This is a genomic window from Mumia xiangluensis (genome assembly GCF_010994095.1).
GTDB classification, from domain to species: Bacteria; Actinomycetota; Actinomycetes; order Propionibacteriales; family Nocardioidaceae; genus Mumia; species Mumia xiangluensis.
Genome location: NZ_WJYO01000001.1, coordinates 679846 through 793438 on the forward strand (window position 1 = coordinate 679846; position 113593 = coordinate 793438).

General features: G+C 70.9%; 109 protein-coding genes, 2 tRNA genes and 1 pseudogene (2 of these 112 running past the window's edge). 63 read left to right on the forward strand and 49 right to left on the reverse strand.

What is annotated here, in order from left to right:
• Positions 1-2473, forward strand: partial view of a M14 family zinc carboxypeptidase gene (locus GH747_RS03095; protein ID WP_149768078.1) — the 3' portion only. Its footprint begins 182 nt before the window's first position; 2473 of the gene's 2655 nt are visible here — the last part of the coding sequence; its start codon lies off the left edge, out of view; it ends in the stop codon at positions 2471-2473.
• A gap of 285 nt (positions 2474-2758) precedes the next feature.
• Here the strand turns inward: GH747_RS03095 and GH747_RS03100 are convergent, their stop codons facing one another.
• Together GH747_RS03100 and GH747_RS03105 are read right to left on the reverse strand one after the other, a co-directional pair.
• Positions 2759-3283, reverse strand: coding sequence for a gamma carbonic anhydrase family protein (locus GH747_RS03100; protein WP_149768079.1), 525 nt, complete (start codon positions 3281-3283; stop codon positions 2759-2761).
• A 31-nt stretch (positions 3284-3314) separates the two neighbouring features.
• Positions 3315-3866 (reverse strand): SACE_7040 family transcriptional regulator, encoded by a 552-nt coding sequence (locus tag GH747_RS03105; RefSeq protein ID WP_149768080.1) that lies wholly within the window; start codon positions 3864-3866, stop codon positions 3315-3317.
• Positions 3867-4208: 342 nt separating this feature from the next.
• Here GH747_RS03105 and GH747_RS03110 point away from each other — a divergent pair, with 342 nt between their 5' ends.
• Positions 4209-5177, forward strand: coding sequence for a helix-turn-helix transcriptional regulator (locus GH747_RS03110; RefSeq protein WP_149768081.1), 969 nt, complete (start codon positions 4209-4211; stop codon positions 5175-5177).
• A 25-nt stretch (positions 5178-5202) separates the two neighbouring features.
• On the opposite strand, the gene GH747_RS03115 is transcribed toward GH747_RS03110, so the two are convergent.
• Positions 5203-5943: an SDR family NAD(P)-dependent oxidoreductase gene (locus GH747_RS03115; protein WP_205602733.1), complete on the reverse strand. Its 741-nt coding sequence runs from the start codon at positions 5941-5943 to the stop codon at positions 5203-5205.
• 145 nt (positions 5944-6088) lie between these two features.
• Here GH747_RS03115 and GH747_RS03120 point away from each other — a divergent pair, with 145 nt between their 5' ends.
• The 7 genes from GH747_RS03120 to GH747_RS22155 all read left to right on the forward strand — a co-directional run bounded on the left by GH747_RS03120 (position 6089) and on the right by GH747_RS22155 (position 14377).
• On the forward strand, positions 6089-7411 hold the full coding sequence (locus tag GH747_RS03120; RefSeq protein WP_163695268.1) for an alpha/beta fold hydrolase: 1323 nt from the start codon (positions 6089-6091) through the stop codon (positions 7409-7411).
• A 186-nt stretch (positions 7412-7597) separates the two neighbouring features.
• Positions 7598-8575, forward strand: coding sequence for a zinc-binding dehydrogenase (locus tag GH747_RS03125; RefSeq protein ID WP_149768084.1), 978 nt, complete (start codon positions 7598-7600; stop codon positions 8573-8575).
• Positions 8576-8873: 298 nt separating this feature from the next.
• Entirely contained in the window at positions 8874-10448 is a 1575-nt protein-coding gene (locus tag GH747_RS03130; RefSeq protein WP_149768085.1) for a carboxyl transferase domain-containing protein, read from the forward strand.
• A 5-nt stretch (positions 10449-10453) separates the two neighbouring features.
• Positions 10454-12373, forward strand: coding sequence for an acetyl/propionyl/methylcrotonyl-CoA carboxylase subunit alpha (locus GH747_RS03135; protein ID WP_149768086.1), 1920 nt, complete (start codon positions 10454-10456; stop codon positions 12371-12373).
• Entirely contained in the window at positions 12370-13299 is a 930-nt protein-coding gene (locus GH747_RS03140) for a hydroxymethylglutaryl-CoA lyase (protein ID WP_149768087.1), read from the forward strand. The genes GH747_RS03135 and GH747_RS03140 overlap by 4 nt, the downstream gene beginning before the upstream one ends.
• A 106-nt stretch (positions 13300-13405) precedes the next feature.
• On the forward strand, positions 13406-13762 hold the full coding sequence (locus tag GH747_RS21960) for a type IV toxin-antitoxin system AbiEi family antitoxin domain-containing protein (protein WP_205602734.1): 357 nt from the start codon (positions 13406-13408) through the stop codon (positions 13760-13762).
• Between the two features lie 12 nt (positions 13763-13774).
• Positions 13775-14377: a hypothetical protein gene (locus GH747_RS22155; RefSeq protein WP_228552750.1), complete on the forward strand. Its 603-nt coding sequence runs from the start codon at positions 13775-13777 to the stop codon at positions 14375-14377.
• A 50-nt stretch (positions 14378-14427) separates the two neighbouring features.
• On the opposite strand, the pseudogene GH747_RS22480 reads toward GH747_RS22155, so the two are convergent.
• Positions 14428-14589, reverse strand: a pseudogene (locus tag GH747_RS22480) (alkyl sulfatase C-terminal domain-containing protein); the annotation flags it as partial.
• Positions 14590-14719: 130 nt separating this feature from the next.
• On the opposite strand from GH747_RS22480, the gene GH747_RS03155 reads away from it, so the two are divergent.
• The gene (locus tag GH747_RS03155; RefSeq protein ID WP_163695272.1) at positions 14720-15412 is read left to right on the forward strand and encodes a tetratricopeptide repeat protein; all 693 of its coding nucleotides are present in this window, start codon (positions 14720-14722) and stop codon (positions 15410-15412) included.
• A 69-nt stretch (positions 15413-15481) separates the two neighbouring features.
• Positions 15482-16147, forward strand: coding sequence for a hypothetical protein (locus GH747_RS03160; protein ID WP_149768089.1), 666 nt, complete (start codon positions 15482-15484; stop codon positions 16145-16147).
• 73 nt (positions 16148-16220) lie between these two features.
• Here GH747_RS03160 and GH747_RS03165 read toward each other — a convergent pair whose 3' ends face one another.
• Positions 16221-16772 (reverse strand): hypothetical protein, encoded by a 552-nt coding sequence (locus GH747_RS03165; RefSeq protein ID WP_149768090.1) that lies wholly within the window; start codon positions 16770-16772, stop codon positions 16221-16223.
• 138 nt (positions 16773-16910) lie between these two features.
• On the opposite strand from GH747_RS03165, the gene GH747_RS03170 reads away from it, so the two are divergent.
• Both GH747_RS03170 and katG read left to right on the forward strand, forming a co-directional pair.
• Positions 16911-17342 (forward strand): Fur family transcriptional regulator, encoded by a 432-nt coding sequence (locus GH747_RS03170; protein WP_194842878.1) that lies wholly within the window; start codon positions 16911-16913, stop codon positions 17340-17342.
• A gap of 36 nt (positions 17343-17378) precedes the next feature.
• Positions 17379-19631 (forward strand): catalase/peroxidase HPI, encoded by a 2253-nt coding sequence (katG, locus tag GH747_RS03175; protein ID WP_149768091.1) that lies wholly within the window; start codon positions 17379-17381, stop codon positions 19629-19631.
• 108 nt (positions 19632-19739) lie between these two features.
• Here katG and GH747_RS03180 read toward each other — a convergent pair whose 3' ends face one another.
• From GH747_RS03180 to GH747_RS03205, 6 genes are all read right to left on the reverse strand, one after another.
• Positions 19740-20432 (reverse strand): EcsC family protein, encoded by a 693-nt coding sequence (locus tag GH747_RS03180; RefSeq protein WP_149768092.1) that lies wholly within the window; start codon positions 20430-20432, stop codon positions 19740-19742.
• A 72-nt stretch (positions 20433-20504) separates the two neighbouring features.
• Positions 20505-21395, reverse strand: coding sequence for an ABC transporter ATP-binding protein (locus tag GH747_RS03185; protein ID WP_149768093.1), 891 nt, complete (start codon positions 21393-21395; stop codon positions 20505-20507).
• On the reverse strand, positions 21392-22474 hold the full coding sequence (locus GH747_RS03190) for a FecCD family ABC transporter permease (RefSeq protein ID WP_228552751.1): 1083 nt from the start codon (positions 22472-22474) through the stop codon (positions 21392-21394). Before GH747_RS03190 ends, GH747_RS03185 begins: the two co-directional genes overlap by 4 nt.
• Positions 22471-23523: a FecCD family ABC transporter permease gene (locus GH747_RS03195; RefSeq protein WP_149768094.1), complete on the reverse strand. Its 1053-nt coding sequence runs from the start codon at positions 23521-23523 to the stop codon at positions 22471-22473. Before GH747_RS03195 ends, GH747_RS03190 begins: the two co-directional genes overlap by 4 nt.
• Before the next feature lie 4 nt (positions 23524-23527).
• Entirely contained in the window at positions 23528-24421 is an 894-nt protein-coding gene (locus tag GH747_RS03200) for a siderophore-interacting protein (protein WP_205602735.1), read from the reverse strand.
• Positions 24418-25392, reverse strand: a complete 975-nt coding sequence (locus GH747_RS03205; protein WP_149768095.1) for an ABC transporter substrate-binding protein — start codon at positions 25390-25392, stop codon at positions 24418-24420. The genes GH747_RS03200 and GH747_RS03205 overlap by 4 nt, the downstream gene beginning before the upstream one ends.
• Before the next feature lie 97 nt (positions 25393-25489).
• Here GH747_RS03205 and aat point away from each other — a divergent pair, with 97 nt between their 5' ends.
• The 3 genes from aat to GH747_RS03220 all read left to right on the forward strand — a co-directional run bounded on the left by aat (position 25490) and on the right by GH747_RS03220 (position 27606).
• Complete coding sequence (gene aat, locus GH747_RS03210) at positions 25490-26164, forward strand: leucyl/phenylalanyl-tRNA--protein transferase (protein ID WP_228552752.1); 675 nt, start codon at positions 25490-25492, stop codon at positions 26162-26164.
• Positions 26165-26300: 136 nt separating this feature from the next.
• Positions 26301-26573: an HU family DNA-binding protein gene (locus GH747_RS03215; protein WP_149768096.1), complete on the forward strand. Its 273-nt coding sequence runs from the start codon at positions 26301-26303 to the stop codon at positions 26571-26573.
• Positions 26574-26730: 157 nt separating this feature from the next.
• A complete protein-coding gene (locus tag GH747_RS03220; RefSeq protein WP_149768097.1) occupies positions 26731-27606 on the forward strand; it encodes an Fpg/Nei family DNA glycosylase in 876 nt (291 codons plus the stop codon).
• 190 nt (positions 27607-27796) lie between these two features.
• On the opposite strand, the gene GH747_RS03225 is transcribed toward GH747_RS03220, so the two are convergent.
• A complete protein-coding gene (locus GH747_RS03225; RefSeq protein ID WP_149768098.1) occupies positions 27797-28111 on the reverse strand; it encodes a rhodanese-like domain-containing protein in 315 nt (104 codons plus the stop codon).
• 100 nt (positions 28112-28211) lie between these two features.
• Here GH747_RS03225 and GH747_RS22370 point away from each other — a divergent pair, with 100 nt between their 5' ends.
• The 15 genes from GH747_RS22370 to GH747_RS03300 all read left to right on the forward strand — a co-directional run bounded on the left by GH747_RS22370 (position 28212) and on the right by GH747_RS03300 (position 40614).
• Positions 28212-29189 carry a hypothetical protein gene (locus tag GH747_RS22370; protein WP_205602736.1) on the forward strand — a complete coding sequence of 326 codons (978 nt, stop codon included), beginning with the start codon at positions 28212-28214 and terminating at the stop codon, positions 29187-29189.
• Positions 29190-29235: 46 nt separating this feature from the next.
• Entirely contained in the window at positions 29236-30096 is an 861-nt protein-coding gene (locus GH747_RS03235) for a DUF5926 family protein (protein WP_149768099.1), read from the forward strand.
• Positions 30097-30452: 356 nt separating this feature from the next.
• A complete protein-coding gene (locus tag GH747_RS03240) occupies positions 30453-31598 on the forward strand; it encodes a 3-deoxy-7-phosphoheptulonate synthase (RefSeq protein WP_149768100.1) in 1146 nt (381 codons plus the stop codon).
• Positions 31599-31656: 58 nt separating this feature from the next.
• Entirely contained in the window at positions 31657-32832 is a 1176-nt protein-coding gene (locus GH747_RS03245; RefSeq protein WP_149768101.1) for an acyl-CoA dehydrogenase family protein, read from the forward strand.
• A gap of 9 nt (positions 32833-32841) precedes the next feature.
• On the forward strand, positions 32842-33960 hold the full coding sequence (locus tag GH747_RS03250; protein ID WP_149768102.1) for an acyl-CoA dehydrogenase family protein: 1119 nt from the start codon (positions 32842-32844) through the stop codon (positions 33958-33960).
• A gap of 116 nt (positions 33961-34076) precedes the next feature.
• Complete coding sequence (locus GH747_RS03255; RefSeq protein WP_149768103.1) at positions 34077-34559, forward strand: hypothetical protein; 483 nt, start codon at positions 34077-34079, stop codon at positions 34557-34559.
• A gap of 40 nt (positions 34560-34599) precedes the next feature.
• Positions 34600-35286, forward strand: a complete 687-nt coding sequence (locus tag GH747_RS03260; RefSeq protein WP_149768104.1) for an alpha/beta fold hydrolase — start codon at positions 34600-34602, stop codon at positions 35284-35286.
• Between the two features lie 118 nt (positions 35287-35404).
• Positions 35405-35839: a YciI family protein gene (locus tag GH747_RS03265; protein WP_149768105.1), complete on the forward strand. Its 435-nt coding sequence runs from the start codon at positions 35405-35407 to the stop codon at positions 35837-35839.
• Positions 35840-35867: 28 nt separating this feature from the next.
• The gene (locus GH747_RS03270) at positions 35868-37145 is read left to right on the forward strand and encodes an RNA polymerase sigma factor (protein ID WP_149768106.1); all 1278 of its coding nucleotides are present in this window, start codon (positions 35868-35870) and stop codon (positions 37143-37145) included.
• Between the two features lie 20 nt (positions 37146-37165).
• Entirely contained in the window at positions 37166-37636 is a 471-nt protein-coding gene (locus GH747_RS03275; protein ID WP_205602737.1) for a GNAT family N-acetyltransferase, read from the forward strand.
• 3 nt (positions 37637-37639) lie between these two features.
• Positions 37640-38152 (forward strand): universal stress protein, encoded by a 513-nt coding sequence (locus GH747_RS03280; RefSeq protein ID WP_149768108.1) that lies wholly within the window; start codon positions 37640-37642, stop codon positions 38150-38152.
• A gap of 2 nt (positions 38153-38154) precedes the next feature.
• Positions 38155-38448 (forward strand): DUF503 domain-containing protein, encoded by a 294-nt coding sequence (locus GH747_RS03285; RefSeq protein ID WP_149768109.1) that lies wholly within the window; start codon positions 38155-38157, stop codon positions 38446-38448.
• A 22-nt stretch (positions 38449-38470) separates the two neighbouring features.
• A complete protein-coding gene (locus GH747_RS03290; protein ID WP_149768110.1) occupies positions 38471-38908 on the forward strand; it encodes a nuclear transport factor 2 family protein in 438 nt (145 codons plus the stop codon).
• Positions 38909-38960: 52 nt separating this feature from the next.
• Complete coding sequence (locus GH747_RS03295; protein WP_149768111.1) at positions 38961-39428, forward strand: VOC family protein; 468 nt, start codon at positions 38961-38963, stop codon at positions 39426-39428.
• 43 nt (positions 39429-39471) lie between these two features.
• Entirely contained in the window at positions 39472-40614 is a 1143-nt protein-coding gene (locus GH747_RS03300) for an epoxide hydrolase family protein (protein ID WP_149768112.1), read from the forward strand.
• A 19-nt stretch (positions 40615-40633) separates the two neighbouring features.
• Here the strand turns inward: GH747_RS03300 and GH747_RS03305 are convergent, their stop codons facing one another.
• Genes GH747_RS03305 through GH747_RS03315 form a run of 3 tightly spaced genes read right to left on the reverse strand, consistent with a single transcriptional unit; the run spans position 40634 to position 42629 of the window.
• Positions 40634-40945 (reverse strand): WhiB family transcriptional regulator, encoded by a 312-nt coding sequence (locus GH747_RS03305; protein WP_149768113.1) that lies wholly within the window; start codon positions 40943-40945, stop codon positions 40634-40636.
• The gene (locus tag GH747_RS03310) at positions 40945-41844 is read right to left on the reverse strand and encodes a transketolase family protein (protein ID WP_228552753.1); all 900 of its coding nucleotides are present in this window, start codon (positions 41842-41844) and stop codon (positions 40945-40947) included. The genes GH747_RS03305 and GH747_RS03310 overlap by 1 nt, the downstream gene beginning before the upstream one ends.
• Positions 41841-42629, reverse strand: a complete 789-nt coding sequence (locus GH747_RS03315; protein WP_149768114.1) for a thiamine pyrophosphate-dependent enzyme — start codon at positions 42627-42629, stop codon at positions 41841-41843. Before GH747_RS03315 ends, GH747_RS03310 begins: the two co-directional genes overlap by 4 nt.
• Positions 42630-42700: 71 nt before the next feature.
• Between GH747_RS03315 and soxR the strand changes: the two genes are divergently transcribed.
• On the forward strand, positions 42701-43165 hold the full coding sequence (soxR, locus tag GH747_RS03320) for a redox-sensitive transcriptional activator SoxR (RefSeq protein ID WP_149768115.1): 465 nt from the start codon (positions 42701-42703) through the stop codon (positions 43163-43165).
• A gap of 16 nt (positions 43166-43181) precedes the next feature.
• Here soxR and GH747_RS03325 read toward each other — a convergent pair whose 3' ends face one another.
• Entirely contained in the window at positions 43182-44366 is a 1185-nt protein-coding gene (locus tag GH747_RS03325; protein WP_149768116.1) for a 4-hydroxybenzoate 3-monooxygenase, read from the reverse strand.
• Positions 44367-44441: 75 nt separating this feature from the next.
• A complete protein-coding gene (locus GH747_RS03330; protein WP_149768117.1) occupies positions 44442-45185 on the reverse strand; it encodes an IclR family transcriptional regulator in 744 nt (247 codons plus the stop codon).
• A gap of 89 nt (positions 45186-45274) precedes the next feature.
• Between GH747_RS03330 and pcaH the strand changes: the two genes are divergently transcribed.
• From pcaH to GH747_RS03365, 7 genes are all read left to right on the forward strand, one after another.
• A complete protein-coding gene (gene pcaH / locus GH747_RS03335) occupies positions 45275-46045 on the forward strand; it encodes a protocatechuate 3,4-dioxygenase subunit beta (RefSeq protein WP_149768118.1) in 771 nt (256 codons plus the stop codon).
• Positions 46042-46596, forward strand: coding sequence for a protocatechuate 3,4-dioxygenase subunit alpha (gene pcaG / locus GH747_RS03340; RefSeq protein WP_149768119.1), 555 nt, complete (start codon positions 46042-46044; stop codon positions 46594-46596). The genes pcaH and pcaG overlap by 4 nt, the downstream gene beginning before the upstream one ends.
• A gap of 5 nt (positions 46597-46601) precedes the next feature.
• Positions 46602-47864: a lyase family protein gene (locus tag GH747_RS03345; protein WP_149768120.1), complete on the forward strand. Its 1263-nt coding sequence runs from the start codon at positions 46602-46604 to the stop codon at positions 47862-47864.
• The gene (pcaDC, locus tag GH747_RS03350; RefSeq protein ID WP_149768121.1) at positions 47861-49093 is read left to right on the forward strand and encodes a bifunctional 3-oxoadipate enol-lactonase/4-carboxymuconolactone decarboxylase PcaDC; all 1233 of its coding nucleotides are present in this window, start codon (positions 47861-47863) and stop codon (positions 49091-49093) included. Before GH747_RS03345 ends, pcaDC begins: the two co-directional genes overlap by 4 nt.
• A gap of 76 nt (positions 49094-49169) precedes the next feature.
• Entirely contained in the window at positions 49170-50369 is a 1200-nt protein-coding gene (locus GH747_RS03355; RefSeq protein ID WP_149768122.1) for a thiolase family protein, read from the forward strand.
• The gene (locus GH747_RS03360; protein WP_149768123.1) at positions 50369-51061 is read left to right on the forward strand and encodes a 3-oxoacid CoA-transferase subunit A; all 693 of its coding nucleotides are present in this window, start codon (positions 50369-50371) and stop codon (positions 51059-51061) included. Before GH747_RS03355 ends, GH747_RS03360 begins: the two co-directional genes overlap by 1 nt.
• A complete protein-coding gene (locus GH747_RS03365) occupies positions 51058-51744 on the forward strand; it encodes a 3-oxoacid CoA-transferase subunit B (RefSeq protein WP_149768124.1) in 687 nt (228 codons plus the stop codon). The genes GH747_RS03360 and GH747_RS03365 overlap by 4 nt, the downstream gene beginning before the upstream one ends.
• Positions 51745-51879: 135 nt before the next feature.
• Here the strand turns inward: GH747_RS03365 and GH747_RS03370 are convergent, their stop codons facing one another.
• The 6 genes from GH747_RS03370 to GH747_RS03395 all read right to left on the reverse strand — a co-directional run bounded on the left by GH747_RS03370 (position 51880) and on the right by GH747_RS03395 (position 58450).
• Positions 51880-53571: a thiamine pyrophosphate-dependent enzyme gene (locus GH747_RS03370; RefSeq protein WP_149768125.1), complete on the reverse strand. Its 1692-nt coding sequence runs from the start codon at positions 53569-53571 to the stop codon at positions 51880-51882.
• Positions 53568-54410: an ABC transporter ATP-binding protein gene (locus GH747_RS03375; RefSeq protein WP_149768126.1), complete on the reverse strand. Its 843-nt coding sequence runs from the start codon at positions 54408-54410 to the stop codon at positions 53568-53570. The genes GH747_RS03370 and GH747_RS03375 overlap by 4 nt, the downstream gene beginning before the upstream one ends.
• On the reverse strand, positions 54400-55173 hold the full coding sequence (locus GH747_RS03380; RefSeq protein WP_149768127.1) for an ABC transporter permease: 774 nt from the start codon (positions 55171-55173) through the stop codon (positions 54400-54402). The genes GH747_RS03375 and GH747_RS03380 overlap by 11 nt, the downstream gene beginning before the upstream one ends.
• The gene (locus tag GH747_RS03385; RefSeq protein WP_205602738.1) at positions 55170-55913 is read right to left on the reverse strand and encodes an ABC transporter permease; all 744 of its coding nucleotides are present in this window, start codon (positions 55911-55913) and stop codon (positions 55170-55172) included. Before GH747_RS03385 ends, GH747_RS03380 begins: the two co-directional genes overlap by 4 nt.
• A 95-nt stretch (positions 55914-56008) precedes the next feature.
• A complete protein-coding gene (locus tag GH747_RS03390; protein WP_149768129.1) occupies positions 56009-56962 on the reverse strand; it encodes an ABC transporter substrate-binding protein in 954 nt (317 codons plus the stop codon).
• A 27-nt stretch (positions 56963-56989) separates the two neighbouring features.
• The gene (locus GH747_RS03395; RefSeq protein WP_149768130.1) at positions 56990-58450 is read right to left on the reverse strand and encodes a benzaldehyde dehydrogenase; all 1461 of its coding nucleotides are present in this window, start codon (positions 58448-58450) and stop codon (positions 56990-56992) included.
• Positions 58451-58608: 158 nt separating this feature from the next.
• On the opposite strand from GH747_RS03395, the gene GH747_RS03400 reads away from it, so the two are divergent.
• Genes GH747_RS03400 through GH747_RS03420 form a run of 5 tightly spaced genes read left to right on the forward strand, consistent with a single transcriptional unit; the run spans position 58609 to position 66158 of the window.
• Positions 58609-59394 (forward strand): IclR family transcriptional regulator domain-containing protein, encoded by a 786-nt coding sequence (locus GH747_RS03400; RefSeq protein WP_228552754.1) that lies wholly within the window; start codon positions 58609-58611, stop codon positions 59392-59394.
• A 3-nt stretch (positions 59395-59397) separates the two neighbouring features.
• On the forward strand, positions 59398-61875 hold the full coding sequence (locus GH747_RS03405) for an FtsX-like permease family protein (RefSeq protein WP_149768131.1): 2478 nt from the start codon (positions 59398-59400) through the stop codon (positions 61873-61875).
• The gene (locus tag GH747_RS03410; protein ID WP_149768132.1) at positions 61872-64550 is read left to right on the forward strand and encodes an FtsX-like permease family protein; all 2679 of its coding nucleotides are present in this window, start codon (positions 61872-61874) and stop codon (positions 64548-64550) included. Before GH747_RS03405 ends, GH747_RS03410 begins: the two co-directional genes overlap by 4 nt.
• On the forward strand, positions 64543-65457 hold the full coding sequence (locus tag GH747_RS03415) for an ABC transporter ATP-binding protein (RefSeq protein WP_205602739.1): 915 nt from the start codon (positions 64543-64545) through the stop codon (positions 65455-65457). The genes GH747_RS03410 and GH747_RS03415 overlap by 8 nt, the downstream gene beginning before the upstream one ends.
• Positions 65454-66158 carry an ABC transporter ATP-binding protein gene (locus tag GH747_RS03420; protein ID WP_149768134.1) on the forward strand — a complete coding sequence of 235 codons (705 nt, stop codon included), beginning with the start codon at positions 65454-65456 and terminating at the stop codon, positions 66156-66158. The genes GH747_RS03415 and GH747_RS03420 overlap by 4 nt, the downstream gene beginning before the upstream one ends.
• A gap of 50 nt (positions 66159-66208) precedes the next feature.
• On the opposite strand, the gene GH747_RS03425 is transcribed toward GH747_RS03420, so the two are convergent.
• The 5 genes from GH747_RS03425 to GH747_RS03445 all read right to left on the reverse strand — a co-directional run bounded on the left by GH747_RS03425 (position 66209) and on the right by GH747_RS03445 (position 69076).
• Positions 66209-66298 (reverse strand) — tRNA-Ser (locus GH747_RS03425).
• Positions 66299-66509: 211 nt separating this feature from the next.
• Positions 66510-66977, reverse strand: a complete 468-nt coding sequence (locus GH747_RS03430) for a hypothetical protein (RefSeq protein ID WP_149768135.1) — start codon at positions 66975-66977, stop codon at positions 66510-66512.
• Between the two features lie 16 nt (positions 66978-66993).
• A tRNA-Ser gene (locus tag GH747_RS03435) sits at positions 66994-67082 on the reverse strand.
• A gap of 99 nt (positions 67083-67181) precedes the next feature.
• Complete coding sequence (locus GH747_RS03440; RefSeq protein WP_149768136.1) at positions 67182-68252, reverse strand: hypothetical protein; 1071 nt, start codon at positions 68250-68252, stop codon at positions 67182-67184.
• Positions 68249-69076: a carbon-nitrogen hydrolase family protein gene (locus GH747_RS03445; RefSeq protein ID WP_149768137.1), complete on the reverse strand. Its 828-nt coding sequence runs from the start codon at positions 69074-69076 to the stop codon at positions 68249-68251. Before GH747_RS03445 ends, GH747_RS03440 begins: the two co-directional genes overlap by 4 nt.
• A gap of 46 nt (positions 69077-69122) precedes the next feature.
• Between GH747_RS03445 and mobA the strand changes: the two genes are divergently transcribed.
• The 6 genes from mobA (at position 69123) to GH747_RS03470 (ending at position 73384) form a co-directional block, all read left to right on the forward strand.
• The gene (gene mobA, locus GH747_RS03450; protein WP_205602740.1) at positions 69123-69719 is read left to right on the forward strand and encodes a molybdenum cofactor guanylyltransferase; all 597 of its coding nucleotides are present in this window, start codon (positions 69123-69125) and stop codon (positions 69717-69719) included.
• Positions 69716-69952, forward strand: coding sequence for a DUF6457 domain-containing protein (locus GH747_RS21970; protein WP_205602741.1), 237 nt, complete (start codon positions 69716-69718; stop codon positions 69950-69952). Before mobA ends, GH747_RS21970 begins: the two co-directional genes overlap by 4 nt.
• Positions 69953-70006: 54 nt before the next feature.
• On the forward strand, positions 70007-70984 hold the full coding sequence (locus tag GH747_RS03455) for an NAD(P)H-quinone oxidoreductase (protein ID WP_149768138.1): 978 nt from the start codon (positions 70007-70009) through the stop codon (positions 70982-70984).
• The gene (locus tag GH747_RS03460; protein ID WP_149768139.1) at positions 70981-71847 is read left to right on the forward strand and encodes an aldose epimerase family protein; all 867 of its coding nucleotides are present in this window, start codon (positions 70981-70983) and stop codon (positions 71845-71847) included. Before GH747_RS03455 ends, GH747_RS03460 begins: the two co-directional genes overlap by 4 nt.
• 173 nt (positions 71848-72020) lie before the next feature.
• Positions 72021-72578, forward strand: a complete 558-nt coding sequence (locus GH747_RS03465; protein ID WP_149768140.1) for a bacterial proteasome activator family protein — start codon at positions 72021-72023, stop codon at positions 72576-72578.
• 197 nt (positions 72579-72775) lie between these two features.
• Positions 72776-73384 (forward strand): transcription factor WhiB, encoded by a 609-nt coding sequence (locus GH747_RS03470; protein WP_149768141.1) that lies wholly within the window; start codon positions 72776-72778, stop codon positions 73382-73384.
• A 47-nt stretch (positions 73385-73431) separates the two neighbouring features.
• Here GH747_RS03470 and GH747_RS03475 read toward each other — a convergent pair whose 3' ends face one another.
• Together GH747_RS03475 and serS are read right to left on the reverse strand one after the other, a co-directional pair.
• The gene (locus tag GH747_RS03475; protein ID WP_228552755.1) at positions 73432-74250 is read right to left on the reverse strand and encodes an HAD family hydrolase; all 819 of its coding nucleotides are present in this window, start codon (positions 74248-74250) and stop codon (positions 73432-73434) included.
• Positions 74247-75521 carry a serine--tRNA ligase gene (serS, locus tag GH747_RS03480; RefSeq protein WP_149768143.1) on the reverse strand — a complete coding sequence of 425 codons (1275 nt, stop codon included), beginning with the start codon at positions 75519-75521 and terminating at the stop codon, positions 74247-74249. Before serS ends, GH747_RS03475 begins: the two co-directional genes overlap by 4 nt.
• 43 nt (positions 75522-75564) lie before the next feature.
• Here serS and GH747_RS03485 point away from each other — a divergent pair, with 43 nt between their 5' ends.
• On the forward strand, positions 75565-77166 hold the full coding sequence (locus tag GH747_RS03485; RefSeq protein ID WP_149768144.1) for a bifunctional phosphatase PAP2/diacylglycerol kinase family protein: 1602 nt from the start codon (positions 75565-75567) through the stop codon (positions 77164-77166).
• Positions 77167-77289: 123 nt separating this feature from the next.
• Positions 77290-78246 (forward strand): DUF6801 domain-containing protein, encoded by a 957-nt coding sequence (locus GH747_RS03490; protein WP_149768145.1) that lies wholly within the window; start codon positions 77290-77292, stop codon positions 78244-78246.
• Positions 78247-78701: 455 nt separating this feature from the next.
• On the opposite strand, the gene GH747_RS03495 is transcribed toward GH747_RS03490, so the two are convergent.
• Together GH747_RS03495 and GH747_RS03500 are read right to left on the reverse strand one after the other, a co-directional pair.
• Complete coding sequence (locus tag GH747_RS03495) at positions 78702-81197, reverse strand: glycoside hydrolase family 65 protein (protein WP_149768146.1); 2496 nt, start codon at positions 81195-81197, stop codon at positions 78702-78704.
• Complete coding sequence (locus tag GH747_RS03500; RefSeq protein ID WP_149768147.1) at positions 81194-81985, reverse strand: HAD family hydrolase; 792 nt, start codon at positions 81983-81985, stop codon at positions 81194-81196. Before GH747_RS03500 ends, GH747_RS03495 begins: the two co-directional genes overlap by 4 nt.
• A 264-nt stretch (positions 81986-82249) precedes the next feature.
• Here GH747_RS03500 and GH747_RS03505 point away from each other — a divergent pair, with 264 nt between their 5' ends.
• Positions 82250-84784: a DUF6801 domain-containing protein gene (locus GH747_RS03505; RefSeq protein ID WP_149768148.1), complete on the forward strand. Its 2535-nt coding sequence runs from the start codon at positions 82250-82252 to the stop codon at positions 84782-84784.
• Positions 84785-84956: 172 nt separating this feature from the next.
• Here GH747_RS03505 and GH747_RS03510 read toward each other — a convergent pair whose 3' ends face one another.
• The 7 genes from GH747_RS03510 to GH747_RS03540 all read right to left on the reverse strand — a co-directional run bounded on the left by GH747_RS03510 (position 84957) and on the right by GH747_RS03540 (position 94444).
• Positions 84957-85925, reverse strand: a complete 969-nt coding sequence (locus tag GH747_RS03510) for an endonuclease domain-containing protein (RefSeq protein ID WP_149768149.1) — start codon at positions 85923-85925, stop codon at positions 84957-84959.
• Between the two features lie 150 nt (positions 85926-86075).
• Complete coding sequence (locus GH747_RS03515) at positions 86076-87278, reverse strand: acyl-CoA dehydrogenase family protein (RefSeq protein ID WP_149768150.1); 1203 nt, start codon at positions 87276-87278, stop codon at positions 86076-86078.
• Complete coding sequence (locus GH747_RS03520) at positions 87275-88507, reverse strand: CaiB/BaiF CoA transferase family protein (protein ID WP_149768151.1); 1233 nt, start codon at positions 88505-88507, stop codon at positions 87275-87277. Before GH747_RS03520 ends, GH747_RS03515 begins: the two co-directional genes overlap by 4 nt.
• A complete protein-coding gene (locus GH747_RS03525; protein WP_149768152.1) occupies positions 88504-90000 on the reverse strand; it encodes an aldehyde dehydrogenase family protein in 1497 nt (498 codons plus the stop codon). The genes GH747_RS03520 and GH747_RS03525 overlap by 4 nt, the downstream gene beginning before the upstream one ends.
• Positions 90001-90147: 147 nt before the next feature.
• Positions 90148-91479 carry a 4-aminobutyrate--2-oxoglutarate transaminase gene (gabT, locus tag GH747_RS03530; RefSeq protein ID WP_456085348.1) on the reverse strand — a complete coding sequence of 444 codons (1332 nt, stop codon included), beginning with the start codon at positions 91477-91479 and terminating at the stop codon, positions 90148-90150.
• A gap of 5 nt (positions 91480-91484) precedes the next feature.
• On the reverse strand, positions 91485-92930 hold the full coding sequence (locus tag GH747_RS03535) for a gamma-aminobutyraldehyde dehydrogenase (RefSeq protein ID WP_149768153.1): 1446 nt from the start codon (positions 92928-92930) through the stop codon (positions 91485-91487).
• The gene (locus tag GH747_RS03540; protein ID WP_228552756.1) at positions 92927-94444 is read right to left on the reverse strand and encodes an APC family permease; all 1518 of its coding nucleotides are present in this window, start codon (positions 94442-94444) and stop codon (positions 92927-92929) included. Before GH747_RS03540 ends, GH747_RS03535 begins: the two co-directional genes overlap by 4 nt.
• Positions 94445-94574: 130 nt before the next feature.
• Between GH747_RS03540 and GH747_RS03545 the strand changes: the two genes are divergently transcribed.
• Positions 94575-96299 (forward strand): PucR family transcriptional regulator, encoded by a 1725-nt coding sequence (locus GH747_RS03545; protein ID WP_163695274.1) that lies wholly within the window; start codon positions 94575-94577, stop codon positions 96297-96299.
• A 321-nt stretch (positions 96300-96620) separates the two neighbouring features.
• Entirely contained in the window at positions 96621-97340 is a 720-nt protein-coding gene (locus GH747_RS03550; RefSeq protein ID WP_149768155.1) for a hypothetical protein, read from the forward strand.
• Positions 97341-97344: 4 nt separating this feature from the next.
• Here GH747_RS03550 and GH747_RS03555 read toward each other — a convergent pair whose 3' ends face one another.
• The 4 genes from GH747_RS03555 to GH747_RS03570 form a co-directional block, all read right to left on the reverse strand.
• Positions 97345-97785, reverse strand: a complete 441-nt coding sequence (locus GH747_RS03555; protein WP_205602742.1) for an SRPBCC domain-containing protein — start codon at positions 97783-97785, stop codon at positions 97345-97347.
• 83 nt (positions 97786-97868) lie between these two features.
• Entirely contained in the window at positions 97869-98234 is a 366-nt protein-coding gene (locus tag GH747_RS03560) for a VOC family protein (RefSeq protein WP_149768157.1), read from the reverse strand.
• Positions 98235-98240: 6 nt separating this feature from the next.
• Positions 98241-98573: a TfoX/Sxy family protein gene (locus tag GH747_RS03565; RefSeq protein WP_149768158.1), complete on the reverse strand. Its 333-nt coding sequence runs from the start codon at positions 98571-98573 to the stop codon at positions 98241-98243.
• A 145-nt stretch (positions 98574-98718) separates the two neighbouring features.
• Positions 98719-99282, reverse strand: coding sequence for a dihydrofolate reductase family protein (locus GH747_RS03570; RefSeq protein WP_149768159.1), 564 nt, complete (start codon positions 99280-99282; stop codon positions 98719-98721).
• Positions 99283-99414: 132 nt separating this feature from the next.
• Between GH747_RS03570 and GH747_RS03575 the strand changes: the two genes are divergently transcribed.
• Positions 99415-99891: an SRPBCC family protein gene (locus GH747_RS03575; RefSeq protein WP_149768160.1), complete on the forward strand. Its 477-nt coding sequence runs from the start codon at positions 99415-99417 to the stop codon at positions 99889-99891.
• A 4-nt stretch (positions 99892-99895) separates the two neighbouring features.
• Here the strand turns inward: GH747_RS03575 and GH747_RS03580 are convergent, their stop codons facing one another.
• Both GH747_RS03580 and GH747_RS03585 read right to left on the reverse strand, forming a co-directional pair.
• Entirely contained in the window at positions 99896-100462 is a 567-nt protein-coding gene (locus GH747_RS03580) for a DUF6036 family nucleotidyltransferase (RefSeq protein ID WP_149768161.1), read from the reverse strand.
• Positions 100462-100989: a helix-turn-helix domain-containing protein gene (locus GH747_RS03585; RefSeq protein ID WP_228552757.1), complete on the reverse strand. Its 528-nt coding sequence runs from the start codon at positions 100987-100989 to the stop codon at positions 100462-100464. The genes GH747_RS03580 and GH747_RS03585 overlap by 1 nt, the downstream gene beginning before the upstream one ends.
• A 92-nt stretch (positions 100990-101081) precedes the next feature.
• Between GH747_RS03585 and GH747_RS03590 the strand changes: the two genes are divergently transcribed.
• Genes GH747_RS03590 through GH747_RS03600 form a run of 3 tightly spaced genes read left to right on the forward strand, consistent with a single transcriptional unit; the run spans position 101082 to position 105084 of the window.
• On the forward strand, positions 101082-101924 hold the full coding sequence (locus GH747_RS03590; RefSeq protein ID WP_228552758.1) for an ABC transporter ATP-binding protein: 843 nt from the start codon (positions 101082-101084) through the stop codon (positions 101922-101924).
• Between the two features lie 23 nt (positions 101925-101947).
• Positions 101948-102940, forward strand: coding sequence for an ABC transporter substrate-binding protein (locus GH747_RS03595; RefSeq protein WP_149768163.1), 993 nt, complete (start codon positions 101948-101950; stop codon positions 102938-102940).
• Between the two features lie 41 nt (positions 102941-102981).
• Positions 102982-105084 carry an iron ABC transporter permease gene (locus tag GH747_RS03600; RefSeq protein WP_149768164.1) on the forward strand — a complete coding sequence of 701 codons (2103 nt, stop codon included), beginning with the start codon at positions 102982-102984 and terminating at the stop codon, positions 105082-105084.
• 140 nt (positions 105085-105224) lie between these two features.
• On the opposite strand, the gene GH747_RS03605 is transcribed toward GH747_RS03600, so the two are convergent.
• Positions 105225-106055, reverse strand: a complete 831-nt coding sequence (locus GH747_RS03605) for an SDR family oxidoreductase (RefSeq protein WP_149768165.1) — start codon at positions 106053-106055, stop codon at positions 105225-105227.
• A gap of 78 nt (positions 106056-106133) precedes the next feature.
• On the opposite strand from GH747_RS03605, the gene GH747_RS22375 reads away from it, so the two are divergent.
• The 4 genes from GH747_RS22375 (at position 106134) to GH747_RS03625 (ending at position 109967) form a co-directional block, all read left to right on the forward strand.
• Positions 106134-108683: a LuxR C-terminal-related transcriptional regulator gene (locus tag GH747_RS22375; RefSeq protein ID WP_149768166.1), complete on the forward strand. Its 2550-nt coding sequence runs from the start codon at positions 106134-106136 to the stop codon at positions 108681-108683.
• A 65-nt stretch (positions 108684-108748) separates the two neighbouring features.
• Positions 108749-109195: a cupin domain-containing protein gene (locus GH747_RS03615; RefSeq protein WP_149768167.1), complete on the forward strand. Its 447-nt coding sequence runs from the start codon at positions 108749-108751 to the stop codon at positions 109193-109195.
• Between the two features lie 233 nt (positions 109196-109428).
• A complete protein-coding gene (locus GH747_RS03620) occupies positions 109429-109665 on the forward strand; it encodes a ribbon-helix-helix domain-containing protein (protein ID WP_149768168.1) in 237 nt (78 codons plus the stop codon).
• Positions 109665-109967 (forward strand): type II toxin-antitoxin system PemK/MazF family toxin, encoded by a 303-nt coding sequence (locus GH747_RS03625; RefSeq protein ID WP_149768169.1) that lies wholly within the window; start codon positions 109665-109667, stop codon positions 109965-109967. The genes GH747_RS03620 and GH747_RS03625 overlap by 1 nt, the downstream gene beginning before the upstream one ends.
• A 306-nt stretch (positions 109968-110273) precedes the next feature.
• Here GH747_RS03625 and GH747_RS03630 read toward each other — a convergent pair whose 3' ends face one another.
• The 3 genes from GH747_RS03630 to GH747_RS03645 form a co-directional block, all read right to left on the reverse strand.
• Entirely contained in the window at positions 110274-111905 is a 1632-nt protein-coding gene (locus GH747_RS03630; protein WP_149768170.1) for an AAA family ATPase, read from the reverse strand.
• Positions 111862-112857, reverse strand: a complete 996-nt coding sequence (locus tag GH747_RS03635) for an ATP-binding protein (RefSeq protein WP_149768171.1) — start codon at positions 112855-112857, stop codon at positions 111862-111864. Before GH747_RS03635 ends, GH747_RS03630 begins: the two co-directional genes overlap by 44 nt.
• 580 nt (positions 112858-113437) lie before the next feature.
• Positions 113438-113593: the end of a DUF3800 domain-containing protein gene (locus tag GH747_RS03645; protein ID WP_163695276.1), read on the reverse strand. It continues 999 nt past the right edge of the window; 156 of the gene's 1155 nt are visible here — the last part of the coding sequence; its start codon lies beyond the right edge, outside the window; it ends in the stop codon at positions 113438-113440.

Sequence of the window (113593 nt, forward strand, 5' to 3'; positions counted from 1 at the left end):
GCTCGCCGCGTACCCCGACGTCCTCGACTACATGAAGTCCATCGCCAAGAGCTCCGACCGCGTCGACTACGAGACGGTCGGCGAGACGACGATGGGCAACGAGTACGCCACCGTCTTCATCAGTGCTCCGAAGAACCTGGAGCGCCTCGACGAGATCGTGGAGATGAACCAGAAGCTCTCCGACCCCCGCAGCACCTCCGAGGCGGAGGCGAAGGCGCTCGCGCGCGAGAGCGTCCCGATCTACCACCTCGAGGCCACGATCCACTCGACCGAGGTCGGCAACGGCCAGGCGATCAACGACATCGTGCACCGGCTCGCCACGGAGGACTCGTCCTTCACCGAAGAGGTGCTCAACAACTCGGTGATCATGCTCGTCCCGTCCCAGAACCCCGACGGCCAGCACCTCGTGGTCGACCACTTCAACCGGACCGCGGGCACGAACCTCGCGCGGACGTACCCGGACCTGTATCACAAGTACACAGGCCACGACGACAACCGCGACTGGACGATGTTCACCCAGATCGAGGCGCAGTACAGGCTCGAGCTGGAGAAGAAGTACCGCCCCGTGATGACGCACATCCTGCACCAGCAGGGCAACGGCGGCGAGCGCCTCTTCGTCCCGCCGTACGGGGGCGTCACCAGCGCCAACGTGCCGCCGAACATGAACGCGTCGAGCTCGGCCATCGGCCAGCACGCGATGCGTCAGCTCGCGGCCGAGGGCAAGTCCGGTGTGGGCACGCAGGACTACCACATCTTCTGGACCCTCGAGCAGCCCGTCGGGTTCTTCCCGTTCACCGGCACCGGCGCGTTCCTCACCGAGCTCGCCTCCGCGGTCGACCTGGCGTACCCGCAGAAGTCGACCAACGGCCAGCCGCTCGGCCCGCAGGTGCCCACGCAGGCGCTGATCGAGCCGTACGAGAAGGACACCTGGACTCTCAAGGACATCGTCGAGTACGCGAACACCGCCACGTACGCGGGCATGGAGTACGTCGCGCAGAACGGCGAGAAGCTGCTGTACGACAACCTGTTCTCGGTGCCGCAGGAGTACATGGAGGACGGCGTGAAGTCGGGCGTGGAGGCGTACGTCGTCGACGCCGACCAGCGTGACCCGTACGCGACGTACGAGATGCTGGAGCGTCTGGAGTGGACGCAGGTCGAGATCGATCGTGCGACCGCGCCGTTCACCGCAGGCGGCAAGCAGTACGCCGCAGGGTCGTACGTCATCAAGACCAAGCAGCCGCGCGGCAACTGGGTCGACCAGGTGCTCGGCAAGGACACGTACCCGACCGACGACCTCCCGTACGCGGAGGCGACCACGAGCCTGCCGATCCAGATGGGCGTCGCGGTCGACGAGGTCAAGGGGGCGTTCGACGCGCAGCTCGAGCGAGTCGAGTCCGTCGAGGTCCCGGCGGTGACCATGCCGGCAGCACCCGGTGCCGCGGGGGCCTACCTCGTACGGCCCGAGTCGTACGGCACGATCCAGGTCGTCGCGGCCCTGCAGAAGTCCAACATCACCACGTTCCGAGCGGGCAAGGAGTTCGCCGACGGCGGCACGACGTACCCGGCGGGCACGTACGTCGTTCCCGCGACGCCGCAGGCTCGCTCGGTCCTCGCGACCGCGACGAAGAAGGTCGGCGTCCCGGTTGCGGCGACGGCGGCGGCACCGAAGGTCGAGGGCATCCAGCTCAAGCCGCGCACGCGGGTCGGTCTGCTGCGCGGGGCGAACAACATGCCCGGCGGGTGGGACATGTGGCTGATGGACCAGTACGGCATCAACTACGAGGTCGTCGGTGCGCAGGACTTCCAGAGCGGCAAGCTGATCGACGTCTACGACACGATCGTGCTGCCGCAGGGCATCTCGAAGTCGCGGATCGTCGACGGGCTCGACCCGGAGCGGTACGACGAGGAGTTCGCGTGGGCGTACGGCGTCGGCGAGAAGGGCTGGAAGAAGCTGCGCCAGTTCGTCAAGCAGGGCGGCACGCTGCTCGCGATCGGCAGCTCGGTCGCGACCGCCAAGGAGCTGATGGACCTGCCGATCGAGCCGGCGCTGCCGACCGACCGGGACGTGTTCGCCACCGGCGGCAGCCTGCTCAACCACGAGTTCGACAGCTCCGACATGGTTGCGTGGGGCATGCCGGACGAGTGGCCGGTGTGGCTCTACAACACCCAGGCGTGGACGCCGACCGGCAACAAGGCCGACGTCGTCTCGACCTACCCGGAGTCGGACGTCCTCGCCAGCGGCTACCTCAAGGGTGAGGACCACATCAAGGGCAAGGCGAACGTCGTGTCGTTCGACATCGGCAAGGGCAAGGTCGTCACGTACGGGTCGGAGATCACGTTCCGTACGCTGCCGCGCTCCTCGTTCAACCTGCTCTACAACGCGGTGTACGGCGGACCTGCGGCGGAGGTGAACAAGACGCAGCTGCGGAACCTGAAGCCGGCCTTCGCGGCCAACGGCACGCTCCTCCAGTAGCGGCACACCTCGCTGGTTGAGCGAGCACTCTCCGCTGGTTGAGCGAGCACCCTCCGCTGGTTGAGCGAGCACTCTCCGCTGGTTGAGCGAGCACCCTCCGCTGGTTGAGCGAGCACCCTCCGCTGGTTGAGCGAGCACCCTCCGCTGGTTGAGCGAGCGAAGCGAGTCGAAACCACACAGCCGCCGCGGTTTCGACTCGCAAGCTCGCTCAACCAGCGGCTGGGGGCTCACTCGGCGTCGCGGAGCAGCTTGCCCGGCAAGCTCGCTCAACCAGCGGCTGGGGGCTCACTCGGCGTCGCGGTGCAGCTCGGTGAGTGCGAGGTAGTTGCGTGCGTTCACCGTGAGTCGCTCGCGTTCCTCGTCGGTGAGGGCGCGGCGCACCTTGCCCGGCACCCCCGCGACGAGCGAGCCCGGCGGGATGTCGGCGTTCTCGAGGACGACGGTGCCCGCGGCGACCATCGAGCCGGCGCCGATCTTCGCGCCGTTGAGCACGACCGCGCCCATGCCGATCAGCGAGTCGTCCTCGACGGTGCATCCGTGCAGCACGGCGCGGTGTCCGACCGAGACTCCGCTGCCGAGCGTGACCGGCTTGTCGGTGTCGACGTGGAACACGCAGCCGTCCTGGACGTTGCTGCGCTCGCCGATCGTGATCGGTGCGTTGTCGGCGCGGAGGACGGCGCCGTACCAGACGCTCGCCTGCGGCCCGAGGGTCACGGCGCCGGTGAGGACGGCCGTCGGAGCGACGTACGAGGTGGGATCGAGATCGGGGCTGGTCCCGGCGATGGTCCGGAGCAGAGGTGCGTCGGTCATGGCCCCGATCGTGCCACGACCAGCAGCGCCTTCAGCCGAGGAGGGCTCTCCGCGCCATCTGGGTGAGCAGCTCCGCCATCGCGTCCTCGGAGATCCGGGCGCTGTGCGGGGTGGAGTTGAGGAGCCCGAACGTCGCCTGTACGGCGGCGCGTGCGGTCCGCTGGTCGAGGTCGGGCCGCAGGCTGCGCAGGGCCCCGACCCACGTGTCGACGTAGCCGAGCTGGAGCTCACGGACCTGTTCGCGGCTCGACTCGTCGAGGTTCGTCCACTCGCGCTCCTGCACGACGATCAGCGCAGGGTTCGTGAGCGCGAAGTCGATGTGGAACGCGACCAGCGCGTCGAGCGCCTCCTTGGCGTCGGTGGCCTGGTCGACACGCGTGCGGCCGCCGGTGCGCAGGGTGTGGCTGATCCCGACCAGCATCTCGGACAGGATCGCATCCTTGCCGGGGAAGTGGCGGTAGAGCGCAGGACCCGACACCCCGCACGCGGCGCCGATGTCGTGGACTGAGACACCGTGGAACCCCCGCTCGGCGAAGAGCGCTGCAGCGGTGGAGAGGATCTGCTCCTGACGGATGGTGGCCACGCGGCAATGCTAGGTCGCCGCCGACGGTGAGGGTCGGCGGCGCTCTCGATACACAGAAAAAGAGCGGCCGGCGGAGAACCGCCGGCCGCTGGGTCCGTGAGCGGTCTCGGGTCCGCTCACGAACGCTTCTCCTCCGCGTCACGGGGGCCGCGCGGAGGAGGTTCGGGGTGTTACAGAGAGAAATCTGCCATGAATTCACCCCTGTGGGAATGGCAGAATGCAGCCATGTCACTAATACGCCATGCATGCGCCGTTTGGCTCGCGATTCCAGCAATTCCAGGACAGGGGCGGTGGTGCGCGTGGGACGATCCGCATCGAGACAGAGGGCGAGGAAGGTGAGACGTGCTCGAGGTGCTGGGCTTCTCCCGCGATGAGTTCGATCTGTATCGCGCGCTCGTCGAGGTCGCGAGCGCCACGGCAGAGCAGCTGGCCGTCACGGTGGGCATGGATGCGGAAGAGGTCGCTGCGTTCCTGGTGTCGCTCGAGAAGCGTGGTCTCGTCAGCCGCCACGAGAACGAGAACCCCACCCACTTCACCGCGTCCCCGCCGACGGTCGCGATCGGCTCCCTCATCGTCGAGCGGCAGCGCTGGCTCCGGCGGGCCGAGATCGAGCTGGAGCGGCTCAACGACCTCTACCGCAAGGCGGCCGACGACCGTACGGCCTCCGACCTCGTCGACCTGGTGCCCGGACGAGCGGCGGGGATGCAGCGGATCAACCAGCTCCTCCGCGGCGCCCGACGCGAGGCCCGCCTCACGATCCGTACGACCAAGCTGACGTCGGAGGGCTACGACTTCGTGGAGGAGCGCCGAGCGCTGGACCGCGGCGTCACGTTCCGCCTCCTCTCCGAGCGCGGCGTGCTCGACCGCCCGAACTCCTTCGGCGAGTTCCGCGACGGGCAGGGTCTGGAGGTCCGCCTCGCCGCGTCGCTCCCGTCGCGCCTGCTCGTCGTCGACTCGGAGATCGCGATGGTGCCGGTGATGGCGGCGCCGGACGACCTCAGCGGGGGTGCGCTGATCGTGCACCGCAGCGGGCTCCTCGACAGCCTCATCGCGCTGTTCGAGGGACTCTGGGCCGCGGGTGCCCCGCTGCTCGAGAGTGCAGCGCCCGCGGGTGGCACGAGCGAGCTCGACGAGACGGACGCGCGCATCCTCCGCCTGCTCAACGCCGGCCTGACCGACCACAAGGTCGCCAACCAGCTCGGCCTGTCGGCGCGCACGGTGCAGCGCCGGATGAGCAACCTGATGGAGAAGGCCGAGGTCGAGACCCGGCTCCAGCTGGGCGTCGCCGCCAAGCGTCGAGGCTGGCTCTAGGCGACGGGTCTCGACACCCGCCGGCTCACAGCCCGCCGGCGATCCGCAGCGTCGACCCCGTGACGTACGACGCCTCGTCCGACAGCATCCACGCGACCGCGGGCGCGATGTCGTCCGGGAGCCCGGCACGCCCCATCGGGATGCGCTCCGCCACCCGTGCTGCGCGCGCGGGATCGCCGGCGTCGGCGTGGATGCGGGTCTCGATCGTCCCTGGCGCGATGCCGACGACCCGGATCCCTCGTCCGGCAACCTCCTTCGCGAGCCCGAGGGTGAGCGCGTCGACGCCTGCCTTCGCCGCGGCGTAGTGGACGTAGTCGCCCGGTGACCCGGTCGTCGCCGCACCCGACGAGATGTTGACGACCGTGCCTGCGACGCCCGCCTGATCGAAGGCGATCACCGCACGCCGGGCGCACAGCAGCGCGGCCGTCAGGTTGAGGTCGACGACACGGCGGATCGTCTCGGTCGGCGTCGACGCGAGCGGACCGAGGTGGAGCGTGGCGCCGGCGTTGTTGACCAGGCCGGTCAGGGTGCCCAGCTCTGCGGCCGCGGCGAACAACGCCTCGACGCCGTCGTCGGTGGTCACGTCGGAACGCACGACCGTGACGTCGGTCGTGGACGTGAGCTCGTCGCGCAGCGCGTACGCCGCGTCGTCGTCGCGGGCGTACCCGAGGACGAGGGTGTGGCCCGCCTGTGCGAGCCGGCGGGCGATCGCGGCGCCGATCCCCCGGGTGCCGCCGGTGACGACGGTCAGGTGCGAGCTGCTCACGGGTCGGACTCTAGCCAACGTGCACGATCACGGATCGACCCCGAAAGGCGGTGACACGTGAGACGCGGTCTCACGCCCGGTCCGTTGACCGCGCCTGAGCGGGCGCTTAGTGTCGTGGATCACATTCCGGCCTCAGGGAGAACCCGTGAAGCGTGCGCTCGGTTCGATCGTCGTCCTCCTGCTCCTCCTCGCCGCCCTCGCACCACCGGCATCGGCCGGATTCGGGGGTGGGTCCCGCGGCCACGACCGTGACGTCCGCCCCATCGTGTTCGTGCACGGGTCCGCCGGGTCGGCCAGCCAGTTCCAGACGCCGGCGCTGCGTTTCGCAAGCAACGGGTACGCGGTCGAGGACATCGAGGCGGTCGAGTACGACACCCAGTTCCAGACCAACACGCTCGCCCAGGTCCACGAGCGGATCGACGCCGCTGTCGCGGCGCTGCTGCGCCGTACGGGTTCGGACCGGGTCGACCTCGTGGGCCACTCGCTCGGCACCTACGTCTCGCAGCAGTACCTCAACAGCTCGCCCCAGCGGGCTGCTCGCGTCGCGCACTACGTGAACATCGACGGCGTGACGGCAGCGGCACCGCCCGGCGGCGTCGACACGTTGGCGCTCTGGGCCGAGCCGTGGCGATACCCCGGTGTGACCCGGGAGATCTCCGGCGCCACGAACGTCGACCTCGGCGAGCAGGGGCACACCGAGGCGGTCACCTCGGAGAAGAGCTTCCGCGAGATGTTCCGGTTCTTCACCGGCCGCGCCCCGGCGACCACCGACGTCCGTCCCGAGCGCGGTCGCCGGCTCGTCTCCGGGCGCGTCCACTTCTTCGTCAGCAACCTGCCCGTGGTCGACGGGACGTTGAAGGTCTATCGCGTCAACCGGCTGAACGGCGCACGCGTCGGCCGGCCCGTGGCGACGTTCGCGGTGACGGACGGCGCGTTCGGACCGTTCCGAGCAGCGCCGTACGCCCGGTACGAGCTCGAGCTCACCCGCGGCGAGATCACCCACCACTTCTACACGGAACCGTTCACGCGCTCCGACCGGTTCGTGCGGCTCCTCACGGATCAGCCGGGCGGCATCGTCCGCAGCAACATGACGGCGTCGCCGCGGCACACCAACCTGACGATCAGCCGCAACAAGGAGTGGTGGAGCGATCAGGGTGACCGCAGCGACACCCTCAGCGTCGACGGCGACGAGATCCTCACCGGGATCGCACCCCGGACCAAGCGAGCGATCGGCATCGCGGTCGGCGACCAGCTCGCGGACGGGCGCAGCCTCCTCGGCCAGCCCATCGCCGCGTTCGCGTCGGTCCCGTTCATCACGGGGGTCGACCAGTACCTGCCGGCGCCGCGCCGGCTCAGCGGCATCCGGCTGCGGTCGGTGCCGCGCGACTCGACGCGCGCCCACACGCTCGTGGTGCCGGCGTGGCCGTCGTCGGACCACTGGGTCTCCGTGCAGTTCGACGCGCACTGAGAAGGGGTTTGACTTCAAGTCGACTTGAGCATCGACACTGGGTTCACGCTGGTCGAGGCGCGAAGCCTGGCCTCCGCTGGTCGAGGCGCGATGCCCCGGCCTCCGCTGGTCGAGGCGCGATGCCCCGGCCTCCGCTGGTCGAGGCGCGAAGCGATCGAGACCACGACCCGACGAACCGAGGTAGCGATGCGAGCAGTGCAGGTGCAGCAGTACGGGGCGCCCGACGTGATGGTGACCGTCGACCTTCCGGACCCGGTGCCCGATGTCGGCGAGCTCATCGTCGACGTCGCGGTCGCCGACGTCATCTTCCTGGACACGCTGCTGCGCGGAGGGGGCGGAGCGGAGTGGGGACTGGCGCTCCCGTACGTCGGTGGCGGCGCGGTCGCCGGCACGGTGAGCGCCGTCGGTGCTGGCGTCGACCCCTCGCGGATCGGCGCGCGGGTCGTGGGCCGCTCAGGGACCCAGGGGGCGTACGCCGAGCGTGTTGCGGTCAAGGACGAGCTGAGCGTCGACCTCCCGGACGACGTCGGTGTCGAGGACGCAGCGGCTCTGTCGCGAGACGGGGTGACGGCGCTGCGGCTGCTCGACGTGACGCGCGTCGGGGTGGGCGACCGCGTGCTCGTCAACGCGGCGACGGGTGGGTGCGGGGCGCTCGTGGTCCAGGCGGCGCTCGCTCGAGGAGCCGCCGTGGTCGGGGCCGCTCGGGGAGAGCGCAAGCTCGCGCTGGTCCGCGAGCTCGGCGCGGAGGCGGTCGACTACACGCTGCCTGGTTGGACGGAGAAGGTCGTCGCAGCCTTCGGTGACGAGCAGCCGACGGTGGTGCTCGACGGTGCCGGTGGGACGCCAGGACAGGAGGCGTTCACGGTGCTCGCCGACGGAGGGCGGCTGGTCGGTTACGGGGCGGCGGGCGGGTTCTGGGTGCCGGACCCGGACGACGTCCGTCGCCGACGCCTGCAGGTCGACGGGATCTCAGGTGTCCAGCTGTCGAACGGCGACATCCGAGCACTGACGGTTGCGGCCCTGGAGATGCTGCGCGCGGGGGCGTGGGCTCCGGTGATCCGGCAGCGCTACCCGCTCGAGGCGGCGGTGGACGCGCACCGCGGGCTCGAGGAGCGGACCGCGATCGGCAAGACGCTGCTGGTGGTGGACAGCGGCGTTCGCTAGCGGAGGATCGAGTCCCCGGCAGCCCGCTGGTCGAGGACGGAGCGCTAGCGGAGGATCGAGACCGGGTCTCGATCGCTTCGCGCCTCGACCAGCGGGGTGTGGGGATGCGGGTCTCGATCGCTTCGCGCCTCGACCAGCGGGGTGTGGGGATGCGGGTCTCGATCGCTTCGCGCCTCGACCAGCGGGGTGTGGGGATGCGGGTCTCGATCGCTTCGCGCCTCGACCGGGGTGCTCGACCAGCGGGGGGCGGGATCGGCGCGGTTGGTGCCGTTGGTTAACAACCGTTAACATCGACCCCATGCACCCCACCGGCATGCGCGAGCTCGTCGCCGAGCTGCGCGAACGCCTCTCCGTCGTGCGCACCGGCGGCCCGGAGCGGGCACGCGCGAAGCACGAGAAGCGCGGCAAGCTCTTCGTCCGCGACCGCGTCGACCGTCTGCTCGATCCCGGCTCGCCGTTCCTCGAGATCGCGCCGCTGGCCGCGTACGGGATGTACGGCGCCGATGGTGACCCGTACGCCGTCCCGAGCGCCGGAGCGGTCGCCGGCATCGGCCGGGTGTCGGGGCGCGAGTGTGTGATCGTCGCGAACGACGCGACCGTGAAGGGCGGCACGTACTACCCCATCACCGTCAAGAAGCACCTCCGCGCGCAGACGATCGCGGCCGAGAACAACCTCCCGTGCCTCTACCTCGTCGACTCCGGCGGCGCGTTCCTCCCGATGCAGGACGACGTGTTCCCCGACCGCGAGCACTTCGGGCGCATCTTCTTCAACCAGGCGCAGATGTCGGCGCGAGGCATCCCGCAGATCGCCGCGGTGATGGGCTCCTGCACGGCCGGCGGCGCGTACGTCCCGGCGATGAGCGACGAGACCGTCATCGTGCGCGACCAGGGCACGATCTTCCTCGGCGGACCGCCGCTGGTGAAGGCCGCGACGGGTGAGGTCGTCACCGCCGAGGAGCTCGGTGGCGGCGAGGTGCATGCGCGGAGGTCCGGGGTCGTGGACCACCTCGCCGACGACGACGCGCACGCGCTCGCAATCCTGCGCAGCATCGTCGCGACCTTCGAGCGCAGGACGCCGTCGAGCCTCGAGCGCAGCGCCGTCGTCGAGCCCCTTGAGTCGCCGGACAGCCTGTACGACGTGGTCCCCGTCGACCCGCGCACCCCGTACGACGTGCGTGACGTGATCCGGCGCGTGGTCGACGGCTCGACGTTCCACGAGTTCAAGCCGCTGTACGGCGAGACGCTGGTGTGCGCGTTCGCCCGCATCTGGGGATACCCGGTCGCGATCGTCGCCAACAACGGCATCCTGTTCTCGGAGTCGTCCCTCAAGGGCGCTCACTTCATCGAGCTCGCGAACCAGCGTGGGGTGCCGTTGGTGTTCCTCCAGAACATCTCCGGCTTCATGGTCGGCCGCGAGTACGAGAACGGCGGCATCGCGAAGGACGGCGCCAAGCTCGTCACCGCGGTCGCGTCGTCGGTCGTACCGCGGTTCACGGTCGTCATCGGCGGCTCGTACGGCGCCGGCAACTACGGCATGTCCGGCCGGGCGTACGACCCGCGGTTCCTGTGGATGTGGCCGAACGCCAAGATCTCGGTGATGGGCGGCGAGCAGGCGGCGTCGGTGCTCGCGACGGTGCGCCGCGACGGCATCGAGGCGCGGGGCGAGGAGTGGAGTGCCGACGACGAGGAGGCGTTCAAGGCGCCGATCCGGGCGCAGTACGAGGAGCAGGGCTCCGCCTACTACTCCACCGCGCGGCTGTGGGACGACGGCATCATCGATCCTGCCGACACCCGGCGCGTGCTCGGCATGGCGCTGCAGGCGTCGTCGAACGCCGCCATCCCCGAACCCCACTACGGCGTCTTCCGGATGTGAGTGCGATGACGAACCCTTCCGCTGGTCGAGCGAGCGCAGCGAGTCGAGACTCCCGCTTCACCTCCGTCCTCGTCGCCAACCGCGGCGAGATCGCCGTACGCATCGTGCGAGCCGTGCAGGCGGCGGGCCTACGGGCGATCGCGGTGCACTCCGACCTCGACGCCAGTGCGCCGCACGTCCGGCTCGCGGACCACTCCGAGCGCGTCGAGTCGTACCTGTCCGTGGACGCGATCCTCGATGCCGCTCGCCGCAGCGGTGCGCAGGCGGTGCACCCCGGATACGGGTTCCTGTCCGAGCGGGCCGACGCGGCGCGTGCCGTGGTCGACGCCGGGCTCGTCTGGATCGGCCCGAGCGCCGACGTCATCGACCTGATGGGCCGCAAGGACCGCGCCCGCGAGGTGGCCGAGCGTGCTGGCGTGCCGGTGACGCGCCGCTACGACGTGCCGACCGGCGGTTACGGCGACGTCGCGTACCCCGTCCTCGTCAAGGCCGCCGCCGGTGGCGGTGGCAAGGGCATGCGCGTGGTGCGTGACCCCGCTGACCTCGACGCCGCGGTCGCTGCCGCACGTCGTGAGGCTGCGTCCGCGTTCGGCGACGACACGCTTCTCGTCGAGGAGTACGTCGAGCGTGGCCGTCACGTCGAGGTGCAGGTGATCGGCGACGAGCACGGCACGGTGCTGCACCTGTTCGAGCGGGACTGCTCCGCGCAGCGCCGGCACCAGAAGGTCCTCGAGGAGGCTCCGGCGCCGACGATCTCCGACGCGACGCGCGCCGGCCTGACCGAGGCGGCGGTCGCGCTGTGCCGCGAGGTGGGCTACGTCAATGCTGGGACGGTCGAGTTCCTCGTCCACGGGCCCGACGACACGGAGATCGCGTTCCTCGAGATGAACACGCGCCTGCAGGTCGAGCACCCCGTCACCGAGGCGATCACCGGGCTCGACCTCGTCGCGCTCCAGCTGCGGGTCGCGCAGGGGCTCCCGCTCGGCATCGCGCAGGACGACATCGGCGCCTCGGGGCACGCGATCGAGGCCCGCGTCTACGCCGAGGACCCGTACGCGGGCTTCCTCCCCCAGGCCGGCCGCGCGACCACCGTCGTGTGGCCCGAGCACGTGCGGGTCGACGCCGCACTCGAGTCCGGAGCGGAGATCACCACCGCGTACGACCCGATGCTCGGCAAGCTGATCGCGCACGGCCCGGACCGCGAGGCTGCGCGTGCTGCCCTGGTCGACGCCCTCGACCGTACGGCGGTCCTCGGGGTCACGACGAACGCAGGATTCCTGCGGCGCCTCGTCGCCTCCGACGCGTTCCGAGACGCGACGATCCACACCGCGTGGCTGGATTCGGCCGCGGCCGAGGAGCTCACCACCCGCCCCGCCGTCCCTGCACCGGCCGCGCGGTCGGCCGCTCGGGCGTGGGCGAGGACGAACGTCTCCCCCGCCGACGACCCGTTCGGCGCCGCGGACGGGTGGCGCTCAGGAGCTGCACCGGCATCGGTGCTCGTGTCCCTGGTCGACACCGATGACGCGTCGGTCGAGCTGGCGCTCGGACCCGGGTCGTACGAGGTGCCGGGACCTGAGGACGGGCCGTCCGTGGTCGCGCACGGCGGGGTCGCCGTCGCGTACGAGGGCCAGTCCTGGACGTTCCGCCATCCCGACCCGGCGCGCGACCGCGCGAACGAGGGCGTGGGCGACGCCGATGTCGTGTCGCCGATGCCCGGCACCGTGCTCTCCGTCGCCGTGGCCGAGGGTGAGACCGTGGACGAAGGGCAGGTCCTCGGCGTCGTGGAGGCGATGAAGATGGAGATCGCGCTGAAGGCGCCGTACGCCGGCACCGTCGCACGGGTCGGCGTCGTCGCCGGCGAGCAGGTCGCGCTCGGTGCGCTCCTGTTCCGCGTGGAGGATCTCGGTGCGGAGGTCGACTCGTGAGCCTCCCCGCCGTGCACCGCGATCCGACGCTGCCGGAGCGGGTGACGATCTACGAGGTCGGCGCGCGTGACGGCCTCCAGAACGAGTCGGCGCTCGTCCCTCTCGAGACCAAGCTGGAGTTCGTGCAACGGCTCACCGCGGCCGGCCTGCCGATCGTGGAGGCGACGAGCTTCGTGCACCCGAAGTGGGTCCCGCAGCTCGCCGATGCCGCCGACCTCGTGTCACGTCTCGACCTGCGGGGCGCGACGCCGTACCCGGTGCTCGTCCCCAACGAGCGCGGGCTCGACCGTGCGCTGGAGGCCGGCGTGACCCACGTGGCCGTGTTCGCCAGCGCGACCGAGACGTTCGCGGCGAAGAACCTCAACAGCACGTACGAGACGCAGTTCGCGATGTTCGAGCCCGTCGTGCGGCGCGCGGTCGACGCGGGCGTGCAGGTCCGGGCGTACCTCTCGATGTGCTTCGGCGACCCGTGGGAGGGCGAGGTCGCGGTCGATCGCGTCGTCACCGCCGGCAAGCGGCTGCTCGAGATGGGCGCGTACGAGCTGTCGCTCGGCGACACGATCGGCGTCGGCACCGCGCACCACGTCGAGGTGCTGCTCGACGCGTACGCGGAGGCGGGCGTCGGCACGGACCGGCTCGCGATGCACTTCCACGACACGTACGGGCAGGCGCTCGCCAACGCGTACGCGGCCCTGCGTCGTGGTGTCACGACGTTCGACGCGAGTGCCGGCGGTCTCGGCGGCTGTCCGTACGCGAAGTCGGCGACCGGCAATCTCGCCACCGAGGACCTGGTGTGGATGCTCGACGGGCTGGGCGTCGCGCACGGAGTGGACCTGCCCGCGCTCGCAGAGACGAGCGTGTGGATGGCGCAGCAGCTCGGGCGGCCCTCGCCGTCCGCGGTCGTGCGGGCGTTGACGACGGGCTGACGGCTGATCGCCGTGGATCGGTGCTCGTATCCGGCACCGATCAACGGCCGTCGCGCGCTGTGGACGACGCGACGCTCGAAGGTCCCGCATGCAGCACCCTGGGCCGATGCGCCAGGTGGAGGAGATGCGGCGGATCCTGACCGAGCAGTCCGGCGTGGTCGCACGTCGACAGCTGCTGGGCGCCGGATTCCGCCCGCACGAGGTTCGGCGACTCTTGAAGCGACGCGAGCTGACCCGGCTCTTCCCCGGTGTCTACGTGGACCACACGGGCGCACCGACGTGGCTGCAGCGCGCCTGGGCGGCGGTGTTGTATGCGTGGCCGGCGGTGCTGTGCGGTAAGTCGGCGCTGCGTGCGGCGGAACGGGAGCGCCTCGACTCCACCGCCGATGCCGTCGTCGAGGTTGCGGTCGATCGTCGGCGGAACGTGGCCGAGCAGGCGGGTATTCGCGTGTCGTACCGCTAGGAGCTCGACGCGATGTCGCTGTGGAACACGGCGCCGCCGCGGCTGCGCTATGAGCAAGCCGTGCTGGACGTGGCGATCGCCAGTGCGGATGCCGTCGACACGGTCGCGACGCTCGCTCGAGCCTGCGCGTCTCGGCGGACCACCGCAGATCGCCTTCTCGCGGCGATGAGCGACCGGAGACGGGTCGCACGACGTCACTGGCTCTGCGCGGTCCTCGCCGACATCGCCGCCGGCACTCACTCCGTGCTGGAGCACGCATACCTGGGCCGTGTCGAACGCCCGCACGGGCTCCCGACACCACGTCGGCAGCTGAGGTCGGTCGGGAGCAGCGGGACGGAATACCGCGATGTCGACCTTGGGCTGCTCGTCATCGAGCTCGATGGTCGCCTCTACCACGAGACGGCGAGACAACGAGACGTCGATCTGGACCGGGACCTCGACGTCCTCGGCGAAGGACGTCCGACGGCCCGTCTCGGATGGGGGCAGGTCTACCGCAGGCCTTGTCGTACGGCAGTGAAGCTCGCCCGGATCCTCCAGCTGCTGGGATGGGAGGGAAAGCCGACCAGGTGCCCGTCTCCCGACTGTGCCGTCGCGACGACGGTCCGCGCAGCATGACGGCCGCCGATCGGTGTTCGTATCCGGCACCGATCGACGGCCATCACGCGAGTCGGAAGCACGCCCCGGTCGCCGTCAAAGGTGACGCCGTCGCTCGCCTGCGTGAACAGCAGCCGCAGCAGCAACGGCTTGGTGAGGGTCACTGTCAGGTCGGGGTCGGCGTCACGCGCTCCTCGCTCGGCGTGGATCAACGCGCCGTTCGACAGCGCGGTGCGATAGGTCGAGGTCGGCGATCTTGCCCCGCACGACGTCGTCGAAGTCGGTCGTGTCCCGGAAGGAAGGCAGCGTCATGGCGCCACCGAACCACAGGCCGGCATGGTCGGCTTCCCGTACGCTGTACGGATGTCCGTTCGTGCCATCCCGCTGCTGCCCTGCTCCTCGATCGAGGACATCACCGACTTCTACGAGACGCTCGGCTTCGCCACGACGTACCGCCAGACGCGGCCGAACCCGTACGTCGTCGTGGCGCGGGACGGGCTCGAGCTGCACTACTTCGGGATGGACGGGTTCGACCCTGCCGACTCGTACGGCACCTGCGTGGTGCTGGTCGACGACACCGAGCCGTGGTTCGAGGCGATCGCCGCAGGTCTGCGTGAGCGTTTCGGCAAGCTTCCGCTGACCGGCATCCCACGGATCACCCGCCCACGCCGACGCAAGAACGTCGGTGACCTGTCCGGGTTCAGCATGATCGATCCCGGCGGCAACTGGGTCCGCTTCATGCGGGACGCGCAGCCCGCGCCGGTCGATCCCGCAGCGGAGAGTGCGCTCGCCACGGCGTACGCGAACGCCGTCGTGCTCGCCGACTCGCACGGCGACCCGGCCCAGGCTGCGAAGATCCTGGCCGGCGCCGTCCGACGCGACGCCGGTGCGAGCCCGGTCGAGGACCAGGTCCAGGCGCTGGCCTACCTCGCCGAGGTCCAGCTCCGCGCGGGCGATGCCGATGCTGCGCGCACGACCCTGGACGCGCTCGACGGCCACACTCTCGCCCCCGAGATCGAGGAGGCGGTCGCCGACCTGCGCCGTACGCTCGGCTGACGGTTTCGTCGCGGCGAGGGCGGCCGGTGTGGTTGGGTTGCGGCCCACCGGGGCGTGAAGGAGGCGCGGATGGACGAGCCGCAGGAGTCGCTGAGCGTAGCGATGGTCGAGGCGTACCGCGATGCGTGGGCGCGTCGCGACGAGCTGGGGTCGGACGACGTCGCGCTGCTGCGGACGGCGGTGCGTGAGCGGAACATCCCGATGACGCCGGACTCTGCAGAAGCCGACGCGCTGGCGACATTCGAAGACTTCTGGCGCCGGGGGGTGCCGCCGGCGAAGCTCCGCAGGGCAATGTCGAAGGCGTTCCGGCGTGAGTTCTGGTCCCTGGTCGTCGACACCGTACGACTGCTGCGGGAGTCACGAGACCCGGTGGTGCGCTGGGCGCGAGTCCCGAGCACCGTGACGACGGAGGCCAGCTGGATGTGGTCCGCGTCGACGGCGCACACGCTCGAGCTCTCGTCCGACGGCGCGGAGACTTTGCGGAGAGCGTGTGCTCAGTCGAGCGTCGACGACGAGTCCGGCGCGTTCGAGTACGACGTGTGGCTACGTCCGGACAGCGCGGCCGAGCCTCGCTGCGACGTCATGCTCGGCACGTTCGCGCTCGGCAGCGTGCGGGTGTCGGAGACGACGTGGCAGGCCATCGTGCCGCTGGTGCCCGAGCGGACGTACGCCGGCGGCACCCTGACCGTCGCTGCGGACGGGGAGATCCTCGCGCTCGACGTGTCGGCACCCTGATGCAAGACCGTGCAAGATCGGTGCCGGCATTCGGCACCGATCTTGCACGTTCACGCGAGCCGAGGTCGTACGGTCAGCCCCGCTTGAGGTAGCGCGTGTAGCGCGTGACCTCGTCGTACGAGTCGTGTCCCGGCCCGACGCGCGCGAGGATCGCGGCCTTGCCCTTCACCTTCGTGCCCTGCGTCTCCGTCAGGCACGAGACCGGCACCGAGATACGGAAGCGCTTCTTCGAGAGCCACTTCGTCGTGATGGTGTTGCAGACCAGCGGCTCGTACGTCGCCGGATCGTCCGGGATCACCCATCCCAGCTGGCGGTTCGTGAGCACGCCGTTCTCGTCACGCACGATCGACACGACGTAGCGGTAGGCGCCGCTGTCCTTGGTCCGCAGGATCAGATCGGTCGACGCGAGCTTCTTGAGCTTCCTCGGGTGGGCGAGCGTGATCGTGCCCGTCACCCGGTGCGTACCGTTCTTGAGCTTCAGCTTGGTGATGTCGGCTGCCTTCGGCGCGTCCCCGCGCGGATCCTTCACGGCTCCGGTCGCCGCGTTCGCGGCCCCCGGCACCAGTCCCACGGCAAGGATCGTGCCTGCAGCGACAGCACCGATACGTGTTGCGGCTCGCTTCATGGTGTCCCCCTCAGTTCGTTCACTTCATTGCGATCTCTGACGTCCGTCCATGGCAGCACACCCGAGGGTCAGCGACCAGCGCCGTTGGCGCGTACGCCTTCTTTTGACTCATTCAAGAAAACAAGGCAGACTGGCGGTGTGCCCACCGCCAGCGATGTCGAGCAGCTGCTCCGCGCGTCGGAGCTGCGCGTGACCCGTCCCCGGGTCGCGGTGCTGGCCGCCGTCCACGCGCTTCCGCACGCCGACACCGACACGGTCCTCGAGGCCGTGCGCGTCGAGCTGCCGACGGTCTCTCACCAGGCCGTGTACGACTCGCTCCACACCCTGACGGCGCACGGACTCGTCCGCCGCATCAAGCCGTCCGGGTCCGTCGCCCGCTACGAGGCGCGCACCGGTGACAACCATCACCATCTCGTGTGCCGCTCGTGCGGGACGATCGCCGACGTCGACTGCGCCGTCGGTGAGGCCCCGTGCCTCACGGCCGCCGACGACCACGGGTTCGTCATCGACGAGGCCGAGGTCATCTACTGGGGCACCTGCCCCGCGTGTTCCGTCAGCCAGAGCTCTTGATCCATCCCTGAAATCGCAGCAGCTGGAAAGGAAATCATGTCTGAGAACCACGACGACGCCGTTCTTGCCGACGTCAACGAGGAGCCGCCCACAGGCGGGTGCCCGGTCGTCCACGGCCAGTCCGCCCAGCCGACCCAGGGCGGCAACAGCAACCGTCGCTGGTGGCCCAACCAGCTCAACCTGAAGATCCTCGCGAAGAACCCCGCCGTCGTGAACCCGCTCGGCGCGGACTTCGACTACGCCGCGGCGTTCAACGCGCTCGACCTCGCGGCCGTGAAGCAGGACATCGCCGGCGTGCTGACGACCTCGCAGGACTGGTGGCCGGCAGACTTCGGGAACTACGGCCCGTTCATCATCCGCATGGCGTGGCACAGCGCCGGCACGTACCGCGTCAGCGACGGCCGCGGCGGCGCCGGTGCCGGACAGCAGCGGTTCGCCCCGCTCAACAGCTGGCCGGACAACGTCAACCTCGACAAGGCCCGCCGTCTGCTGTGGCCGGTCAAGAAGAAGTACGGCCAGAGCCTGTCGTGGGCCGACCTCATGATCCTCGCCGGCAACGTCGCACTGGAGGAGATGGGCTTCGAGACCTTCGGGTTCGCCGGCGGCCGTGAGGACGTGTGGGAGCCCGACGAGGACGTCTACTGGGGTCCGGAGACCGAGTGGCTCGGAGGAGACGCCGGCGGTGCCGAGCGCTACACCGGCGAGCGTGACCTCGAGGACCCGTTGGCGGCTGTCCAGATGGGCCTCATCTACGTCAACCCGGAGGGTCCTGAGGGCAACCCCGATCCGCTGGCGTCGGCACGCGACATCCGCGAGACCTTCGGCCGGATGGCGATGAACGACGAGGAGACCGTCGCGCTCATCGCCGGTGGCCACACCTTCGGCAAGACCCACGGCGCCGGCTCGGCGGACCTCGTCGGTCCGGAGCCGGAGGCTGCCCCGCTCGAGGCGCAGGGGTTCGGCTGGGCGCAGGGCTACGGCACGGGCAAGGGCGACGACGTCGTCAGCTCCGGGCTCGAGGTCACCTGGACCTACCACCCGGTCCGCTGGGACAACGAGTTCTTCCACATCCTGTACGCGTACGAGTGGGAGCTCATGGAGTCGCCCGCCGGCGCGAAGCAGTGGCGTCCGACGGGCGGTGCAGGCTCGGACATGGTCCCGCTTGCACACGATCCGTCGAAGCGTCGTGAGCCGCGGATGCTCACCAGCGACCTCGCGCTGCGCTTCGACCCGATCTACGACGAGATCTCGCGTCGCTTCAAGGACGACCAGGCGGCGTTCGCGGACGCGTTCGCGCGGGCCTGGTTCAAGCTGACGCACCGCGACATGGGCCCGGTCGTCCGCTACCTCGGCCCGGAGGTCCCGAACGAGACGCTCCTGTGGCAGGACCCGCTGCCGGAGGCGACGTACGAGGCGATCGACGGTGCGGATGTCGCTGCACTGAAGGAGCAGATCAAGGCGACCGGCCTGACCGTGTCGCAGCTGGTCTCGACCGCGTGGGCGTCGGCATCGACGTTCCGCTCGGGCGACAAGCGTGGCGGCGCCAACGGTTCCCGCATCCGCCTCGAGCCGCAGAGCGGCTGGGAGGTCAACAACCCGGCCGAGCTCGCGACGGTGCTGCGGACGCTCGAGGGCGTCCAGCAGGACTTCAACGCCGGTCTCGACGGTGGCAAGCAGGTCTCGCTCGCCGACGTGATCGTGCTGGCCGGCGGTGTCGGCGTCGAGCTCGGTGCGCAGGCTGCCGGCTACGCGATCGAGGTGCCCTTCACCGGCGGTCGCGTCGACGCCGCGCAGGACGAGACCGACGTCGAGTCGTTCTCGTACCTCGAGCCCAAGGCCGACGGGTTCCGCAACTTCCTCGGCAAGGGAAACCGCATCCCGGGCGAGTTCCTGCTCGTCGACCGGGCGAACCTGCTCGGCGTGAGCGCGCCCGAGATGACCGCGCTCGTCGGTGGTCTCCGTGTGCTCGGCGCGAACTACGACGGGTCGTCGCTCGGCGTCCTCACCGACAACCCGGGCTCGCTGACGAACGACTTCTTCGTCAACCTGCTCGAGCTCGGCACGACGTGGACGGCGACCGACGAGACCTCGACGACGTTCCAGTCCCGTGACGCGTCGGGCGAGGTGCGCTGGACCGGCAGCCGCGCCGACCTCGTCTTCGGCTCGAACTCCGAGCTGCGTGCGCTCGCCGAGGTCTACGCGAGCGACGACGCGAAGGAGAAGTTCGTGAGCGACTTCGTCGCCGCGTGGGTCAAGGTCATGGAGGCGGACCGCTTCGACCTGAAGTGATCCTCTGACGCACTGCGTCGGCTGACACCGTGCGTCGGCTCCACGCACCGTTCGCGCCCCACCGGAACCTTCCGGTGGGGCGCGAACTCGTCGGTGCGGGCCCGCGCCTCAGCGGGGCAGGGCGAGCCGGCGGTCGCGGAGCTCGTTGCGGGCGTACCCCGCGAGCTTGGCGGTGTGTACGGCGTCGCTGACGGCGCCGACGCTGCCGCCGAGGATGGGCACCTTGCGGATCAGGACCGACGCACTCTGCTTGCCGGTCACCCGGCCGAACAGCGCGGTCGTGACCTCGCGGGCGATCCGGTCGTCGAGCAGCGGGTCGTGGACGGGTGAGGTCGCGAGCGCCATCGGTGTCGACGGGAGGCGCTTGTCCTTGATCGCCTTCTTGACCTCGTCCTTGCCGAGGAGGCACGCCATCACGGCGTTGCGGACCCGCGGGTCGTCCAGGTCGTAGCCGCGCAGGTACGCGATGGCCGCGACCATGTGGCACTGCAGCACGGCGAGGCCGGTCACGTTCGCGGGCACCGTCACGACCATCGTCGCGACACCGCCGACGTTGGTGAGGAAGCCCTGCGCGCTGGCGTAGCGGACGTGGACGCGTACGACCTCGTCGATGGCGTCCTCCACGCGGCCGCCTGCGAGCGCGAGGCGTGCGTCGGCGGCGACGCGTACGGGCTTGAACGGCCCGGCGCCGTCGATGGCGCGCTCGAGCAGGACGCGGACGTATCCCGACGTCACCTTGGGCCCCGCAGCGGACGCGACCCTCGGTCCGACGAGCTTGGCGGTCGACTTGGCGATGCCCACCTTCAGCCTCCTAGGGACCAGGTGTGCTCCATCGTAGGACCGCGGCGCAACCGGCCGCAGAGAGCCGGTCGGCTACCGGTCGACCGTGGCCCACGCCTCCGGGACGGCCACGGCTGTGTCCTCCGTGGAGCTGCGCCCGAGCGGGATGACCAGAGGGGTGCCGCTGACCGGGTCGTCGATGACCCGGCACGGCAGGTCGAAGACGTGCTCGACGGTCTCCTCGGTGAACACCTCGCGGGGTGGGCCCTGGGCGACGATCGCACCGCCACGCATCGCGACGACGTGGTCGGCGTAGCGCGCGGCGTGGTTGAGGTCGTGCAGGACGGCGACGATCGTGCGGTCGTGGCGGCGGTTGAGGTCGCGGAACAGCTCGAGCAGGTCGATCTGGTGTGCCACGTCGAGGAACGTGGTCGGTTCGTCGAGGAGCAGGAGCCCGGTCTGCTGGGCGAGCACCATCGCGACCCAGACGCGCTGGCGCTGTCCGCCGGAGAGCTCGTCGACCAGCCGCGCGGACAGCCCGAGCGTCCCGGTCGCCTCCATCGCCGCGTGGACCGCGTCGGCGTCGTCGCGGGACCACTGCCGCAGCGCCGACTGGTACGGGAAGCGGCCGCGGGCGACCAGGTCCATCACCGAGATGCCGTCCGGTGCGAGCGAGGTCTGCGGCAGCAGCCCGAGGCGCCGCGCGACCTGCTTCGACGGGTACGAGGCGATGTCGCGGCCGTCGAGCAGGACGCTGCCTGCCGACGGCGCGAGGAGCCGTGACAGCGCCCGCAGCAGCGTCGACTTGCCGCAGGCGTTGGGGCCGACGATGACGGTGAACGCGCCGTCGGGGACGGTGAGGTCCAGGTCGGAGCCGACCGTACGACCGTCGTACCCGAAGGTGATCCCGCGGGCCTCGAGCGGCCCGGGTCGCGGGTCCTCGGGCGACGTCCGCGCGGCGGGCGCGGGTTCGCGCGTGGTCATGCGATCTCCTTTCGGGCCTGGCTCACCAGGAGCCAGACCAGGTAGCAGCCACCGAGCACGACGGTGAGCAGGCCCACCGGCAGGATCGTCGGGGCGAAGGCGTGCAGGGCGACGACGTCGCACACGAGCAGGAGTGTCGCGCCCATGAATGCTGCCGGGACGAGGGCGACCCCGGCCGTACGGGTGACGCGCTTGGCGATCTGCGGGGCGCACAGCGACACGAACACGATCGGCCCGGCGACCGCGGTGACCACCGACGTCAGCGAGACACCGAGGACGATGAGCGCGAGACGGTCGCGCTCGACCCGCACCCCCAGGGCGGTCGCGGCGTCGTCGCCCATCTCCATCACCCGCAGCCGCGAGCCGAACCACATCAGCGGGCCCACGATCACGGCGAGCGCGACGGCGACGACGCGGACGTCGGACCAGTCGAGCCCGTTGAGCGACCCCGCGCCCCAGATCGCGGCCATCTGCGCCCTCCAGAGCTCGGCCTCGACGATCAGGTAGGTGTTGAGGGAGCCGAGCACGGCCGTCACCGCGATGCCGACGACGATCAGCCGGAAGCCTTGGACGCCCCGTCGGTACGCCAGCAGGTAGACGGTCAGGGCGGTGAGGATGCCGCCGACCAGCGCGCCCGGGACGACGTACGCGAGCGTGCCGCCGGCGACGATCGCCATGACCGCGCCGGTGTAGGCGCCGGCGTCGAAGCCGATCACGTCCGGGCTCCCCAGCGGGTTGCGGGTCAGGGACTGGAAGATCGCGCCTCCCGCCCCGAGGGCCGCCCCGCACAGCAGGGCGAGCAGGACGCGGGGCAGCCGCCACTCGACCACGAGCGTCTCGACGAGCGGCGAGGTCTCGGTGAGAAGCGCGCGTACGACGTCGGCCGCGGACAGCTGCACCTCGCCCAGGCCGAGCGCGACGACACCGAGCACCAGGCAGATCGCGCCCAGCACCGCGCAGACGACGGCGCTGCGGACGTGGACGCGGCGCGACAGCCGCCCTCCGCGCGTACGGACGACCGCCGCCGCGTACCCGGACAGCTCCGACGACTCCCGACGGAGCGTGCGCGCGGCGGTCACAGCGCGCTCGCCCTCGGCCGTCGCACCATCGCGATGAGCACGGGTGCCCCGACCAGCGCGGTGACGACACCGGCCGATATCTCGTCCGGCCGCACCACCATGCGTCCGATCACGTCCGACAGCAGGAGGATCACGGGGCCGATCAGGGCCGAGTACGCGAGGATCCACCGCTGGTCGGGGCCGGTGAGCCAGCGCGCGACGTGCGGCACCATCAGACCGAGGAACCAGATCGGGCCGACGGCCGCCGTCGCCGCACCGCACAGCAGCGTGACGCCGACGACGACCTCGATGCGGGTACGGCGCTGGTTGCTGCCGAGCGCGGTCGCCAGGTCGTCGCCGAGCGCGACGGCGTTGAGCCCGTGCGCGGCCGCCGCGGCGAGGAGCAGCCCGGCGACGATGAACGGCGCCACGACACCGATGACGTCCCAGCCGCGGTTCGCGATCACCCCGGCGTCCCACACCCGCATCTCCGAGAAGGTGCTGGCGCTCAGGATGCGCATGATGCTCGTCAGGCCGGACAGCACCGCGGCGATGGCGACGCCCGCCAGTGTGAGCGTGAGCGGGGTCGCGCCGCCGCGCCCGGCCGTACCGATCAGGTAGACCGCCACGGTCGTGACGATCGCGCCCGCGAACGAGAAGCCGACCAGCCCGAGCATCGCCAAGCCGGGGAACAGCATGAAGCCGACCGCCATCGCGAACGCCGACCCCGCACCGACGCCGAGCAGACCGGGATCGGCGAGCGGGTTGCGTGTCAGACCCTGCATCAGGGCGCCCGCGACGGCGAGCGCCGCACCGACGAGCAGCGCGACCACGGTCCTCGGAATCCGCTGGCCGATGACGATGGTCGATGCCTCGCTGCCGTCCTCGGCGCCGGTGAGCGCGCCGATCACCTCGCCCAGCGACAGCGGCTTCGAGCCGAGCGCCAGGCTGAGGCCCACGGCCACGACCAGGGTGGCCAGCACGACGACCAGGCCGAGGGTCCGGCGACGCCGCAGGTCGGGCGCGACCGCGCGCTCGGCGCCGTCGGTGGCGGGAAGGGTGAGCGTCATGGACTCAGAGGCCGAGTCGCGTGAGCCGGTCGTCCCACTCGTCCTCGATGTCCTCCGGGTCGCGGTCGCTGTCCCACAGGGCGTCGAGCTCGGCGCGCACGTCGGCCGGGAGGGCCTCGAACTGCTCGTGCCACCGGTCGGCGTCGGCGGTCCAGTAGCCGACCGTCTTGTACGCCGAGGCGGGCAGGCCGAGGTCCTTGCGGAGGTGCCGGCGTACGTCCCGCAACGCCCGCGCCTCCCCGGCCACCCACGTGTAGCCGACGCCCTCGGGGCGCGGAAGGGTGCGTACGACCTCGGCGAGGCGGCTCGGCCCGTGACCGTTGCCGCCGGTGACCCACGTGACGTCGATGCCCGGCCGCTCGGGGAGCGGGATCCGGTGCGCCGGGTCGGCGACCTCGACGACCACCCGCGTGCGGACGTGGTCGGGCGTTTCCGCCAGGATCCGTGCGGCGGCCGGCAGGGCGGCGCAGTCCGCGACGAGCATCTGCCAGTCCAGGGCGGACGGCGGGTCGTACAGGCCGGTCGGGCTGTTGAGCCCGACGACGTCGCCGGGCTTCGCCTGCTGCGCCCACGCCGCCGCGACCCCGCCCTCGTGGACGACGAACTCGATGGTCACCTCGCCGCGCTCCTCGTCGACGTCCCTCACCGTGTAGGTCCGCAGCCGGGTGAGGTCGATGCTCGCGTAGTCGAGGTTGCCGTCGACCACCTCGGGCAGCACCGGGGCGGTCTCGCCCGCGGCCGGGAACAGGATGCGCAGGTACTCGTCGCCGACGCCGGTCGACCGGAACCCGGCCAGACCGGGGCCGCCGAAGACGATCCGGCGCAGGGCGGGCGACACATCCTCGGTGCGAACCACCTCGGCGTGGAACACCCTCATCTCGACGCTGGCGACGCTCATGAGCCGAGCGCCTCCTCGACCACGTCCAGGAAGGCCATCTGGCCGCTGGGCGAGCCGTAGGTCATCTCCATGTCGTACGTGAAGATCTGGTCGTTCTCGACGAACGGGAGGCCGGCCCACAGGGGGTTCGCCATGAGCTCCTTCTCGGTCGCGGCGTACTCCTTGTCGCCCTTCTCGCCGGGGATCTTGATGGTGAAGGCGACGTCGACGTCCTTCAGCTGGCCGACCTGCTCGCCGCTGAGGGCGAGGCCCTCGCCGCCCTTGGTGAGCGAGCCCGGGAAGATGGTCAGGCCGAGGTCCTTGAACGCCTGGCACTCCACGCCCGAGTAGCAGCTCGAGTTGACCTTGCCCTCCCACGACCCGACGGGCGCCACGACGAGGTCCCTGGCGCTGTCGCCGATCGCAGCCTTCACCTCGGCGACGCGCGCCTCGTACTTCTCCATCCAGGCCTCGTACTCGTCGACGCGGTCGAGGTCCTCGGCGGTCTTCTTGAAGTGGGTCATCCAGCTCTCGCCGGAGAAGGCGTCGATGCTGTAGGTCGGCGCGATCTCCGGGAGGCGCTTCACGACCTTGTCGTCGTAGCCGAGCCCGTTGAGGATGAAGTCGGGCTGCGCCTCGAGGATCTTCTCGTAGTTGTAGTCGGGGTAGTTCGCGAAGGGCTCGACGCCCTCGAGCTCCTCGGTGGGGAAGAACTCGGGGAACGTCGTCCACCCGTCCCCCCGGATCGGCTGCATCGTGGCGAGCGGGAAGCCGAGGGTGATCAGGATGTCGACGTCGGTCGTGTACATGCCGAGCGCGGCCTTCGGCTCGACCGGGAGCTCGACGTCGCCGAACTGGCTCGCGACCGTCCGCGTCTTGGCCTCCTCGGTGGCGGCATCGGCGTCGACGTCGGAGGAGCACGCGGCGAGCGGGAGGACGAGGGCAGCGACGGCGCCGAGGGCGAGGCTGCGGCGCAGGGTGCGCACGGACATGGTTTCCCCTTCACGATTAGGTTAGGCGAGGCTTACCTTAAACGGGTCGTCGCGACATCGTCCACAGCGTGCCCACCTGACGCGAGATACTTGAGGGGTGACACCGAAGCCGCTTCCCATGAACCGCTGGGACTTCGGGCGCGACGACTGGCCGGTCGACGACGACTTCGTCGGGGTCGGCGCGGACCTCGAGCCGGGGACGCTGGTCGCCGCCTACGCCACAGGGATGTTCCCGATGCCGGTCGAGCCCGGTGGCCCCGTCGGGTGGTGGTCGCCCGTACGGCGCGGCGTCCTGCAGCTCGACAGGCTGCGGATCACGCGCTCGCTGCGCAAGACGATGCGACATTTCACCGTGACGATCGACACGGCTTTCGACGAGGTCGTCACGGCCTGCGCGAGCCCCGTCCGCGAGGGCGCCTGGATCGATGACCAGATCGCGTCCGCGTACTCCCGTCTGCACGATCTGGGGTGGGCTCACTCGATCGAGGTGAGGGACGCTGGAGGTGCGCTCGTGGGGGGCCTGTACGGCGTCGCGATCGGCGGTCTTTTCGCAGGTGAGAGCATGTTTCACCGGGAGCGCGACGCGTCGAAGGCAGCCCTCGTCGGACTCGTCGCGCTGCTGTCCGACGAGCATGCCGAGAGGCGCCTCGTCGACACCCAGTGGCTGACCCCCCACCTGGCCTCCCTCGGGGTCGAGGAGTGGCCCCGTGAGAAGTACCTCGGAGCTCTCCCGGAGATCCTCGAAACGCCGTTACCGGCTCGGTGGCGCTGAAGACGGCGCGGACGTGGGCTACTGTCGAGTCGCACCACACCGGCGTGGGAGCCCGTAAATACGGGGAATTCTGGCATTTCTTCCTATGCTGGTGGCGTCACACCACAACTGACCACACGCACGTCGGAGGAATCCCGTGAACCGTACTGAACTCGTAGCCGCAGTCGCCGAGACCGCCGGCACCACCAAGGCCGACGCCGACGCGGTCCTCAGCGCCTTCGGTGACACGCTCATCGCCGCCGTCGGCAAGGGCGAGAAGGTCCAGATCCCGGGCCTGCTGACCGTCGAGCGCGTCGAGCGCGCCGCACGCACCGGCCGCAACCCCGCGACCGGTGAGACGCTGGAGATCCCCGCGGGGTACGGCGTCAAGGTGACCGCGGGCAGCAAGCTCAAGGGCGCCGTCAAGTAAGACGTCTCACGAAGGGGCCCGGCGAGCGCTTCGCGCTCGCCGGGCCCCTTCGCGTACCCGCCCGCCTCGTCCGCGATTTGTGGACTTTGACAAGGATTTCGGGGCCAGATTCCTTGTCAAACCCCACAAATCGGGGACGGGACGGCACACTGGGGGCGTGCCCGAGCTCCCGGAGGTCGATGCGCTGGTCGCCGACCTGTCGCGTCGTCTGGACGGGCGCGCGATCGTCGCCGCGTACCCGGCCGCGATCAGCGCCCTGAAGACGTACGACCCGCCGGTCAGCGCGCTCGCCGGCCTCCTCGTCGACGACGTGACGCGACGCGGGAAGTTCCTCGACATCTCGGCGGGCGGTCTTCACCTCGTCATCCACCTCGCCCGTGCGGGGTGGCTGCGGTGGAAGGACGAGCAGCCGAAGGCCCCGCCCCGGCCAGGAGGCGGCAAGAACCCGCTCGCGTTCCGGGTCGTCCTCGACGACGGCTCCGGCTTCGACCTGACGGAGGCCGGCACCAAGAAGGGGCTCGCCGTTTACCTCGTACGCGACCCGGCCGAGGTGCCGGGCGTCGCTCGCCTCGGACCGGAGCCGCTCGACGACGCGTTCACGCTCGACGTCTTCCGCGGGATCCTCGAGGCCGCCGGCCGCTCGCAGATCAAGGGCGTACTGCGCGACCAGTCGCAGATCGCCGGGATCGGCAACGCGTACTCGGACGAGATCCTGCACGTCGCCAAGATGTCGCCCTTCAAGCCGGCGAGCGCCATCGTGGCGTCGGACGAGGATCTCGAGACCCTGTACGACGCGATCGGTACGACGTTGCGCGACGCGATCGCCCGCTCCGAGGGGCTCGCCGCGTCCGAGCTCAAGCGCGAGAAGAAGTCCGGCCTGCGCGTGCACGCGCGTACGGGCGAGACCTGCGAGGTCTGCGGCGACACGATCCGCGAGGTGTCCTTCGCCGACTCGTCGCTGCAGTACTGCCCGACCTGCCAGACCGGCGGGAAGCCGCTCGCGGACCGCCGGATGTCGAAGCTGCTGCGGTAGGGGTCTCGATCGCTTCGCGCCTCGACCAGCGGGTAGGGGGTGTGCCTCGACCAGCGGGTAGGGGGTGCGCCTCGACCAGCGGGTAGGGGGTGCGCCTCGACCAGCGGGTAGGGGGTGCGCCTCGACCGGCGGGTGGCGGGTGCGCCTCGACCGGCGGTAGGGGTGCGCCTCGACCAGCGGGTGCGGGCGCTCAGACCAGTGGGCGGCCGGCCTGGTGCCAGGCGATCACGCCGCCGGCGAGGTTCACGGCGTCGATGCCGCGCTGCTGCAGGAACATCGTCGCGCGCGCGGAGCGGCCACCGACGTGGCAGTAGACGAGCACCTGCCCGTCAGCGGGGATCTCGTCCGCGCGCGTCGGCAGGTCACCGAGCGGGATGTGCAGAGCGCCGTCGATGTGGCCGCTCGCCCACTCGTCGGGCTCGCGGACGTCGACGACGACGAGGCCGGCAGGAACGGGGTCCGGGACGCCTGCGACGTCGACGGTCGGGATGGTGGTCTCCTCCATGCACTCCATCCTCTCAGCAGCCACAACTGTTCCTCCGGTGATGGCGTTCGTTAGGCTGAGGCCGCCGGTCGCAAGGGCGGTACCGGCCCAAGGAGGACTCATGTCGCAAGGCCCGCAGGACCCGTACGGACGCCCGTACGGCTCTGGTCCCGGACAGCCCGCGGGCTCTTCGTGGGGCGGGGGGTCGGCACCGCCACCGCAGGGCGGCCAGCCGGGCCAGCAGCAGGGCGGCCAGCACTGGTCGACCCCTCACGCGCCGCCGACCTCGCGAGGCCGCGACCTCGAGTCCTCGCCCTCGCCGTGGGGCATGGTCGCGGTCGTCGCGCTCGCGGTGGCTGCACTGGTCTCGCTCGGCTACGCGATCTACGCGGTGACGGCACGCCGAGGCATCTTCGCCGACCTCGCGGACGACCCGGGATCGGTCAGCCGCAGCGTCGCGGAGGACAGCGACTCGCTCAACTCGATCCTCGTCGTCGCGACCCTCGTCGTCGTGCTGGTGGCGCTCGCGCTGTGGGCCGTGGCGCTCGCTGCCGGCCGAGGTCGTACGGTCGTCGGCTGGGCGGGCCTCGGGATCGTCGTGCTCGGTGGCGTCCTGGTAGGCGCCGGCGCCGCGATGACCAGCGGCGTCGAGACTGCCAGCGACGTCGACGATGCGGTCACCGGCTACCTGGTCGTGGGCGGCGGCATGGCGCTCGTCACCCTCGGCCTCGTGCTCGGCATCGTCGGTCTCCTCGGGTCCCGCTCGTCTGCCGCGGCCGCGCCGCCTCCGGCACCCTCGCCGTACGCCCAGCGTCCGTCGCAGCCCGAGCCGACCCAGCAGCTCCCCGCTCAGCCGTTCGGGCAGCGTCCGCAGCAGCCGTACGGCCAGCCGCAGCATCCTCAGTCCCCGTACGGCCAGCCGCAGCCGCCGTACGGCCAGCCGGGCCAGCAGCCGCAGTCCCCGTACGGGCAGCCGCAGCAGCCGCAGCAGCCGCAGCAGCCGCCGTACGGTCAGCCGGGCCAGCAGCCGCAGCAGCCGCAGCAGCCGCCGTACGGGCAGGGCCCGTACCCACCGCAGGGTCCGAGCAGCGGCCACTGAGCCGCCTCGATCCGCGCACACCTCACCTCGATCAGGAGCAGTCACCATGGGCAAGAAGTCGCGTCGTCGCGTCAAGCCGGAGAAGGCCGAACGGATGCCGTTCCGCGCGCGCACGTTCGAAGGGCTCCCCGGCGAGTGCGACTGGGTGGCGCTCCGGGAGTTCGTGCCGGCGGCCACGGCGACGGTCGCTCTGCGGCCGGAGATCGCTGTCGACACCGCGATCCGCGTCTGCACCCTCCTTCCTGCCGCGGCCGCGGGCCTCGTGCGACCGGACGGTGAGATCTGGGTCGGGCTCCAGGTGACCCACAACTTCGGTGACGTCAGCCGTGACCTCGCCGCTGTCGTCGAGGCGGGCCTCGGCCTCGAGCCGGGATCCGAGATCGTCATCACCGATCCCGGCGCCGGCCCGCTCCTGCAGGAGCTGGTCGACCCGGCGTCCGAGCTCGCGGTCGACGTGCAGGAAGGCTTCGACTTCTGGACCGCCGGCGTCGACGACCCCACGGGCGGGGTGGCCGCAGGCATCGAGCAGGCCAACCAGCTCGCAACGCCGACGGCACGCCTGGAGGAGGTCGACGCGGCGTACTGGACGCAGCTCGGCGACCGCCAGTTCCTCCGCTGGGTGATGCCGCACGACGAGGACGCGCTGCTCACCGCGCTGGCCCGGCTGCACGTCGCCGGAGACGACCGCCTCGGCGACGCCGTACGCCTGATCGGCTCGTTCCGCGCCCACGGTCTGCTCGTGCCCGTGTGGGAGATGGAGGAGCCGACGCCGGCCGCGGAGCTCGAGGGTCCGGCCGCTGCGCTGCAGACCCGACTGAACGACGCGCTAGCGGACTCGACGCCGCTGACGACCGAGCAGCGGGGTGCCCGCAACGGCCTCGCGAACCGTCAGATCACCGTCCGCTGAGGGCGTTCGGGAGCCCGTTTCCCGGCTCGTGACTCAGGTCACAAAAGGGCGTCTTGAACGCGCGTACAGGATGCCCTAGAGTTCTGGTCAGACCCCGGTCGTTGCTGTATCCCCCGTCAGCAGCGGTCGGGGTCTTCCCATTCCCCGGGCAAGGCCCGCCATCGCCGTCGTGCTACTGTCTCGCCCGTGATGAGCGGACGATTTTATGGGCGCGACGTGCTGGTGCAGCCAGCGGTCGGCGCCTCGTAGTCCCCGACTCGCACAGCAGCCAGCACAGGCACGGACCACACGGTCCGTGCCTTTCGTCATTCGTGGCGGTGCCGGCTTCTGGACGGCGCCGCCGAGAGGAAGCGCCGATGTCCCGCACCGCCCCAGACCAGGCAGCCCCGACCGTCGTCAGGACGCCCCGCACCAGCGACCTGCGTGTCCGCTCGATGGAGCCCCTCGAGCCTCCCCGCGAGGTCGTGGCCGCTCGCCCGCTCAACGCGGCGGCCGCCGACCTCGTCGCGTCGTCGCGTGATGCCGCGGCCTCGATCATGTCCGGCCGCGACGACCGTCTCCTCGTCGTGGTCGGGCCGTGCTCGATCCACGACCCGAGCGCGGCCCTCGACTACGCGCACCGCCTCGCGCCGCTGCGCACCGCGTACGCCGACGACCTCGAGATCGTCATGCGCGTCTACTTCGAGAAGCCGCGGACGACGGTGGGCTGGAAGGGCCTGATCAACGACCCCGGCATGGACGAGTCGTACGACGTCCGCCGCGGGCTGCGGCTGGCTCGCTCGGTGCTGCTGGACGTCCTCGCGACCGGCCTGCCGGCGGGCACCGAGTTCCTGGAGCCGACCAGTCCGCAGTACATCGCCGACGCCGTCTCGTGGGGTGCGATCGGGGCGCGTACGCCGGAGAGCCAGGTCCACCGCCAGCTGGTGTCGGGACTGTCCGTGCCGGTCGGGTTCAAGAACGCGACCGACGGGTCCGTCCAGGCGGCGATCGACGGCTGCCGCGCGGCTGCGGCCGAGCAGACGTTCTTCGGGATCGACGCGGACGGCAGGGCGAGCGTCGTGTCGACCAGCGGCAACCCCGACTGCCACGTGATCCTGCGCGGCGGGCACGACGGTCCCAACTACGGCGTATCGTCGCGGCGGGCTGCGCTGGAGCTGCTCGAGAAGTCCGGGATGCCGCAGCGCCTGGTCGTTGACGCGAGCCACGGCAACTCCGGGAAGGACCACGTACGCCAGGCGGCCGTGGTGCGCGAGCTCGCCCACGACGTCGCTGCCGGTGACCGCGGGATCGCCGCCGTCATGCTGGAGAGCTTCCTCGTACCCGGCAAGCAGGCGCCGGCGCCGGACGGCCTGACCTACGGGCAGAGCGTGACCGACGCGTGCATCGGGTGGGACGTGACCGCCGACCTGCTGGCGGAGCTCGCGGCGGCGGCGAGGGCGCGCAGGCTCGCTCAACCGGCGGGGGCGCCTAGGCTGGACACCTACCCCCGAGTAGGCGGCTAAGCGTCCGCTTACCTAGGCTGTCCCCATCACCAGGTCGTACGCCACCAGGAGAGCGAACATGAGGCTTGCCCTGTCAGCGGAGGACGCCCAGCTCCAGCAGGAGCTGCGCGAGTTCTTCACCACCAAGGTTCCGCAGGAGATCCGCGACACCGTGCGCAGCGGTGGGGAGCTCACCAAGGAGCAGATCATCGAGGCCCAGCGGGTGCTCAACGCCGGCGGGTACGCCGTGCCGAACTGGCCCGTCGAGTGGGGCGGCAAGGGCTGGACCCCGCAGCAGCGCCACATCTGGCTCGACGAGATGCAGACCGCAGGCGTCCCGGCCCCGCTCGCGTTCAACGCGAGCATGGTCGGTCCGGTGATCGCGACCTTCGGCTCGCAGGAGCAGAAGGAGCGCTTCCTTCCCGCGACGGCCAACCTCGACATCTGGTGGTGCCAGGGCTTCTCCGAGCCGGACGCCGGCTCCGACCTCGCCTCGCTGCGGACGACGGCTGTCCGTGACGGTGACGAGTGGGTCGTGAACGGCCAGAAGACGTGGACGACGCTCGGCCAGTACGCGGACTGGATCTTCTGCCTCGTCCGCACCAACCCTGACGCGCCGAAGAAGCAGCAGGGCATCTCCTTCCTGCTGTTCGAGATGACGACGCCGGGCGTGACCGTGCGACCGATCAAGCTGATCGACGGCGGCTACGAGGTCAACGAGGTCTTCTTCGACAACGTGCGGGTCCCCGCCGACCAGCTCGTCGGCGAGGAGAACCGGGGCTGGGACTACGCGAAGTTCCTCCTCGGCAACGAGCGCGACGGCATCGGTGCGACCGGCAGCACCAAGCTGCGGCTGCAGGTCGTCAAGGAGCACGCGTCCCTGCCGCTGGCCGACGGCTCCCGTCTCATCGACGATCCCGCGATCGCCGCACGCTTCGCGTCGCTCGAGAACCAGCTCCTCGCGCTCGAGCTCACGGCACTGCGGGTCGCCGGCTCCTCCAAGGACGGCAAGCCCGATCCGGTGTCGTCGATCCTCAAGCTGCGCGGGTCGGTGCTCATCCAGGAGGTGAGCGAGCTCGCTGTCGACGTGGCGGGTGGAGACGTCCTCGCCGGTGGCGCCGGTGACGACTCCGACGTCCCGTCGTGGGCCGGCGACTCGGTGCCGACCTACCTCAACCTCCGCAAGGTGTCGATCTTCGGTGGGTCCAACGAGATCCAGCGCACGATCATCGCCGGCACGATCCTGGGACTGTGAGGGACTGACATGGATTTCACCTACGACAAGGAGCAGACCGCGCTTCGTGACGCGGTCCGCGGCATCCTCGGCGAGTCGGCCGGCAACCGCGAGAAGATCACGTCGAGCGAGCCGGGCTGGGACCGAGAGGTCTGGGGCGGGCTCGCCGAGATGGGCCTGTTGGGCCTCCCGTTCGACGAGACGTACGACGGTGCCGGAGCGACGGCGACCGAGGTCGGGATCGTCGCCCAGGAGATCGGGCGCATCCTCGCGCCGGAGCCGTTCATCGACGTCGTCGTCGGCGCCGGTGAGCTGATCGCCGACGCAGGCACCGACGAGCAGAAGCAGGACCTGCTGCCGAAGATCGCGTCCGGCGAGCTGATCGCGGTCATCGCGCACAACGAGGCGCGGGCGCCGCACGGCACCGTGGCGTACGGCGTCACGGCCACGTCGGCTGATGGCGGCTGGACCCTCGACGGCGTCAAGGAGCCGGTCCGCCACGGTGGCGTCGCCGACGTCCTGATCGTGAGCGCGAAGGACGGCGACGCGACCCGCCTGTTCGTCGTGGACGCGACGGCCGACGGTGTCACGCGCACGACGTACGCGACGCCCGACGACGGCTACGCCGCTCGCATCGTCTTCGCCGGTGCTGCGGCGACCCCACTCGGAGACGCCGGCGAGGCAGCTCTCGCGGCGGCGTTCACGCGCCTGCAGACGGCGTACGGCGCTGAGGCGCTCGGCGCGATGGAGGTGTCGGTCGAGACCACGGTCGGCTACCTCAAGACCCGCAAGCAGTTCGGGGTCACGCTGTCGAAGTTCCAGGCGCTGACGTTCCGGGCGGCTGACATGTACACCTCGCTCGAGCTCGCCCGCTCCATCTCGCTGTGGGCGACGATGGCGCTGGCCGAGAACGGTCCCGACGCACTCGTGGCGTCGCGGCTGCAGGCCGAGATCGGTCGTACGGCACGCCACATCAGCCAGGAGTCCATCCAGCTGCACGGCGGCATCGGCGTGACCGCCGAGTACTCGATCGGCCACTACGCGGCGCGTCTCACCGTGCTCGAGCGGACGCTCGGCACCGAGGCGTACCACGTCGCGCAGGTCGCCGACGGCATCGCCGACCGCGGGATCGTCGAGCTGCTGCACTGACGTACGGCGGTCGCTGGCGCGGCGACCGCACCAAGCCACGTCAGCCACCACGAAGCCACGGCTACAACATGCGCTTCGTGGTGGCAGACGTGGCTTCGTCGTTCTAGGGTCCGCCCATGGGACACCTCCGTACGGCCTGGGCCGCGGCGCCGCTCGCACTGCTGGTGGCGTGTGGCTCGGCGGCGGATGAAGGGTCCGTCCAGGCGTGCACGATGATCGGTGCCCCAGCGGGGATCAACGTGACGGTCGAGCCGCCGCTGGCGAGCGGCGCCGACACCGTACGGGTCCGCGTCTGCTGGGACGGCTCGTGCGTCGACAGGGAGTCGGCGTTGCTCCCCGGCCAGCAGACGGTCGACGAGGGGTGCGGCGGCGACGACCCCGACGACACGTGCAGCGCGTCGGCCACGCCCGACGGCACGATGCAGGGATTCGTGGACGTCGCGGACCTGCCGACCCAGGAGGTCGAGGTCACGACCACCGTCCTCGGCCGCGGGACGGAGATCCACGACGCGTTCGCGCGTGTCGTGCCCGAGCCGACCTATCCCAACGGGGAGGACTGCGACCCCGGTGGCAACCAGGCCTCGGTCACCGTCCCCTGATGCGCCGATGAGTTTGACGGGAACACCAGGTCGACCCCCTATGACGACGTACATCCTGATCCCCGGAGCGGGCGGGGACCCCGCGTACTGGTCGCAGCTCGTCCCTGAGCTGGAGCGCCGCGGTCACACCGCGATCGCCGTCGACATCCCGCAGCACGACGAGGCGGCGGGGATCCAGGACCACGTCCAGACCGTTCTCGACGCCATGACCGCGTACGACGTGCCGAGCGACGCAGCGCCGGTCGTCGTCGCGCAGTCGATGGGCGCGTTCATCGGGCCGCTCGTGTGCGCACGGCTGCCCGTGGAGCTGCTCGTGCTGCTCAACCCGATGATCCCGTCGCCCGGCGAGACCGCGGGCGAGTGGTGGTCGGCGACCGGAAGCTCCGAGGCACGGCGCGAGGCGGGCTGGGAGGACTTCGACGTCCAGCGCGACTTCTTCCACGACGTGCCCGACGACCTCGCCGCCGCGTTGCTCGCCGGCGACGGCCGCGAGCCGTCGGAGCGGTCGTTCGCCGAACCGTGGCCGGCGTCCGCGTGGCCGGACGTTCCGACCTCCGTCATCGCGTGCACGGGCGACCGGATCTTTCCGGTCGCGTTCCAGCGACGAGTCAGCCAGGAGCGCCTCGGACTCACGCCGTACGAGATGCCCGGCGGCCACCTGGTCGCGCTGAGCCGTCCCGAGGAGCTCGCCGACCAGCTCGAAGCGCTGGTCCGCGCGCGGGTCTGAGAACTCTCTCGAAAAAGTTCTCGGACCGTGTCGAAAACCCATGGCGCCCGTTCGGCGTAGGGGTGAGAAGCCGCTCGACACTAGGGTCGAGACGACGCCGTCGAACAGGGAGAACATCATGCGTGTCATGGTCATGGTCCAGTCCACCCCCGCCTGGGAGGCCGAGGGCGCCACCCCGTCCACCGAGGCTCTCGAGGCGATGGGCGCGTACAACGAGGAGCTCGTCAAGGCCGGCATCATGCTGGACGGCGACGGGCTGAAGAACAGCACCGAGGGCGCTCGCGTCGTCTTCGGCGAGGGCGAGGCCCGCGTGGTCGACGGCCCGTTCACCGAGAGCAAGGAACTGCTCGCCGGCTACTGGATCTGGGAGGTCAAGTCGTTCGAGGAGGCCGTCGAGTGGGCCAAGCGCTTCCCCCACGACCCGAATGAGCCGGGCCAGCTCGAGCTGCGTCCTCTCCACGAGGCTGAGGACTTCGGCGAGGCTTACACGCCGGAGCTGAGGGAGCAGGACGACCACCTCCGCGAGGCGATCCAGAAGCAGCACGGGTCCTGACGCGGACGCTCGCGATCAGGAGGACGTCATGACGAGGCCTGGCGACACCCAGCGCACGATCGACGCCATCTGGCGGATCGAGTCGGCGCGGGTCGTCGCCGGGCTCGTTCGTGTCGTGAACGACGTCGGCTACGCCGAGGACCTCGCGCAGGACGCGCTGGTGCTGGCGCTCGAGAAGTGGCCCCGTGACGGCATCCCGGACAACCCCGGCGCCTGGCTGACGAAGGTCGCGCGCAACCTGGCGGTCGACCGGATCCGCCGGGACCAGAACCTCACCCGCAAGTACGCGGTTCTCGCGCCCGACGTGGAGGCCGACCGCCGCGCCGCGACGCCGCAGCCCGACGCGATCGTCGAGGACCCGGTCGGTGACGACGTGCTGCGTCTCGTGTTCGTGGCGTGCCACCCCGTGCTGACCCGCGACGCACAGGTCGCGCTCACGCTGCGGATGCTGGGCGGACTGTCCACGGACGAGATCGCACACGCGTTCCTGGCGCCGTCGGCCACGGTCGGGCAACGCATCTCGCGGGCGAAGCGGACGCTGTCCGAGGCTCAGGTGCCGTTCGAGATCCCCTCCGAGCAGGAGCTCCCGGAGAGGCTCGCGGCGGTGCTCGAGGTGGTCTACCTGATCTTCAACGAGGGCTACTCGGCGAGCTCCGGCGACCGGGTGATCCGCGACGACCTGTGCGGCGAGGCCATGAGGCTGGGCCGCAGGCTCGCCGCGCTCCTGCCGCGCGAGCCTGAGCCGTACGGGTTGGTGGCGCTGATGGAGCTGCAGGCGTCGCGGTTCGCGGCGCGCACCGACCGCCACGGGGATCAGGTCCTGCTGGACGACCAGGACCGCTCGCGCTGGGACCGCACGCTCATCCGGCACGGGCTCGCGGCGCTCGACCGGTCGGTCGCGCTGCGGCGACCGCTCGGTCCGTACACGCTCCAGGCCGCCATCGCCTCCTGCCACGCCCGCGCAGCGACCCCTGCGGACACGGACTGGGAGCGCATCGTCGCGCTGTACGACGCGCTGGCCGCACTCAACCCGTCCCCCGTGATCGCACTCAACCGGGCGGTCGCGGTCAGCCGGGCGTACGGCCCCGACGAGGCGCTGGCCGTCATCGAGCCGTTGCGGGGGGACTCCCGGCTCGCGTCGTACCACCTGCTGCCGAGCGTCCGCGCCGACCTGCTCGTACGCCTCGGGCGCGACGCTGAGGCGGCGGCGGAGTTCGAGTCGGCGGCGAACCTGGCCGGCAACGCCCACGACCGGCGCGCGCTCCTCGAGCTGGCAGCGGCTGCACAGCAGCGCGCAGGCGGGTGAGCGCGCCGTACGGTGACGGGGTGGACGCCCTCGACATCGTGCCGCTCGACCTCTCCGACCGCGACCTCGCCGCAGCTCTGCTGGCCGTGCAACGGGCGGCGTACGCGGTCGAGGCCGAGCTGATCGGATTCCCCGACCTGCCGATGCTCCACGAGACGCTCGACGAGCTGATGGCGAGCGACGAGGAGTTCCTCGGGGCGTACGAGGACGACGTGCTCGTCGGCGCGGTGTCGTGGATCCGGCTCGACGACGGCACGGTCGACATCTACCGACTCATCGTGCACCCCGACGCTCACCGGCGCGGGATCGGCTCGTCCCTCCTGGAGGTGCTCGCCGTCATCGAGCCCACCCACCGCACGATCGTGTCGACCGGGTCGGTGAACGCGCCGGCGCTCGCGCTGTACGCGGGACTCGGCTTCGTCGTGGTCGGTGTGCGCGAGGTCGGTCCCGGCATCGGCCTGACCGACCTCGAGCGTCGCGCGATACCGTGAGGCATGACCACGAAGGAGATCGACTTCGACGGCGGCATCCTGGTCGGGCACGACGGGTCCGACTTCTCGGACCAGGCGGTGCTCTGGGCTCTGGAGTACGGCAAGCTCACCGGCCAGCCGGTGACGGTCGTCCGGGCGTGGGTGCTGACCACCGCACCGCGTCCGCGCACCTGGGAGCCCGGCTACATGCCGCCGCTCGAGGACTTCGCCGAGGCGGTCGTGGAGCGGCTCGAGGAGGACCTCGCCCCGCTGCGCACCGACTTCGCGGACGTCGACGTCCGGACCTGCGCCGTCCACGGCAAGCCGGCGCCGCGGATCATCGAGGCGTCCGAGAAGGCGTCGATGGTCGTCGTCGGACGCCGCGGCCTCGGCGGTTTCAAGGGGCTGGTCCTCGGATCCGTCAGCGAGCAGGTCGTCCGCCACGCCAGCGCGACGGTCGTCGTCATCCACCCCGACTCGGCCGACAGCACGCCGGGTGCCCGCAACGTCCTCGACTCGAGCCTCGCCGACCACTGAGCATGTGGGTCGGCACGATCGAGTTCGACCTGCTTCTCGGTGACGTGCACACGTTGAAGGAGAAGCGGTCCCTCGTACGCCCCCTGGTCGCGGACCTGCGGCGCACGTTCGACGTGTCGGTGGCGGAGACCGACAACCAGGACCTCTATCGGCGGGCGACGATCGGGGCCGCGGTCGTCTCCGGCGACAACGCGCACGTCATCGCCGTCCTCGACCGCATCGAGCAGTACGTCGCCGGGCGACCCGAGGTCGACCTGCTGTCCGCGCACCGTACGTTCGTCAACACCGACGACTGAGCCTTCACACCCGAGGAGCACCATGTCCATCACCGCCGACCGGTTCCGCGCTGCCGTCGAGAGCGGCGACATCGCCGCTGCCGAGTCGCTTCTCGCCGACGACGTCACGTTCCACAGCCCGGTGAAGTTCACGCCGTTCGAGGGCAAGGCGATCGTGATGGCCGTCCTCGGCTTCGTCACGCAGGTCTTCGAGGACTTCCGCTACGTCGGCGAGCTCGAAGGGACCGGGTCGCGTGCCGACGAGGGCGAGCCGGTGCCGTCGGAGATCCTCGTCTTCCGCGCGGCGGTCGAGGGCAAGGCCATCCACGGACTCGACCTGCTCCAGCTGGACGAGGACGGGCTGATCTCCGAGTTCACCGTGATGGTGCGTCCGATGTCGGCCGTCGTCGCGTTGAAGGACGCGATGAACAAGAAGATGGTCGAGGCCGGGTTCGCGCCGGCGTCGGTGCTGCAGGGCTGATCCGCTCCGCAGGCTTGACCTTCACAGTGATGTCAAGGTTTAGCCTGCAGGCATGACCACTGCCGAGAACCCTGTCCTGCAGCTGCGCCTCGTCGTCGAGGCCGACGACTACGAGGAAGCCGTGCGGTTCTACCGTGACGTGCTCGGGCTGCCCGAGCAGGCCGCGTTCGAGGGAGAGGGCGATGCTCGCGTGACGATCCTCGAGGCGGGGCGCGCGACGCTCGAGCTCGCCAATCCCGCGCAGCGACGCCTGATCGACGACGTCGAGGTCGGCCACCCGACCACGCCGCGCCTCCGCGTCGCGTTCGAGGTAGCCGACGCCGAGGCTCGTACGACGCGGCTCGTGGACGCCGGCGCGACCCTGGTCGCGTCCCCGCGCGAGACGCCCTGGCGATCCCTCAACTCGCGCCTCGACGCGCCCGCAGGACTGCAGGTCACGCTGTTCGAGGAGCTCATGACGTTGGAGGAGCGGCAGACGCTCGAGGGGTTCGGGACAGACGCGGGTCGCCACGACGACTGACGACTCACCGTGCCGTGTCTGACGCCCGGGCCATAGTGGTCGGATGGTGGCGATCGTGGACGGCGACATCGAGGTCGCGGAGCATGACCTGGAGGACCTCGTGGCACGCCTGCGAGCGACCCGGTGGCCGGACGTGCCCTCGCGAGGCTGGTCGGACGGGTGCGACCTCGACACCCTCCGATCGATCTGCGACTGGTGGCGCGACGAGTTCGACTGGCGCTCCTCCGAGCGTCGGATCAACCGTGCGCACCACGTCCTCGTCGACGCCGCAGGCGCACGCATCCACGCGGCCGTCCACGACGGCGACGCCGACCGGACCCCGCTGCTCCTCCTGCACGGCTGGCCGAGCAGCTTCCTGGAGTTCGAGCAGGTCCTCCCGCTCCTGCGAGCCGGCGGCGCGGGCACCGTGGTCGTTCCGTCGCTGCCTGGATACGGGCTCTCGTCACGACCCGACCCGTGGACGACGAGGGACTCCGCCCGGGCGATGATCGAGCTGATGGCGACCCTGGGGCACGACCGGTTCGTCGCGCACGGCACCGACTTCGGTTCCGCGATCGGCACCTGGATGGCCCTCGACCACCCGGCGTCCGTGGTCGGTCTGCACCTGTCCAACGTCGAGCTGTCACCCACCGTGGACGACGCCGACCTCACCGCCCCCGAGCGGGACTACCTCGCTGCGTCCGAGGCGTGGTGGGCAGAGCAAGGCGGCTACAAGAGCATCCAGTCCACCCGTCCCGATGCGCTGGCCGTCGCGCTGAGCGACTCCCCTTCAGGGACCGCAGGGTGGGTGCTCGACCGCTGGCACGCGTGGAGCGACCCGTCGGCGGGCGGCCTCGTTGACCGGGTCGGCCTGCCGGCGATCGCGGAGTGCCTGACGTGGACCTGGCTCACGAACACGCTCCCCACCTCGATGCGGGACTATGTCGACAACCGTCGGGCGGGTACGACCCGGCTGGCCGTCGGTGAGCGGGTGACGACGCCGACGGCCATCGCACGGTTCACCAGGGTCGGCGACTTCGACGAAGACCCGCCGCGGGCCTGGCTCGAGCGGATATACGACCTTGAGCGCTACGAACGCATGCCGCGAGGCGGCCACTTCGCGGCGCTCGAAGCCGCGGACCTCCTCGCCCGGGACCTCCTCGGGTTCGTCGACTCGCTCGGGCGCTCGGCCGCGCCGACCGCCTGAGGTCAGCGCCCACCCACGCTCACGCCGCGCAGCCCACGCACTCCTCGCGCGACGCTGCCTCGGCGGGCGTGGTCCGTCGTACGCGGGGTCGGCCACGGCCACGCTTCGAGGCGACCGGCACGCCCTTGACGAACACCTCGCCGCCCCACACGCCCCACGGCTCCTGGCGATCGAGGGCGGCGGCCAGGCAGACCGCGCGGATCGGGCACTCCAGGCACATGGCCTTCGCCCGCTCCACGTCGGCCGACTGCTCCGCGAACCACAGGTCGGGACCGAGGACGTGGCACGGGACCGGGGGCGCGTCGAGGGCGGCGCGAGCGACGGCAGTCATCAGACCATCTCCTTCAGGCGAGCACGGATGCCGGCCGCGTCGAGCCCGTGCGCGGCGGCATGGTCCTTGGGCGATCCGTACCGGCGCAGCTCGGTCCCGCGCGGCACGCCGACGTGGACGACACGGCTCGGACGGTCGACCAGTGCGGCGGCGACCGATGCGGCGCTGGTGCCCTCGAGGTAGGGCTCGACCATGGCGACGGTGGGCGCCGGCCCCGCGAGCGTACGGAGTCCGTGCACGTCGAGCGGGTGCGGCGTCGACGTGTAGGCGACTCGCACGGGCAGGTCCTTCGTCGCGTCGAGCACGGTGTCGAGGATCGGGCCGACGGCGACGACGAGGGGCATCGTGTGCGCGCCGCCGCGTACGAGGTGGAGGTTGCCGTCGATCGGGTACGCGGTCGCGTTCTGGAGCGTCGACATCCGGACGTACGCGCGGCGGGAGGCCGACGACTCGCGACGCACGAGGCGGGCCAGCTCGTCGCTGTGTCCAGGCGCGTGCACCGTCCAGCCGGGCAGCGCCGACATCAGCGCCACGTCGGCCGGCGCCTGATGGGTACGGCCTGCGGTGCTGGCGTCGTACGAGGCTCCGGTGCTGACGAGCAGTGCGCCGACGTCCTGGTGCCCGAGGTCGAGCTTGATCTGCTCGTAGGCACGCTCGACAAGGAAGGGTGCGTACGTGTGCACGATCGGGCGCATGCCGGCCAGTGCGAGGCCGCCCGCGACGCCGATCATGCTCTGCTCGCGGATCCCGACGTCGATCACGCGGTCCGGGTGACGGGCCGAGGTGTCGGCGAGCGCGGCGGCGCCGATCACCGCGAGGACGACGGCGACCCGCGGGTCCTCGTCGAGGACAGGATCGAGCTCGGCGTAGAAACGTTCACGCATCGGCGTGCGGGTCATGCGGCTGCTCCCTTCGAGGCCGGATCGGTCTCTGCTGTATCCGACTGGTCCACGCCGCGGAACTCGTCGGTCGTCCTCGCGACGACCACGGTCGGACGGTCGGGCTCGGTCTGCAGCAGCGCCGTACGCAGTGCCTCGTGATCGCGTCCGTCGACGTCGGTCGCGGCCCATCCCTCGACGGCGAAGCGGGACGAGATCCCGCCCGGCCAGCCGAGCTGGTTGCTCGCGTTGTCCACGACCACGCAGGTCAGGTTCCCGAGCCCGAACCGCGCCGCCGTCGCGATCGCCTCCGCGTTGCTCCCCTCGTCGAGCTCGCCGTCGCCGACCAGGACGACGACGCGGGGGTCTCGATCGGCTTCGCCGCCTCGACCAGCGGGGCCGGCGGGACCAGGCTCGTGCGTGATGCGGAGGCCGAGGGCGAGCCCGACCGTGATCGGGAGCCCGTGTCCGAGCGAGCCGCTGCCGATCTCGATGCCGGGGACGAGCACGCGGTCAGGGTGGTGGCCGAGGCGTGACTCCCAGGAGCCGACGTCGTCGAGCCAGGCGGGCGGGATGAAGCCCTTCGCGGCGAGCACCGCGTACGTCGATGCCGGGCCGTGGCCCTTCGACAGCAGGAAGCGGTCGCGTCGGGGGTCGTCGAGACGGTCGGGCGCGACGTCAAGCACCTGGTCGTACAGCACCCACAGGACGTCGAGCGTCGAGTGGGCGCTGGGGTCGTGCTTCTCGTCTCCGGTGATGCGGGCGAGCAGGTCGAGGACGGGCGGCGGGACGGTCGTGGTGCTCATGCCAGGTATCCTGCAAGTTGAAGTAAACTTGAGGTCAAGCCCGCGGGTGCGGGACGACAGGAGGATGGCCGATGAGCACCGATCCGCTCCTCACCATCGGCGAGGTCGCCGAGCGCAGCGGCGTCGCCTCGTCGGGACTGCGCTACTACGAGTCGGTCGGCCTGATCGCATCGACGCGGACGACCGGCAACCAGCGACGGTACGCCCGCAGCACGCTTCGCCGCGTCGCGTTCATCCGGACGGCCTCGCGGGTCGGCCTCACGCTCGACGAGATCCGGGACGCACTCGCGACACTGCCGGAGGAGCGTACGCCGACGAAGAAGGACTGGAGCCGCCTGTCGCGTGCCTGGCGTCCCCGACTCGACGCGCAGATCGCCGAGCTCGAGCGGCTGCGCGACACGCTCGACGAGTGCATCGGTTGCGGCTGCCTTTCGCTCAACCGTTGCAAGCTCTCCAACCCCGGCGACCGCGCCGCGAAGCTCGGCCCGGGACCTCGCTTCCTCGAGGGCGACCGGCCGGCCGACGCAACAGACTGATGTCCCGCTTGTCCGGTCAGATCTCGAACGGCAACCCAGCGTAGTTCTCGGCCAACCCGGTCGCCCCGGCCTCCGAGGACGTGACCCAGCGCAGCTGCGAGAGCTGGAGCTGCTCGTCGAACGCGTCGCCGCTGTGATGGAGCATCGTCGTCATCCACCATGAGAAGTGGGTGCATCGCCAGACGCGACGCAGCGCGGTGTCGGAGTACGCGTCGGCGAGCCGCGCGTCGCCCGTGCCGACCAGCTCGGCCAGCGCCGGCGCGAGCAGAGCGACGTCGGCGATGGCGAGGTTCAGGCCCTTCGCGCCGGTGGGGGGCACGATGTGCGCGGCGTCGCCGGCGAGGAAGAGGCGGCCGTGGCTCATCGGCGCATGGACGTACGAACGCATGGGCAGCACGCTCTTGTCCGTGATCGGACCTGGCTCCAGCTCCCAGCCGTCCTGGCCGTGCCCGAGGCGGGTGGCGAGCTCGTCCCAGATCCGGTCGTCCGACCACGAGTCGGGATCGGTGCCGGGCTCGACCTGCAGGTACAGCCGACTGACCGTCTCTGACCGCATCGAGTGGAGCGCGAACCCGTGCGGGTGCCACGCGTAGATCAGCTCGTCGGTCGAGGGCGCGACGTCGGCGAGGATGCCGAACCACGAGTACGGATAGGTCCGCTCCCACGTCGTCCCGCCAGGGATCGCGGCACGGCTGGGCCCGAACGAGCCGTCGCAGCCGGCGATCGCGTCGGCTTCCAGGCGTTGGGGCGCGCCGTCGGCGTCGACGTACGTCACCGAGGGGCGGTCGGTGTCGAGGTCGTGGAGCGCCACGTCGCTGATCTCGTAGACCCACTGCTGACCGGCGGCGGTGCGGGCCTCGACCAGATCCTTCTGCACCTCGGTCTGCCCGTACACGTAGACGCTGCGCCCGATCAGGCTCTGGAAGTCGATGTGGTGACGCTCGTGCGGGAACTGCAGGTAGATGCCGCGGTGCTGGTCGCCCTCGCGAGCCAGCCGCTCGCCGAGGCCGACCTCGGTCAGGAGGTCGACGCTGCTCTGCTCGAGGATCCCGGCGCGGATCCGCGCACCGACGTACTCCTGGCTGCGGGTCTCGAGAACCACCGAGTCGATGCCCCGCGCCGCGAGGAGGTGGGACAGGAGGAGGCCGGCGGGCCCAGCGCCGACGATGGCGACCTGGGTGCGGGTGGTGGCGGGGTTCATGGCGTCATTGCACCGTGCGTCAGGTCGCGCGGCGAACGGAACCTTCCACTGGACGGAAGTCGAGCGCGGGGCGGGTCACAACTGCCTCCCGATGCCCTGCGACGCGACCTGGAGCGCCGCGACGAGCCTGCTCCGGTCGCGCTTGAGGTGCGGGACGACCACGCCGATCGCCGCGACGACCTGGTCACCGCGATGCACCGGGACAGCGGCGGAGCAGGCACCGAGCGACATCTCCTCGTACGTCGTCGCGTAGCCGTCGCGCCGGATCCGCACGAGCTGGTCCTCGAGGATGCCGGGCTGTGTGACCGTGTACGGCGTGACGCGGGTGAGCGAGGCGAGTACGCGACGGCGAACGTCGTCCGGCGCGTAGGCGAGAAGCACCTTGCCGACACCCGTCGCATGCATCGGCAGCGTGGAGCCGATGCTGCTGACCACGGGCACCGACGTACGCCCCCGCATCCGTTCCAGGTAGAGCACCTCGTCGCCGTCGCGCACCGCCAGGTGCACGGTCGCGAGCGTGGCTGCGTAGATGTCGTGCAAGAACGGCTCGGCGACCTGCCGCAGGCCGGCCTCCACCGGCGCCAGCAGTCCGATGTCCCAGATCAGCCGGCCCACGACGTACCGGCTGTCCGGTCGTCGCGACAGCGCCCCGGCCGCCACGAGCTCGCCGACGAGGCGGTGCGCGGTCGGCAGCGGCAGGTCGGACCGGCGTGCGAGCTCGCTGAGCGTGAGGCGGCGATGATCGGCGTCGAACGCCGAGAGCAGCGCGAGCACCCGTGATGCCACCGTCGTACCAGGGCTGGTGGTGTTCCCGGCCATGGTCTCGACCCTTCGACTCGCCGACGGACCTTCCGCTGAGCGAAAGTCTAGTCTTCATCGGACGGACGCTCGCCGCCTAGCGTGCACCCATGACGAGCCAGGCCGACATCACCGCTGAGATCACCGCGATCGAGGCCGACTACCAGCGATCCGGGGTCGAGGAGACGCAGCCGCGCCGCGACTACCCGCCGTACCGCAGCAGCATCCTGCGCCACCCCACCAAGGACCTGCACCACGCCGACCCGGAGACGATCGAGCTGTGGGCACCGTGCTTCGGGCACCGCGACGTCGACCCGCTCGAGGCCGACCTGACGATCCAGCACAGCGGGGAGCCGATCGGTGAGCGGATGGTCGTCACCGGCCGCGTCGTCGACGGCGAGGGGCGCCCCGTACGCCACCAGCTGGTCGAGATCTGGCAGGCGAACGCCGGGGGTCGCTACATCCACAAGCGCGACCAGCACCCCGCGCCACTCGACCCGAACTTCACCGGCATCGGCCGCTGCCTGACCGACGCCGACGGGGGCTACCGGTTCCAGACGATCAAGCCGGGCCCGTACCCGTGGAAGAACCACCACAACGCGTGGCGCCCGGCGCACATCCACTTCTCGCTGTTCGGGACCGAGTTCACGCAGCGGATGGTCACGCAGATGTACTTCCCGGGCGACCCGCTGTTCGCGCTCGACCCGATCTATCAGACGGTCACCGACGCGAAGGCGCGCGAGCGTCTCGTCGCGACGTACGACCACGACGTGACCAGCCACGAGTGGGCGACCGGGTACCGCTGGGACATCGTGCTCACCGGGAGCCACCGCACGTACATGGAGCCCCAGCCCGCCTCGACCGACAGGGACGACGCATGACGCTGACACCGACGCCCGGCCAGACCGTCGGGCCGTTCTTCCACTACGCCCTCCCGTACGACGGCGACCGCGATCTTGTCCCGCCGAGCACGCCGGGGGCGATAGCGCTGCACGGCACCGTGTACGACGGTGCCGGCGCGCCGATCCCCGACGCCCTGATCGAGATCTGGCAGGCGGCGCCGGACGGTACGGTGCTGCAGCAGCCCGGGTCGCTGCGCCGTGACGGGTGGACGTTCACCGGCTTCGGACGGGCGAGCACGCGTCGCGACGGGACGTACGCCTTCTCCACTCTCGTGCCCGGTCCGACGGAGGACGGAGCGGCGGCGTTCTTCGCCGTGACGGTCTTCGCCCGCGGGCTGACCAACCGCCTGTTCACCCGCGCGTACGTCCCGGGTGACGAGGCCGCGCTGGCGGCGGACCGCCTGCTCGCCTCGGTCGAGGAGGACCGGCGCTCGACGCTGCTGGCGGTCGCGGACGCGTACGGTCTGCGCTTCGACATCCGGCTCCAGGGCGAGGACGAGACCGTCTTCCTCCGGTTTCCGGGACACTGAGCCGTATGACCGATCTGCTGTGGCCGGGTGACGAGCGGGCAGGGGACCTGCTGACGGACGCAGCGGTCCTCGCGGCGATGGTGCGGGTCGAGCAGGCGTGGCTCGACGCGCTCGTCGATGCCGGGCTCGCGCCCAAGGCCCTGCACCTGGTCGGGCTGGTCGGGCCCGACGACGTCGCATCGCTCGCCGCCGGCGCCGAGGGCGGAGGCAATCCCGTGATCGGCCTGGTGTCGCTGCTGCGGGAGCGAGCGGTGCCGCCCGGTGGTGCGGAGTCCGACGGCACCTGGATCCACCGTGGGCTCACCAGTCAGGACGTCGTCGACACCGCGCTCATGCTCGCCGTGCGTGACGCTCTCGATCGGGTCGCGGGTGAGCTGCGGGACCAGATCACGTCGCTGGTCGGGCTGGTCGAGGCACACCGCCGTACGACGATGGTCGGGCGGACCCTGACGCAGCACGCGGTGCCGACGACCTTCGGCCTGGTTGCGGCAGGGTGGCTCGAAGGCCTGCTCGACGTCGCCGAGGACCTCGACCGCGTCCGCGCGACGCTGCCCGTGCAGGTCGGCGGTGCCGTCGGCACGCTGGCGGCCGGCGTCGAGCTGGCCCGCCTCACCGGATCGGCCGACCCGGAGGCGGTCGCGGTGCAGCTCGCGCGGGCGACCGCCGGTGCGCTCCGGCTGGCGGCGGTCCGGCCCTGGCACGTACGCCGTCGGCCGGTGACCCGGATCGGTGACGCGCTGGTCGCGGCGACGGACGCGTGGGGGCAGGTCGCGACCGACGTCGTCACGCTCGCCCGTCCCGAGATCGCCGAGCTGGCGGAGCCCGTGAAGGCGGGGCGCGGAGGCTCGTCGACGATGCCCCAGAAGCAGAACCCTGTGCTGTCGGTGCTGCTGCGACGGGCAGCGCTCGCAGCGCCCCCGCTCGCGTCGACCCTGCACACCGCCGCAGCGCTCGCGGTGGACCAGCGGCCGGACGGTGCGTGGCACGCCGAGTGGGACACGCTGCGCACGCTCGCGCGCCGTACGGTCGTCGCCGCGGACCAGGCCAGCGAGCTCCTCGCCGGTCTGCGCGTCGACGGCGACCGGATGCGCGCCAACCTCGACGCCGCGGGCGACGGCGTCCTTGCGGAGCGGGACGGCATCCGCCGGCTGGCGACTGACGGCGGAACGTCCGAAGGGTCGAAACCCCATTCGTACCTGGGCGCCACCGACCTGCTCGTGGACGCCACGCTCGCCCGCGCCCGTACCAGCCTGGAGGAGTCGCCATGACCGTCCCCCGCATCACCGGCGTCGAGCTGGCCGGGCACGCCGGGCTCCCGCTGCTCGTCGTCGGCCCGTCGCTCGGGACCTCGGCGGTCGCGCTGTGGTCGGCGGCGGCCAAGGAGCTCGGCGCCGACTTCCATGTGATCGGGTGGGACCTGCCGGGGCACGTCGACGGGCCGGTCCGCGGCGGGTTCACGATCGCCGAGCTGGCCGAGGGCGTTCTCGCGTTCGCGAGCGGCGCGGCCGAGGCACGCGAGGACGAGGCGCTGCGGTTCGCGTACGCGGGAGACTCCGTCGGTGGTGCGGTCGGCCTGCAGCTGATGCTCGACGCGCCGGACGCCGTGACCGCGGCGGTCCTGCTGTGCACGGGAGCGCAGATCGGCGACACCGAGATGTGGCGAGAGCGGGCGGCGACCGTACGCGCGTCGGGGACGCCCGTGATGGTGACCGGCTCGGCCCAGCGGTGGTTCGCGCCCGGCTTCCTCGAGCGCGAGCCGTCCATCGGCGCCGCGCTGCTGCACGTCCTGCAGGGTGCGGACGCGGAGGGGTACGCGCAGGTGTGCGACGCGCTGGCCGTGTTCGACGTGCGGGACCGGCTCGGCGAGATCGCGGTGCCGGTGCTCGCGGTCGCCGGGGCGCACGACGTCGCGACGCCGGTGGCGAAGCTCGAGGAGATCGCGAACGGCGTTCGGAACGGCGACCTGCTCGTCCTCCCCGACGTCGCGCACCTCGCCCCCGCGGAGGCCCCAGCCGACGTCTCGTCCGCGATTCGGGCAGTTTGGGGCCGTTCTCGGGGGGAAGAACCGCACCCAACTGCCCAAATCGGGGACGGGGACGGGGCGGTCGGGGCGGACGGGGACGGGGCGTACACGCGGGGCATGGAGGTACGGCGTGCGGTGCTGGGAGACGCGCACGTGGATCGTGCCACCGCGAGCGCGGACCCGCTGACGCGTCCGTTCCAGGAGCTCATCACCCGCTACGCGTGGGGCGATGTGTGGGGGCGCGACGGGCTCGACCGCCGGAGCCGCTCGATGATCACGCTCGCGTTGCTCGCCGCGCTCGGGCACGAGAAGGAGCTCGCGATGCACGTGCGGGCGGCGCTGCGCAACGGCCTGACGCGGGAGGAGATCGCGGAGGTTCTGCTGCACACGGGGGTGTACGCGGGGGTGCCGGTGACCAACGCCGCCCTCGGGGTCATGCAAGGCGTATTCGCCGAGCTCGACCAGGACTCCTGACGCCGCTGTCGTGGTACGTTGTTCACGCAACGCACCGACGTTCGCCTAGCGAACGCTTCAGACCTCGAGGAGCGCGATGCCTGCGTACGTGTTCGATGCCGTCCGGACGCCGTTCGGACGCTACGGTGGTGCGCTGTCCGGTGTGCGGCCCGACGACCTGGCCGCCACCGTCGTCGCCGCGACGCTCGCACGCTGCCCCGGGCTCGACCCCGAGGCCATCGACGACGTCGTGTGGGGCAACGCCAACGGTGCCGGCGAGGAGAACCGCAACGTCGCCCGCATGGCGGCGCTGCTCGGGGGCCTCCCCGTCAGCGTCCCCGGCACCACCGTGAACCGCCTCTGCGGGTCCAGCCTCGACGCCGCGATCGCCGGGTCGCGCGCGATCGAGTCCGGCGACGCCGAGATCGTCCTCACCGGCGGCGTCGAGTCGATGAGCCGCGCGCCGTGGGTCATGCCGAAGCCCGCGCGCGGCTTCCCCGCCGGCAACGTCGAGGCCGTCTCGACCACCCTCGGCTGGCGGCTGGTCAACCCGCGCATGCCCAAGGAGTGGACGATCTCCCTGGGCGAGTCCAACGAGCAGCTGCAGGAGCGCTTCGGCATCTCGCGCGAGCGCCAGGACGCGTTCGCAGCGACCTCGCACCAGCGCGCGTACGCCGCCTGGGAGGCCGGCCGGTACGACGACCTGGTCGTCGGCGTCGACGGTGTCGACCTCGCTCGGGACGAGGGCATCCGCCCCGACTCGACTACAGAGACCCTCGCGCGTCTCAAGCCCTCGTTCCGCCCCGACGGCACGATCACCGCGGGCAACGCGTCGCCGCTCAACGACGGTGCCTCCGCCGTCCTCCTCGGGTCCGAGCGCGCCGCCACCCTGATCGGCCGCGACCCCGTCGCGCGCATCGCCGGCCGCGGGGTCATGGCCCTCGAGCCGCAAGCCTTCGGGTACGCCCCCGTCGAGGCGGCCAACCGCGCTCTCGCGCGTGCCGGGATCGGCTGGGACCAGGTCGGCGCCGTCGAGCTCAACGAGGCGTTCGCCGTCCAGAGCCTCGCCTGCGTGGACGCGTGGCCGATCGACGCCGACATCGTCAACCAGTGGGGCGGCGCGATCGCGATCGGTCACCCGCTCGGCGCCTCGGGCGGTCGCATCCTCGGCACGCTCGCCGCCGTCCTCCGGACCACCAACCAGCGCTGGGGCGTCGCCGCCATCTGCATCGGCGTCGGCCAGGGCCTTGCGGTGGTCCTCGAGAACACCGGCGCCTCCGAGAACGAGGCGCGCTGATGCGCGTGCTGGACGCCGATGCCGCGGTCGCCGACGTGGCGGACGGCGCGACGGTCCTCATCGGCGGGTTCGGCACGGCCGGGATGCCGTTCACGCTGATCGACGCGCTCGTCCGGCACGGCGCCCGCGACCTCACGGTGGTCAGCAACAACGCCGGCAACGGCAGCACCGGACTTGCTGCGCTGCTCGCCGCCGGCCAGGTCCGCAGGATGATCTGCTCGTTCCCCCGGCAGGTCGACTCGTACGTCTTCGACGACCTCTACCGCGCCGGCAAGGTCGAGCTCGAGGTCGTGCCGCAGGGCAACCTCGCGGAGCGCATGCGAGCCGCTGGCGCGGGGATCGGCGCCTTCTTCACGCCGACCGGGTACGGCACGGTGCTGGCCGAGGGGAAGGAGACGCGGGAGATCGACGGTCGCGCGTACGTCCTCGAGTACCCGTTGCGCGGAGACGTCGCCCTGATCGCGGCTCGCCGAGCGGACACCGCCGGCAACCTCGTGTTCCACAAGACCGCCCGCAACTTCGGCCCGGTCATGGCGACCGCGGCCACGACGACGATCGCCGAGGTGGACGACGTGGTCGACGCCGGAGGGATCGACCCCGAGGCCGTGGTCACTCCCGGCATCTTCGTGGACCGCGTCGTGGCCGTCGGGGCGGAGCAGCGCATCGCCGCGCGAGAAGGAGCGAGCGCATGACGACGGTCGAGTCGCAGCTCCGCACCGTCGAGCACGCCGACCGCGGTCCCCTGTCGCGCGACGAGATGGCGCAGGCGATCGCACGCGACATCGAGCCGGGGTCGTACGTGAACCTCGGCATCGGTCAGCCGACGCTCGTCGCGGACCATCTCGACGGCGACTCCGGCATCGTCCTCCACACGGAGAACGGCATGCTCGGCATGGGGCCGGTCGCCCGCGGTGACGCGATCGACCCCGATCTCGTGAACGCGGGCAAGGCGCCGGTCACCGAGCTCCCCGGATCCTCCTACTTCCACCACGCCGACTCCTTCGCGATGATGCGCGGCGGCCATCTCGACGTCTGTGTGCTCGGCGCCTTCCAGGTCTCGCAGCGCGGCGACCTCGCCAACTGGCACACCGGCGCACCCGACGCGATCCCTGCCGTCGGAGGCGCGATGGACCTCGCCGTCGGGGCAAAGCGGGTCTTCGTGATGATGACGCTGTTCGCGAAGGACGGGTCGAGCAAGCTCGTCGAGAGCCTCACCTACCCCGTCACCGGTCTCGCCTGCGTGAGCCGCGTCTACACCGAGCACGCGGTGTTCGACGTCGGCGCGGACGGCGTGGTCGTACGCGAGACGCACGGCACCACCGTCGACGCGCTGCGCGAGCGTCTGCCGGTCCAGGTGCGGCGGCTCGAGGACTGATCGCGCCCACGGCCTAGGGCCACCGGCTCAGCGGTGTGACTGCGTACGGCCTGGCCCGCGCGTACGCGCGAACGTGCCCGCATCGCCTCCCCGGGGGTGTGGACGCGATGCGGGCACGCGGTCGAGGTCGCGCAGCTAGGGCGCGAAGCTGGTGTCGGGCGCCACGGAGACCTCGATCAGGAGAGGCCCACCGGGCTCCCGCAAGCGGGAAGCTGCTTCACCGAGTGCGTCGGACAACGCGGCCTCGTCGTCGACACGCACCACGCGGCAACCGAGCGCCTCGGCGACCCGGCCGACCGACACCTCGGGGAACGACGGCCATGGGGGCTTGCCCCCCACGCGCTCGGCGAGCCGGTCCATCACCGCGTAGCCGCCGTTCGCCATCACGACCCACAGCACACCGACGTCGCGGTGGGCGGCGGTCCACAACGACTGCACCGCGTACATCGCCGACCCGTCGCCCACCACCGCGACGACCGGACGGTCGGGCAGCGCCATCTTGAGGCCGATCGACGCCGGCATCGCGAACCCGAGCCCGCCCATCGCTGCCGACACGAAGCCGAGCGGCTCGCGCGCGGGCACCATCGCCTGCAGGATCGGCCGTGATGACGGCGACTCCTCGACGAGGACGGTGTCGCGCGGGAGGACGGTGGAGAGCGCACGGAAGACGGCGGTGGAGGTGAGGGGGTGGGTTTCGACTCGCTGCGCTCGCTCAACCAGCGGGGAAGCGGCTGCCTCAACCAGCGGGGAAGGGGCTGCCTCGACCAGCGGGGAAGGGGCTGCCTCGACCAGCGGGGAAGCGGTTTCCTCGACCTGCGGGGCGGCGGGTGGCTCCTCCGGCGGACGGGGCCCGAGGGACGTGACCAACGCGCGTACGACCTCGGTGGGGTCGGCGACCAGCGCCAGCTCGGCGGGCGAGCGGTACGCCTCGTCGGGGTCCGCGGTCACCACGGCGACGCGTACGCCGTCGGGCACGAGGGGACCCTCGGCGTACGGGTACTGACGCAGCGCCGCACACCCCACGACCAGCACCAGGTCGGCGTCGGCCAGCACCTCGCGGACGCGGGGGCGGTCGGCCGGCAGGTGGCCAGCGAACAGGCGGTGGTCCTGCGGGAATCCGGCACGTGATCCGAACGGCTCCTGCCACACCGGCGCATCGATCCGCTCGGCGAGGGCGACCAGCCGATCCCAGCCGTCGGCGCTGTCGTTGCCGGACCCCGCGACCACGACCGGGCGCTCCGCGTCGGCCACCATGCGCGCGAGGTCGAGGACGTCGACGGTCCGCGGCATCGGCGTCCGCACCACCCGGGCGGCGGAGACGTCGGCGGGGTCGTACTCAGCCTCCCAGTCGTCCATCGGCACGATGACCACCACGGGGCCCTGGTCGCGACGGGCTCGGTGCGTCGCGCGCGCGATCGCCGACGGCACGTCCTGCGCGCGTACGGGCGAGATGACCTCGAGCGGATAGTCGCCCGCGAGGCCCTCCAGTCTTCCGGCGAGGAACGGCTCGAGGGCCAGGTGGCGGCGGTCCTGCTGCCCGACCACGATCACCATCGGGGCGTGGTTGACGCGGGCGGTCGCGATCGCGCCGACGGCGTTGCCGAGCCCCGCGGTGGTGTGCAGCAGCACGAAGGCCGGCTCGCGCCGTGCGATCGCCCACCCGGAGGCCACCCCCACGACCGAGCCCTCGTGCAGGGCGAGGACGAAGTCGAGATCGTCGGGCAGGTCGACGAGGAACGCGACCTCGGTCGATCCGGGGTTGGAGAAGATCGTCGTCATCGCCTGCCGGCGCATGACGTCGTACGTCGCCTCCCGGACCGTGGTCACGCGTCGCCGCCCTTGCCCCGCTTCGCCTTCTGGATCTCCGCGTACACGTGGGTCCGCAGCTCGGTGAACCGCGGCAGCGAGCGAGTCGTCAGCTGGTCGCGGTCGGCCGGCAGGTCGATCGTGAGGTCCTCCTGGATGACCGTCGGCGAGTTCGACAGGATCAGCACCCGCTCGCCGAGGTAGACGGACTCGTCGATGTCGTGGGTGATGAACAGGACGGTGACGCCGAGCTCCTTCCACACCCGGCGGATCAGGTCCTCGAGGTCGGCGCGGGTCTGCGCGTCGACCGCGGCGAACGGCTCGTCCATGAGCAGGACCTCGGGCTTGTACGCGACGGCGCGCGCGATCGCGACGCGCTGCTGCATGCCGCCCGAGAGCTGCCACGGGTACGACGACTCCGCGTGCTCGAGACCCACGGCGTGCAGCGCCTCCGAGACCGCCTTCTGACGCTCAGCCTTCGGCATGCCCGCGTTCTTCAGCGGCAGCTCGACGTTCTGACGCACGGTCAGCCAGGCGAACAGGCTGCGGCCGTACTCCTGGAACACGACGGCCATCTTCTTCGGCGGCCCGGTGACGACGGCGCCGTCGAGCGTCACGGTGCCCGCCGTCGGGTCGAGGAGCCCCGCGATGCAGCGCAGCAGGGTCGTCTTGCCGCAGCCCGAGGGCCCGACGAGGCAGACCAGCTCACCCTGGCGGAGCTCGAAGGTCAGGTCGCGGACGGCCTCGACGTCTCCGGTGTCGGACGAGTAGATCTTCTGCAGCCCTTGGACCGACAGTGCGACCGGGGAGTGGACGTCCTCGCGGGGTCCGGTCTCGATCGTGGCGCTGTCACCTGCCATGCTGCACCTCCTTCTGGCCGTAGTACCAATGCAGGATCTTGCGCTCGCAGACCTGGAAGACGATCGACACGGCGACGCCGATCAGGCCGAGGAGCACGATGCCGCTCCACATCTCGGTGACGGCGAACGACCGCTGGAACAGCACGATCGTGAAGCCGAGACCGGACGAGGACGCGAACATCTCCGAGATGACCATGAGGATCAACCCGATGGACAGGGCCTGGCGCACCCCGGCGGCGATCTGCGGCGCAGCGCTGGGGAGGACCAGGGTTCGGAGCCGCTGCCAGCGCGACAACCCGTACGTCCTGGCGGTGTCGACCAGGACGGGATCGACGGCGCGGACGCCCTCGATGGTGTTGAGGAGGACCGGCCAGATGGCGCCGAAGACGATCACGGCGATCTTCATCCGGTCGTTGATCCCGATGAGCACCATCAGGATCGGGACGAGCACCGGCGGCGGGATCGCGCGGAAGAACTCGAGCATCGGCTCCAGCAGCGAGCGCAGCCAACGCACCGAGCCGATGCAGACGCCGGCGGCGATGCCGAGCACGATGGCGAGCAGCGTGCCGGCCGCGAACCGGGCGACGCTCGGCATGACGTCCTCGCGGAAGCGTTCACCGAACCACGTGTCGACGAAGGTCGTCGCGAGCTCGCCGGGCTTCGGGACGTAGAAGTTGGTCGAGTCGATCGTGAGGACCCACCACAGCAGGATCAGCAGGGCGGGCAGCGTCACGGCGTACGCGATGCTCTTGAGGACCTTCACAGCGCCTCCCTCCGGACAGAGACGTGCCAGTGCAGAGCGCGACGCTCGACGACACGGGCGACGAGGTTGACGACGACGCCGATGAGGCCGGCCACGACGACCAGGGCATACATCTGCGGCACCGCACCGCCGGAGTTCGCGAGCGCGATCTCGGTGCCGATGCCGCCGCCGCCGATCACGAGCTCGCCGGTGACGGTGAGGATGAGCGCGACCGCGGCACCGAGCCGCAGGCCCGTCATGACGTACGGCAGAGCCGTCGGCCAGGTGAGGTGGCGGATCCGCGCCAGTGCGCCGAGCCCGAAGCTGCGGGCGGTGTCGGAGGCGACCGGGTCGACGTCACCGACGCCGTACAGGACCTGGATCAGGACCTGCCAGAACGCGGCGTACACGACGAGGAGGAGCGTCGACTGCATCGAGGTCCCGTAGAGCAGCACCGCGAGCGGGATCAGAGCCACCGACGGGATGGGCCGCAGGAACTCGATCGTCGAGTGGGTCGCCCGGCGCAGGAAGCGGCTCGGGCCGATGACGAGGCCGACGACAACAGCGGCGCTCGCGGCGATCGCGAGACCGATGGCCCACGTGCGCACCGTACGGCCGAGCGCCGCCCAGAACTCGCTGGTGCCGGCGAGCTCGGCGATCTCGCGAAGTACGGCCGACGCCGCGGGGAGGTACTCCGCCTCGACGAGCCCGGAGCGTACGACGAGCTCCCACGTCGCGAGGAACCCCACGATCCCGAGCACGCCGAGGACCCACGAGGGAAGCGGGGCGCCCCGCCCGTGAGCGCGACGCGGGGGCGACGTCGGGCTCACGGGCGAGGACGTACTGGCAGCAGCGGTCATGGAAGCAGCGCGTCCAGGTCCGGCTCGTCGTCGAGGGTTCCGTACTCGACGGCGGCGGCACCGAGCTGCTCCATGGACGCCCGGTCGAAGTCCTCGCGGAAGACCGGGAGCACCATCTTGGCGCGGGTGGGCTCGTCGATCTTGGTGTAGGTGCCGACGATGTCGCGGACCTCCTGGTCGTTCTCACCGGCATACTCGAGCGACTTGTTCATCGCGCGCGTGAAGCGCTCGACGAGGTTCTCGTTCTCCGCGATGTACTGCTTGGTGGTGAAGTAGCCGGCGATGTCGAGCTTGGGCGACATGTCGAGGTAGTTGAACGTGACCACCCGTGCGCCGTCGGCGAGAGCCGCGGACATGAAGGGCTCGAGCACCCAGATCGCGTCGACCTGCTTCTTCGCAAGGGCGGCGGGCGCATCCGGGAAGGGCACCTCCACGAACTCCACGTCCTCGGGGTCGCCACCGTCCTGCTCGATGGCGGCGCGGATCGTGGTGTCGCCGATGTTCTTGAGGTTGTTCACCGAGACGGTCTTGCCCGCGAGGTCGGCCGGCGACTGGATCGGGGAGTCCCCCGGCACGAGCACGGCGCCGAAGTCGGGCTCGACACCTGCCGAGGAGGTCCCGTTCGTCACGAACTGCAGCGGGAGGCCCTGGCCTGCGCCGACCATCAGCGACACGGTGTTGCCGAACGCGAAGTCGAAGTCGCCGCTGACGACGCCCGGCACCGCAGCCGCGCCACCCGTGGTCGTGACGATCTCGAGGTTGATGTCTTCTTCCTCGAAGAACCCCTTCTCCTTGCCGAGCCAGATCGGCGCGGTGTCGACGATCGGGATGACACCGACCTTGACGTCGTCGGGTCCGCCGTCGGAGCTGTCGTCGTCACCGCCACCGCCGCAGGCGGCCAGCAGGGTGATCGCGGCTGCCGCTGCGGCAACCTTCATGATCCGGCTCATGGATGTCTTCTCCTTGTCGGGGGGTGCTCAGAAGGGGTACGTCGGGGGCTCGCTGCGCAGCGTCACCCAACGGGTCTCGGTGAAGGCCTCGATGTTGGCCTCTGCGCCGCCGTGGCGAGATCCGGTGCCGGACGCGCCGAGCCCGCCGAACGGTGCGTTCGCCTCGTCGTTCACGGTCTGGTCGTTGACGTGCACGATGCCCGTGGGGATGTGGCCGGCGAGCTCGAGGCCGCGCATCGCGTCGCGGGTGACGATGCCGAGCGACAACCCGTAGTCTCCGCTCGAGGCGAGCTTGACGGCCTCGTCGAGGGTCGAGAAGCTCGCCACGGACGCGACCGGCCCGAACACCTCCTCGGCGAACGCCGGCGCGTCGATCGGGGAGTCCGCGAGCACGGTCGGGCGGTAGAACAGCCCGTCGTACGACCCGCCCGCGACCAGGCGCGCACCTGCCTCCTGGCTCGCGGTGACGAGTCCGTGGATCTTGTCGCGCTGGCCCTCGTCGATGATCGGGCCGAGGGCGACCTGCTCGGTCGCGGGGTTGCCGACCGGGAGGTGGTCGGCCTTGGCGGCGAGCTTCTCGACGTACGCGTCGTACAGGCTCTCGTGGACGAGGTGGCGTCCGACGGTCATGCAGATCTGGCCCTGGTGGAAGAAGGCACCCCACGCCGCGAGGTTGACGGCCTGGTCGACGTCGGCGTCCTCGAGGACGACCAGCGCGGAGTTGCCGCCGAGCTCGAGGTGCGCGCGCTTGAGGTGACGGCCGGCGGCCTCGCCGACCTTGCGGCCTGCCGCTGTGGAGCCGGTGAACGCGATGACCCGGATGCTGGGGTCGGAGGCGAACGCCTCACCGACGTCGGCCCCACCCGGGAGCACCTGGAGAACGCCGGCGGGGAGCCCGGCCTCCTCGAAGATCCGGGCCATCGTGACGCCGCCGGTGACGGCGGTGCGGGGATCCGGCTTGAGGATGACGGCGTTGCCGAGGGCGAGTGCGGGCGCCACCGCGCGGATGCCGAGGATGAGCGGCACGTTGAACGGCGAGATCACCGCGACGACGCCGGCCGGGACGCGCTGGGCCAGGGACAGCCGGGGCTCGGCGCTGGCGAGGACCTGGCCGTGGGGGTGCGACGGGAGTGCCGCCGCCTCGTAGCACTCCTGGGCCGCGACGCTCTGGGCGAACCCGGCCATGCCGGGGACCGCGCCGACCTCACGGACGTTCCAGTCCATGACCTCCTCGGCGTGGGTGTTCCACAGGTCGCCGGCCCGGCGCAGGACCGCCGCGCGCTCGGTGTGCGGGAGTGCGGCCCAGGCGCGCTGGGCCTCCGTCGCCACCTGACCTGCCTGCCTGACGTCGGCGGGCTCGGCGCGCCCGATGCGCCCGAGCTCGTCGCCGGTCGCCGGCTCCACGACGGGGTACGTCTGGCCCCCGGACGGGGCGACCCACTCGCCGCCGAGATAGATCCGCTCGTTCCAGACCGATGCTTCGAGCATGGAGCTGGGCCCTCCTGCGATGCTAGGCTGAAGCGTTCGCGATGCGAACGTGTGTGCAGTAGCCGAACCTACTATGGCCCAGGTCACAGGTCAACGCGGGGCCGTGGGCACGGGCGAACTGACAAATGACAGCCACGATGACGGATAGGGTGCGAGACGTGACGATTCCCCCGGACGGCCGACCGATGGAGTCCGTCCAGTCCCTCCAGCGCGGACTCGCGGTGATCCGCGCCTTCGACGCCGAGCACCCGCGGATGACGCTGGCCGAGGTCGCCCGCCAGACCGGGCTGACCCGCGCGACGGCCCGCCGGTTCCTCCACACGCTCGTCACGCTCGGCTACACCGCCACCGACGGCCGCGAGTTCTGGCTGTGCCCACGCGTGCTCGAGCTCGGCTACGCCTATCTCTCGGCCAGCTCGCTCCCCGAGATCGCGACGCCCCACCTCAAGAGCCTCACGGACAAGGCCCGTGAGTCCTCGTCGGTGTCGGTCCTCGACGGCCTGGACATCGTGTACGTCGCCCGTGTCCCGACGCGTCGCATCATGACCGTGGCGATCAGCGTCGGCACACGCTTCCCCGCGTACGTGACCTCGATGGGCCGGGTGCTGCTCGCCGGGCTGCCCGACGCCGATCGCGAGTCGCTCTTCGAGCAGATGTCGTTCGACCGCCTGACCCCGCACACCGTCACCTCGGTGGGTGCGCTCCGTCGCGAGGTCGACCTGGTCCGCGACCAGGGGTGGGCGCTGGTCGACCAGGAGCTCGAGATCGGCCTTCGCTCGATGGCCGCACCCGTCCGCGACCCGCGCGGGCAGACCATCGCCGCCGCGAACATCTCGATGAGCGCGACCCAGGGCAGCGCCGAGGAGGCCCGCGAGACGCTGCTGCCGCTCCTGCTCGACACCGCCGCTCAGATCGAGCGCGACCTCCGCGTCACCGGCGTCTGAACGGTGGGGTCGCTGTCAGGACGCCGAGCGCGCGCTCACGCCTGGCTGCTTACGGCTGCGGCCCTCACCAGCGCAGCCACGGCGTTCGTGCTGTGCGGCCTCGCCACCACGGCGGGTGAGCACGCCGATGCGGAGGTCTCCCGTGGTCTGGGGGCGTCGCCCGCACGCGAGGCTGCGCTGAGGATCTCGGCGACGACGCAGCTCGACGACGAGGTCGCCGAGGCCGAGGAGCTCTCGGCGGAGGCCGAGGCACTGGGATTGCTGGTCACCCGGAGCGTCCGTGCCGAGGGCGGTCGGTACCTGACCGCCTCCTATCCCGCGCTGCGTGAGCTGGCGACGCTGTCCACCGGGCGGTGGGGCGACGGAGACGGCGAGGCGACCATGCCCGACGCAGCCGCGCGGCGGCTCGGGGTGTCCGCCGGCGACCGCCTCGCGATCGGTACGACGGTGGTCACCGTCGCGGGGACGTGGCACGCGGACGACCCTGCGGACCCGCGTTGGTTCGGCGACCCGGCGATCACCTCCGGCGCGGAGGCTGGTGCCGTAGGGCCGGTGGTCGTCACGGAGCGCACGCTGGCCGGGGTCTCCGACCGCCGGACCTCGTCGTGGACCGTCACGACTCCCCCGCACGCGGGCCGGACCCAGCTCTCCGCCTGGACCACCGAGGTCCCAGCCCTGGTGGCCGCGGCCGAGGACGGCACCGTCGACGTGGACGGCGGGCTAGGGCGACGGGTGGCGAGCGTGGCGCGCGCCGACGCGTCGGTCACGGCGACCAGCGCCGTGTGTCTCGTCCTGGTCGCAGCCATCGGGGCGCTGGCGTCGTGGTTCGTCGTCGGGGCGCTGCGACAGGCCCGGAGCCGGGAGTCTGCGGTTCTGCGCGCACGTGGAGGTTCGCGCCTCCAGCTCCTCCGCTGGCACGGCGTCGATGCGCTCGCCGCGGGAGCCGTCGGCCTGCTGGTGGGGGTCGTCGCCTCCACGGCGGCGGCAGGCCGACCCGGATGGACGTCCGTCGTGACGGCCGCGGTCATCACCGGCGCTGTCTCGCTCGCTCGGGCGTGGCCTCCGGCATCCCCGTCCACGACACCTCGATCCTCCGGGACTCGCACCGCTCCCGCGACCGTGGGAGGCGCCGTGCTCGTCGCCGCGGCTGCCCTCGCTGCGTTGCGCGTCGCCTGGGCGTCCGACGTCGTCGTCGTCGACTCTACGGGCCGGGTGGCGACCGACGTGGTCGGCGTCCTCGCCCCTGCCCTCGTGCTCGTGGCGACTGGCCTGGTGCTCGTCGCGCTCGCTCGTCCGCTGCTCGGCGCCGCCGCACGGCTGGCGGCGCGCGCGAGCGACCGGCTCGCCCTCGTCCTCAGTCTCCGGCTCGCTGGGCGGAGGGCGCGCACGCAGGCCGCGATGAGCGTCCTGGTCGCGCTGGTGACGGGCTGCGTCCTCACCTCGGCGACAGCCGACGCCTCTAGCGACGCTCTGGTCGCCCGCACACGTGCCATGGCCGTGGGCGCTGACGTCCGGGTGGGCTTCGACGTCCCTCCCCTCCTCGACCGCCAGAACCCTGCGATCGACCCGACGCCGTACGGAGCGCTCCCCGGCGTCACGTCCGTCCGCACTGCCGTCGAGGCGGCGGTCCGGGTGGCTGACGTGCCGACGACGCTGCTCGCCGTCTCGTCCCCGCTCGAGGCCGGGGGTGACGCAGCACCCGCGGCGGCGGCGGGGGGCGCGGTGCGGATCGCTGTGACGACGCGTCTGGCCCGCACCCTCGACCTCGAGCCCGGCGACCAGGTCGAGGTCCTCGTCCAGGCCGCTGCCGCACGGTTCCCCGGCGCAGTCAGCCGTGTGTCCGACAGCCTGCCGGGACTGAGCGGTGACAGCGGGATGGTTGCCGACCAGCAAGACGTGGAGGCGGCGCTCTCCGAGCGCGACGTCCAGCTCGCGCCGAACACCGTGCTGCTCGGCTCCAGCGATCCGACGACGACGGCGGGCGCGGTCCCGGCAGTGGTGCAGCGGCCGTACTCCGTGACGGCGGCCACGGCTCCCGCGCCGGTCTCGGAGACCCGGTGGCAGGAACCGTGGCGCTGGGTGGCGCTCGCGGCGGTGCTGGTGGGCTCCCTGGGACTCGCAGCCGTCGTGGTGGGCGGCGCCCGCAGAAGCCGCCGCGAGGCCGCCGTGCTGCGAGCGTTGGGTGCCACCAGTGCCGAGCGGTTGCGTGCGTTGCTCGGCGAGGCCGGGTTCGCGGTGGTGCTGGGCGCGATCGCCGGCCTGGTCGGGTCCGCCGCGGTGATGGTCACCGTGATCCCCTCGCTCGCCCACGCTCTCGTCGCCCGCGGCGCACCTGACGTGGGTCTCACGCTCACGGTCGATGGATCGACGCTGGCCTGGTCCGTGGTCTGCCTCGCCATGGCCGCGGTGGGGATCGGAGCCGGCTCCGCCCAGGTCCTGCGATCGCGTCCGCTCCAAGCCCTCAGCGAGGAGGACCGATGAGCGGTCGGCAGATCGGCGGTGCGGTGCTGCTGGTGCGGTACGCCGTCGCGCACCGCGGCGTGCTCGGGCTCGCCGGGGCCGTCGTCGCCGCCCTGGCGTTCCTCAGCACGATCGCCCCCGCGGCAGTCTCAGACCTGCTCACCGACTCCCAGCGGCATGAGATCGGCCTGATGGTTCCGCAGAAGCGCGACCTTGTCGCGGAGGAGCAGCTGAGTCCGCCGCCCGAGCTGGCGGACGACGAGTGGGCCGGGATGCGCAGCAGGCTCGCGGCAGCGCGCAGCGACATGGGACCGCTGCTGCGCTCCTTCACCGACCTCGGGGAGTTCACCGTCACCAGCCCGACACGCCGCGCGGTGCCGACGCACCCGGTCGGGCTCGTCCCCACCGCGTACGTGAACACCAGCCTCACGCCTGAGCTCGCCGGCCACGTGCGGATGATCGAGGGTGCGCTGCCTGCGCGGCCGGCGAGCGTGGCCGCCACCGCCGAGCTCGTGCTCTCGCGCAAGGCTGCCGACGAGATGCGCTGGGCGGTGGGCGAGGAGCGTGTCCTGACCGGGACCAGTCAGCGCGACCGTCGCTACCGCCTCAGCGGGATCTACGCCCCGATCGAGCCGAACGGGTCCTTCTGGCGGCAGACCTCCGCGGCCATCGTGCCGGTCGTCTTCGACGACGGGCGGTCGCGGACGATCACGGCGACGGCCTGGGTGTCCGGGGCAGGCACCGAGGCCCTCGGAGTCGGCTCCTACGGACAGGAGCCGCGGACGAAGCTGTGGTTCCCGTTCCATGCGGTTCGTGCGACGTCGGCGCAGGCGCCGCAGCTCGTGGACGAGCTGTCCGCGTTCACGCGTACGTCCCACCCGCTGACCGAGCGCGGGGTGCTGGTCGACGGCAACGCGTCGTTCGAGGTCCCACCGGTCTCGGCGTCGTACTCGACCCAGACGACGACCGTGCTGCGCGCGACCCAGCTGACCGCGCGGTCGTTGATCTCGCTGACTGCGTTGCTTGCCGCAGGGCCGGTCACGGCGGCACTCTGCGTCCTTGCCCTGACCATCGGGCTCGTCCGCGCCCGGAGCGCCGCACTCCTCGGACTCGTCACCGCGCGCGGCGCCTCACGCGGACAGCTCGCGGTGGCGGCGACCGTCGTGGGTCTCCTCGTCGGGGTGCCGTCCGCCGCGCTCGGCACCGCCGTGAGCGCGGTGCTCGCGCCGGCGTCGAGCGTCGTCCCGTGGTGGCCGCCGGTGGTCTGCGTCGTCCTCCTCGCGGCGGCGTCGTCCGTCGCCGCACTGTCCGGCGGGCAGCGACCACGCGTGCCGCGTCTCGCGGTCGAGGTCATCGTCGTGGGCGCCGCCGCGGTGTCGCTCGTGGCCGTCGCCCAGCGCGGGTCGGGTCTGCCCGGATCGGGGATCGATCCGCTCCTGATCGCCGCTCCCGTCCTCGTCTGCCTCAGCGGGGCTCTCGTGGCGCGTCGGCTCCTGCCGCGCGTCGCGGGCTGGGTGGCCGCGCAGCAGCGACGACGTACGGGACTCGTCGGGCTCATGGGCGCGTCCCGGACCCGCGACGGCGCGACGTCTGCGGCGGCAGTGGTCGCCCTGGTTGCTGCGACCGGGATGGCGATCGCCGCAGGGGCCGCGGTCGCGACCCTGGGCGAAGGCCGCCTCCAGACCGCGCAGGCCGTGGCAGGCGCCGACCTGCGCGTTTCGGGCGTCGCGCTGGATCCTGCGGCGGTCGCGCGCCTCGGCGAGCTCCCCGGGGTCAGGGAGGTCGCGACCCTGTCCGACGGAGCTGACGTGCCCGTGCGCGCGGGGGCGTCCGTGTACGTCGCCCGCGTCCTCACCGACGCCTCCACCCTCCGTGCCGTCCAGCGAGGCGCCGCCGGCGCGGTGCCCGGCCTGGCCACGTTGGCCGCCGGCGTCGGCGCGGACGGCAGGGTGCCGGTGATCGTGTCGGAGTCGGCCGACGCCCGGCTCGACGCGGCGCGCGAGATCACCGTCGACGGTGTCGACGCCCGTGTCGTCGCTGTCGCGCCGGACAGGCTCGGCGGCGTGCCCAAACGGACGTGGTTGCTGATGGACCGCGACTCGCTCGGCGCCGAACGGCCCACGTACGACCCCACGATCAGCGCTCTCGCCGACCTCGACGGTCCCGCGAGCGATGGTCTGCTCGTCGAAGTCGAGGCGATGTTCCCGGGGGCGGTCGTGACCACGACGGCTCGGGAGGCAGCCGCGGTCGCGGACGACCCTGCGGTCGGTGGTGTGAACGCGGTCGCGCGGGTCGCCGCCGCGTCGTCGGCGCTCCTGGTCGCGGCAACCGTCGTGCTCGCGCTCGTCGGCGGGGCAACCGCTCGCGCGCGCGATCTCGCCGTCGTACGGGCCCTCGGCCTGCCCTCGCGTCTCGCCCGCCGGCTTCCGGTCTGGGAGGTCGCCCTCCTCGTCGTCACCGCTGGGGTGCTCGGTGCCGTCGTGGGTCTGGTGCTCCCGTACGCGGTCTTCGATGCCGTCGACCTCACCCCGTTCACCGGCGGGGAAGAGCAGCCGGCGACGGTGCTCCCGCTCGGATGGACGCTCGCGGTCGCGGCGGGTGTCGCGGTCGTCTCGATCGTCGGGGCGCTGCTCGCGGCCGGCGGAGCGGCTCGACGTGACCTCACGACAGTGCTCAGGATGATGGAGAGTGAGTGACGTGAACGAACCCGATCCCGACGGTGCGATCGTCTGCTCCGACCTCGTGCGCGTGTTCAGCACCCGTGGCATCGAGGTCCAGGCGCTCCAGGGGCTGAGCCTCCGGGTCGACTCGGGCTCGGTGGTCGCGCTCGTCGGTGCCTCCGGATCTGGCAAGTCGACTCTTCTGGGCATCCTGTCGGGCCTCGACGTCCCCACCGCCGGTCGTGCAGTCGTCGCGGGTCACGACCTGCTGGCGATGGGCCGGCGCGAGCGTGTCGAGTTCCGCCGGCACAGTGTCGGGTTCATCTGGCAGCAGACCGCCCGAAACCTCTTGCCCTACCTCACCGCGGGCGAGAACGTCGCGATGATCGCCGGGGTCGGGCACCAGCGCGGCCGGCGACGTACGGCGGTCGTCGATGAGCTGCTCGAGCTTCTCGATGTGGGTGACTGCCGTGACCGGCGACCGCGTGAGCTCTCCGGCGGTCAGCAGCAACGGGTGGCGATCGCTGTCGCGATGGCGAACTCCCCGCGGGTCCTGCTCGCCGACGAGCCCACGGGCGAGCTCGACGAGGCGGCGAGCGCCGAGGTGCTCGCCGCGATGAACCACGTCAACCGCGAACGCGCGACCACTGTGCTGGTCGTCACCCACGACGCGACGGTCAGCGACCACGTCAGCCGTACGGTCCAGATCCGTGACGGCCGTACGTCGACCGAGGTGCTGCGCCGCGCAGCGGTCGACGAGCACGGCGCCGACACCGTGGTCGCCGAGGAGTACGCCGTGCTCGACCGCGTCGGCCGCCTCCAGCTCCCCGACGAGTTCACGCGGGCGCTCGACCTGCGCGACCGCGTACGCCTGGCCCTGGAGAGCGACCACGTCGGGGTGTGGCCCGGCCATCGTGAGCACGACGACGGGGAGGTGCGATGAGCGGCGCGGGAGCGGCGGTCGAGTCGTACGCGGCTGGCAGGGTGTTCCGTACGCCGGCGGGCGACGTCCGTGGCTGTCACGACGTGACGCTCCAGGCGCACCCCGGCGAGCTGGTGGTCGTCCGCGGCCCGTCAGGATCGGGCAAGACGACGCTGCTCAACCTGCTCGGCGGCCTCGATCGGCCGTCGTCGGGGCGGGTCCTGCTCGCCGGTGTCGACACCAGCGAGGCCTCGGAGGCAGAGCTGCTCGCGCTGCGCCGCGAGACGGTCGGCTTCGTGTTCCAGTCGTTCGGTCTGCTGCCGGTGCTGACGGCGGCGGAGAACGTCGAGGTCCCGCTGAGGATCCGCCGGACGCCGGCCGACGAGCGGGTCCGTCGGGTGGCGGACGCGTTGTCGGCCGTCGGGCTGGCCGACCACCGCGACCAGCGCCCGGACGAGCTGTCCGGCGGCCAGCAGCAGCGGGTGGCGATCGCCCGCGCCCTGGTCGCTGAGCCCTCCCTGCTCGTCGCGGACGAGCCGACCGGCCAGCTGGACAGCCGTACGGCCGCGTCCGTGATGGATCTCGTCGTCGACATCGTCCACCGCCAGGGCATCGCAGCCGTCGTCGCGACGCACGACCCGCTGCTCGTCGAGCGGGCCGACCGGGTGCTCACGCTGCACGACGGCGTCGTGCTCGACGACCCCGCCGCTGTCGGGGGCTGACCCGGGAGAACGACGAAGCCGCGACCGGGCGGACCGGTCGCGGCTTCGGGTGGCGGAGGTGGCGGGATTTGAACCCGCGAGAGGTTTCAACCTCAACCCGCTTAGCAGGCGGGCGCACTAGGCCACTATGCGACACCTCCAGGCGTGCCGCTCAAGGCTACAAGGTGGCCCCGTCCCGGAGCGAACCGGGGCCATGATCCCGCCTCCGTCGGTCGGCCGCAGACTGCCGCGGCTTCGACGGTCGACGGGGCGCCACTTTGGAGGAGCGAGCGACGGGTGCATGGATCGCTCGGTGCTCGGATCCTGCGCTCGGTAGCGTGTCGCGCCGCCGGCGCCGTGCGCGGGCCGGCGTCAGGTCTGTGGCGGGAGCTCGCGATACCCGTGGGCCGCGTCGAGCCGTCCGCGGATCTCCCGCTGCAGGTTGAGCCCATCCGGGCCGAACAGGCCCAGCGGCAGCTCGGTCGTACGCCCCTGGTGGAGGCCGATGACCAGGATCGGGCTGCCGTCGGCCGCAGGCTTGTCGTCGACGCGCTCGACCTGCGACCACATCGCGTGCCGCACACCGGTGCCGCGGACGCGGTGGACCTGGTAGCCGGTCGTCGTCAGCGAGAGCAGCCGCGGGGGCCAGCGGAGCGCGATCAGCGACGCGAGCACCAGCAGCGCGACGAGCACGGCGACGCCGACACCCCAACCCGAGGCGTCACCGCCGATCGAGATCAGCACTGCGGCAAGCACAGCGCCGAAGGCGGCCACCATCATGCGGACGCCGAAGAGCCTCAGCGCCAGGATCAGCGTGAGGCGGTACGTGGTGGGTCTCATCGTGTCAGTCATGGAGCAGAGGGGGCGGGATTCGAACCCGCGGCTGACACTTCTGCCAGCGACCGCTTTCAAGGCGGTTCCGATCGGCCACTCCGGCACCCCTCCTGGAGCCGTGCGGACACGGCGCCGAGTCCGATTGTCGCACCCACGCCGTACGGCTCTCCCGCGCGGTGGGCGTGGGCGCGGCCGAGGCCGACCCGACGGCTACTTGAGGGCGGCGAAGCGCGGCGGCTCGGGACGGACGTACGTGTCCCCGTCGCGCCGCGCTGCTCGTCGCCCGGAGCGTGACGTCGAGCCCGGGTCCAGTGCACGCACCACGAGTCCGAGCCCGAGCCCGAGGATCGCGGAGTAGAGCGTCGACAGTGCGACGTACAGGGTGTCGGCGTTCGGAGAGCCCAGCGCGGACGCCATCACCGCGGTGCCGACGACGCCGAAGGCGCACATCCACCAGCCCTGGCGACGGTTCGAGCGCGTGCTGATGCCCCACACGAGGGCGGGGAACCCGATCAGGACCTCGGTCGGTCGCGGCACGCCGCCGATCGTGTCGCGCAGCCAGACGACCGCTTCGTCGATCGCGTCGACGACCCCCGCCGACCCGTACGACCGCACGATGGTGCCGTAGACGAGAAGCACGACCACGACGAGCGCGCCGCCGATGATCAGGCCAACGCCGCGCCGCCCGAGTCCGTGCAGGCCGGCGCCGAGGCTCCAGACGATGCCGAAGGCCGTCACGAGGGCTGCGCCCAGGACGATCAGGTAGAAGCGCTGGTAGACGAGCGGGGCGTTCCAGGCAGCCACGCCGACGGCCGCGCTGGTGGCGACGACGAGCGCGATCACGTACTCGCGGATCACGCCCGAGACCTTCTCCGACGGCCTCGTCAGCAGCACCGCGAGCACAGCACCGAACGTCGCGGTGATGACCGAGGCTCCCGCCATCGCCCACGCTCGGTCGGTGAGCAGCGCGATCGCCGCAAGGATGGCGACCAGGGTGGCCCACAGCGTGCTGCGTCCGCCGCTGCGCCGTGCGACGCCCGCGGTGAACACCACGGCAAGCACCGCGGCGCCGTAGCGCGCGTACACGTCCGGGAACCCGACCGCGACCACCGACGTGAGTGCGACCGCGAACCCGCCGAGCCACGCGAGGAACAGTCCGCTGACGCCGGCCGCCCGGAGTGCCTTCATGCTGAAGCGCGGCTCGCGCACGGGCGGGATGTAGCTCACGGTGTCGTTGGCCCGACGACGGGGCGCGGCGCGACGGCCTCCGCCGGTGCTCACGAGTCGGCTCCCTCGGTCGGGTCGGCGCCGGGGACGCCGATGCGGCGGTTCGCCAGGGACGGGTTGGTCGATCGGGCGCGAGCGAGTCGCTCGGCGGACAGCGTCGCACGGACGACCGCAGGCTCCTCGCCCGCGGCCGCGACCACGACACCGAGCGGGTCGATCGCCATGCTGTGACCGACGTACGGGCTGCCCTGCCCGGCGGCGACGACGTGGACGGTGTTCTCGATGGCGCGCGCACGCAGCAGCGTCGTCCAGTGGTCCTCCTTGAGAGGCCCGCGCATCCACGCCGCAGGGACGCAGAGGACGTCGGCTCCGGCGTCGACGAGCATGCGCGCCAGCTCGGGGAACCGCAGGTCGTAGCAGGTCATCAGACCGACACGCCGTCCTGCGACGTCGATCACGACGGGGGCGATGTCACCGGCGGCCAGCCGCTCGGACTCGGCGTAGCCGAACGAGTCGTACAGGTGGATCTTGCGGTACGTCGCGGTCAGCGTGCCGTCCGGCGCGAACGCGAGCAGCACGTTGTACGGGAGGCCGGGCTCGCCCGCAGCGTCGGCGCCGGGCTCGAACGCGCCGGCGACCACGTGCGCGCCGAGGCGCTCGGCGTGGCTCGCGATCAGCGTCGCGAACGGTCCGTCGAGCGGCTCCGCGGCGTCGCGCAGGTCGTCCGTGGGGTCGCCGAACCCGTGCATCGTCGCCTCCGGGAGCACGACGAGGTCGAGTCCGTCGTGCGGACCGAGTGTGCTGAGGACGTCGTCGACCAACGTGCGGTTCGTGGCGGCGTCGGTCGTCGCGCTCAGCTGGACGAGGGCGACCTGCATTCCTCCATCTTTGCAGTCGTCCCCCAGACTCCGGCAGGGTGAGGTCGTGAATGATGTCTCCGCCCCGCCCGAGTCGCGACCCGGGCCACCGCCGTACGACGCGGTGGTGCTGGCCGGTGGAGCCGCTCGGCGCTTCGGCGCGGACAAGCTCGCGACGCTCGTCGACGGGGTCCCGATGCTCGACCGGGTCCTCGCGTCGGTCGCTGGTGCGCAGCGGCGTGTCGTCGTCGGGCCGGAGCGTGAGACCGCCGCCGAGGTCGTCTGGACGCGTGAGGACCCGCCTGGCTCCGGGCCCGCCAACGCGGTCGTCGCCGGACTGCGCGCCTGCGCGGCGCCGTACGCCGTGCTGCTCGCCGGTGACCTCCCGTACGTCGACGCGGCGACCGTCGCCCGCCTGCTCGAGGCGCTCGTGGCAGATCCGACGGCCGACGGCGTGATGCTCGTGGACGACGACGGGCGCGACCAGCACCTGTGCAGCGCGTGGCGCCGGGCCGCCCTCGAGCGCGCCGTGGCGGCCCGCCCCGACTGGGGCGGCGCGGCCGTACGGCGCCTCATCGCGCCGCTGTCCACCACGACGCTGGCCGCGCAGGGGCGCGAGGCACGCGACATCGACCGCCCCGAGGATCTAACGTCGTCTTCATGAGTCTTCAGGACTGGAGCGACACGGTCTGCTCCGAGCTCGGCATCGAGCCCGACTACGACCTCGACGCGATCCTCGAGACGGCTCGCGACGTGGCCCACGGCGTGCAGCGGCCGGCGGCGCCGCTGACTGCGTTCCTGGTCGGCTACGCGGCTGCGATGGCCGGCGGCAGTGCCGCCGACGTCGACCAGGCGCTGGACCAGGTCACCGCGCTCGCGGCGCGCTGGGAGGAGTGAGCAAGCGCCGTCGCCGGTCACCCGGGAGGGAAGGACCGCCGGTACGGTGACCTCATGCGTGCCGTGGTCGTGACGGAGCCCGGAGGGCCCGAGGGTTTGGACGTGGTCGATCTCGAGGACCCGGTCGCGGGCCCCGGCGAGGTCGTCGTCGACGTGGTCGCGGCCGGGGTCAACCGTGCCGACGTCCTGCAGCGTCAGGGCAGCTATCCGCCTCCCCGTGGGGCGAGCGACGTGCTCGGCCTGGAGTGCTCGGGCATCATCGCGTCCGTCGGCGACGGCGTCACCCGCTGGAAGGTCGGCGACCCGGTCGTGGCGCTGCTGTCCGGCGGCGGCTACGCCGAGAAGGTCCTGGTGCCGGCCGAGCAGATCGCGCCGCTGCCGGAGGGCCTCGACCCGGTGCTCGCGGGCGGCATCATGGAGGTCGCGGCGACCGTGTGGTCCAACGTCTTCATGACCGCCTCGCTGCAGCCCGGGGAGCGACTGCTGGTCCACGGCGGTGCCTCCGGCATCGGGACGATGGCGATCCAGCTCGCGAAGGCGAACGGCGCCTGGGTCGCCGTGACCGCGGGGTCCGACGACAAGATGCACGCCTGCCGCGAGCTCGGTGCCGACCTGGCGATCAACTACCGCGAGGCCGACTTCGTCGAGGTGCTGCGCGCTGCGACCGAGGGTGAGGGCGTCGACGTGATCCTCGACAACATGGGCGCCGCCTACCTGCCGCGCAATGTCGCCGCTCTCGCGTACGACGGTCGCCTCGTCGTCATCGGCATGCAGGGTGGCGTCAAGGGCGAGCTCAACCTCGGCGCCCTGCTCGCGAAACGCGGCAGCATCGGCGCGTACGGTCTCCGTGGCCGCCCGGTCGCTCAGAAGGGCGAGATCGTGGCCAGCCTCGTCGACAACGTGTGGCCGCTGTTCGCGGACGAGACCGTGCGGCCGGTGATCCACAAGGTCCTGCCGCTGGCCGACGTCCGCGACGCCCACCGGATCCTCGACGAGTCGAGCAACGTCGGCAAGGTCGTGCTCACCCCGTGATCTCGCTCGCCAGCGGGTCGTGGACGGCCACGATCGACCCGTACGGCGCCGGTCTCGCGTCGCTGCGCCGCGACGGGCGCGACGTGGTGGTGCCGCGCGTCGCGGGTGACGGAGGATTCCCCTTCTACCGGGGGGCCGTGCTCGCGCCCTGGCCGAACCGGCTCGAGGACGGCGCGTACGACTTCGGCGGGCGCTCCCACCAGGTGCCGGTGAACGAGCCGGAGGGTGGCACGGCGCTGCACGGCCTCGTCGTCGAGCGCGCCTGGACGGTGGTTGACCAGCGCGGCGACGCCGTACGCCTGACGGTCGACGTGCCGCGGTCCGACGGGTACCCGTACGCCGTGCGGCTCGACCTCGCGTACCAGCTCGGCCCCGACGGCCTCGCTTCAGAGCTCGTCGCCACGAACGACGGCGCCGAGCCTGCGCCGTACGGGTGCGGCGTCCACCCCTATCTCGTCCTGGACGAGGGGGAGGCGACCGAGGTCGAGCTCGGGGCGGGCCGCTACCTGGAGTCCAGCCCCGACCGGAAGCTCCCGGTGGGCCTGCACGACGTCGACGGGTCGGCGTACGACTTCCGCGTGCCCCGCCCGCTCGACGGGGCCGAGCTCGACACCCCGTACACGGACCTCGTCCGGAGCGACGACGGCGTCGTCACCGTACGCGTCGGGCGCACCGTGCTGCGCGGCACTGAGGGCGTGCGGTGGATCCAGGTGTACACGCCGGTCGGGCGCGGATCCCTCGCGGTCGAGCCGTGCTCCAGCCCGGCGAACGCCTTCCGCACGGGCCAGGACCTCGTCGTCCTCGCGCCCGGCGAGCAGCACACGCTGGCGTGGACGCTCTCGCGACCCCCGCTGGTCGCGTAGCGGCCCTCGCTGGTCGCGTATCCCCCCCTCGCTGGTCGCGTATCCCTCCTCGCTGGTCGAGTATCCCCTCCTCGCTGGTCGAGTAGCGGCGAGGAACGAGCCGCGTATCCCCTCGCTGGTCGAGTAGCGGCGAGGAACGAGCCGCGTATCGAGACCTGACTACAGTGGGCCGCATGTCTGCAGAGTCGTTCGATCCCGCCTCGTCCGATCAGCACGTCGTCGTCGGACCCGACGGCCAGCCCGTGGCCGCGCAGGAGCCGGAGGCCGACGAGGAGGAGCGCTCGCTCACCGAGCTCGTCGAGCAGCCCGCGAAGGTGATGCGGATCGGCAGCATGATCCGCCAGCTGCTCGAAGAGGTGAAGTCCGCACCGCTCGACGAGGCGAGCCGGGCCCGCCTGCGCGACATCCACCAGACCTCCATCAAGGAGCTCGAGGACGGTCTCGCGCCTGAGCTGGTCGAGGAGCTCGAACGCCTCAGCCTGCCGTTCAACGACGCGACGCCGTCGGACGACGAGCTCCGCATCGCCCAGGCTCAGCTGGTCGGCTGGCTCGAGGGCCTGTTCCACGGCATCCAGACCGCGATCTACGCCCAGCAGATGGCCGCGCAGAGCCAGCTCCAGCAGATGCGCCGCGCGCTGCCCGGCGCTCCGGCGGCTGGCATGCACCCGGGTGTCCCGGGCCAGCAGCCGACCGAGGACACGCCGCCGCACGGGCCTGGCATGTATCTCTGACCAGCCCGTTCGGCATCCGCCGAACAGCGTGTCGGGGGCGTGACCCCCGACACAGGTACTTTGAGTCGTGCGCGCCGGATACTCGCCCGGCGCTGAGTAGCCGTTTCTGCGGTGATTGAGTATCTGCACGGTGATACCCGTGTACCCCTGACTGTTTGACTTCCTGCATCTCGTAGCACAAGAGGAGATGCAGGATCATGCGAACGCTCTCGGATCGACCCTTTCCCGACCGGCACCCTGTCGGCGCTCCGCTCGACGTCGTGCCGCCGTGCGCCTCGATGGCAGACGTGTACGACACGCTTGCGGAGCCGCTCGAAGACATCTCGCGTTCCAGTGACTCGTGGGATGCGTGGCAGGCGGCGCACGACCGGGCCGTCGAGGCGTGTGCCGGCTGTCCTCTCCTCGTCCAGTGCCTCTACCGGGCTGTCGTCGACGACGACGTGGCCGGATATGCGGCGTGCACGTCGCCGCAGGACCGAGCCGAGATCCGCACCCGTCTCGGTGTGACGGTCACCGCTCCCGACATCGACCGCATCGCCGGGGTCCGCTCGTCCGGGTCCCCGATCGACCACGAGGCGATCCTCGCGACGCGCCGGGCGTACCCGAACGACACGTTCGCCCAGCTCGCCGAGCGCCTCGGCTGCTCGCTCTCGACGATCAAGCGTCACCTCCGCGAGGCGTCGACCCGCCCGCGGCCGGCGACGAAGCCGCGAGCCTCCCGCACCACCCGCCCCAGCGTCGACGAGGTTCTCGACGTGTTCGACGAGGTCGTCGGCAACGCGCCGATCTGTGCGCTGACGGCCTGATCCGACAGGCCGGCCGCGCACGGGGGCGGCCGGCCCGGAGGGTCAGCTCAGAGGTACTTCTCGATCTCGCGGACGACGCCGTCGTTCTCGACGGTCTCGGTGACGTCGTCGGCGACGGCCTGGACGTGCAGCGGTGCGTGCCCCATCGCGACGCCGCGTCCGGCCCACTCGAGCATCTCGACGTCGTTGGAGCCGTCGCCGATCGCGAGCACGTCGGCGCGGTCGACGCCGAGCTCCGCGCAGACGTGCTCCAGCCCGGCGGCCTTGGACACGCCCTCCGGGGCGAGGTCGAGCCACGCCGTGTAGCCCACGTAGTAGTTGGTGCCCTCCAGACCGAGACCGTGCGCGAGCTCGGCGAACTCCTCTGCGGACGAGTCGGGGCTGCGGACGATCACGCGGCTGACCGGCTCGGCGATAAGCTCCTCGATCGACGCGTGCGCCATGTCGCCGCTGAGCTCGCCGTCGGGGAACGGCTTGTTCATGCGGTAGCCGACGCCGAGGTTCTCGACGGCGACGGCAGCGTCGGGCACGGCCTCGAGCAGCGCGCGTACGGCAGGGGCGGCGTCGAAGGTCACCGAGTGCAGGATCTCGATCGGGTCGTACGAGAAGACGACCGAGCCGTTGCTCGCGACCGCGAGGCCCTTCGTGAAACCGAGCTTCTCGACCGCGTCCATCACGCCCGGCACGGCACGCCCGGTCGAGATCACGCAGTGGATCCCGGAGTCGGCGGCAGCGCGGACGATGTCGCGTACGGCGTCGGTCATCGTGTTGTCGTAGTCGACGATGGTGCCGTCGACGTCCAGCGCGATCATGCGAGGCCGCCAGGTCGTGGGGGCGTCGCCGGTGGTCTGTGAGGTCAACGTCAAGACAGCGGCTCCAAGATCTCTCGCCCACCGAGGTAGGGCTGCAGCGCCTTCGGGACCCGGACCGAGCCGTCGGCCTGCTGGTGGTTCTCGAGGAGGGCGATGATCGTCCGGGTCGACGCCATCAGCGTGCCGTTGAGCGTGGCGAGCGGCGTCACCTGCTCGCCGTCACGCATGCGGATGCTCAGCCGGCGCGCCTGGAACTGGGTGCAGTTCGAGGTCGACGTCAGCTCGCGGTACTTGCCCTGGGTCGGGATCCACGCCTCGCAGTCGAACTTGCGGATCGCCGACAGCCCGAGGTCGCCGGCGGCGACGTCGATGACGCGGTACGGGAGCTCCAGCGCGTTGAGCCAGTCCTGCTCGTGCGCCAGCAGCTCCTCGTGGACCGCGTACGAGTCCTCGGGCGTCGCGTAGACGAACATCTCCACCTTGTCGAACCAGTGAACCCGGAAGATCCCCCGGGTGTCCTTCCCGTACGAGCCTGCCTCGCGGCGGTAGCACGGGCTGAACCCGGCGTAACGGCGCGGCAAAGTGTCGGCGTCGAGGATCTCGTCGGAGTGGTACGCGGCGAGCGGCACCTCCGACGTGCCGACGAGGAAGAGGTCGTCCTTCGGGAGGTGGTAGACGTCGTCGGCGGCCTGGCCCAGGAAGCCGGTGCCCTCCATCGCGGACGGCTTCACCAGTGCCGGAGGGATCATCGGCGTGAAGCCCCAGGCCGCGGCGCGCTCCATCGCCATCGACACGAGCGCCAGCTCGAGCTGCGCGCCGATGCCGGTGAGGAAGTAGAAGCGCGCGCCGCTGACCTTCGCGCCGCGCTCGATGTCGAACGCGCCGAGACGCTTGCCGAGCTCGAGGTGGTCGAGCGGCTCGAAGCCCTCGGCGGCGAAGTCACGGGGCTCGCCGACGATCTCGCGGACCACGAAGTCCTCCTCGCCGCCCTCGGGTGCCTCGGGTGCAGCCAGGTTGGGGAGCCCCGCGAAGAGGGCGTCGAAGGCCTTGGCGGCCTCGGCGGACGCGGCGTCGGCGGCCTTGACCTCGCCTGCCAGCTCCTTGGTGCGGGCGAGCAGGTCGGCCTTCTCGTCGCCGGAGGCCTGGGCGACCTTCTTGCCGAGCTGCTTCTGCTCGGCACGCAACGCCTCGTACCGTCCGATCGACGAGCGGCGTGCCTCGTCGGCGGAGATCAGCTCGTCGACGATCGCCTCGGACTCACCGCGGCGGCGCTGGGCGGCGCGGATCTCGTCGGGGTTGTCTCGGAGCGTGCGAACGTCGATCATTCCCCCAGCCTATCTGCGGGGGCGACACCATTACCCTGAGCAGGTGCCGATCGACGTCCGCCGCGCCCGCCCCGCGCGCACCGCCTTCCTGCCGACGATGGTCGGATCCCTCTTCGGGGTTTACCTCGTGCTGGCTGCGATGGTGTGGTGGGAGTGGCCGCCGCTGATGGACCTCGACCACACGGTCGCCGTCTGGGCGCACGACGTGATCGTCGGCAAGGACGGCTGGATCGACCTGTTCGACTGGATCGCCGAGTGGCTCGGCCCCATGGTGCTGCGCCTCGTGATGGCCGTGACGGTGCTGTGGCTCGTGCTGCGCCGCGCCTACCGGGTCGCGGTCTGGATCGCCGTGTCGATCCCGCTGCAGTTCCTGGCGGTCTACGGGTTCAAGCGGCTGTTCGAGCGCCCGCGGCCGACCTTCGCCGACCCCGTGCACGTGACGGACGGCTTCTCCTTCCCCAGCGGCCATGCGACCGCAGCGGCGACGTTCGCGACCGTCATGGTGGTCGTCACTCTCCTCGTGCTGCGCCGGGGCCTGCTGCGCCAGCTGGTCATCGCCGTGTGGGTGGTGATGGCGCTGATCATCGGGGCGGACCGGATCTTCCTCGGCGTCCACTACGTCTCCGACGTCGTCGCGGGCTTCGCGCTCGGCACCGCGATCCCGCTCGCGCTGTGGTGGCTGCTCACGCTCCGGGTCTTCGCCGAGCAGGAGGCCCCGCACCCCGCGGTCGCCGGGACGGGTCGCCGCCAGGTCGCCGTCGTGCTCAACCCGGTGAAGGTCGGCGACGTCGACGTCTTCCGCGCGAAGGTCACGGAGGCGGCCGTACGCCACGACTGGGCCGAGCCGAAGTTCTTCGAGACGACGATCGAGGACCCGGGCGGCGGCCAGGCCATCGCTGCGCTGGAGGGCGAGGCCGACCTGGTGATCGTGGCGGGCGGCGACGGCACGGTCCGCGAGGCGTGCGGGATGCTCGCGCGTACGGGCATCGGCGTCGGCATCGTCCCGCTGGGCACCGGCAACCTTCTCGCCCGCAACCTCTCCATCCCGCTGCACATGGTGGACGCGATCGACAACGCGTTCACCGGTCAGGACCGCGCGGTCGACCTCGTCCGTCTGCAGATCGACGGCTCGGAGGAGGCGACGACGTTCCTCGTGATGGCGGGCCTCGGCTTCGACGCCGCGATCATGACCGGCACCAACGAGGACCTCAAGAAGAAGGTCGGCTGGCTCGCGTACGTCGTCTCCGGCGTCAAGCAGCTGTTCCGGTTCCCCAACGCGCGGGTGCAGATCTCTGTCGACGACGGCGAGTTCGTACGCCACCGCGCGTTGACGGTGGTCGTCGGCAACGTGGGCTTCCTGCAGGGTGGGCTGCCGCTGCTCCCCGACGCGGAGATCGACGACGGCCAGATCGACGTGGTCGTGATCGCACCCCCGCACAAGTTCGCGTTCCTGCGCGTGGGGCTGCGGCTGATCGCCCGGCGCAAGCGCACCGATGAGCGGCTCGACCGGATGACGGGCCGGACCGTGACGATCCGCGCCGACAAGCCGACACCGATGCAGCTCGACGGCGACCCCATCGGCGAGCACTCAGAGCTGCGCGCGACCGTCGAGCCGGGCGTGCTCCTGGTCCGCGTCGCGCGATGATTGCGCGGTAAATGTCACGATCAGGTAACGGAAGTCACCCCCGTATTCCCTTGTGCGTAACTCGCTGTTGAACTCTCTTTCGCATGTGGTGCAGATCGCACCAATCCTCGGAGGGAGATCACCATGCCTCAGGCGAAGCCTGCCCTGAAGTCGAGGCGTACGCGCCTCGCAGCCGCCTCGACGAGCGCGGCGCTGGTTGCCGGAGTTGGCGGCCTCGTGCTCGCCGGCGCACCGGCGGCGAACGCGACCAACGTCACCAAGACCTTCAGCTACACCTGCACCACGACGGCCAACGGGCTTCCGCTTCCGACGTCGACGGTTCCGGTGAAGGCGTCGGTCGACCTGCCGACGCGTGTGGCGCCGGGCCAGACGCTGTCGAGCCGGAGCACCGCGATCACGCTCACCATCCCCGAGACGCTCCGCAAGCCGACGTACGAGCTGTTGAGTGCTCGCAAGGTGAGCGGCTACTCCCGCGATGCGTCGGTGGCGATCGCCGCTCCCGGTGCGGCCACGCAGACGCTGACGATCCTCAACCTCGGCACAGCACCCGTTCCGGTCCCGGCGACGCCGGGCACGCCCTGGAACATCCCCACGCGCGGCACCGTGCCCGCCGTCAAGATCTCCACCGCCGCCAAGTCGGTCGGAACCGTCTCGATGCCGGTCAAGTTCACGGTCCGGGCAACGCTGTACAACGAGGCCGGCGCGAAGATCGGTAGCACCGACGGCGTCATCATGAACTGCTCGACCACGGGCGACCGGACCCTCGCCAAGATCGCCATCGGCAAGGCGACGGCCAAGATCGCCTCGGCGAAGGCCAGCCCGAAGAAGATCAAGGCCAAGAAGACCAAGGCCAAGGTCGCCGTCCGGCTCTCCACCGCCGCCGGTGTGCCGCTGACCGGCAAGGTCACCGCCAAGGTCGGCAAGAAGACCGTCGGCAAGGGCACCGTCCGTGGCGGCAAGGCCACGCTCAAGCTGAAGGCGTTCAAGAAGAAGGGCACCTACAAGGTCAAGCTGACCTACAGCGGCTCGGCATCCACGACGGGCGCGACCAAGACGATCAAGATCAAGGTCAAGAAGTAGGCAACACCCACCACGTCTCGGGATTCGGCACGGCGGCGACGCCGTACGGACCCTCCGAGGGGACGACTGCCCTGGACCCAAAGCGGGGGCCCAGGGCAGTCGCTCGTCCCGGGCCACTCGCGCCGCGCCCCTCCCGTTTGCCACGCTCCCACCGCAAACGCCTGCCGTGCACCGCATATATACGGTGCGCGGGGCGTACTTGCGGTGGGAGCGTGGCAAACGGGACTGCGGGCAGTCGCTCGTGGTATGAACCGTTCGTGTCTCCGACATCGCGCGACGAGCGCCGGCAGACCGAGCAGCGCTGCCAGCGCCGCGGGCACGCCAGGCCGGCACGCAGTGGGAGCTCTTTCGCCACGCACCAGCGGCATTTGCAGTGGGAGCACCGCAAGTGCCGCCAGTGCACCGCGAATTTGCGGTGCAGCGCGGGTGTTTGCGGTGGGAGCACCGCAAACGCCCTACGGGTGGGGAACGGTGGCGGTGATGATGGAGCCGTCGGCTCGGCGTACGCCGTCGAGCGGACCCGGGCCGGGCGTGGGGCCGAGCGCGGGACCCTGACCGTCGAGGGGTACGACGACCGGCTCCTTGGCGGTGACATGCACGATCTTGCCCCGTACGGAGAGCTTGGCGCCCGCGCCCTGCTCGACGCTGAGCTCGATCGACTCGGCGCTCACGCGGACGCGCAGCCGTGATCCGCGGAGCATCACGCGGTAGGTGAGGCTGTCCCACCCGGCGGGCAGCCGCGGGTCGATCGAGAACTCGCCGTTGTAGTCGCGGAACCCGCCGAACCCGCTGACCAGAGCACTCCACACACCGCCGGTCGAGGCGACGTGGACGCCGTCGGAGGCGTTGCCGTGGAGGTCGGCCAGGTCGACGTACAGCGCCTCGGTGAAGTAGCGCACCGCGAGGTCGGAGTAGCCGACCTCGGCAGCGATCAGCGACTGCACGACGGCCGACAGCGTCGAGTCGCCGGTGGTGATCGGGTCGTAGTACTCGAAGTCGTTGCGCTTCTGCTCCACCGTGAACTGGTCGCCCTGCAGGTACAGCGCCAGTACGACGTCGGCCTGCTTGAGCACCTGGAACCGGTAGATCACGAGCGGGTGGTAGTGCAGCAGCAGGGGCCGCTGCTCCGCCGGCGTGTGCGCGAGGTCCCACACCTCCCGCTCCAGGAAGTGCGAGTCCTGCGGGTGGATGCCGAGGTGCTCGTCGTACGGGATCGCCATCGCCTCGGCGGCGCGCTCCCACTCGTCGATCTCGTCCGGGTCGAGGTCGAGGCGTGCCATCATCCGGGCGTACGCCTGGGGCCACGCCGACTCGAGCTCGCGGACCGCGCGTGCTGCGCGTCGCAGGTTGAACCGCGCCATGACGTTCGTGAACAGGTTGTCGTTGACGACCGTCGTGTACTCGTCCGGACCGGTGACGCCGTGGATGTGGAACGACCCCGCGCCTTCATTGCGCCAGAACCCGAGGTCGGCCCACATGCGGGCGGTCTCGACCAGGATGTCGACGGCCTCCCGCATGAGGAAGTCCGTGTCGCCGGTCGCGTCGACATAACGGCTCAGGGCGTACGAGATGTCCGCGTCGATGTGGTACTGCGCGGTGCCTGCGGCGTAGTACGCAGACGCCTCCTCGCCGTTGATCGTGCGCCACGGGAACAGCGCCCCGCGTTGCGAGAGGTCGCGCGCGCGGCGCCGAGCGGCGGGCAGCATGTTGTACCGGAAGCGCAGCGCCGCCCGCGCGAGCTGCGGATAGACGTAGGTCAGGAACGGCAGGACGTAGATCTCGGTGTCCCAGAAGTAGTGGCCGCCGTAGCCGGACCCTGTCACGCCCTTCGCCGGGATGCCGGCACCCTCGGCGCGCGCGGAGGCCTGTGCCACCTGGAAGAGGTTCCACCGCATCGCCTGCTGGAGGGAGTCTTGACCGCCGATCTCGACGTCGGCACGGGCCCAGAAGGAGTCCAGCCACGCCTTCTGGTCGCTGAACTGGCGTCCGATGCCCTCACCGTCGACACGGTCGAGCGTGCGGCGGCAGCGGTCGAGGAGCTCGCGGGCCGGCACGCCGCGTGACGTGTGGTAGGCGGCGACCTTCGTGAGCCGGATCGTGTGGCCCGGTTGCGCGTCGACCTGGTAGACGACCTTGGCCATGTCCTCCTCGACGTACATGCGCCGCTGGACCGGGTCGGGAGTCTCGATCGTGTGGTCGGCGCCGACGCCCAGGGTCATCCCCGACTCGGCGGCGCGGTAGCCGAGCAGGACCCGCGCGCAGCTCTCGTCGACGTCTTGGAGCTGGGGCTCGAGCACCCGTCGCCCGAAGCGCTCGGCCTTGCGGGGGTCGGCGCCCTCGCCCATCGCGGCGGCCCGCACGTGGTACTCGTCCTCGCCGTCCTGCCGGTTGAGCAGCTGGCACGACAGTGTGATCGGGGCTGCAGCGTCGAGGACAGTCACCTCGAAGGTCATCACGGCGAGGTGGCGCTGGGTGAACGAGACCATCCGCTCCGAGCGGATCCGGACCCGCTTGCCGGCCGGCGTGCGCCACACGATCTCGCGGGTGAGCACACCGGTCCGGAAGTCGAGAGAGCGCTCGTAGTCGATGAGGTCGGCGACGGGGAGCAGCAGCGGCTCGTCGTCGACGTACAGGCGGATCACCTTCGCGTCGGGCGCGTTGACGATCGTCTGCCCGACGCGGGCGAACCCGAACGCCTCCTCGGCGTGGTTGATCTTCCAGGTCTCGTGGAAGCCGTTGACGAAGGTGCCGTGCGCGTACGACTCGCGGCCCTCCTCGACGTTGCCGCGCAGGCCGAGGTAGCCGTTGCCGAGGGCGAACAGCGTCTCCGTACGACCGAGGTCGTCGGCGCTGTAGAAGCGCTCGACGAGGCGCCAGCGGTCGACCGGCCAGCGGTGCCGGTCGAGGTAGTCGGAGACGTGGCGCGGGCTGTCGCGCGGGACCGGGGTCACGCCGCACCCCCGGCCAGCGGATCGCCTTCGCTGGTTGAGCGAGCCTGCGAGTCGAAACCACCCACGAGCTCGCCGAGGTCGTCCACCACGACGTCCGCGCCATGGTCGGTCAGCACCTGGTGGCCGGCGCCCCGGTTCACGCCGATGACCAGCCCGAAGTCGCCGGCCGCTCCGGCCTCGACCCCGGACACGGCGTCCTCGACCACGATCGCGCGCTTGTCGTCCGCACCGAGGGAGTGGGCGGCGTACGCGAAGGTGTCCGGCGCGGGCTTGCCGGGGAGTCCCTGGGCTCGCGCGACGCTCCCGTCGACGACGACCGGGAAGCGGTCGGCGATGCCGGCCGCGGCGAGGACGTCGGGTGCGTTGGCCGAGCTGGAGACGACGGCGAGGCCGATCGGCAGCGTGGCGAGGTGGTCGAGGAGGGCGACCGACCCGGGGTACGCGGTGACGCCGTGCAGGGACAGCTCGCGCTCGAACTCGGCGTTCTTGCGGTTGCCGAGACCGCACACCGTCTCGGCGGTCGGCGGGTCGGCGGGATCGCCCTCGGGCAGGACTATGCCGCGCGCGGCCAGCAGGGAGCGTACGCCGTCGTAGCGGGGCTTGCCGTCGACGTAGGCGTAGTAGTCGGCGGAGGTGTACGCGGGGGCGATGTCGTGCTCGGCGAAGTACGCGTCGAACAGGGCCGCCCAGGCGCGCATGTGCACCTCGGCGGTCGGGGTCAGAACCCCGTCGAGATCGAACAGGACAGCGTCGTAGTCGGCCCAACGGACCAGCGGCGAGTCGGTCACCCTTCGAGGGTATGGCGTCGAGGTTGCGCGCGCGTCACGTGTGGACGTTTTGCGGCTGCGAGTCCGAGGTGACCCCGGTGCACAGCACCGAACGGCCGGTTGATTCAATCAACCAGAAGCGCGTGACACGCGTCACGTCTCATGGAGCACGCCGGATCTTTCCGCGATCTCGCCTAAAAGCCTCACGCGATGTAGTTCCGAGTGTAAACTCAAGTTAATTCTGTACATTGTGAATTTGTGCAGTGATTCTCTGGAGGGAGAACGATGAACCAGCCCACACGGCTGCCCGGTGCGGTGACGACACGTCGCCTCGCCGGGTCGGTCACCGCCGGTGCAGTGATGGCCGGCATGCTCACCGCGGTCGGCGTCGCAGCCGCGGGACCGGCTTCGGCAGCGGTCCAGCTCGAGAACAACTTCAACTACAAGTGCGACGTCAACGCCGCCGGCATGGGCCTCGGCGTGAAGAACGTCGGCATCCACGCCGCCGTCAGCGTGCCGCGCTCCGTCGAGCCGGGTCAGACCCTGCCGGCCCGCAAGACCCAGATCACGCTGACGATGCCCGAGGACCTGCGCGCCGCGACGCTCGGCCTGCTCGGCGCGAAGACCGCCGGCGGCAAGTCCTCCGACGCGGCGATCACGATCACCGCTCCTGGGGTCGCCGACGGCATCGTGGTGCCGATCGGCAACCTCTCGGCGCCGCAGACCGCCATCCCCACGGGCGCGGACGCGACGTGGAAGATCCCGACCGAGGGCGACATCCCGGACATCACCGTGCCGGAGTCGGCGACCGACGTCGCCACCCTGCGCATGCCGGCCAAGTTCACCGTGGACGCGACGCTGGTCAAGCCTGACGGCAGCACGATCGGCCCCGAGGGCGCGGTCAAGATGAAGTGCGACCTCGACGCCGACGGCCCGAACGGCGATGGCGTTTTCGGCGAGATCCCGATCGTCCCCGCAGGCACCCCGCTGACGGCGCTCGACGTCACCTGGACGAAGCCCGTCTACACCGAGGACCCGCTGAACTTCTCGGGCATCCGCATCCCTCTGCGCTCGAAGGGCGGCACCGGCGACGACGTGACGTACGAGCTCGTCACGATGCCGACCGGCAACAACGGGACGAAGATCGTCGGTGACGCGGCCGAGGTCGTGATCAGGGGCAACACCCCGTTCGGCAACTACTCGTTCACCTACCGCGCCAAGGGCGAGAACGGGCAGGTCAGCGCGCCGGCCACGGTCACGTACGAGCTCAAGAACGCTCTCCCCGTCACGGGCGACCGCACGTTCAAGACGACCAAGAACAAGCCTCTCGACGTGTGGCCGTACGCCCGCGACCGCGAGTCCGGCGGGCCGTTCCCGTGGACGCTGGGCGGCAAGGTCACCTACACCCAGCCGTCGCACGGGAGCGTCGAGGCGTTCTTCGACGCCGACCGTCCCGCGGACGAGGACTTCCTGGCGACGCAGCACAAGGCGACGTACGTCCCCGAGCCAGGCTTCGTCGGCAAGGACTCCTTCACCTTCACGCTGACCGACGAGCACGGCGGCACGAGCACCGGCACGATCAACGTCGACGTGGTCGAGCCGGCGCAGGCCGTGTACGGCGAGCTCAAGGACGTGCGCTACCGCTGCGCGTTCGACATCAAGGCCCACCCCGGGACGTTCCAGCCGGACCCCACCGGTGTGCACGACGAGACCCTGACCGACATCATCGGCGGGATCTTCGGTGGTGACGTGACGTTCCGCGTCGACGTCAAGGCCCACATGCCGAAGACGGTCGCGCCGGGCGCCAAGATCACGGTGCCCGACACCGACATCTCCCTCAAGATGGCGCAGCCGATGGTCGAGCTCCTCGCGGGCACCGACATCCTCACCGGGCCCGCGATGGACCTCGCCGGGTTCGGCGTGACCACGGTCTCCGGCGTCGCACGCTCGGACGCCGTCTTCACCGAGACCGCCACGGGCAAGACCTACAGCGTCCCGATGACCGGCCTGAAGTCCGCCGAGGTGCCGATCTCGCTGCCGGTCCCGGCCGCTGGCGTCTCGATCCCGGTCAAGGGCGGCCTGCCTGCCATCACGGCACCGGCATCGGGCGCGCTGAAGGTCTCGATGCCCAAGACGTTCGAGATCGACTCGTTCCTCAAGCCGAACGTCATGGGCTTCATCCCCTACGTCGGCCTCGCCTGCACGGCGATGGAGGGCGAGGACCTCACGATCGCGACCACTCCGGTGGTCGCCCCGTCGAAGGTCACGGCGTCGGCTCCGACGGTGCGGTACGGCGCGACGGCCCCGAAGGTGAACGTGTCGGTGGCGCCTTCCGCCGCGACGGGCACGGTGGAGGTCCGCAAGGGCTCGACCGTCCTGGGGCGCGCGAAGGTCTCCGGCGGCAAGGCCTCGGTCACGCTCCCCCGTACGGCGCTGAAGCCGGGGGCGCACGCGCTCTCGGTGCGCTACCTCGGTGACGCGAAGACCACGGCGTCCGCGTCGACGGTGCGACTGACGGTCGCCAAGGCGAAGGCGTCGGTCGCCGCGAAGGTCACGACGAAGAAGGTCGTGGTCAAGAAGACGCGGGCCAAGGTGCGCGTCACGGTCAAGGCCACCGGCGTCACGCCGACCGGGAAGGTCGCGGTCTACTACCGCGGCAAGAAGGTCGGCACGGCGACGCTGCGCTCGAACGGCACCGCAGTCGTCACCCTCAAGAAGCTGCCGAAGGCGGGCAAGGCCAGCCTGTCGATCCGCTACCTCGGCAGCACGACCACCGGTGCGGCGACCAAGACCGTCAAGGTCACGGTCAAGCGCCGGTAGGGCGGTTCCGTCTCGCTCTTCTCCTTCCTCGCCGCTGCGCGAGTAGAGCGAGACGAAACCCCCGCTGTGGCCCCTGGTTCCGCCCTCCCGGAGCCAGGGGCCACGCCCGTTTCCGTCCCGTCCCCGACCCCCGCCGCCGCCCCGTCCGCGATTCGGGCAGTTCGGGTACGAATCAGGGTGCGGACTCGTACCCGAACTGCCCGGATCGGGGACGGGAGGGGTGGGACGCGAACCAGCGAGTCCACATCGCGTTGAAGTGCGGGCGCGGGCCGTCGTACCCGTTGTCGCGCAGTGCCCCGTAGACCCGCCAGACGATCGCCTTCTTGTTCGCGAGGTCGTCCTCGAGGACCACGATCACCGTCCAGCCGAGCCTCTCCAGTGCTTCACGGCGCGTACGATCACGCGCCCGCTGCTTCTTGGAGCGCTCGTGCCAGGCGCCGTCGTACTCGACGATCACGCGGTACTTCCAGTAGACGAGGTCGCAGCGCGCCACGAACCGGCCGGCGGCGTCGAGGACGTCCGGATTCGGGTCGGGCTCCGGCAGGCGCGCGAACACCAGCGCAAGGCGTACGAGGGTCTCCATCGGCGACTCGACCCGCTCGCGGACGTACGCGAACGCGCGCCGAGCCCGTACGACGCCGTCGATGTGGCACTGGTCGAGGTACGCCCGCAGGTCGGCCAGCGCGGTGTGGGACTGGTGGATGAGGTGCTCGGCCGTCATCACGAACTCGACCAGGTTCAGGATCGTCCCGCAATCGACGTAGGTCCGATCTGGTCCGGTGCACGCGATGCGGTGCCGTACGTACGCCCGCAGCCGGCCGCGGCGCCGGTGGAGCCGGAGGTCGGAGCGCTCGCAGACACGGGTGGTGTTGGTGGAGAAGTGCAGCGGGAAGAGGGCTCTGAGTTCGAGTCCCCAGAGGCGCAAGGCGGTGAGGTGGCTGGCGACGGCGTCGTCCGGCAGCAGCAGGATCGCAGCGCGCAGCGTGAGGACGAGCGTGTCGGCGAGCGAGGCGACGGCGTAGACACCTCGCAGCACGCGTCGGAAGCGCGTGCCACTCAGGTCCTGGCGCGCAAAGCCGTGCCGGCGCGCGGTGTCGAGGGTGAAGGGGCGAGAGGCGAGGGCGTCGGGGATCGGTTTCACGCCAACCAAGGTGTGGCCTGCGACGAGATTCCCGCTCCCGTCGTCCACAGGCTGCCCGTCCGTCCCCGATTTGTGGGAAAGCGCAAGGAATTCGGGCCAGGAAACCTTGCTGAATCCCACAAATCGGGGGCGGGACGGGACGGGGGGCCCTCAGCGGAAGGCGGGCTGGCCGGTCAGGGCCTGGCCGAGCACCAGGGTGTGCATCTCCGTCGTGCCCTCGTATGTCAGCACGGACTCGAGGTTGTTCATGTGCCGGATGACCGGGTACTCGAGCGAGATGCCGTTGGCGCCGAGGATCGTGCGTGCCGTGCGGCAGATCTCCAGCGCCTCGCGCACGTTGTTGAGCTTGCCGATGCTGACCTGCTCGGGACGCAGCCGGCCCGCGTCCTTGCGGCGGCCGAGGTGCAGCGCGAGCATGACGCCCTTCGCGTACTCGACGGCCATGTTGGCGAGCTTCTCCTGCGTCAGCTGGAAGCCGCTGATCGGTCGCCCGAACTGCTCGCGCTCCCCGGCGTACGACAGCGCGGACGCGAACGCTGACCGTGCCGCTCCCATCGCGCCCCAGACGATGCCGTACCGCGCCTCGTTGAGGCACGACAGCGGCCCCTTGAGCCCGGTCACCTCGGGCAGCACGGCGTCGGCCGGCAGGCGTACGCCGTCGAGCACGATCTCGCCGGTGACCGAGGCCCGCAGCGACAGCTTGTGCTTGATCTCCGGCGCCGAGAAGCCGGACGTGCTGGTGGGGACGACGAAGCCGCGGATGTCCGCAGGGTTGTCGGAGGTCTGCGCCCAGACGACGGCGACGTCGGCGACGGGTGCGTTCGTGATCCACATCTTGCGGCCGTCCAGGATCCAGTCGCCGCCGGCGTCCTGCCGTGCGCGTGTCCGCATCCCGCCGGGGTCGGAGCCCTGGTCCGGCTCGGTGAGCCCGAAGCAGCCGATCGCGTCGCCCGCTGCCATCCGCGGCAGCCAGGTCTGCTTCTGGTCCTCGCTCCCCCAGCGCCAGATCGCGAACATCGCGAGTGACCCCTGCACGGACACGAGCGACCGCAGCCCGGAGTCGGTCGCCTCGAGCTCGAGGCACGCCAGGCCGTACTCCGTCGCGCTCATCCCCGCGCAGCCGTAGCCCTCGAGGTGCATCCCGAGGACGCCGAGCGCGCCGAGCTCCTTGGTCAGCCCGCGGATGTCCGGGATCTCGCCACGCTCGAACCAGTCGGCGACGTACGGGTCGACGCGCTCCGCGCAGAGGTGCCGTACGGAGTCGCGGACCGCGAGCTCGTCGGCGCTGAGGAGGTCGTCGATGCCGGCCGGGTCCATCGGGTCGAACGCCGGGAGGCGCGAAGGTGTGCTCATGGGTTCTCCGTCCCGTCCGCCAACCAGCGGCGGACTTCGTCGTCGTGCTGTCCGAGAAGCGGGGGCGCGGTCGGCGCCACGGGGGTGCTGCGTGAGTACGTGATGGGGTGGCGCACCTGCGCCGGGTGGCCGTCGCCGACCTCGACGGTCGGGTCCAGGCCGAGCTCACGGGCACGCGCGATCGCGGTGCCGATGTCACCGACCTCGCCCACCGGGACGTCCGCGGCCGACAGGCGCCGCTGCCACGCGGCAGCGGTGTCCGCGGCGAGGGCGTCCTCGAGTGCGACGACCAGCGCCGTGCGGTGGGCGACCCGGTCGCCGTTGGTGGCGAAACGAGGGTCGTCGGCGAGCTCGGGGTGTCCGATGCCTTTGCAGAGCCGGGCGAACTGGCCGTCGTTCCCGCAGGCGACTGCGATCGTCCCGTCGGCGCAGCGGAGCGTCTCGTACGGCGCGATCGACGGGTGCTGGTTGCCCATCCGGCCGGGTGCCGTGCCGGTGGTGAGATAGCTCGACGCCTGGTTGACGAGCGACCCGAGGAGACTCGAGAGCAGGTTCACCTCGACGTGCTGGCCGAGGCCGCTGCGCTCACGCTCGGCGAGGGCGGCGAGGATCCCGATCACGGCGTCCTTGCCGGTGAGCACGTCGACCAGCGCGACCCCGGCCTTGGTCGGCTCGCCGTCCGGGTCGCCGGTGATGCTCATGAGACCGCCGACCGCCTGGACGACGAAGTCGTACCCGGGGAGGTCGGCACCGGCGCCGCTGCCGTAGCCGGTGATCGAGCAGTAGACGAGGCCGGGATTGTCCGCGGACGCCGCGTCGTACCCGAGTCCGAGGCGGTCGAGCGCGCCGGTGCGGAAGTTCTCGACGAGCACGTCTGCCCGGCGTACGAGGGTGCGGGCGAGCGCGAGGTCGGCGTCGTCGCGCAGGTCGAGGGTGATGCTGCGCTTGGTGCGGTTGGCGCTCTCGAAGTACGAGGCGGTGCCGCTCGCGGTCCACGGCGGACCCCACTGGCGGGTGTCGTCGCCGGAGCCCGGGCGCTCGACCTTGATGACGGTCGCGCCGAGGTCCGCGAGCATCGACGTCGCCATCGGGCCCGCGAGGACGCGGCTGAGATCGGCGACGACGATCCCCTCCAGCGGCGCGCTTGCAGTTCCCCCTCGCTGGTTGAGCGAGCGGAGCGAGCGCCGTCCTGAGCGAGCGAAGCGAGTCGAAGGGTCGAAACCGCTCACGGCAGCACCAGCCGACCGTCGACGCGGCGCGGGATGTCCCACGGGTTGCCCTCCCGCACCGGTGCGGGGAGCGCGGCGTCGGGGACGGACTGGTACGTCACGGGGCGGGTGAAGCGGGCCAGTGCGGCTGCACCCACCGAGGTCGCGGTCGGGTCGGACGTCGCGGGCCACGGACCGCCGTGGTGCTGGGCCCACGTGAACGCGACGCCGGTCGGGTAGTCGCCGACCGTGACGCGGCCCGCCTTCGCGCTGAGCTCGGCGAGCACGCCGGGAAGGTCCGGGTCGGAGTCGCCCTGGGCCATGATCGCCGCGGCGAGGGTGCCCTGGAGGGCGTCGACCGTACGCGTCAGCGCGTCCGCGTCCTCGTACTCAGCGACGAGTGCCACGGGTCCGAAGCACTCCTCCAGCAGCCGGCTCCCGGGCTCGAGCGCGTCGATCGGGACGGAGAGGACGGTGGACGCGACCGACCAGCCGGCATCCGGGCCGTCGACCTGCGCGACGACCTCCGCGCCGGCGTCGACCAGCTCGCCGACGCCCGTACGCGCTGCGTCCGCGATGCCCTGCGTGAGCGACCAGCCCCGGGGTGCCGCGTCGCGGAGCGCGGCGGCGACCGCGTCGGCGGCACCCGATCCGCGCGGAGCGAGCAGGAGGCCCGGCTTCGTGCAGAACTGCCCGGTGCCGAGCGTGAACGACCCCACGAAGCCGGAGGCGATCTCGTCGAGCCGCGCCTCCGCCGCAGCGGCGGTCACGACGACGGGGTTCACGGTGCCCATCTCGGCGAACACCGGGATCGGAACCGTACGGCGCTCCGCCGCGTCGCGCAGCGCCATCCCCGCGCGCTGGGACCCGGTGAACGCGACGGCGGTGATCTGAGGCGACTCCACGAGGCGGACGCCGGCGTCGAACCCGTGCACGATTCCGAACGCGCCCTCCGGCGCGCCGGCGTCGGCCAGCGCCTCCTTCGCGAGGGCGCCGAGCCGCTGGCTCAGGAGCGGGTGCGCCGGGTGGCCCTTGACGACGACCGGACAGCCCGCCGCGACGGCGGACGCCGTGTCGTTGCCGAGGACGCTGAACGCGAACGGGAAGTTGCTCGCGCCGAAGACCGCGACCGCGCCGCGCGGCACGTTGACGCGCGCGAGTGCGGGGTTGGCTCCGGCGGCGTGGTCGATCGTCGCGCCGAGGAAGGAACCCTCGACGGCCACCTCGGCGTAGAAGCGCAGCTGCCCCGCGGTGCGGGCGACCTCGCCCTCCAGTCGAGGCCGCCCGAGCGCGGTCTCGGAGTCCGCGAGGTCCACGAGCTCGTCGCGCGCGGCCTCGAGAGCGTCGGCGATCGCCCCGGACCAGCGGGCCCGCTCCGACGGCGGCGTGGCGGCGACCTCCGCCGCGCACGCCGCCGCAGCAGCGACGATCGCGTCCACCTCGGCGTCAGACGTGGCGGCAACCTCGCCGTTCACGCCGCCGGTACGCGGGTCGTACGAGATGTCAGCGCTCATCGGGCACCTCCTTCAGGTCCCGTCCCCGATTCGGGCAGTTTGGTGAGGATTTCCGGGTCGGATTCCGCACCGAAGTGCCCAAATCGGGGACGGGGCGGGCGGGGCGGCCGGGGCGGACGGGGCGGACGGGGCGGGCGGGGCGGCCGGTCACGACAGCCCCCGCACTCCCGCCTCGAGGACCCCGAGCGCGTCGTCGAGGAGGTCGTCGCTGATCACGAGGGGCGGGAGCAGCCGGATCACGTTGCCGTACGTCCCGCACACCAGGATCAGCACGCCCTCGCTGTGGCAGTGCTTCGCGAGCGCCTGCGCGAACCGCGGCGCCGGATCCTTCGTCCCCGGCTCCACGAGCTCGATCGCCAGCATCGCCCCGCGCCCGCGGACGTCACCGATCACGCCGCCGGTGTCTGCACGCAGAGCCTCGAGTCGCGGCTTCACGCGCTGCTCGATCTCCGCCGCCCTCGCGACCAGGCCCTCGCTCTCGATCGTCTCGATCGCGCCGAGCGCCGCCGCGCAGGCGACCGGGTTGCCGGCGTACGTGCCGCCGATCCCGCCCGGTGCGACGGCGTCCATGATCTCGGTGCGGCCCGTGACCGCGGACAACGGCATGCCGCCCGCGAGCGCCTTCGCCGTCGTCACGATGTCGGGGACGATGCCCTCGTGCTCGCTCGCGAACATGCGGCCCGTCCGCGCGAACCCGGTCTGGACCTCGTCGGCGACGAACAGGATCCCGTGCTCGCGCGCGAACTCGACCACCGCAGGCAGGAACCCCTCGGCCGGCACGATGAACCCGCCCTCGCCCTGGATCGGCTCCGCCACGATCGCCGCCACGTTGTGCGCGCCGATCTGCGTCAGGACGATGTCCTTGAGCTTCGCCAGCGCGTCGGCCGCGCAGGCCTTCTCGTCGCCGTCGTACCTGTACGGGTACGCCATCGGCGCGCGGTAGACCTCCGGAGCGTACGGCCCGAAGCCCTCCTTGTACGGCACGTTCTTCGCCGTCATCGTCATCGTCATCAAGGTGCGCCCGTGGTACGCGTGGTCGAGCACCACGATCGCCGGCCGCCCGGTGGCCGCGCGCGCGATCTTGACCGCGTTCTCCACCGCCTCCGCGCCCGTCGAGAAGAGCGCGGTGCGCTTGTCGTGGTCGCCGGGCGTCAGTCGGTTGAGCGCCTCGGCGACCTCGGTGAACCCCTCGTACTCGGTCACCATGAAGCAGGTGTGCGTGAACTTCGCCGCCTGCTCGGCCACCCGCGAGACGACGCGCGGCGCCGCGGCACCCACGCTCGTGACGGCGATGCCGGAGCCCAGGTCGATGATCTGGTTGCCATCGACGTCGACCAGCAGCGCGCCGTCGGCGTGGTCGACGAACACGGGCAGCGTGATGCCGAACCCTCGAGGCACGTGCTTCGAGCGCGCCTCGTGCAGCTCCACCGAGCGCGGGCCCGGGATCGCGGTCTTGAGGAGTCGCTTCTGCTCGGTCATCGTCATCATCCTTCGAGGTTGGCCATCACGTGCTTGATCCGCGTGTAGTCCTCCAGGCCGTACATCGACAGGTCCTTCCCGTACCCGGAGTGCTTGAATCCACCATGCGGCATCTCCGCGACGAGCGGGATGTGGGTGTTGATCCAGACGCAGCCGAAGTCGAGCGCGTTGGACATGCGCAGCCCGCGACCGAGGTCCTTGGTCCACACCGACGACGCGAGGGCGTACGGCACGCCGTTGGCCTTCGCGATGGCCTCGTCCTCGTGCTCGAAGGTCTGGACGGTGATGACGGGGCCGAAGATCTCGCTCTGGATCAGCTCGTCCTCCTGCTGCAGCCCGTCGATGACCGTGGGCTCGACGAAGAAGCCGCGGTCGCCCTGCCGCTGGCCGCCGGTGGTGACGGTCGCGTGGTCGGGCACCCGCGAGAGGAAGCCGAGGACGCGCTCGAGCTGGTTCGCGTTGTTGACCGGCGGGACCCAGACGTCCTCGTCGTGACGACCCTTCTCGTACGACGTCGCGGCGGCCTTCGCCTGCTCGGTGAGGGCCGCGACGAAGTCGTCGTGGACGCGCGGGTGGACCAGGACGCGCGTCGCCGCGGTGCAGTCCTGGCCGGCGTTGAAGTAGCCCGCCATCGCGATGCCCTCGGCCGCAGCGGCGATGTCGGCGTCGTCGAACACCACGACCGGTGCCTTGCCGCCGAGCTCGAGGTGGACGCGCTTGAGGTCGGTCGACGCAGCCGCAGCCACCTGCCGTCCCGCACCCACCGAGCCGGTGATCGACACCATCGCCGGCGTCGGGTGCGAGACGACGGCAGCCCCCGTCGTACGGTCGCCGCAGACCACGTTGAGCACGCCCGCGGGGAGGAACTCGGACGCGATCTCGGCCATCTTCACCGTCGACACCGGCGTGGTGTCGCTCGGCTTGAGGACGACCGTGTTGCCCGCGGCGAGCGCCGGCGCGAACTTCCAGACGGCCATCATCATCGGGTAGTTCCACGGCGCGACCTGCCCGACGACGCCGACCGGCTCGCGACGGATCCACGAGGTGTGGCCCGCCATGTACTCGCCGGACGACCGTCCCTCGAGGACGCGGGCCGCACCGGCGAAGAACCGGATCTGGTCGACCATCGGCGGGATCTCCTCCGCCATGGTCACCGGGACGACCTTGCCGGTGTTGCGGCTCTCGGCCTCGACGAGCTCCTCCGCACGCGCCTCGATCGCGTCGGCGATCTTGAGGAGAGCGTGCTGGCGCTCCGACGGCGTGGTGCGCCGCCAGGTGTCGAAGGCCTTGGCCGCCGACTCGTACGCGAGGTCGACGTCGGCCTCGCCGGACAGCGGCGCGTCGCCGTACTTCTCTCCGGTGGTCGGGTCGACGAGGTCGGTACGGCGTCCGTCGCGGGTGTCGACGAGCGCGCCGTCGACGAAGTTCTGGACGTGGACGGTGTCGGTCATGCGGACTCTCCTGGGTAGCGGGTGGCGGTGTTGACGGCGTCCCCGTGGGCGGCGTCGGAGTGGCGGTACGGCTTGGCGATGAGCATGTAGACGAGGCCGACGCCGACGACGATCGCGGCGCCGAGGGCGACGATCCAGTTGTCGTACCAGGGCACGTCGGGGGTGCGCGGCCAGATCATGTTGAGCGAGGCGAGCACCTGGTAGATCAGGGCTGCGGCGGTGACGAGCATCCCCCAGCCGCGGAGCGTGAACTTGCCGGACGGCTTCCAGCCCTTGAGGCGGGCGCGGAGGGCGGCGGCGACGACCATCATGAACGCCAGGTAGATGCCGAAGGCCGCGAACGAAATGATCCGTACGAGCGCGTCGTCGGAGACCTGCGAGCCCACGATGACCACGATCGGGATGAGCGCGGCGAGTGCGAGCGCGTACGGCGGGACGTGCCGCGCCTGCGAGAACGTCTTGAGGAGACGGCTGCCCGGCATCATGTCGTCGCGGGCGTACGCGTAGATCATCCGGCTCGCGGCTGCCTGCAGGCTGAGCACGCACGACAGGAACGAGATCAGCACGATCACCAGCACGATGCGGAAGCCCACCGATCCGAACGCATTCTCGAGGACCGTCGAGACCGGGTCGGGATCCTCACCGGCGAAGACCGCGGCGAAGCTGGGGACGCCGAGGATGAGCGCGAACGTGATGAAGAACGCCGCGGCGCCGCCGACGTAGATGGTCATCCGCATCGCCTTCGGGATCTGGCGTCCCGGGTCCTTGACCTCCTCGGCGACGTCGCCGCAGGCCTCGAACCCGTAGAACAGATAGAGGCCGAGCAGCGCTGCTGCAGCGAACGCGGGGAAGTACGAGCCGCTGCCTTGCACGTCGTAGGTGTCGAACAGCGCGCCGATGCTGTGGTGGCGCTCGGTCAGCAGCACCCAGACGCCGACGACGATCGCGCCCACGAGCTCCGCGGCGAAGCCGAAGAACGCGATCTTGGCGAGGAGCTTGGTCCCGCCGAGGTTGAGCAGCGTGGTGACGAGAATCAGACCGATCGCGCACCAGATCGTCACTGCGGTCGTGGGGTCGATGCCGATCACGATCGCGACGAACGGACCCGCTCCGTACGACACCGACGCGATCGTGACGGTCAGCGCGATCATGTAGACCCAGCCGGTCATCCAAGCCCAGCGACGGCCCCACAGGCGGCGCGCCCACGGATAAACGCCGCCGGCGACGGGGTACTGCGCGACAACCTCGCCGAACACCAGCGCGACGAGGAGCTGGCCGAGGGCGGCGAGGACGATCGCCCAGATCATCGGCGGACCGCCCTGCGCAAGCGAGCTGGCGAAGAGTGAGTACACGCCGACGACCGGCGAGAGATAGGTGAACCCGAGGGCGAAGTTGCCCCACAGGTTCATGTCGCGCTTGAACTCGGACCGGTAGCCGAGCGACGCCAGGTGCGCGTCGTCAGCGTCATGGGTGGAACCTCGGGGGTCGGTGGGGTCGAGATGCGATGCCGTCACGGGAGTCTCCCTGGAAACGAACTAGGTGCGCAGCGCCGTCGCCGCGCACGGATGACTAGCACGCTAGGAGGGCGGCGACGGGTGGCGACCCTGACAAAAGGGAGTGCCAGATGCGCCTAGCATGGACACTATGTCTATGTCGCCCACGCCGCCCTGGGACGCGTACGACGTCCCGCTGGCGTGGTTGCTCGACCAGGAGGAGCTCGCGCTACGGCTCGTCGAGCCGGCCCTCCCTCCGCTGGTCGAGGCGCCCCTTCCTCCGCTGGTCGAGGCGCCCCTCCCTCCGCTGGCCGAGCCGGCCCTCCCTCCGCTGGTTGAGCGAGCGCAGCGAGTCGAAACCCCCTCCCCGCCGCTTCCTCCGCTGGTTGAGCGAGCGCAGCGAGTCGAAACCCCCTCCCCGCCCCACCCCACCTCCGTCGCCATCCGCTGGGCCCACTCGATCGAGATCCTCGACCCGACGCCCTTCCTGCGCGGCGGCGAGCTGGTCCTCACCACCGGCCTGCGGATGCCGCGGGCACGCGCCGAGCAGGCGGCGTACGTCGACCGGCTCGCCGCGGCAGGTGTGGTGGGGCTCGCCTTCGGCGTCGGGGTCCGGTTCGAGACGATCCCGGTCGGCCTGCGCCAGGCGTGCCGTCGTGTCGGGATGCCGCTGGTGGAGGTGCCGCTGCCGACGCCATTCGTGGCGATCACGCAGGCCGTCGCCGCGCGGCAGGCAGAGCTGCAGAACGCGGTGACCCGGCGCGCGTTCGCGTTCCAGCAGCAGATGACGCGGGCTGCGCTGGAGGGCGGTACGGCGGGGCTGACCGCGGCGCTCGCGCGTGAGCTCGGCGCCGGTGTCGTGGTGCTCGACGAGTTCGAGACCACGGTCGCCGTCGCGGGCGCGGATGACGTCCTCATGGGGCGGGTCGCCATCGAGGTAGAGAGCCTCGCGGCGCGACCGGGCCCCGCGAGTGCCACGGTCGTCTCCGGGGAGAGCACCCTGGCGGTGCAGCGGCTCGGTGGTCTCGAGCGGGCGAGCGGGTGGCTGGCGGTCGAGGTCCCGGGGGCGATCTCGGTGGGCGACCGCCTGCTGCTGAACCAGGCGGCGTCGCTGCTCACCCTCCAGCGGGAGCGGCCGCGCGAGCTGGTCGACGCGCGGCACCGGCTGGGCGCGACGGTCCTGGAGCTGCTCCTCGACACCGACGTCGTCGCACCTGCGGTCGTGCGGCACCTGGGTCACTTCGGGTTCGAGCCCGCCGACCGGGTGCGGATGGTGCTCGCAGCACCCGGCCACGGTCGTACGGCGCCGCTCGACGTCGTCGCGCACGCGCTGGACGCGGAGTCGGTCGCGCACGTCGAGGCCCGCTCCGGCGACGACGTCCTCGTGCTCGTCCGTGATCAGGACGCGCACGCGAGCGTCGAAGCAGTGGTGGACGCCCTCGCCCGGGCGAGCAGGCACGACGTCGTCGTCGGAGTCAGTGGCGCACTGCCGACGGCGAGGGCTGCGGCGGGCCGGTCGGGCGCGACGCACGCGGCGGCGTCGGCGCGGGCGTCGCACGAGCGGGTCGGCTGGTACGGGACCTTGACGCTGGAGGCGATCCTCGCCGACGACGCCGTACGCGCGCGGGTTGCCGCGCTGGCCGAGTCGCCGTTGGCGCCCCTGCTCGAGGGCAGCACGGAGCGCGATCGTGTGCTGGTGGAGTCGCTTGAGGTGTTCCTGCGACACAACGGCTCGTGGGAGACGGCGTCGCGCGCGCTCGGTGTCCACCGGCACACGCTGCGCAACCGGATGGCGCGGGTCGAGGAGCTGACCGGGGCGCGGCTCGACGTCGCCGAGGATCGGGTGGCGCTGCTCCTCGGCCTCCTCGCGCGATAGCCGCCGCCCCCGCCCCGCTGGTCGAGTAGCCCGAGCCGCACCCCGCCCCAGCTGGTCGAGTAGTCCGAGCCGCACCCCGCCCCCGCTGGGCCGCACCCCGCCCCGCTGGTCGAGTAGTCCGAGCCCCTAGGCGAGGACGTATCGAGACCGGTGAACGGATCTCGATACGCGCTCCGCCAGGGCTCCGCGCTACTCGATCGGCGGGGTGGTGGGCTGCGCGCTGCTCGATCGGCGGGGTGGTGGGCTCCGCGCTATTCGATCGACGAATGCATCTCACGCAAACGCCTCACGACGGCGCCGCCTGCGTCACACATTGTGGAGATGGTGCACGGGCACGATGGTCTCGGGGGCGGTCGGTTGATCGCTGCGCTCGCGAGAGTGCCCCAGGTCGCGACCGCTGATCTCAGCCGCTACTGGCATACCGCGGAGGCTGAGTCGGAGCCGTTCATCGAGCTCGACGGTCACCGCTTCCGGCGTACGGAGTCGATGGTCGAGGTCGAGGCGACGTCAGACGTGGGCGGCTGGGTCCGCTGGTGGATCGACCCGAACCCGCAGCTCCCGCACGTCATGCTCTCGATCACCGACGACATGAGCCTCGCCCTCACTCTCGGCCGCTCGGCGCCAGGAAGCGCCGGCGCGATGCTGCTCGAGCAGAACGCGGCAGAGGCCGTCGCGCTCGCCCGCTACGGAGCCGGGTTGATCAACGGCGTGCAGGTCGTCGCCGTGCACTTCCCGGTGCCCGGCGACACCGTCACTGTTCTTCTGGTGCCGCTGCCCGAACCGCCACCGGGGCCGGTCGGGGGGCAGTGGGTGGAGGCCACGTTGCCCGCGGTCGAGGCGTGCAACCGCGTCGTCCAGGCCTGCGGCGACCTCGGGGTTGTGGCGTCGCAGGTCACCTCGGCCGAGGCAGCGCGGATCGATCGTGCCCCGGCGTTCGACTGGCGCGCCCAGCTGAGCGAGATGGCCGCGGTCTCGAAGGACGCGAAGGCGATCCTGAGCCTCGTGAAGGCAGTCGCCGACCTGTTCCCCACCGATGGGTAGGACGTCAGCCCTCCAGCGCCGCCGCTAGTCCGTTGAGCTGGAGCCTGATCCCGCCGCGCACGTGCGGCAGGTCGTGCGCGCCGTCGCCGGTGGGTGTCACGAACGCGACCTGCTCGGTCCACCGAAGCTGTGTGCCGCTCTCGGTCGCGTCGAGCGCGACGGTGACCAGCGAGGTCCAGCGCAGCACGTCGTCGACGTGCGTCTCGTAGGTCAGCACGATCCGCCGCGCCGGAGCGAGGTCCACGAAGCGGGAGTCGTACGCGACCCCTTCCGCGGTCCCGTCGAGCGTCCGGAACGTGCTGCGTGCCGACTCGCCGCCGCCGACGCGGAAGTCATGCTTGTACGTCGCGTCCCGACCGGGAAGCCGGAACCAGCGGCGGCGTACGGCCGGGTCCGCGAACGCCTCCCACACGCGCGACGGCGGTGCGGGCACGTCGATCGTCACCGTGAACGTGTCATGCCGTACTGCGGTGGGCGCGCTCGTCGTCATGGTGAGGTGCAACCGCGGCCTCGTGCGGGATAGTCCCGCTACGGCGTGCCGTCGGGGTCCTCCGTCGGCCCGCCGCCGAACCCGATCTCGTTGCCGTCCGGGTCACGGTAGGTCCACTTGCGGACGCCGTTCTCGTACGTCTCCCGCTGGGCCGGCTCGATGCCGCGGGCGCTGATCGCGTCGACGGCGGGCTCGAAGTCCTCGAGAAAGACGGTCACATGAGAGTGGCCGGCGTGCTCCGGCTTGAGCTCGACGTAGAGGAAGCGGTGCTCGGCGAGCTCCCACACCGCCTCCACGTCGTTGGGCCTGAACGCCTCGTCGCTGCCGAGGAGGCGGGCGTACCAGGTGGTCGCCGCGTCGAGGTCGCTCACATAGATCCCGGCGAAGAGGTCGAGTTTGCTCATGCTCGCCTACTTCGCGGGGAGCGACCGGGTGTACGCAATGCCGCGGCCGACCCATTCGGTGAGAGCGGCGTCGTCGCGTACGGCGTCGTCCGAGACGCGCAGCCAGCCGCGCATCTCGCGCCCGCGCATCTCCATCGGCTCGACGCCGAGCCCGTCGACGAGCGCCTCGGTCTCGTCCGGATCGACGCGCACCATCAGACCGCCCTGCCCGCTCGCAGCGACTGCCATGTGGCCCGCGATCAGGAACGCGAGCCCTCCGAACATGCGCCGCTCGGCCAGCGCCGCCTCGCCGGCGACCACCGCGCGGATCCGCTCCGCCAGCTCTTCGTCGTACGCCATGAGGCTCAGTCTCCCGCTCGTCGAGGCGCGAAGCGATCGAGACGGGGTCTCGATACGTCCTCCGCTGGCGCTCCGAACTACTCGACCAGCGGAGGGGGCTGGCGCTCCGGACTACTCGACCGGCGGAGGGGGCAGCGACCCCGCCCTACTTCACGACGTCGAAGACCTGCTTCTGGATGCCGTTGCCGTACGCCTCGTGCTCCACGAGCTGCAGCTTCGTCGTGTCCTTGTCGGCGTCGCTCCACAGGCGCTTGCCCGCGCCGAGCAGCAGCGGGAACACCAGCAGGTGGTAGCGGTCGACGAGTCCGGCGTCGGCCAGCGAGCGCCCGAGCGTCGCACTGCCGTGCACGGCGATCGGACCGCCCTCGGTCTCCTTCAGCGCGGCGACGTCGTCGAGCGAGCGCAGGATCGTCGCGGGCCAGCGGTCGTCATCACCCTCGAGCTTGGTCGAGACGACGTAGCGAGGCATCGCGTTGTACTCCGCGAACTCCTCCATCGTCGGCCACACCGGCGCGAAGGCCTCGTACGACTTGCGGCCGAGCAGCAGCGCCGTCGTCTCCTCCTGCTCGCGGCCCTTGATCTCGTACGCGGCCTCGTCGAACTCGACGTCCTTGAACGTCCATCCGGAGTTGCGGTAGCCGGGCTCGCCGCCGGGTCCTTCCATGACGCCGTCGAGCGAGACGAATGCGGTGACGATGAGTGTGCGCATGGTGTCCTCCAAGTAGTCGATCGGGCCGGTTCGACCCTAGTGCCGAACGGCCTCTCACCCGTACGCCGAACGGGGCCGACGGATTTCGACATCTGCTTGCTCGCGACCTTCGCGCAGGCGCATCCTCGAGGGGTGACGTCCATCGAGCTCGTCATCGAGCGCACGATCGCGGCGCCGATCGACCGGGTGTTCGCGCGGTTGGTCGACATCGATCGCTATGGCGAGTGGATGCCGGCGAAGGGCAGCATCCTGAGAGGGACGCGCCAGACGTCGCCGGGCGCGGTCGGGCTGGGGACGACGTTCGTCGACCAGACGAGGCTCGGCGAGACGCCGGGCGATGTCGTCGAGTTCGAAGCGCCGACGACGGTGGTGTTCCACTGGTGGGAGAAGTCGAAGAAGGGCACGCTCAAGGCCGAGGGCTGGCCCGGCTACCAGCTGTCGGCGACAGGCGATGACAGAACGCTCGTCCGCCACCGTGCGCAACTGAACCTGTACGGCGCCTACCGGATGGCGGCGCCGATCTTCCGGCGGTTCGCGCTTCGAGAACGTACGACGGTGATGGACGCGCTCAAGGCGTCGTTCGAGACCGACCCGTTGCGGCGTACGTGACGCCTCAGGTGGGGTGTGCTGGCAGCCAGGCGAGAGCCCGCGCCGCCGCCGCCGAGTACCGCTCCGGGACTGTGGACAACCGTTCGGCGATCACCTCTCGATCGACAAGATTGACCTGGATCAATGCGCCGACGAACTCGCGATCCTTGTCGCGGAAAGCGCAGAGCTTCGCGACGCAGAGATCCTCCTTGTCGAGACACCATCCGATGAACACCGGCTCGCCACCAGGGGCGGCAGTGTTGGGGTTCTGCACCCTGACGAGTCGATCTCTCCAGCCTTCGGAGAGGGCGGACGTCTCCAGGTCGACCCCGTCGATGCTGAAGCCGTGGGCTTCTTCGTACGGAGAGAACTCCCCCGCCACCCCTTCGATCTCATCGGCCAGTCGAGCAGTCTCTTCGTTGGTTTCGGCGATCGGCAGGATGTCCACCTCCCTCGAGGCTGTGGCTGCATCCGGCAGCTGGTCTTCGTCGTACGTTCCGAGAATCGACTGTGATCCCACGACGATGACCTCGGGTCGGCCGATGATCTGGCACGCGGTCCGGATGGCGTGCTCGAGCTGATCGCGTCGCATCAGCTTGCCCGCCGCAGGTCCCTGAGAACGTCCAGTCGCTCGGATTCCGGCAGCAGACCGCCCATGGGCGAGACCTCACGCATCTCGATCGAGTCACGATCAAGACCTGTCATGACGCGGTGGAGACCGAGCACGTCGCGGTTCGCGATGAGCGACTCCCACCGGTCGACGTTTCTGAGATGTCGTTCGCCTCGGACCGACGTTCGTTCCCGATCGAGATTGCGTTCGAGTCGCGGAATCCATTCCTCCAGCGTGTCGGGCGTGAGGTGGCACGACAGCTGGCGGTGCAGCCGCCACGATCGTCGTTCGGATCGGGTCAGCTCGGGTACGACCGGGCGTCGGACGACCTCCAGCCGGTAGCCCATGCATGAGAGGAGCCGATCGAGCTGGCCGTCGCTCAGATCGACCCTCCCGGAGAGGAATTGGCTGATGCTTGGCTGGTGCACTCCGCTCAGCCGGGACAGCATCGATTGCGTGGTGCCCGTCTCGGTCATCACGTGGCGGAGGAGGCTTCCGCGCGTCGTCACACAGGAACTATAGCAATTCATGCTATGGCGACGCTCCACATCACACTGCCCCACCATTTCGCGCACGGCAAGGTATGCCTTACCTTGGTCGGGTGACCAGCAACCATCGCGCACCTGAGCTGACCGCCGAGGGCGTGCGCGCGTCGTACGGCTCGACGGTCGTCGTCGACGACGTCAGCGTCGCGCTCGTGCCCGGTCGCGTCACCGCACTCATCGGTCCGAACGGCAGTGGCAAGTCGACGCTGCTGCGTACGCTCGCGCACCTGCACACCGCCGCGGACGGCACGATCCGGCTCGGCGACGGTCGGTCCGTCGACGATCTCAAGGCCAAGGAGCTCGCCACCCGGCTCACGCTGCTGTCCCAGGGACGGTCGGCGCCGGGCGGCGTGACGGTGCGGGAGGTCGTCGCGTACGGCCGCCACCCGCACCGCTCGCGGTGGGGCAGCGGCGACCCCGACGGGCCCGCGATCGTCGACCGCGCGATGGCGATGACCGGTGTCACCGACCTCGCGCACCGTGGCGTCGACACCCTCTCGGGCGGCCAGGCGCAGCGCGTCTGGCTGGCGAGCTGCCTCGCGCAGAACACGCCGGTGCTCCTGCTAGACGAGCCCACCACGTACCTCGACCTGCGCTACCAGGTCGAGCTTCTCGACATCGTCCGCGACCTCGCCGACGACCACGGCATCGCGGTCGGGATCGTCCTGCACGACCTCGACCAGGCGGCGGCCGTCGCCGACGAGGTCGTCCTGCTCGTCGAGGGCCGCGTCACCGCGGTCGGCGCCCCGCACGAGGTGCTGACGACCGAGTTGCTCAGCCCGGCGTACGGGGTCACGGTCGACGTCCACGTCGACCCCCTCGACGGCCACCTCCGTACGCGCGCCCGTGCGCGTCACCACCGGCGCGCCGGCGCCACCCCTCAGCCCACCTCTGCATAACCCCATCGAAGGAGAAACCGGACGTGAAGCGTTCCCGCTCACTGCTCGTTGCCGCCACGGCGACGCTCGCCCTGTCGCTCGCCGCCTGCGGCACGACCGAGGACAGCGACGGCGACGATTCGTCGACCGACACCTCGGCCGGCCCGGTCACGGTCACCGACGCCCGCGGTGAGGAAGTCACCCTCGACGCTCCCGCCAAGCGGATTGCGACGACGGAGTGGAACACCACCGAGTACCTGATCTCCCTCGGCGTCCAGCCGGTCGGCGTGTCCGACGTCAAGGGCTTCGAGACGTGGGACCAGTCGGTCGAGCTCGACAGCGACGCCACCGACATCGGCACCCGCGGCGAGCCCAGCATCGACACGCTCGCCTCGCTCGACCTCGACGTGGTGCTCGTGACCGACCAGCTCGTCGGTGACGCGATCGCGCAGATCGAGAAGACCACGCCGGTCATCGTCGTCCCCGGCGGCGACGCCAAGGACCCGATCGGTCAGATGTGGAAGAACGTCGACCTCGTCGCGCAGGTCACCGGTACCGAGGACGAGGCCGCGGAGCTCAAGACCGACTTCGACGAGGCGCTCGCCGAGACCAAGAAGGCCGTCGAGGCATCGGATGCCGCTGGCAAGCCGGTCGCGTTCAACGACGCGTACGACGCCGGCGGCTCGGTCTCGGTCCGCCCGTACCTCGAGGGATCGCAGATCGGCGGCATTCTCAAGGAGCTCGGCTTCGCGAACCCGTGGAGCGCGATCGGCATCGAGGGCGACCCGGCGTACGGGCTCGGCCAGACCGACGTCGAGGGTCTGACGAAGCTCCCGGACGACACGCTCTACTGGTACATCGGCAACGACGCCGAGGCCGACCCGTACACCGATGCGCTCAAGGACAACAAGGTCTGGACGTCGCTCCCGTTCGTGGAGGCCGGCAACGTGACGCGTCTGCCCGACAGCATCTGGATGTTCGGTGGCCCGGCGTCCATGGAGGCCTTCCTCGACGCCGTCGAGGACACGGTCGCCTGATCTGACCTGACCTGAGCTGACCCACCCGAAGCGATCTCGAGATGACCCTCACCGCCGAACCCGCCGTCACGGGTTCCGAACCACCCCAGCTCGACGAGCCGCGGAAGTCTCCGTGGACGCTCGCGCTCACGGTGGTGCTCCTGCTCGGCCTCGTCGTGGTGCTCGCCGCGATCGACGTCGTGCAGGGTACGGCGGCGGTGGGGGTCAGCGATCTCTGGCGGTGGGTCACCGGCTCGGCCGACGCGCAGGCGTCCGCGGTGATCGTCGACTCGCGGCTCCCGCGGGTCGCGGCGGCGGTCGTCGTCGGTATGGCGCTCGGCGCGGCCGGCTGCGTGCTGCAGTCGATCTCGCGCAACATGCTGGCCTCGCCGGACACGCTGGCCGTCAACGCAGGTGCGTATCTCGCGCTGACGGTCGGCGCGACGGTGGGACTGCCGGGGCTGATCCTCGGTGACCTCGTGCTGGCGTTCGTCGGCGGTCTCGCCGCGGCGGCGCTGGTGTTCGTGCTGGCGGGGACGGAGTACGGCACCGTACGCCTCGTCCTCGCCGGCACCGTCGTCGCGATGGTGCTCATGTCGATCGCGACGACGCTGATCATCCTCAACCCGATGGAGTCGCGCGGCATCCAGGCGTGGGAGTCGGGGGTGCTGAGCCAGAACGCGTTCGACTCGGTCCGCCTGATGACGCCGGTCGTCGTGGCGTGCCTGGCGGTGCTCGTCGTGTACGCGCACCGGCTCGACGTGCTCGTCCTCGGCGACGACGCGGCCCGTTCACTCGGCATCCCGGTGCGGCAGACGCAGCTCGTCGTGCTGGTGGTGGCGATCGCACTGTCCGCGGCGGCGGTGACGCTGACCGGGCCGATCGGGTTCGTCGGTCTCGCGGCGCCGGCGCTCGTGCGGCTGGCCGCGCCGGTCGTTCCGGGTCTGCACCGGCACCGTGCGTTGATCTTCGTGGCGGGTCTCGCCGGCATCGCGATCATCCTCGGCGCGGACGTGCTGATTCGGGCGGTGCTCGGGTCGCAGTCGGCGGTCGAGGTGCCGACGGGTGTCGTGACGTCGCTGCTCGGTGCGCTCGTGCTGGTGTGGTTCGCGTACCGGCTTCGCGCGTCGCGCCTCGACGACGCGTCGAACGCGCTGGACGTGCGCGGGGTTGGCTCGAAGCACCCGTGGCTGATCGTGACGGTGCTGGCGGTCCTGCTGTTCGTGCTGTGCGTCGTCGCGGTGCTGGTCGGCGACCGCATGTTCCTGCTCGGCGACCTCATCAACTGGGCGACGGGCAACTCCGGGCCGATCGTCACGAACGTGATGGGCGCTCGCGTGCCGCGTGTCGTGGCGGCGCTGCTGGCTGGTGTCGCGCTGGCGGTGGCGGGTACGGCGATCCAGGCCGTGACGCGCAATCCCCTGGCAGACCCGACGATCATCGGCGTCGCCGGTGGCGCGTCGGTGGGTGCGGTCATCGTCGTGACGCTGGTGCCGCTCGCGTCGTTCTGGGCGCTGGCCGGGGCGTCGGGCATCGGTGCGCTCGTGGCGGCGGCGATCGTGTTCGGGTTGGCGGCGCGTGGTGGGTTCGCGACTGACCGTCTGGTGCTGATCGGTGTCGGCGTGTCGTTCGCGGCGAAGGCGATCGTGTCGTTGCTGATCGTGACGACGGACCCGTGGAACGCGTCGAAGGCGCTGACCTGGCTCGGTGGGTCGACGTACGGGCGGTCGTACGAGCACCTGGTGCCGATGATGCTCGCGATCGTGGTGCTCGTGCCGGCGGTGGTGATCGGGTATCGCTACCTCGATCTGTTGTCGATCGACGAGGACACGCCTCGTGTCTTGGGCGTACGGCCGGGGCGGGCGCGGTTCGTCCTGCTGACGTGCGCGGTTCTGCTGACGGCGACGGCGGTCGCGGCGATCGGGCTGGTGGCGTTCGTGGGTCTGGTGGCTCCGCACGCGGCGCGGTCGCTGGTCGGGCGGCGGCACCTGCGGGTGATCCCGGTGGCAGCGCTGCTGGGCGCGATCCTGCTGGTGCTGGCGGACATGCTCGGGCGGACCGTGGCTGCGCCGACGCAGCTGCCGGCCGGCCTGCTCGCCGCGCTGGTGGGCGCGCCCTACTTCTTCTATCTCCTCCACCGCTCCCGCCGCACCACCGTCGGTTGAGCACCCCCCGCTCGCTGGTTGAGCGAGCGCCCTCCCGCCCGCTGGTTGAGCGAGCGCAGCGAGTCGAAACCCCCGGCTCGCTGGTTGAGTGGCGCGCTCCCCTCGCTGGTTGAGCGAGCGCAGCGAGTCGAAACCCCCCCTCACCCTCCAACCCCCTGCCGCCACACCGCGTCGAGGCCGCGGGTCGGCAGCAGCGCCTTCATCGCGAGGATCATCCGGGCGTCCCCGCCGACGACAGTGCGCGGCCGCATCCGTCGCCGGGTGAGCTGGCGCTCGACGGCGGCGGCGACGCGCTCGGGCGGTTTGGCGTTCTTCCGGATCTTCCCCACCAGCACCCGCTCACCGGCGAACTGCGCCGCATAGAGCGCGCGCTGCTCGGCGTCGAGGCCAGCCTCGAGCTGGTCGATGACCTGGTCCATCTCGTGCCAGGGGTCGGTGTCGATGACGCCCGGCTCGACGAGTCCGACCTGCACGCCGAAGGGGTGCAGCTCGACCCGCAGGCAGTCGGCCACCGCCTCCGTCGCGTACTTCGAGGCGTTGTAGATCCCGGTGAACGGGAACGACACCCGGCCGTTGATCGAGGAGATGAACACGACCCGGCCCCGGGTACGGCGCAGCCGCGGCAGCATCGACTGGGTCAGCGCGAGCGGCCCGATGAGGTTCACGTCGAACTGGTGGTGCATCGCGTCCCGGGACAGCGTCTCGACCGGGCCGGCGACCGCGATGCCGGCATTGTTGACGAGCGCGTCGAGTCGCTCGGGAAGGTCGCGGTCGAGCGCGGCCACGTGCTCGGGCACGGTGACGTCGAGCTCGACCGGCGTGATCCGGTCGGACTCCGCGGCCAGCTCCTTGCCCGCGATGTCGGTGCGGACCCCGCCGTACACGTTCCAACCCGAGCGGGCCAGACGTACGGCGATGGCGCGGCCGATGCCGCGGCCGGCGCCGGTGACGAGGACGGTACGAGTGCTCATCCACCGACCTTCGCGCGGACCGCGACAGGTGGTGCAAGTAGAGCGGTACTCGAATCCCGTCCGCACTAGCCTGACGCCATGGAGCGGCCGTGGCCGCTCACCGGCCGGGACGAGGAGCTGCGCAGGGTCGCGGCGGCGATCCGGCCCGGTGCGGCGGGGATCGTGGTGGCGGGTCCGGCGGGGCTCGGCAAGACTCGGCTCGCCCGCGAGGCGGTGGCGGCCGCCCAAGGTCGCGGCACGACCGTCCTGTGGGCCCACGGCAGCGCGGCCGCCCGTCCGTTCCCGCTGGGTGCATTCGCGGGGCTCCTCGACGTCCCGACCGGCGACGCCGCCGAAGCGATCGGCCGCGCGCTGGACCAGCTCGCGCGACAGCAGCCGCTGGTGCTGGCCGTCGACGACGCGCACCTGCTCGACGAGCACTCCGCGATCGTGTTGCACCGCCTGGTCGTACGACGGCTGGCCCCGGTCGTGGTCACCCTCCGTACCGGGGAGTCCGCTCCCGACACCGTGACCTCCCTGTGGAAGGACGACCACCTCCCGCGCCTGGACCTGAAGCCGCTCGACGTCACGGAGACCACCGGCCTGGTCGCTCGGGTGCTCGGCGGTCCGGTCGACTCGGCGTCCGCGCAGCGGTTGTGGACGTTGACCGAGGGGAGCCCGCTCTTCCTGCGGCACCTGCTGGCCGGGGAGGTGGCGGCGGGCCGGTTCGCGCCGACGTCCGGCATCTGGCGGTGGACGAGCGAGCTCGCGATCTCCCCGGAGCTGACCGACCTGCTGGAGCGCGAGATCGGCGCCCTCGCTGCGGGCGTACAGGAGGTCGTCGACGTGGTCGCGCTCGCCGAGCCGGTGGCGGTCCCGACGCTGTCCGCGCTCACCTCGCCTGCCGACCTCGAGCAGGCCGAGGGCCGCGGCCTGGTGCGTACCGACGGCGTGGTCGCCCGGCTGGCGCACCCCCTGTACGGCGAGGTCCGCCGCGCCACGATGGGTACGCTGCGCGCGCGCCGGCTTCGCGGCCGGGTCGCGCAGACCCTCGACGCGGAGCCGGACCCGATCCCGAGGGCCGTGCTCACCCTCGACTCCGACCTACCTCCGGATCCGGCGCTGTTCCTGAGGGCCGCCGAGGCGGCGACGCACCTGTACGACCTGCCGCTGGCCGAGCGGTTGGCCCGCGCGGCCGCCGCCACCGGCGACCCGCTCGCCCGACTCGTGCACGCAGGAGCGCTGTCCTGGCTCAGCTGCGGCGACGAGGCCGAAGCGATCCTCACCGACCTCGCGGCGAGTGCACCGGACGCGGGGACGCGAGCGATGGCGCACCTCCACCGCACCGGCAATCTCCTCTGGACGATGGCGCGTGCCGACGACGCGCACGAGGCGCTGGCCGCGGCCGAGGTGACCGGGGCGGCGCCGCTGTACGTCGCAGCGATGTCGCTGGCGTGGTCCGCCGCTGTCGGGGACCTGGCGCCCGTTCTCGACCGGGGTCCGGCGCTGCTGCGCGAGGAGCTGCCCGACGACCTGGCCCGCATCCTGGTCGCGTCCGCCGTGTCCGCAGCGGCCGCCGTTACCGGCGAACGTGCGCTGCTCGACGAGGCTGCGGTCGTGGGCGGGCTCACCGCCGACCGCGTACCCACCGGCATCCCCGGCTTCGGGCTCGCGGACCTGCAGGTGCTCGGCCACCGCCTCGCGGGTACGCCCGACGTGGCCGAGGCGCAGGCGCGGAGGATGCAGGCGGCGTCGGCCGACCTTCCAGGTCCGGCTCGGCTGATGGGCCTGGTCGTCGCCGGGCATGCCGCCCTCGCCGCAGGCCGCGTCACCGACGCGCTGCTCGCGCTGCGCGAGGCGTGGGCCGGGCTGGCGGACTCGGGGCACGAGTTCCGGTTCCGCTGCCGTACGTTGCTGGCGACGGCGCTCGGACAGGCTGGCGAGGCGGAGCAGGCCGCCCCTCTGCTGGCCGGTATCGCCGCCGAGCAGCACCCGGCGTACCGGCTCTTCCTTCCCGACGACCTCCTCGCACGGGCATGGGTGGCGGCGGCCGATGGATCCACGACCGAGGCAGTCGGGCACGCCGTCGCCGCCGCTGACCTCGCACGCCGGATGGGCACCCCCGCGTACGAGGTGCTCGCCTGGCAGACCGCGGTCCAGCTCGGCGACGCATCTGCCGCGGTGGCTGCCCTCGCGGAACTCACCGACCTTGGGCCCCGCGCCGCGGTGGCCCGCGACCATGCCCGAGCCTGGGCGGATGGAGACGGCGACGCGCTCCTCGAGGTTGCCGACGCATGGTTCCGACTTGGCGACCTCGTCGCCGCCGGCGATGCGGCGGCTCAGGCGGCCGACCAGCACCGCCGGCACGGACGGCAGGGTTCCGCGCTCTCTGCCGCGGCCCTCGCGGAGAAGCTCTCCGGAAGGTCCGGTGCTCGTACGCCGGCGCTGGCGGTCGCGGCACGGCCTCTCCCGTTGACCGCCCGTGAGCGGGAGATCGCCGAGCTGGCTGCTCGCGGGTTGTCGAACAAGGAGATCGCCGAGCGGCTCACGGTGTCGGTGCGGACTGTCGAGGGCCACCTCTACCGCGCCGGCCACAAGCTCGGCGTCTCCGAGCGCGCCGCGATGGCGGACATCCTCGGAGTCGAGTAGGGCACTACTCGCATCCCCGCCGCTCCGTCGCTCGAGGCTGAACGTACGCAGCCCGAGGAGGAGCCATGAACACTGTCTACGTCCAGCCCGGAGAGGGTCAGCACTACCCGATGATCGACGGCGACCACGTCGCGAAAGTCGCCATCCACGACGACTGTGGGGCCTTCGAGGTCTTTGAGATGATCGCGCCTGCCGCGCCGATGGCGCCGCCGCACGTGTCGCCGTGGACCGGCGTGCTGTTCCTGATCGAGGGCAAGATCACCGCCGTCGTCGACGGCACGACGTACGAGGTAGAGCCCGGCGGAGTCGTTGTCTTCCCGGCCGGGACACCGAGTACGTTCGGCGTCGTCGGAGAGTCCGCGCGGTTCGTGGCGATCACCTCCGGCGACGGCGCGGGGCGATTCTTCGCGGACTTCGCCAGCTCGGTGCCGGCGGACCGGCCGGTCGAGGACTCGATGGCGGCGATCCTCTCCGTCACCCGCCGCCACGGAGTGGCCCTCGCGGCGAGCTGAGCCGGTCGCCGGCCGCTGGTCGAGGCGCGAAGCGATCGAGACCCCCGCTGGTCGAGGCGCGAAGCGATCGAGACCACCCTCCGCTGGTCGAGTAGCCCGAGCCGCCGAGATCTCCGCTGGTCGAGTAGCCCGAGCCGCTAGGCGAGGGCGTATCGAGACCACCTACCTCCGCTGGTCGAGGCGCGAAGCGATCGAGACCCAGCAGATGAATCCCACAGTGGTACCGTCCTGGTATGACCACCCAGATCGCTGTGCGTTTGGACGATGAACTCGTCGGTTTTGTGGACGAACTCGTGCGACAGGGCGACGCACCGAGCCGTGCCGCAGTAGTCGCTCGGGCGCTCCAGCGTGAGCAGCGCCGCAAGGTCGCCGAACGCGACGCTGCGATCCTCGCTGCTTCACGGAGAGACAACGACATGGACGGACTCGCAGGGTTCGCGGCCGGCGTGTCGATGGACGACCTCGACTGATGCGTCCGATCCACATGGCCCGTCTCGACAAGACGCGGCCAGTGCTGATCCTGACCCGTGAGGTCGTTCGTCCCCATCTCAGCCGAGTCACCGTTGCTCCGATCACGAGCACGGTTCGCGGGCTGTCGACCGAGGTGCCTGTCGGCTCGATCAACGGACTCGACCACGACAGTGTCGTGAGCTGCGACAACATCGTGACCGTGCCCGTGGAATCGGTCGGACGGCAGATCGGCTATCTGCTCGAATCCCAGGAAAGCGACCTGGCGCAGGCGATCCGAGCCGCGTTCGACCTGGATCTTTGAGACGGATTCTGCCGGCGCTGTGATGCCCGCTCTGCCTAGTGCGCCAGTGGTGTGACACGCCCGGGCGCCCAACCCGCTGCCATTGGCGCTGCTGAAGTAGCAGTCGGAACCCCTTCGCGACTCCCTCGACCGCCGGCGTCCTACAGTCCGCGTAGTCCCGAAGCAGCTACGGACGTTGGACGTGATCGCCAGAGTCATTCCGCCCAGAAGGACGCGCTCCGCTCCCCGGACGACGACAAGGCCATGTCGCTGACTCGACGCGACGTTTCCTCGTCCGCCCCGGCTGGCGACTTTGAGCATCCGACGTCAGGCGGAGATGTAGGCCTTGCGGATATCCTGCGCAGCGGCCCAATCTCGCTCGAAGTCGGCAAGCGACGGCTTGATGTTGAGCTGTTCAACGGACTGGCTGTGTCCAGGCATAAATCGGGAGCACCGATCGAAGAGCGGCAGCAGAGCCGTCTTGGCGCCCTCGAACCGGTCAAGCTTGATCTTGTCGAGCCCGCCAATCATCAGATTTGCGCGATGCCGCTGCGCCACGTTGGCTAGCAAGTCTTGCTCGATGAAGGCCTCGCACCATGTACGGAGAACGCCATAGGCGCTTTCGACTAGTGCGTCTTGGAGCGATGGTTCGCTGGCCGCCTGCTTCGCGAGCTCGATGGCCTTGGTGATGCGCTTGCCGACCTGAGCTGGGGAATCCTTTCGAGGGCTTCCGCCGGCCTGAAGAAATCCCTTGCCTTCATCGTTGCCGCGCACTTCGTAGAACGTGTAGCCGAGCTTACGGTCATCCCGGAGCCCCAGGAGCGTTGATGCAAAGAAGATGTTGTGGGTGAACACAACCACCTGATGAGTGGCGGCCAATCGAGAGATCCGCTCGCAAACCTCACCCATGCGGAGATAGTCGAGGCTTGTTACCGGGTCGTCGAAGATGATCGGCGCCTTCACCCCAGTCATCCGGCATTCGGCAAGGAAGTCCGCAATCGCGAGGACCTTCAACTCGCCCTCCGACAGGACTGCTGACGGACGGTACTGCGAAACCGACTTCTTACGCTCAGCCTGCCCTCGACGCCCCTGAAATTCGAGGCCCACGGTCGGCGCGCTCAAGGCGGCGCACTCCTGGGCAAACAGTCGTTCGAAGTTCCTGTTGACCAAGTCTTCGCTGGCCTGCTTGGACAGGTTGGTGAGCGAGCGCTGAATGCCGGCAGACATCGAGCGTGTGAGGGTGTCCATTCTGGCGGCCCGTTTGTGGGAGCCAACAGCCGTGCGAATCGTCGGCAGATGACGGGCGAGCGCCAGCCGGGCGACCAGTTCCGCCAATTCAGCTTCCTTGCGGGTAAGCGCTGCGACGCGGTCCTCTCGCTGACTGTTCAAGTCCGCGAGCGTCGTCGCGAGAGACGTCGCTGCCGCTGATAGCAACCTGTCGGTCGTCGATGCGGACTTCGCGAGCTCTACGCCGTCGGTGAGTGGACGCCCGGACCGTGTAGCTTCGAACGCGGCTTCGAGGTCAGCAATCAGGGCCCCGACTACAGGTGCGTAGCTCGGCGCGGAGTTGGCTGAGGCGGTCTGTCGGGCGTGCTCCTTGAGGACCTCGATGCTCAACGAACCGAGACGCAGTTGGGAGCTCATCAGCGCCTGCTTGGCTTCCTGGAGCTGCCGGGCCAGAGCGTCATCAAGGTACGTGCGGTACTTCTGGATGAGAATGACTGCCTGGGCCGACAGCCCCTGGCCGCAATAGACGCAGCTGTCTGATGTCGTTGGGTAGTCGTTGAGCTCGAGATGGCGCACGTAGCGGTCACCCTCCGTGACGAATGCGCTCCACTCGTCGTCGGGGGCGCCAAGCAGTTCCCCAGGCTCGAACAGCTCAGCACGGGCCCGCCGATGCTCGGCTTCAAGTCGTTCAACCGCTGCACGGCGCCTCGTACTGCTCGACGTTGAAGTCACGGAGAGTCTTTGCCGCCAGTGACAACGCCTCAATCCGCCCCAGCTCAGCCTCGACCGCTTGACAGCGCGCATCGAAGTTGCCGGCCCTCAGAGCTGCCACTTCGCCGGCGAGCTTCTCAGCCCGGGCCTCGCCATCAACAGTGTCGTCGGCGAGGCGCGCCAGCTCCAAGAGATCCGTAGTCGCTCCGACAGTTTCGATCTTCGGATAGATCGACGTGCCACGCTGGAAATGGATCAGGAACGGGTTGCCCGACGGTTGGATCGAACGGGCCTCTACCTCGACGGTCTCCTGAACGTGACGGAGCGCGCCCGAGACATAGGTGAAGAGCGCGATCTCGCGGGGCGTGAACACATAGTTCAGATCGCCGTCGACGTGGAGAGACACCGCGGGCGCATCGAACACGCTCATGCGTGTCAGCGGTGCAACACCCGCCTCGTTCTTCCAATCAATGGTGCTCGCGGTTCCGTTGAGAGAGTAGGAGACGGAAGCGGTTGGAGGCGCGGACGTCCCATCTGCGTGCGCGTTCGGCAGAATGTCCTCGGCCGTACGAACCGCCGCTAGGCGCTTCAACACGCGCGAGTAACCAGGCTTGCCTGCCCCATTCTCTCCATATAGCACGGTGAGATTCGGGTGGAAGGCCAGTGACTGGCCCTGCGCCAGCGCGTTGACACCGGCAACCTTTGTGAGTTCGCCGAGCTCGAGCAGATCCTCGGCGGAGACTTCGTCGGCAGCGAGTTCAAGTTTGGGGACAGCCGTGATGTAGTCCGCTGGCTTGCTGGCGAGGTCCTTCTCGATCAGGAAGCGTTCGACGAGTGCCGCCAACTGAGTCTCGGACAGCTCGCGGTTAGACGACAACACTTGTGCGACCGCTTCGCGCACCCAGTCGTCGTGGCCGTTGGCCCACTCGATCAGCATGCGCTTAGGCGTTGATTCAGTCGGTTTGGCGGTCATGGGCGGCGTCACGCTCTCTGCGCGGGGAAGGATGTTCTAATCGTCTTTGCCTGTGACAACGAGACACGACCGTACGACAGCCAAGGCGACTTGCGGTGTGGAATCGACAACGTCGGATGCGCGCCGTTTGTGACGGACGACGAACCCGCTCGAATCGAGTCGCGATCCCCTGGCAGACATGGGTCATTCCACTGCGTTCCGCGCGCTTGGCCACCACCTTCACGTGCCACCGTCAGGCCGCCCATCTCAGAAGCGCGGGACGCTCAGCAAGTTGTTCGTCCAGTTGCCGTCTGTATATGTGCGCAGATAGGGCGGCGTCCCCTACACTACGCCCACCCGAGCGTCGGGGTTCCCGCTGACGAAGGCGGTGTTCCCCTTGTCGATGAAGTCGACCGTGACGGCTCTCTACTGCAGTGTCCGGTCTGTCCGTTCTGCGACCACATCACATCCGTGACGGGTGATGTTGTTCGAACTCGGAGGGCTCAAACGAACGTGGGTGATGTACGCAGTCATCTGCTGCCTAGGACTGGGACTACTCCGACATCAGAGAAAGGCAAATACTGAAATCAATCTTGCCATTCTAGGACCCGAATCGCCTCCGAAGTTCGGCCCACCCCTGTGTCGCAAACGACTCCCACATTGCTTCGGGCATGTTTGCGTCCCAACAATAGTACTCAACGTGCACCATTGCAATGTCCGAGCAGATCGCCAATTCGTCGTCGTCCAACTCCTCACC

Coding starts and splice junctions, on each gene's coding strand:
- GH747_RS03100 (WP_149768079.1), bottom strand. CDS start 3,283: ATGACCGACGCACCTCTGCTCCGGACCATCGCCGGGACCAGCCCCGAT.
- GH747_RS03125 (WP_149768084.1), top strand. CDS start 7,598: ATGCGAGCAGTGCAGGTGCAGCAGTACGGGGCGCCCGACGTGATGGTG.
- GH747_RS03130 (WP_149768085.1), top strand. CDS start 8,874: ATGCACCCCACCGGCATGCGCGAGCTCGTCGCCGAGCTGCGCGAACGC.
- GH747_RS03135 (WP_149768086.1), top strand. CDS start 10,454: ATGACGAACCCTTCCGCTGGTCGAGCGAGCGCAGCGAGTCGAGACTCC.
- GH747_RS21960 (WP_205602734.1), top strand. CDS start 13,406: ATGCGCCAGGTGGAGGAGATGCGGCGGATCCTGACCGAGCAGTCCGGC.
- GH747_RS22155 (WP_228552750.1), top strand. CDS start 13,775: ATGTCGCTGTGGAACACGGCGCCGCCGCGGCTGCGCTATGAGCAAGCC.
- GH747_RS03155 (WP_163695272.1), top strand. CDS start 14,720: ATGTCCGTTCGTGCCATCCCGCTGCTGCCCTGCTCCTCGATCGAGGAC.
- GH747_RS03160 (WP_149768089.1), top strand. CDS start 15,482: ATGGACGAGCCGCAGGAGTCGCTGAGCGTAGCGATGGTCGAGGCGTAC.
- GH747_RS03165 (WP_149768090.1), bottom strand. CDS start 16,772: ATGAAGCGAGCCGCAACACGTATCGGTGCTGTCGCTGCAGGCACGATC.
- katG (WP_149768091.1), top strand. CDS start 17,379: ATGTCTGAGAACCACGACGACGCCGTTCTTGCCGACGTCAACGAGGAG.
- GH747_RS03185 (WP_149768093.1), bottom strand. CDS start 21,395: ATGACCACGCGCGAACCCGCGCCCGCCGCGCGGACGTCGCCCGAGGAC.
- GH747_RS03195 (WP_149768094.1), bottom strand. CDS start 23,523: ATGACGCTCACCCTTCCCGCCACCGACGGCGCCGAGCGCGCGGTCGCG.
- GH747_RS03200 (WP_205602735.1), bottom strand. CDS start 24,421: ATGAGCGTCGCCAGCGTCGAGATGAGGGTGTTCCACGCCGAGGTGGTT.
- GH747_RS03205 (WP_149768095.1), bottom strand. CDS start 25,392: ATGTCCGTGCGCACCCTGCGCCGCAGCCTCGCCCTCGGCGCCGTCGCT.
- GH747_RS03225 (WP_149768098.1), bottom strand. CDS start 28,111: ATGGAGGAGACCACCATCCCGACCGTCGACGTCGCAGGCGTCCCGGAC.
- GH747_RS22370 (WP_205602736.1), top strand. CDS start 28,212: ATGTCGCAAGGCCCGCAGGACCCGTACGGACGCCCGTACGGCTCTGGT.
- GH747_RS03235 (WP_149768099.1), top strand. CDS start 29,236: ATGGGCAAGAAGTCGCGTCGTCGCGTCAAGCCGGAGAAGGCCGAACGG.
- GH747_RS03240 (WP_149768100.1), top strand. CDS start 30,453: ATGTCCCGCACCGCCCCAGACCAGGCAGCCCCGACCGTCGTCAGGACG.
- GH747_RS03245 (WP_149768101.1), top strand. CDS start 31,657: ATGAGGCTTGCCCTGTCAGCGGAGGACGCCCAGCTCCAGCAGGAGCTG.
- GH747_RS03250 (WP_149768102.1), top strand. CDS start 32,842: ATGGATTTCACCTACGACAAGGAGCAGACCGCGCTTCGTGACGCGGTC.
- GH747_RS03255 (WP_149768103.1), top strand. CDS start 34,077: ATGGGACACCTCCGTACGGCCTGGGCCGCGGCGCCGCTCGCACTGCTG.
- GH747_RS03260 (WP_149768104.1), top strand. CDS start 34,600: ATGACGACGTACATCCTGATCCCCGGAGCGGGCGGGGACCCCGCGTAC.
- GH747_RS03265 (WP_149768105.1), top strand. CDS start 35,405: ATGCGTGTCATGGTCATGGTCCAGTCCACCCCCGCCTGGGAGGCCGAG.
- GH747_RS03270 (WP_149768106.1), top strand. CDS start 35,868: ATGACGAGGCCTGGCGACACCCAGCGCACGATCGACGCCATCTGGCGG.
- GH747_RS03280 (WP_149768108.1), top strand. CDS start 37,640: ATGACCACGAAGGAGATCGACTTCGACGGCGGCATCCTGGTCGGGCAC.
- GH747_RS03285 (WP_149768109.1), top strand. CDS start 38,155: ATGTGGGTCGGCACGATCGAGTTCGACCTGCTTCTCGGTGACGTGCAC.
- GH747_RS03290 (WP_149768110.1), top strand. CDS start 38,471: ATGTCCATCACCGCCGACCGGTTCCGCGCTGCCGTCGAGAGCGGCGAC.
- GH747_RS03295 (WP_149768111.1), top strand. CDS start 38,961: ATGACCACTGCCGAGAACCCTGTCCTGCAGCTGCGCCTCGTCGTCGAG.
- GH747_RS03300 (WP_149768112.1), top strand. CDS start 39,472: ATGGTGGCGATCGTGGACGGCGACATCGAGGTCGCGGAGCATGACCTG.
- GH747_RS03305 (WP_149768113.1), bottom strand. CDS start 40,945: ATGACTGCCGTCGCTCGCGCCGCCCTCGACGCGCCCCCGGTCCCGTGC.
- GH747_RS03310 (WP_228552753.1), bottom strand. CDS start 41,844: ATGACCCGCACGCCGATGCGTGAACGTTTCTACGCCGAGCTCGATCCT.
- GH747_RS03315 (WP_149768114.1), bottom strand. CDS start 42,629: ATGAGCACCACGACCGTCCCGCCGCCCGTCCTCGACCTGCTCGCCCGC.
- soxR (WP_149768115.1), top strand. CDS start 42,701: ATGAGCACCGATCCGCTCCTCACCATCGGCGAGGTCGCCGAGCGCAGC.
- GH747_RS03325 (WP_149768116.1), bottom strand. CDS start 44,366: ATGAACCCCGCCACCACCCGCACCCAGGTCGCCATCGTCGGCGCTGGG.
- GH747_RS03330 (WP_149768117.1), bottom strand. CDS start 45,185: ATGGCCGGGAACACCACCAGCCCTGGTACGACGGTGGCATCACGGGTG.
- pcaH (WP_149768118.1), top strand. CDS start 45,275: ATGACGAGCCAGGCCGACATCACCGCTGAGATCACCGCGATCGAGGCC.
- pcaG (WP_149768119.1), top strand. CDS start 46,042: ATGACGCTGACACCGACGCCCGGCCAGACCGTCGGGCCGTTCTTCCAC.
- GH747_RS03345 (WP_149768120.1), top strand. CDS start 46,602: ATGACCGATCTGCTGTGGCCGGGTGACGAGCGGGCAGGGGACCTGCTG.
- pcaDC (WP_149768121.1), top strand. CDS start 47,861: ATGACCGTCCCCCGCATCACCGGCGTCGAGCTGGCCGGGCACGCCGGG.
- GH747_RS03355 (WP_149768122.1), top strand. CDS start 49,170: ATGCCTGCGTACGTGTTCGATGCCGTCCGGACGCCGTTCGGACGCTAC.
- GH747_RS03360 (WP_149768123.1), top strand. CDS start 50,369: ATGCGCGTGCTGGACGCCGATGCCGCGGTCGCCGACGTGGCGGACGGC.
- GH747_RS03365 (WP_149768124.1), top strand. CDS start 51,058: ATGACGACGGTCGAGTCGCAGCTCCGCACCGTCGAGCACGCCGACCGC.
- GH747_RS03375 (WP_149768126.1), bottom strand. CDS start 54,410: ATGGCAGGTGACAGCGCCACGATCGAGACCGGACCCCGCGAGGACGTC.
- GH747_RS03390 (WP_149768129.1), bottom strand. CDS start 56,962: ATGAGCCGGATCATGAAGGTTGCCGCAGCGGCAGCCGCGATCACCCTG.
- GH747_RS03395 (WP_149768130.1), bottom strand. CDS start 58,450: ATGCTCGAAGCATCGGTCTGGAACGAGCGGATCTATCTCGGCGGCGAG.
- GH747_RS03410 (WP_149768132.1), top strand. CDS start 61,872: ATGAGCGGTCGGCAGATCGGCGGTGCGGTGCTGCTGGTGCGGTACGCC.
- GH747_RS03420 (WP_149768134.1), top strand. CDS start 65,454: ATGAGCGGCGCGGGAGCGGCGGTCGAGTCGTACGCGGCTGGCAGGGTG.
- GH747_RS03430 (WP_149768135.1), bottom strand. CDS start 66,977: ATGAGACCCACCACGTACCGCCTCACGCTGATCCTGGCGCTGAGGCTC.
- GH747_RS03445 (WP_149768137.1), bottom strand. CDS start 69,076: ATGCAGGTCGCCCTCGTCCAGCTGAGCGCGACGACCGACGCCGCCACG.
- GH747_RS21970 (WP_205602741.1), top strand. CDS start 69,716: ATGAGTCTTCAGGACTGGAGCGACACGGTCTGCTCCGAGCTCGGCATC.
- GH747_RS03455 (WP_149768138.1), top strand. CDS start 70,007: ATGCGTGCCGTGGTCGTGACGGAGCCCGGAGGGCCCGAGGGTTTGGAC.
- GH747_RS03465 (WP_149768140.1), top strand. CDS start 72,021: ATGTCTGCAGAGTCGTTCGATCCCGCCTCGTCCGATCAGCACGTCGTC.
- GH747_RS03470 (WP_149768141.1), top strand. CDS start 72,776: ATGCGAACGCTCTCGGATCGACCCTTTCCCGACCGGCACCCTGTCGGC.
- serS (WP_149768143.1), bottom strand. CDS start 75,521: ATGATCGACGTTCGCACGCTCCGAGACAACCCCGACGAGATCCGCGCC.
- GH747_RS03490 (WP_149768145.1), top strand. CDS start 77,290: ATGCCTCAGGCGAAGCCTGCCCTGAAGTCGAGGCGTACGCGCCTCGCA.
- GH747_RS03505 (WP_149768148.1), top strand. CDS start 82,250: ATGAACCAGCCCACACGGCTGCCCGGTGCGGTGACGACACGTCGCCTC.
- GH747_RS03515 (WP_149768150.1), bottom strand. CDS start 87,278: ATGAGCACACCTTCGCGCCTCCCGGCGTTCGACCCGATGGACCCGGCC.
- GH747_RS03525 (WP_149768152.1), bottom strand. CDS start 90,000: ATGAGCGCTGACATCTCGTACGACCCGCGTACCGGCGGCGTGAACGGC.
- gabT (WP_456085348.1), bottom strand. CDS start 91,479: ATGACCGAGCAGAAGCGACTCCTCAAGACCGCGATCCCGGGCCCGCGC.
- GH747_RS03535 (WP_149768153.1), bottom strand. CDS start 92,930: ATGACCGACACCGTCCACGTCCAGAACTTCGTCGACGGCGCGCTCGTC.
- GH747_RS03545 (WP_163695274.1), top strand. CDS start 94,575: ATGTCTATGTCGCCCACGCCGCCCTGGGACGCGTACGACGTCCCGCTG.
- GH747_RS03550 (WP_149768155.1), top strand. CDS start 96,621: ATGGTGCACGGGCACGATGGTCTCGGGGGCGGTCGGTTGATCGCTGCG.
- GH747_RS03560 (WP_149768157.1), bottom strand. CDS start 98,234: ATGAGCAAACTCGACCTCTTCGCCGGGATCTATGTGAGCGACCTCGAC.
- GH747_RS03565 (WP_149768158.1), bottom strand. CDS start 98,573: ATGGCGTACGACGAAGAGCTGGCGGAGCGGATCCGCGCGGTGGTCGCC.
- GH747_RS03570 (WP_149768159.1), bottom strand. CDS start 99,282: ATGCGCACACTCATCGTCACCGCATTCGTCTCGCTCGACGGCGTCATG.
- GH747_RS03580 (WP_149768161.1), bottom strand. CDS start 100,462: ATGCGACGCGATCAGCTCGAGCACGCCATCCGGACCGCGTGCCAGATC.
- GH747_RS03600 (WP_149768164.1), top strand. CDS start 102,982: ATGACCCTCACCGCCGAACCCGCCGTCACGGGTTCCGAACCACCCCAG.
- GH747_RS03605 (WP_149768165.1), bottom strand. CDS start 106,055: ATGAGCACTCGTACCGTCCTCGTCACCGGCGCCGGCCGCGGCATCGGC.
- GH747_RS22375 (WP_149768166.1), top strand. CDS start 106,134: ATGGAGCGGCCGTGGCCGCTCACCGGCCGGGACGAGGAGCTGCGCAGG.
- GH747_RS03615 (WP_149768167.1), top strand. CDS start 108,749: ATGAACACTGTCTACGTCCAGCCCGGAGAGGGTCAGCACTACCCGATG.
- GH747_RS03620 (WP_149768168.1), top strand. CDS start 109,429: ATGACCACCCAGATCGCTGTGCGTTTGGACGATGAACTCGTCGGTTTT.
- GH747_RS03625 (WP_149768169.1), top strand. CDS start 109,665: ATGCGTCCGATCCACATGGCCCGTCTCGACAAGACGCGGCCAGTGCTG.
- GH747_RS03635 (WP_149768171.1), bottom strand. CDS start 112,857: ATGACCGCCAAACCGACTGAATCAACGCCTAAGCGCATGCTGATCGAG.